The 111,772-nt window shown below is 61.9% G+C and carries 115 protein-coding genes (2 of these 115 running past the window's edge); 72 read left to right on the forward strand and 43 right to left on the reverse strand.

Features of this window, described 5'->3' with window-relative positions; translation table 11 throughout:
- The 3 genes in view from Q1A89_RS06490 to moaA are tightly spaced (at most 5 nt apart) and all read right to left on the reverse strand, a layout consistent with a single transcriptional unit that may run on beyond the window.
- Nucleotides 1-750: the 5' portion of a glycosyltransferase family 4 protein gene (locus Q1A89_RS06490; RefSeq protein WP_299725089.1), read on the reverse strand. The gene continues 300 nt to the left of window position 1, outside the view; only the first 750 of its 1,050 coding nucleotides appear in the window; its start codon is at nucleotides 748-750; the stop codon falls past the left edge of the window.
- Nucleotides 743-2,038, reverse strand: coding sequence for a 3-deoxy-D-manno-octulosonic acid transferase (locus tag Q1A89_RS06495; RefSeq protein ID WP_299725091.1), 1,296 nt, complete (start codon nucleotides 2,036-2,038; stop codon nucleotides 743-745). Before Q1A89_RS06495 ends, Q1A89_RS06490 begins: the two co-directional genes overlap by 8 nt.
- A gap of 5 nt (nucleotides 2,039-2,043) precedes the next feature.
- Nucleotides 2,044-3,051, reverse strand: a complete 1,008-nt coding sequence (gene moaA, locus Q1A89_RS06500) for a GTP 3',8-cyclase MoaA (protein WP_299725093.1) — start codon at nucleotides 3,049-3,051, stop codon at nucleotides 2,044-2,046.
- A gap of 45 nt (nucleotides 3,052-3,096) precedes the next feature.
- Between moaA and Q1A89_RS06505 the strand changes: the two genes are divergently transcribed.
- Nucleotides 3,097-3,552 (forward strand): hypothetical protein, encoded by a 456-nt coding sequence (locus tag Q1A89_RS06505; RefSeq protein WP_299725095.1) that lies wholly within the window; start codon nucleotides 3,097-3,099, stop codon nucleotides 3,550-3,552.
- A gap of 53 nt (nucleotides 3,553-3,605) precedes the next feature.
- On the opposite strand, the gene Q1A89_RS06510 is transcribed toward Q1A89_RS06505, so the two are convergent.
- The 3 genes from Q1A89_RS06510 to glmU are packed head-to-tail and all read right to left on the reverse strand — an operon-like array spanning nucleotide 3,606 to nucleotide 7,454.
- Complete coding sequence (locus Q1A89_RS06510; protein ID WP_299725097.1) at nucleotides 3,606-4,289, reverse strand: DNA alkylation repair protein; 684 nt, start codon at nucleotides 4,287-4,289, stop codon at nucleotides 3,606-3,608.
- On the reverse strand, nucleotides 4,286-6,106 hold the full coding sequence (gene glmS, locus Q1A89_RS06515) for a glutamine--fructose-6-phosphate transaminase (isomerizing) (protein ID WP_299725099.1): 1,821 nt from the start codon (nucleotides 6,104-6,106) through the stop codon (nucleotides 4,286-4,288). Before glmS ends, Q1A89_RS06510 begins: the two co-directional genes overlap by 4 nt.
- A gap of 1 nt (nucleotide 6,107) precedes the next feature.
- Complete coding sequence (gene glmU, locus Q1A89_RS06520; RefSeq protein ID WP_299725101.1) at nucleotides 6,108-7,454, reverse strand: bifunctional UDP-N-acetylglucosamine diphosphorylase/glucosamine-1-phosphate N-acetyltransferase GlmU; 1,347 nt, start codon at nucleotides 7,452-7,454, stop codon at nucleotides 6,108-6,110.
- Nucleotides 7,455-7,595: 141 nt separating this feature from the next.
- Between glmU and Q1A89_RS06525 the strand changes: the two genes are divergently transcribed.
- The 45 genes from Q1A89_RS06525 to Q1A89_RS06745 all read left to right on the forward strand — a co-directional run bounded on the left by Q1A89_RS06525 (nucleotide 7,596) and on the right by Q1A89_RS06745 (nucleotide 45,815).
- Entirely contained in the window at nucleotides 7,596-8,258 is a 663-nt protein-coding gene (locus Q1A89_RS06525; RefSeq protein WP_299725103.1) for an HAD-IA family hydrolase, read from the forward strand.
- Nucleotides 8,259-8,342: 84 nt separating this feature from the next.
- A complete protein-coding gene (locus Q1A89_RS06530; RefSeq protein WP_299725105.1) occupies nucleotides 8,343-9,539 on the forward strand; it encodes a DegT/DnrJ/EryC1/StrS family aminotransferase in 1,197 nt (398 codons plus the stop codon).
- A gap of 157 nt (nucleotides 9,540-9,696) precedes the next feature.
- Complete coding sequence (locus Q1A89_RS06535; RefSeq protein ID WP_299725107.1) at nucleotides 9,697-10,074, forward strand: SnoaL-like domain-containing protein; 378 nt, start codon at nucleotides 9,697-9,699, stop codon at nucleotides 10,072-10,074.
- Between the two features lie 135 nt (nucleotides 10,075-10,209).
- Nucleotides 10,210-11,373, forward strand: coding sequence for an isovaleryl-CoA dehydrogenase (locus Q1A89_RS06540; protein WP_299725109.1), 1,164 nt, complete (start codon nucleotides 10,210-10,212; stop codon nucleotides 11,371-11,373).
- Nucleotides 11,373-11,645 (forward strand): hypothetical protein, encoded by a 273-nt coding sequence (locus Q1A89_RS06545; RefSeq protein WP_299725111.1) that lies wholly within the window; start codon nucleotides 11,373-11,375, stop codon nucleotides 11,643-11,645. The genes Q1A89_RS06540 and Q1A89_RS06545 overlap by 1 nt, the downstream gene beginning before the upstream one ends.
- A 2-nt stretch (nucleotides 11,646-11,647) precedes the next feature.
- The gene (locus Q1A89_RS06550; protein WP_299725113.1) at nucleotides 11,648-13,111 is read left to right on the forward strand and encodes an AMP-binding protein; all 1,464 of its coding nucleotides are present in this window, start codon (nucleotides 11,648-11,650) and stop codon (nucleotides 13,109-13,111) included.
- Nucleotides 13,108-14,712 (forward strand): carboxyl transferase domain-containing protein, encoded by a 1,605-nt coding sequence (locus Q1A89_RS06555; RefSeq protein ID WP_299725115.1) that lies wholly within the window; start codon nucleotides 13,108-13,110, stop codon nucleotides 14,710-14,712. The genes Q1A89_RS06550 and Q1A89_RS06555 overlap by 4 nt, the downstream gene beginning before the upstream one ends.
- Before the next feature lie 38 nt (nucleotides 14,713-14,750).
- Nucleotides 14,751-15,440 (forward strand): hypothetical protein, encoded by a 690-nt coding sequence (locus tag Q1A89_RS06560; RefSeq protein ID WP_299725117.1) that lies wholly within the window; start codon nucleotides 14,751-14,753, stop codon nucleotides 15,438-15,440.
- On the forward strand, nucleotides 15,440-17,377 hold the full coding sequence (locus Q1A89_RS06565; RefSeq protein WP_299725119.1) for a biotin carboxylase N-terminal domain-containing protein: 1,938 nt from the start codon (nucleotides 15,440-15,442) through the stop codon (nucleotides 17,375-17,377). The genes Q1A89_RS06560 and Q1A89_RS06565 overlap by 1 nt, the downstream gene beginning before the upstream one ends.
- Nucleotides 17,374-18,039 carry a glutathione S-transferase family protein gene (locus Q1A89_RS06570; protein ID WP_299725121.1) on the forward strand — a complete coding sequence of 222 codons (666 nt, stop codon included), beginning with the start codon at nucleotides 17,374-17,376 and terminating at the stop codon, nucleotides 18,037-18,039. Before Q1A89_RS06565 ends, Q1A89_RS06570 begins: the two co-directional genes overlap by 4 nt.
- Nucleotides 18,040-18,891, forward strand: coding sequence for a hydroxymethylglutaryl-CoA lyase (locus Q1A89_RS06575; protein ID WP_299725123.1), 852 nt, complete (start codon nucleotides 18,040-18,042; stop codon nucleotides 18,889-18,891).
- Nucleotides 18,892-18,902: 11 nt separating this feature from the next.
- The gene (locus Q1A89_RS06580; RefSeq protein ID WP_299725125.1) at nucleotides 18,903-19,691 is read left to right on the forward strand and encodes a crotonase/enoyl-CoA hydratase family protein; all 789 of its coding nucleotides are present in this window, start codon (nucleotides 18,903-18,905) and stop codon (nucleotides 19,689-19,691) included.
- A 195-nt stretch (nucleotides 19,692-19,886) separates the two neighbouring features.
- Nucleotides 19,887-20,666: a GAF domain-containing protein gene (locus Q1A89_RS06585; protein WP_299725127.1), complete on the forward strand. Its 780-nt coding sequence runs from the start codon at nucleotides 19,887-19,889 to the stop codon at nucleotides 20,664-20,666.
- A 151-nt stretch (nucleotides 20,667-20,817) separates the two neighbouring features.
- On the forward strand, nucleotides 20,818-21,183 hold the full coding sequence (locus Q1A89_RS06590; RefSeq protein ID WP_299725129.1) for an NADH-quinone oxidoreductase subunit A: 366 nt from the start codon (nucleotides 20,818-20,820) through the stop codon (nucleotides 21,181-21,183).
- Nucleotides 21,184-21,843: 660 nt separating this feature from the next.
- A complete protein-coding gene (locus tag Q1A89_RS06595; RefSeq protein WP_299725131.1) occupies nucleotides 21,844-22,377 on the forward strand; it encodes an NADH-quinone oxidoreductase subunit B in 534 nt (177 codons plus the stop codon).
- 52 nt (nucleotides 22,378-22,429) lie between these two features.
- Complete coding sequence (locus Q1A89_RS06600) at nucleotides 22,430-23,038, forward strand: NADH-quinone oxidoreductase subunit C (protein WP_299725133.1); 609 nt, start codon at nucleotides 22,430-22,432, stop codon at nucleotides 23,036-23,038.
- Nucleotide 23,039: 1 nt separating this feature from the next.
- Nucleotides 23,040-23,213 (forward strand): hypothetical protein, encoded by a 174-nt coding sequence (locus tag Q1A89_RS06605; RefSeq protein WP_299725135.1) that lies wholly within the window; start codon nucleotides 23,040-23,042, stop codon nucleotides 23,211-23,213.
- Nucleotides 23,213-23,602, forward strand: a complete 390-nt coding sequence (locus tag Q1A89_RS06610) for a nuclear transport factor 2 family protein (RefSeq protein WP_299725137.1) — start codon at nucleotides 23,213-23,215, stop codon at nucleotides 23,600-23,602. The genes Q1A89_RS06605 and Q1A89_RS06610 overlap by 1 nt, the downstream gene beginning before the upstream one ends.
- A 10-nt stretch (nucleotides 23,603-23,612) precedes the next feature.
- A complete protein-coding gene (locus Q1A89_RS06615) occupies nucleotides 23,613-24,824 on the forward strand; it encodes an NADH-quinone oxidoreductase subunit D (protein WP_299726134.1) in 1,212 nt (403 codons plus the stop codon).
- Complete coding sequence (locus Q1A89_RS06620) at nucleotides 24,821-25,090, forward strand: hypothetical protein (protein WP_299725139.1); 270 nt, start codon at nucleotides 24,821-24,823, stop codon at nucleotides 25,088-25,090. Before Q1A89_RS06615 ends, Q1A89_RS06620 begins: the two co-directional genes overlap by 4 nt.
- Nucleotides 25,090-26,250, forward strand: coding sequence for an NADH-quinone oxidoreductase subunit E (locus tag Q1A89_RS06625; RefSeq protein WP_299725141.1), 1,161 nt, complete (start codon nucleotides 25,090-25,092; stop codon nucleotides 26,248-26,250). Before Q1A89_RS06620 ends, Q1A89_RS06625 begins: the two co-directional genes overlap by 1 nt.
- Nucleotides 26,251-26,277: 27 nt before the next feature.
- Nucleotides 26,278-27,033 (forward strand): endonuclease, encoded by a 756-nt coding sequence (locus Q1A89_RS06630; RefSeq protein ID WP_299725143.1) that lies wholly within the window; start codon nucleotides 26,278-26,280, stop codon nucleotides 27,031-27,033.
- Nucleotides 27,034-27,036: 3 nt separating this feature from the next.
- Complete coding sequence (locus tag Q1A89_RS06635) at nucleotides 27,037-27,255, forward strand: DUF5337 family protein (protein ID WP_299725145.1); 219 nt, start codon at nucleotides 27,037-27,039, stop codon at nucleotides 27,253-27,255.
- A 57-nt stretch (nucleotides 27,256-27,312) separates the two neighbouring features.
- Nucleotides 27,313-28,590, forward strand: coding sequence for an NADH-quinone oxidoreductase subunit NuoF (nuoF, locus tag Q1A89_RS06640; protein ID WP_299725147.1), 1,278 nt, complete (start codon nucleotides 27,313-27,315; stop codon nucleotides 28,588-28,590).
- Between the two features lie 5 nt (nucleotides 28,591-28,595).
- Nucleotides 28,596-29,009: a hypothetical protein gene (locus tag Q1A89_RS06645; RefSeq protein WP_299725149.1), complete on the forward strand. Its 414-nt coding sequence runs from the start codon at nucleotides 28,596-28,598 to the stop codon at nucleotides 29,007-29,009.
- Nucleotides 29,010-29,023: 14 nt separating this feature from the next.
- Nucleotides 29,024-29,464, forward strand: coding sequence for a DUF3291 domain-containing protein (locus Q1A89_RS06650; RefSeq protein ID WP_299725151.1), 441 nt, complete (start codon nucleotides 29,024-29,026; stop codon nucleotides 29,462-29,464).
- Between the two features lie 26 nt (nucleotides 29,465-29,490).
- Nucleotides 29,491-29,865 carry a hypothetical protein gene (locus Q1A89_RS06655; RefSeq protein WP_299725153.1) on the forward strand — a complete coding sequence of 125 codons (375 nt, stop codon included), beginning with the start codon at nucleotides 29,491-29,493 and terminating at the stop codon, nucleotides 29,863-29,865.
- Nucleotides 29,866-29,986: 121 nt separating this feature from the next.
- A complete protein-coding gene (locus Q1A89_RS06660) occupies nucleotides 29,987-30,391 on the forward strand; it encodes a DUF5333 domain-containing protein (RefSeq protein ID WP_299725155.1) in 405 nt (134 codons plus the stop codon).
- Between the two features lie 4 nt (nucleotides 30,392-30,395).
- A complete protein-coding gene (nuoG, locus tag Q1A89_RS06665; protein WP_299725157.1) occupies nucleotides 30,396-32,414 on the forward strand; it encodes an NADH-quinone oxidoreductase subunit NuoG in 2,019 nt (672 codons plus the stop codon).
- A gap of 95 nt (nucleotides 32,415-32,509) precedes the next feature.
- Nucleotides 32,510-32,791 carry a hypothetical protein gene (locus Q1A89_RS06670; RefSeq protein WP_299726137.1) on the forward strand — a complete coding sequence of 94 codons (282 nt, stop codon included), beginning with the start codon at nucleotides 32,510-32,512 and terminating at the stop codon, nucleotides 32,789-32,791.
- Between the two features lie 6 nt (nucleotides 32,792-32,797).
- Nucleotides 32,798-33,838, forward strand: coding sequence for an NADH-quinone oxidoreductase subunit NuoH (nuoH, locus tag Q1A89_RS06675; protein ID WP_299725159.1), 1,041 nt, complete (start codon nucleotides 32,798-32,800; stop codon nucleotides 33,836-33,838).
- Between the two features lies 1 nt (nucleotide 33,839).
- Nucleotides 33,840-34,334 (forward strand): NADH-quinone oxidoreductase subunit NuoI, encoded by a 495-nt coding sequence (gene nuoI, locus Q1A89_RS06680; RefSeq protein WP_299725161.1) that lies wholly within the window; start codon nucleotides 33,840-33,842, stop codon nucleotides 34,332-34,334.
- A 17-nt stretch (nucleotides 34,335-34,351) separates the two neighbouring features.
- On the forward strand, nucleotides 34,352-34,771 hold the full coding sequence (locus tag Q1A89_RS06685; protein ID WP_299725163.1) for a DUF4259 domain-containing protein: 420 nt from the start codon (nucleotides 34,352-34,354) through the stop codon (nucleotides 34,769-34,771).
- On the forward strand, nucleotides 34,768-35,190 hold the full coding sequence (locus tag Q1A89_RS06690; RefSeq protein ID WP_299725166.1) for a carboxymuconolactone decarboxylase family protein: 423 nt from the start codon (nucleotides 34,768-34,770) through the stop codon (nucleotides 35,188-35,190). The genes Q1A89_RS06685 and Q1A89_RS06690 overlap by 4 nt, the downstream gene beginning before the upstream one ends.
- Nucleotides 35,187-35,789 (forward strand): NADH-quinone oxidoreductase subunit J, encoded by a 603-nt coding sequence (locus Q1A89_RS06695; protein ID WP_299725168.1) that lies wholly within the window; start codon nucleotides 35,187-35,189, stop codon nucleotides 35,787-35,789. The genes Q1A89_RS06690 and Q1A89_RS06695 overlap by 4 nt, the downstream gene beginning before the upstream one ends.
- Nucleotides 35,786-36,382: a hypothetical protein gene (locus Q1A89_RS06700; protein WP_299725170.1), complete on the forward strand. Its 597-nt coding sequence runs from the start codon at nucleotides 35,786-35,788 to the stop codon at nucleotides 36,380-36,382. The genes Q1A89_RS06695 and Q1A89_RS06700 overlap by 4 nt, the downstream gene beginning before the upstream one ends.
- Complete coding sequence (locus Q1A89_RS06705) at nucleotides 36,379-36,846, forward strand: hypothetical protein (RefSeq protein ID WP_299725172.1); 468 nt, start codon at nucleotides 36,379-36,381, stop codon at nucleotides 36,844-36,846. Before Q1A89_RS06700 ends, Q1A89_RS06705 begins: the two co-directional genes overlap by 4 nt.
- A gap of 42 nt (nucleotides 36,847-36,888) precedes the next feature.
- On the forward strand, nucleotides 36,889-37,194 hold the full coding sequence (gene nuoK, locus Q1A89_RS06710) for an NADH-quinone oxidoreductase subunit NuoK (protein ID WP_039686350.1): 306 nt from the start codon (nucleotides 36,889-36,891) through the stop codon (nucleotides 37,192-37,194).
- A gap of 7 nt (nucleotides 37,195-37,201) precedes the next feature.
- On the forward strand, nucleotides 37,202-39,301 hold the full coding sequence (gene nuoL / locus Q1A89_RS06715) for an NADH-quinone oxidoreductase subunit L (RefSeq protein ID WP_299725174.1): 2,100 nt from the start codon (nucleotides 37,202-37,204) through the stop codon (nucleotides 39,299-39,301).
- Nucleotides 39,301-39,558, forward strand: coding sequence for a hypothetical protein (locus Q1A89_RS06720; RefSeq protein ID WP_299725176.1), 258 nt, complete (start codon nucleotides 39,301-39,303; stop codon nucleotides 39,556-39,558). The genes nuoL and Q1A89_RS06720 overlap by 1 nt, the downstream gene beginning before the upstream one ends.
- Complete coding sequence (locus Q1A89_RS06725; RefSeq protein ID WP_299725178.1) at nucleotides 39,558-41,099, forward strand: NADH-quinone oxidoreductase subunit M; 1,542 nt, start codon at nucleotides 39,558-39,560, stop codon at nucleotides 41,097-41,099. Before Q1A89_RS06720 ends, Q1A89_RS06725 begins: the two co-directional genes overlap by 1 nt.
- Before the next feature lie 16 nt (nucleotides 41,100-41,115).
- Nucleotides 41,116-42,552 carry an NADH-quinone oxidoreductase subunit NuoN gene (nuoN, locus tag Q1A89_RS06730; protein ID WP_299725180.1) on the forward strand — a complete coding sequence of 479 codons (1,437 nt, stop codon included), beginning with the start codon at nucleotides 41,116-41,118 and terminating at the stop codon, nucleotides 42,550-42,552.
- Between the two features lie 53 nt (nucleotides 42,553-42,605).
- Nucleotides 42,606-43,355, forward strand: a complete 750-nt coding sequence (locus tag Q1A89_RS06735) for a biotin--[acetyl-CoA-carboxylase] ligase (RefSeq protein ID WP_299725182.1) — start codon at nucleotides 42,606-42,608, stop codon at nucleotides 43,353-43,355.
- Between the two features lie 11 nt (nucleotides 43,356-43,366).
- Entirely contained in the window at nucleotides 43,367-44,140 is a 774-nt protein-coding gene (locus tag Q1A89_RS06740; protein ID WP_299725184.1) for a type III pantothenate kinase, read from the forward strand.
- A 4-nt stretch (nucleotides 44,141-44,144) separates the two neighbouring features.
- The gene (locus Q1A89_RS06745) at nucleotides 44,145-45,815 is read left to right on the forward strand and encodes a ribonuclease J (RefSeq protein WP_299725186.1); all 1,671 of its coding nucleotides are present in this window, start codon (nucleotides 44,145-44,147) and stop codon (nucleotides 45,813-45,815) included.
- A gap of 66 nt (nucleotides 45,816-45,881) precedes the next feature.
- Here Q1A89_RS06745 and Q1A89_RS06750 read toward each other — a convergent pair whose 3' ends face one another.
- The 4 genes from Q1A89_RS06750 to Q1A89_RS06765 all read right to left on the reverse strand — a co-directional run bounded on the left by Q1A89_RS06750 (nucleotide 45,882) and on the right by Q1A89_RS06765 (nucleotide 51,050).
- Complete coding sequence (locus Q1A89_RS06750) at nucleotides 45,882-47,363, reverse strand: DEAD/DEAH box helicase (RefSeq protein WP_299725188.1); 1,482 nt, start codon at nucleotides 47,361-47,363, stop codon at nucleotides 45,882-45,884.
- Between the two features lie 193 nt (nucleotides 47,364-47,556).
- Nucleotides 47,557-48,492 (reverse strand): glycosyltransferase family 2 protein, encoded by a 936-nt coding sequence (locus Q1A89_RS06755; protein ID WP_299725190.1) that lies wholly within the window; start codon nucleotides 48,490-48,492, stop codon nucleotides 47,557-47,559.
- Between the two features lie 4 nt (nucleotides 48,493-48,496).
- Nucleotides 48,497-49,447, reverse strand: a complete 951-nt coding sequence (locus Q1A89_RS06760; RefSeq protein ID WP_299725192.1) for a glycosyltransferase family 2 protein — start codon at nucleotides 49,445-49,447, stop codon at nucleotides 48,497-48,499.
- Nucleotides 49,448-49,451: 4 nt separating this feature from the next.
- Nucleotides 49,452-51,050, reverse strand: a complete 1,599-nt coding sequence (locus tag Q1A89_RS06765; RefSeq protein WP_299725194.1) for a peptide chain release factor 3 — start codon at nucleotides 51,048-51,050, stop codon at nucleotides 49,452-49,454.
- Between the two features lie 199 nt (nucleotides 51,051-51,249).
- Here Q1A89_RS06765 and Q1A89_RS06770 point away from each other — a divergent pair, with 199 nt between their 5' ends.
- On the forward strand, nucleotides 51,250-51,615 hold the full coding sequence (locus tag Q1A89_RS06770) for a nuclear transport factor 2 family protein (RefSeq protein WP_299725196.1): 366 nt from the start codon (nucleotides 51,250-51,252) through the stop codon (nucleotides 51,613-51,615).
- A 1-nt stretch (nucleotide 51,616) separates the two neighbouring features.
- On the opposite strand, the gene Q1A89_RS06775 is transcribed toward Q1A89_RS06770, so the two are convergent.
- A complete protein-coding gene (locus Q1A89_RS06775; RefSeq protein ID WP_299725198.1) occupies nucleotides 51,617-52,621 on the reverse strand; it encodes a Hint domain-containing protein in 1,005 nt (334 codons plus the stop codon).
- A gap of 136 nt (nucleotides 52,622-52,757) precedes the next feature.
- Between Q1A89_RS06775 and Q1A89_RS06780 the strand changes: the two genes are divergently transcribed.
- From Q1A89_RS06780 to Q1A89_RS06805, 6 genes are all read left to right on the forward strand, one after another.
- Nucleotides 52,758-53,537, forward strand: a complete 780-nt coding sequence (locus Q1A89_RS06780; RefSeq protein ID WP_299725200.1) for an SDR family oxidoreductase — start codon at nucleotides 52,758-52,760, stop codon at nucleotides 53,535-53,537.
- Between the two features lie 66 nt (nucleotides 53,538-53,603).
- Entirely contained in the window at nucleotides 53,604-54,728 is a 1,125-nt protein-coding gene (locus Q1A89_RS06785; RefSeq protein WP_299725202.1) for a DNA alkylation repair protein, read from the forward strand.
- A gap of 169 nt (nucleotides 54,729-54,897) precedes the next feature.
- Nucleotides 54,898-55,953: an ABC transporter ATP-binding protein gene (locus tag Q1A89_RS06790; protein WP_299726139.1), complete on the forward strand. Its 1,056-nt coding sequence runs from the start codon at nucleotides 54,898-54,900 to the stop codon at nucleotides 55,951-55,953.
- Entirely contained in the window at nucleotides 55,953-56,288 is a 336-nt protein-coding gene (locus tag Q1A89_RS06795) for a Lin0512 family protein (protein WP_299725204.1), read from the forward strand. The genes Q1A89_RS06790 and Q1A89_RS06795 overlap by 1 nt, the downstream gene beginning before the upstream one ends.
- Entirely contained in the window at nucleotides 56,285-56,620 is a 336-nt protein-coding gene (locus tag Q1A89_RS06800) for a Lin0512 family protein (RefSeq protein ID WP_299725206.1), read from the forward strand. Before Q1A89_RS06795 ends, Q1A89_RS06800 begins: the two co-directional genes overlap by 4 nt.
- A gap of 86 nt (nucleotides 56,621-56,706) precedes the next feature.
- The gene (locus Q1A89_RS06805; RefSeq protein ID WP_299725208.1) at nucleotides 56,707-57,045 is read left to right on the forward strand and encodes a hypothetical protein; all 339 of its coding nucleotides are present in this window, start codon (nucleotides 56,707-56,709) and stop codon (nucleotides 57,043-57,045) included.
- 268 nt (nucleotides 57,046-57,313) lie between these two features.
- Here the strand turns inward: Q1A89_RS06805 and Q1A89_RS06810 are convergent, their stop codons facing one another.
- Both Q1A89_RS06810 and Q1A89_RS06815 read right to left on the reverse strand, forming a co-directional pair.
- Complete coding sequence (locus Q1A89_RS06810) at nucleotides 57,314-57,985, reverse strand: YafY family protein (protein ID WP_299725210.1); 672 nt, start codon at nucleotides 57,983-57,985, stop codon at nucleotides 57,314-57,316.
- A 1-nt stretch (nucleotide 57,986) separates the two neighbouring features.
- On the reverse strand, nucleotides 57,987-58,289 hold the full coding sequence (locus Q1A89_RS06815) for a hypothetical protein (RefSeq protein WP_299725212.1): 303 nt from the start codon (nucleotides 58,287-58,289) through the stop codon (nucleotides 57,987-57,989).
- 210 nt (nucleotides 58,290-58,499) lie between these two features.
- Here Q1A89_RS06815 and Q1A89_RS06820 point away from each other — a divergent pair, with 210 nt between their 5' ends.
- The 4 genes from Q1A89_RS06820 to Q1A89_RS06835 are packed head-to-tail and all read left to right on the forward strand — an operon-like array spanning nucleotide 58,500 to nucleotide 60,965.
- Nucleotides 58,500-58,733: a twin-arginine translocase TatA/TatE family subunit gene (locus tag Q1A89_RS06820; protein ID WP_299725214.1), complete on the forward strand. Its 234-nt coding sequence runs from the start codon at nucleotides 58,500-58,502 to the stop codon at nucleotides 58,731-58,733.
- 3 nt (nucleotides 58,734-58,736) lie between these two features.
- Complete coding sequence (tatB, locus tag Q1A89_RS06825; RefSeq protein ID WP_299725217.1) at nucleotides 58,737-59,216, forward strand: Sec-independent protein translocase protein TatB; 480 nt, start codon at nucleotides 58,737-58,739, stop codon at nucleotides 59,214-59,216.
- Nucleotides 59,209-60,126 carry a twin-arginine translocase subunit TatC gene (locus Q1A89_RS06830; RefSeq protein WP_299725219.1) on the forward strand — a complete coding sequence of 306 codons (918 nt, stop codon included), beginning with the start codon at nucleotides 59,209-59,211 and terminating at the stop codon, nucleotides 60,124-60,126. Before tatB ends, Q1A89_RS06830 begins: the two co-directional genes overlap by 8 nt.
- Nucleotides 60,123-60,965: an ATP-binding protein gene (locus Q1A89_RS06835; protein ID WP_299725221.1), complete on the forward strand. Its 843-nt coding sequence runs from the start codon at nucleotides 60,123-60,125 to the stop codon at nucleotides 60,963-60,965. The genes Q1A89_RS06830 and Q1A89_RS06835 overlap by 4 nt, the downstream gene beginning before the upstream one ends.
- A 21-nt stretch (nucleotides 60,966-60,986) precedes the next feature.
- Here Q1A89_RS06835 and Q1A89_RS06840 read toward each other — a convergent pair whose 3' ends face one another.
- From Q1A89_RS06840 to purF, 9 genes are all read right to left on the reverse strand, one after another.
- Nucleotides 60,987-62,180: a peptidoglycan DD-metalloendopeptidase family protein gene (locus Q1A89_RS06840; RefSeq protein WP_299725223.1), complete on the reverse strand. Its 1,194-nt coding sequence runs from the start codon at nucleotides 62,178-62,180 to the stop codon at nucleotides 60,987-60,989.
- A gap of 93 nt (nucleotides 62,181-62,273) precedes the next feature.
- Nucleotides 62,274-62,921, reverse strand: a complete 648-nt coding sequence (locus Q1A89_RS06845) for a protein-L-isoaspartate(D-aspartate) O-methyltransferase (protein ID WP_299725225.1) — start codon at nucleotides 62,919-62,921, stop codon at nucleotides 62,274-62,276.
- A complete protein-coding gene (gene surE / locus Q1A89_RS06850; RefSeq protein ID WP_299725227.1) occupies nucleotides 62,918-63,700 on the reverse strand; it encodes a 5'/3'-nucleotidase SurE in 783 nt (260 codons plus the stop codon). The genes Q1A89_RS06845 and surE overlap by 4 nt, the downstream gene beginning before the upstream one ends.
- 107 nt (nucleotides 63,701-63,807) lie before the next feature.
- A complete protein-coding gene (locus Q1A89_RS06855; protein WP_299725229.1) occupies nucleotides 63,808-64,458 on the reverse strand; it encodes a class I SAM-dependent methyltransferase in 651 nt (216 codons plus the stop codon).
- Nucleotides 64,459-64,489: 31 nt separating this feature from the next.
- The gene (locus Q1A89_RS06860; RefSeq protein WP_299725231.1) at nucleotides 64,490-65,131 is read right to left on the reverse strand and encodes an SDR family NAD(P)-dependent oxidoreductase; all 642 of its coding nucleotides are present in this window, start codon (nucleotides 65,129-65,131) and stop codon (nucleotides 64,490-64,492) included.
- Between the two features lie 31 nt (nucleotides 65,132-65,162).
- Nucleotides 65,163-65,471, reverse strand: coding sequence for a pilus assembly protein PilP (locus Q1A89_RS06865; protein ID WP_299725234.1), 309 nt, complete (start codon nucleotides 65,469-65,471; stop codon nucleotides 65,163-65,165).
- 168 nt (nucleotides 65,472-65,639) lie between these two features.
- Nucleotides 65,640-66,515 (reverse strand): hypothetical protein, encoded by an 876-nt coding sequence (locus tag Q1A89_RS06870; protein WP_299725236.1) that lies wholly within the window; start codon nucleotides 66,513-66,515, stop codon nucleotides 65,640-65,642.
- 101 nt (nucleotides 66,516-66,616) lie between these two features.
- Nucleotides 66,617-67,018 carry a hypothetical protein gene (locus Q1A89_RS06875; RefSeq protein ID WP_299725237.1) on the reverse strand — a complete coding sequence of 134 codons (402 nt, stop codon included), beginning with the start codon at nucleotides 67,016-67,018 and terminating at the stop codon, nucleotides 66,617-66,619.
- Between the two features lie 43 nt (nucleotides 67,019-67,061).
- Nucleotides 67,062-68,543, reverse strand: a complete 1,482-nt coding sequence (gene purF, locus Q1A89_RS06880) for an amidophosphoribosyltransferase (protein ID WP_299726142.1) — start codon at nucleotides 68,541-68,543, stop codon at nucleotides 67,062-67,064.
- Between the two features lie 180 nt (nucleotides 68,544-68,723).
- Here purF and Q1A89_RS06885 point away from each other — a divergent pair, with 180 nt between their 5' ends.
- On the forward strand, nucleotides 68,724-70,076 hold the full coding sequence (locus Q1A89_RS06885) for a methyl-accepting chemotaxis protein (protein ID WP_299725239.1): 1,353 nt from the start codon (nucleotides 68,724-68,726) through the stop codon (nucleotides 70,074-70,076).
- A 150-nt stretch (nucleotides 70,077-70,226) separates the two neighbouring features.
- Here Q1A89_RS06885 and Q1A89_RS06890 read toward each other — a convergent pair whose 3' ends face one another.
- The 15 genes from Q1A89_RS06890 to Q1A89_RS06960 form a co-directional block, all read right to left on the reverse strand.
- Nucleotides 70,227-70,796: a hypothetical protein gene (locus tag Q1A89_RS06890; RefSeq protein ID WP_299725241.1), complete on the reverse strand. Its 570-nt coding sequence runs from the start codon at nucleotides 70,794-70,796 to the stop codon at nucleotides 70,227-70,229.
- 261 nt (nucleotides 70,797-71,057) lie between these two features.
- A complete protein-coding gene (locus Q1A89_RS06895) occupies nucleotides 71,058-72,092 on the reverse strand; it encodes a Hint domain-containing protein (protein ID WP_299725243.1) in 1,035 nt (344 codons plus the stop codon).
- A gap of 97 nt (nucleotides 72,093-72,189) precedes the next feature.
- Complete coding sequence (locus tag Q1A89_RS06900; RefSeq protein WP_299725245.1) at nucleotides 72,190-72,744, reverse strand: CvpA family protein; 555 nt, start codon at nucleotides 72,742-72,744, stop codon at nucleotides 72,190-72,192.
- Nucleotides 72,745-72,802: 58 nt separating this feature from the next.
- Nucleotides 72,803-74,167: a DNA repair protein RadA gene (gene radA / locus Q1A89_RS06905; protein WP_299725248.1), complete on the reverse strand. Its 1,365-nt coding sequence runs from the start codon at nucleotides 74,165-74,167 to the stop codon at nucleotides 72,803-72,805.
- A gap of 39 nt (nucleotides 74,168-74,206) precedes the next feature.
- The gene (locus Q1A89_RS06910) at nucleotides 74,207-74,977 is read right to left on the reverse strand and encodes a DNA repair protein (RefSeq protein WP_299725250.1); all 771 of its coding nucleotides are present in this window, start codon (nucleotides 74,975-74,977) and stop codon (nucleotides 74,207-74,209) included.
- Between the two features lie 106 nt (nucleotides 74,978-75,083).
- A complete protein-coding gene (locus Q1A89_RS06915; RefSeq protein WP_299725252.1) occupies nucleotides 75,084-75,560 on the reverse strand; it encodes a paraquat-inducible protein A in 477 nt (158 codons plus the stop codon).
- Between the two features lie 72 nt (nucleotides 75,561-75,632).
- A complete protein-coding gene (locus Q1A89_RS06920) occupies nucleotides 75,633-76,379 on the reverse strand; it encodes an ATP-binding cassette domain-containing protein (protein ID WP_299725254.1) in 747 nt (248 codons plus the stop codon).
- A 67-nt stretch (nucleotides 76,380-76,446) separates the two neighbouring features.
- Nucleotides 76,447-77,220: an ABC transporter permease gene (locus tag Q1A89_RS06925; protein WP_299725256.1), complete on the reverse strand. Its 774-nt coding sequence runs from the start codon at nucleotides 77,218-77,220 to the stop codon at nucleotides 76,447-76,449.
- Complete coding sequence (alr, locus tag Q1A89_RS06930) at nucleotides 77,217-78,251, reverse strand: alanine racemase (protein WP_299725258.1); 1,035 nt, start codon at nucleotides 78,249-78,251, stop codon at nucleotides 77,217-77,219. The genes Q1A89_RS06925 and alr overlap by 4 nt, the downstream gene beginning before the upstream one ends.
- Nucleotides 78,252-78,319: 68 nt before the next feature.
- Complete coding sequence (locus Q1A89_RS06935; protein WP_299725260.1) at nucleotides 78,320-79,120, reverse strand: DUF1194 domain-containing protein; 801 nt, start codon at nucleotides 79,118-79,120, stop codon at nucleotides 78,320-78,322.
- Nucleotides 79,121-79,280: 160 nt separating this feature from the next.
- On the reverse strand, nucleotides 79,281-80,777 hold the full coding sequence (locus tag Q1A89_RS06940; RefSeq protein WP_299725262.1) for a replicative DNA helicase: 1,497 nt from the start codon (nucleotides 80,775-80,777) through the stop codon (nucleotides 79,281-79,283).
- A gap of 301 nt (nucleotides 80,778-81,078) precedes the next feature.
- Entirely contained in the window at nucleotides 81,079-81,753 is a 675-nt protein-coding gene (locus Q1A89_RS06945) for an orotate phosphoribosyltransferase (RefSeq protein ID WP_299725264.1), read from the reverse strand.
- 76 nt (nucleotides 81,754-81,829) lie between these two features.
- Nucleotides 81,830-82,864, reverse strand: coding sequence for a dihydroorotase (gene pyrC, locus Q1A89_RS06950; RefSeq protein WP_299725266.1), 1,035 nt, complete (start codon nucleotides 82,862-82,864; stop codon nucleotides 81,830-81,832).
- Nucleotides 82,865-82,898: 34 nt separating this feature from the next.
- On the reverse strand, nucleotides 82,899-83,873 hold the full coding sequence (locus tag Q1A89_RS06955; RefSeq protein WP_299725268.1) for a phosphoadenosine phosphosulfate reductase: 975 nt from the start codon (nucleotides 83,871-83,873) through the stop codon (nucleotides 82,899-82,901).
- Nucleotides 83,874-83,984: 111 nt separating this feature from the next.
- A complete protein-coding gene (locus tag Q1A89_RS06960) occupies nucleotides 83,985-85,028 on the reverse strand; it encodes a glycosyltransferase family 2 protein (RefSeq protein WP_299725269.1) in 1,044 nt (347 codons plus the stop codon).
- Nucleotides 85,029-85,254: 226 nt separating this feature from the next.
- Here Q1A89_RS06960 and Q1A89_RS06965 point away from each other — a divergent pair, with 226 nt between their 5' ends.
- The 3 genes from Q1A89_RS06965 to Q1A89_RS06975 are packed head-to-tail and all read left to right on the forward strand — an operon-like array spanning nucleotide 85,255 to nucleotide 87,959.
- Nucleotides 85,255-86,163 carry a MoxR family ATPase gene (locus Q1A89_RS06965; protein WP_299725271.1) on the forward strand — a complete coding sequence of 303 codons (909 nt, stop codon included), beginning with the start codon at nucleotides 85,255-85,257 and terminating at the stop codon, nucleotides 86,161-86,163.
- 4 nt (nucleotides 86,164-86,167) lie between these two features.
- Nucleotides 86,168-86,713 carry a hypothetical protein gene (locus tag Q1A89_RS06970; protein WP_299725273.1) on the forward strand — a complete coding sequence of 182 codons (546 nt, stop codon included), beginning with the start codon at nucleotides 86,168-86,170 and terminating at the stop codon, nucleotides 86,711-86,713.
- Nucleotides 86,706-87,959 (forward strand): VWA domain-containing protein, encoded by a 1,254-nt coding sequence (locus Q1A89_RS06975; RefSeq protein ID WP_299725275.1) that lies wholly within the window; start codon nucleotides 86,706-86,708, stop codon nucleotides 87,957-87,959. Before Q1A89_RS06970 ends, Q1A89_RS06975 begins: the two co-directional genes overlap by 8 nt.
- Before the next feature lie 221 nt (nucleotides 87,960-88,180).
- Here Q1A89_RS06975 and purL read toward each other — a convergent pair whose 3' ends face one another.
- The 3 genes from purL to Q1A89_RS06990 all read right to left on the reverse strand — a co-directional run bounded on the left by purL (nucleotide 88,181) and on the right by Q1A89_RS06990 (nucleotide 93,909).
- Nucleotides 88,181-90,340, reverse strand: coding sequence for a phosphoribosylformylglycinamidine synthase subunit PurL (purL, locus tag Q1A89_RS06980; RefSeq protein ID WP_299725277.1), 2,160 nt, complete (start codon nucleotides 90,338-90,340; stop codon nucleotides 88,181-88,183).
- A gap of 108 nt (nucleotides 90,341-90,448) precedes the next feature.
- The gene (locus Q1A89_RS06985; RefSeq protein WP_299725279.1) at nucleotides 90,449-92,740 is read right to left on the reverse strand and encodes a mechanosensitive ion channel family protein; all 2,292 of its coding nucleotides are present in this window, start codon (nucleotides 92,738-92,740) and stop codon (nucleotides 90,449-90,451) included.
- A gap of 263 nt (nucleotides 92,741-93,003) precedes the next feature.
- A complete protein-coding gene (locus tag Q1A89_RS06990) occupies nucleotides 93,004-93,909 on the reverse strand; it encodes a LysR family transcriptional regulator (RefSeq protein WP_299725281.1) in 906 nt (301 codons plus the stop codon).
- A gap of 170 nt (nucleotides 93,910-94,079) precedes the next feature.
- Between Q1A89_RS06990 and Q1A89_RS06995 the strand changes: the two genes are divergently transcribed.
- The 10 genes from Q1A89_RS06995 (at nucleotide 94,080) to Q1A89_RS07040 (ending at nucleotide 105,552) form a co-directional block, all read left to right on the forward strand.
- The gene (locus Q1A89_RS06995) at nucleotides 94,080-97,499 is read left to right on the forward strand and encodes an indolepyruvate ferredoxin oxidoreductase family protein (protein WP_299725283.1); all 3,420 of its coding nucleotides are present in this window, start codon (nucleotides 94,080-94,082) and stop codon (nucleotides 97,497-97,499) included.
- Between the two features lie 93 nt (nucleotides 97,500-97,592).
- Complete coding sequence (locus Q1A89_RS07000) at nucleotides 97,593-98,474, forward strand: lysophospholipid acyltransferase family protein (RefSeq protein ID WP_299725285.1); 882 nt, start codon at nucleotides 97,593-97,595, stop codon at nucleotides 98,472-98,474.
- An 18-nt stretch (nucleotides 98,475-98,492) separates the two neighbouring features.
- Nucleotides 98,493-99,302 (forward strand): aspartate/glutamate racemase family protein, encoded by an 810-nt coding sequence (locus Q1A89_RS07005; protein ID WP_299725287.1) that lies wholly within the window; start codon nucleotides 98,493-98,495, stop codon nucleotides 99,300-99,302.
- A gap of 26 nt (nucleotides 99,303-99,328) precedes the next feature.
- Nucleotides 99,329-100,357: an N-acetyl-gamma-glutamyl-phosphate reductase gene (gene argC, locus Q1A89_RS07010; protein ID WP_299725289.1), complete on the forward strand. Its 1,029-nt coding sequence runs from the start codon at nucleotides 99,329-99,331 to the stop codon at nucleotides 100,355-100,357.
- A 4-nt stretch (nucleotides 100,358-100,361) separates the two neighbouring features.
- Nucleotides 100,362-100,805: a cytochrome c maturation protein CcmE gene (gene ccmE, locus Q1A89_RS07015; RefSeq protein ID WP_299725291.1), complete on the forward strand. Its 444-nt coding sequence runs from the start codon at nucleotides 100,362-100,364 to the stop codon at nucleotides 100,803-100,805.
- A gap of 81 nt (nucleotides 100,806-100,886) precedes the next feature.
- The gene (locus Q1A89_RS07020) at nucleotides 100,887-101,498 is read left to right on the forward strand and encodes a holin-associated N-acetylmuramidase (RefSeq protein ID WP_299725293.1); all 612 of its coding nucleotides are present in this window, start codon (nucleotides 100,887-100,889) and stop codon (nucleotides 101,496-101,498) included.
- Entirely contained in the window at nucleotides 101,489-102,061 is a 573-nt protein-coding gene (locus tag Q1A89_RS07025) for a holin family protein (RefSeq protein ID WP_299725295.1), read from the forward strand. The genes Q1A89_RS07020 and Q1A89_RS07025 overlap by 10 nt, the downstream gene beginning before the upstream one ends.
- A 230-nt stretch (nucleotides 102,062-102,291) precedes the next feature.
- On the forward strand, nucleotides 102,292-104,253 hold the full coding sequence (locus tag Q1A89_RS07030; protein WP_299725297.1) for a heme lyase CcmF/NrfE family subunit: 1,962 nt from the start codon (nucleotides 102,292-102,294) through the stop codon (nucleotides 104,251-104,253).
- Nucleotides 104,250-104,705, forward strand: coding sequence for a cytochrome c-type biogenesis protein (locus tag Q1A89_RS07035; protein WP_299725299.1), 456 nt, complete (start codon nucleotides 104,250-104,252; stop codon nucleotides 104,703-104,705). The genes Q1A89_RS07030 and Q1A89_RS07035 overlap by 4 nt, the downstream gene beginning before the upstream one ends.
- A 70-nt stretch (nucleotides 104,706-104,775) precedes the next feature.
- Nucleotides 104,776-105,552 (forward strand): enoyl-CoA hydratase-related protein, encoded by a 777-nt coding sequence (locus Q1A89_RS07040; RefSeq protein WP_299725301.1) that lies wholly within the window; start codon nucleotides 104,776-104,778, stop codon nucleotides 105,550-105,552.
- Nucleotides 105,553-105,619: 67 nt separating this feature from the next.
- Here Q1A89_RS07040 and Q1A89_RS07045 read toward each other — a convergent pair whose 3' ends face one another.
- The 3 genes from Q1A89_RS07045 to gltX all read right to left on the reverse strand — a co-directional run bounded on the left by Q1A89_RS07045 (nucleotide 105,620) and on the right by gltX (nucleotide 110,456).
- The gene (locus Q1A89_RS07045) at nucleotides 105,620-107,485 is read right to left on the reverse strand and encodes a calcium-binding protein (RefSeq protein WP_299725303.1); all 1,866 of its coding nucleotides are present in this window, start codon (nucleotides 107,483-107,485) and stop codon (nucleotides 105,620-105,622) included.
- A gap of 176 nt (nucleotides 107,486-107,661) precedes the next feature.
- Nucleotides 107,662-108,957 carry a citrate synthase gene (gltA, locus tag Q1A89_RS07050; protein ID WP_299726145.1) on the reverse strand — a complete coding sequence of 432 codons (1,296 nt, stop codon included), beginning with the start codon at nucleotides 108,955-108,957 and terminating at the stop codon, nucleotides 107,662-107,664.
- A 95-nt stretch (nucleotides 108,958-109,052) separates the two neighbouring features.
- Nucleotides 109,053-110,456, reverse strand: a complete 1,404-nt coding sequence (gene gltX / locus Q1A89_RS07055; RefSeq protein WP_299725305.1) for a glutamate--tRNA ligase — start codon at nucleotides 110,454-110,456, stop codon at nucleotides 109,053-109,055.
- 81 nt (nucleotides 110,457-110,537) lie between these two features.
- Here gltX and Q1A89_RS07060 point away from each other — a divergent pair, with 81 nt between their 5' ends.
- Nucleotides 110,538-111,772 carry the 5' portion of a ComEC/Rec2 family competence protein gene (locus tag Q1A89_RS07060; RefSeq protein WP_299725309.1) on the forward strand. Its footprint extends 853 nt past the window's final position, so only the first 1,235 of its 2,088 coding nucleotides appear in the window; the start codon lies at nucleotides 110,538-110,540; its stop codon lies off the right edge, out of view.

Consider the following 111,772-nt stretch of genomic DNA (forward strand, 5'->3'; position numbering starts at 1 on the left):
GATATAAAGGTCGAGCGCGCGAAAGTGGTCCGCCAGCGTGTCGATCGGGACCTCGTCGCGGAAATGGATCTGCCCCTCAAGCCCGGCAGCCGTAACCTTGGCCTTGAGGTCATCGAGATAGTCCTGATTGTTCGCCGTTGCCCGCCCCATGATCAGCGCATGGGCGTCCGGGTGATCGGGCAGGACCCGCAGCATCGCATCAACAAACAGATCATTGCCCTTTTGGTGGCGAATGCGGCCAAAACAGCCAATCAGCGTGCCTGAAGGCAGGTCCAGCGCGCGCCGCAATGCGGCCTTGTCCTCGGCCGGGCTGAACTGCGCGCAATCCACCCCGTGCCGGATCACCTCTGCCGGACGTTCCAGATAGGCCGCGGATTTCGAAGAGGTCGCGATGATTGCATCCTGCTGACGGATCAGCCAGCGGGTAAACGGCTTGTGACGGCGCTGCGCGGCCGAGGTGAAGAGCAGGCGCATGTTCTTGAACAGCGCGTATTTCAGCGCAAGGCCCGCAACCATTTCGACATTGCGGCGGGCATGCCAGACGCGCGGCCCGGACAGCCCGTTGCGCGTCATGCCCAGCAGCTTTGTCCACGCCACATTGGGCACTTCTGGCGGCAGATCGGGGGCGCAACTGGTGATGGCGATCTGTTTGGCCTGCAGCGGCACAAGCCGGATCACGGTCGAGGTCACACCCGAATGCCGCCGTTTGAAGTTCGGGGCGATCACATCGATGGTACTCAGATCAGTCATGCGGACCCATAGCGTGGGCTTCGGCCAAAGAGAAGAGGCGGGCGGCGAGCTCCCCCAGTGCTGCCTCCCCGCTTTCGGCCAGCGGGCGGGCATTTGCCGCGAGCTGTGCTGCGCGGCTGGGGTGGGTCAGCAGGGCGTGGAGTTCGGACGCAAGTACAGTAGCATCGGCCACTTCGACACTGGCATCTTTCATGAGGAACGCCGCGTAAGCTTCGGAGAAGTTGGCATAAAGTGGTCCATGCAGGATCGCGCATCGGGCTGCGGCAGGCTCAAACGGCGTATGCCCGCCCACATCCGTGAACGACCCGCCCAGAAAGACGATCGGGCTGAGCGCATACCACAGATCGGTCTCGCCCATCGTGTCCGCCAGATAGACCTGCGCACCATCTCCCAGCGTGCCGCCGGTGCTGCGCTGCGCCACGCTCAGACCTGCCGTACGGATCAGCCCCAGCACCTCATCGGCCCGTTCGGGATGGCGGGGAACAAGGATCAGGCACAGGTTGGGATGGTCGCTCAGCAGGCGGGTATGGGCGGCCAGCACCGCCTCTTCCTCGCCCGGATGGGTCGAGGCGGCGACCCAGATGGGGCGACCTTTCAACTCGGCATGGGCAGCCTCCACCACGTCGGGCGCGATCAGCGGCGGGCCGATCATGGATTTGAGGTTCGCGCCCTGCTGCGCCATCTCCAGCCCCATGTCGCGCAGGTGAGTGCGACTGCGCATGTCCTGACAATGGGCCATCACGATACCGCGCAGCACATAGGCGGCTGTGCCGGGAAAGCGTTTCCACCCTTGCGCGGACTTGTCCGACAGGCGCGCGTTCAGCAGGGCGACGGGGATGCCCTTGTGCGCGCATTGATCGAGCAGGGTGGGCCACAGCTCGGATTCGACCAACACGCACAGATCGGGGCGCCAATGGCGCAAAAAGCGGCTGACAGGGCCGGTGCCGTCCAGCGGGCTGAACTGATGCACGGCGCGTCGCGGCAGGCGTCCGGCCACGGCTTGGGCCGATGTCGCGGTTCCGGAGGTCAGCAGGATGGCCGCATCCGGGTGATCACTGGCGATGCGCGCAATCAGGGCCAGTGCCGATTTCGCCTCGCCCACGCTTGCGCCATGAAACCAGATCAGCGGGCCCGCGCGCCGTTCGGCGCTGGCATGACCCAGCCGTTCATGGGCGCGGGTGACGCTGACACCGGCGCTGCGCAGCTTGCTCACGGCCCGGCGCGCGGCAAAGGGCAGGGCGAGGGTGCTGGCGGCCTTGTAAAGATAAAACAGGGCGGTGGGCCGCATCGGCCCTAACCGCCTGTGTGGCTCATGTGGCGGGGCATCTGCCCGTCAAGACGCTGGCGGGAATAGTCGAAATCATGGCCCTTGGGCTTGGCCCCGATGGCCGCGCGAATGGCCTCTTCGAGCGGCGCGTTGCTATCGGGATGGGCACGCAGGGGCGCGCGCAGATCAGCCATGTCTTCTTGGCCGAGGCACATGTAGATCTCGCCCGTGCAGGTCAGGCGCACGCGATTGCAGCTTTCGCAGAAATTATGGGACAGGGGCGTAATGAACCCGATCTTTTGCCCGGTTTCCTCAAGGCGCACATAGCGCGCCGGACCGCCCGTGCGTTCAGCCAGATCGGTGACGGTGAAGTGATCGCCGTAGCGCGCGCGCACGTCCTTCAGTGACCAGTACTGGCCCAGCCGGTCCTCGTTGCCGAGATCACCCATGGGCATGACTTCGATCCAGGTGAGGTCCATGGACCGCTCGGCGCACCATTGCGTGATGGTCTCAAGCTCGTCTTCGTTAAAGCCTTTGAGGGCAACAGCGTTGATCTTGACCTTGAGGCCTGCGGCAAGGGCCGCATCCACACCGCGCAGCACCTGCGGCAGACGTCCCCAACGGGTGATGTCGGCGAATTTTGTCTCATCCAGCGTATCGAGCGAGATGTTCACCCGCCGCACGCCCGCCGCATAAAGGTCGGTGGCAAAGCGTTCGAGCTGGCTACCATTGGTGGTCAGGGTCAGCTCCTTGAGCGTACCTGCTTCAAGATGGCGGCCCATCCCATTGAAAAACGTCATGATATCGCGCCGCACCAGAGGCTCGCCCCCGGTGATCCGCAGCTTTTCCACGCCCAGCCCGATGAATGTCGAACACATGCGGTCGAGTTCCTCGAGGGTCAGCAGTTCCTTCTTGGGCAGAAAGGTCATGTTTTCCGACATGCAATAGACACAGCGGAAATCGCAGCGGTCGGTGACCGAAACGCGCAGGTAGGTGATCGCGCGCAGGAAGGGATCAATCAATGGGGCTGTCATGTCCTAGTCGTATGTGCGCAGGCGGACACCTGCAAGGGGCATTGCGTGCGATTTTCTGTGGGCTATGGTGCGGGGATGCGATGGATGTTGATCTCTGTGCTCTGTGTGGCGGGCTGCGCGACGTTGATTGCGCCCCCGGATGACGGCCCGGGCGTGGGCACCGACGACACGGCCATTGCCCCAAGCGGCGCACAGCGTCCGCTGGCCCGTCCTGATCAACGCCCGGTGGTGACAGAGCCCGAAGTCTCAGTCGGCACGCTTGGGCGCACAGTGGCCTCTTTGGGCAATCCGGCGGAGCCGGGGCTGTGGTTGAAAACGCCGTTGGTGCGTGCGGAGCGACAGGCGCGGGTTTACAGCGCCAAGACCGACAAAAGTGTGTCGGTCACACTGATTCCGATCGAGGGGCCAAAGACCGCCGGAAGCCGCATGTCGCTTGCCGCGATGCAGGCGCTTGGGGTCTCACCCGCTGATCTTGTCGAAGTGGACGTGTTCGGGGCCTAGCCGTTTTCCATCTCGGAAAACGTCCGGAACCCCGTGTCGGATTCCGTCCAGCGTCACCCGTCAGGCAGATACTTGGCCGCTTCCTTGGCGGCGAAGGGTTTCATCCCGTCCCCATGTTCGGACAGAAACGCCCGCGCGCGCGGCGCATCATGCTTGCCCAATTCACGCGCCCACCATGCCACGGCCTTTTGAATAAACCATTGTTGGTCAGACACATACCCGGCAGCCCAGCCCAGAACCCGCTCGCGGGCGGCAACCTCTTCGGGCTTGGGAAAGTTCTGCTTGGTCCAGGGCAGGGTGATGATCAGCGCCGCCCGGCGCGTCCACATGTGATCGGACCCTGTCCACGCCTCGACCTGATCCAGCCGGGATGGGTCCGCCACCAACCGGCGCTGCCCGGCCATGCAGGCGTGATCGGCGATGGCCCAACTGTCAAAATCGGGAACCCAGGACACGATCAGGTCCCAGGCCGCATCATCGGGCCGGATGCGCGCCTGGGTGAGCAGTTTGGCTGCGGCCAGCCGCGCCTCGAAAATGTCCGTGGCCCAAAGCCCGTCGGCCAGAGCGACACGCGCCTCGACATCCAGTGCGGCGCGCCATGCCTTGGTCAGATCGTTCAGAACCGGGTTCGGAACGCCCAGATGGACGCGTTTTGACTTGTGATAGGCCTTGGCCCCTTCGGCACGGGTCGCATCGCCATGGGCGGCGATCTCGGCCAGCGCGTCCTCGGGGCTCACTCGACCGTCACCGATTTGGCGAGGTTGCGGGGCTGATCCACATCTGTGCCCTTGGCGACAGCGGTGTGATAGGCCAGCAGTTGCGCCGGGATCGCATAGAGGATTGGGGCCACCACGTCAGAACAATCGGGCATGGTGATCTGTGCCCAGGTGCCGTCCCCGGCCTCTGCTATTCCGGCGGCGTTCGAGATCAGGGCGACCTTGCCCTTGCGCGCCATGACCTCCTGCATGTTCGAGATTGTCTTGTCGAAAAGCGCATCGCGCGGGGCCATGACCACCACGGGCACCGATTTGTCGATAAGGGCGATTGGGCCATGTTTCAGCTCGCCGGATGCATAAGCTTCGGCATGTATATAGCTGATTTCTTTCAGTTTAAGCGCGCCTTCCAGCGCCAGTGGATACATCACGCCGCGTCCCAGAAACAGGATGTCGCGCGCCTCGGCCAGTTGGCGGGCGGTGGATTGCATCGCCTCGCCTTGGGCAATGCCAAGGTTCATCAGCGCGGGCACACTGCGCAAGGCAGAGATGTGATCGGCCATCTGCGCATCGGTGATCGTCCCGCGGGCGCGCGCCGCCTTCAGCACCAGCATCAGCAAGACGGTCAACTGGCAGGTAAAGGCCTTGGTCGAGGCCACGCCAACCTCAACACCGGCAAAGATCGGCAGGGCCAGATCGCTTTCCCGCGCGATCGAGCTTTCGGGGACGTTGATTACCGACACGATCTTGTCCGCCTTGCCCTCGCAATAGCGCAGCGCCGCCAGCGTATCGGCGGTTTCGCCTGACTGGCTGACAAAAAGCGCCAGCGTGCGGGCCGGGATTGGCGGTTCGCGATAGCGGAATTCAGAGGCCACATCGACCTCGACCGGCAGGCGCGCGATCTGCTCGAACCAGTATTTTGCCGTGAGGCAGGCGTAATAGGCGGTGCCGCAGGCCACCATCGTCAGCCGGTCGATGGCGGTAAAATCGATGCCCGGGTCGGGCAGTGTGATCGCGCCATCTGCGCTCAGGTAATTGGCCAGCGTATTGGCCAGCACCACGGGCTGTTCGGCGATTTCCTTGGCCATGAAGTGCTTGTGCCCGGCCTTGTCGATCCGGGTCGAATCCATCTGCACCTGCCGCATCTCGCGATTGGCCAGCGCGCCTTGCGCGTCGCGGATTTCAACGCCTGTGCGGGTGACAACGGCGCGGTCGCCTTCTTCAAGATAGGTGATGCGATCCGTCATCGGGGCCAGCGCAATGGCGTCCGAGCCGACAAACATCTCGCCATCCCCATGCCCGATGGCCAGCGGCGATCCCTTGCGCGCCGCCACAATCAGATCGTCCTGCCCGCTGAACAGAAAGGCCAGCGCAAACGCTCCTTCGAGCCTGTCAAGCGCGGCAAAGGCCGCATCCACGGGCGACATGCCGGAATTCATATGATGCTGGGTCAGCAGGGACACGGTTTCCGTGTCGGTTTCGGTCTGGAAATGCAGGCCCGCTTCGCTCAACTCGGCGCGCAATTCGCGGAAGTTCTCGATGATGCCGTTGTGAACCACGGCCACGGGGCCGGACTGGTGCGGGTGCGCATTGTCGACCGTGGGCGCGCCGTGGGTGGCCCAGCGGGTGTGTCCGATCCCGGATTTGCCCGCCAGCGGGTCATGCACCAGCCGGTCAGACAGGTTGACCAGCTTGCCCACCGCGCGGCGGCGGTCCAGCACACCATCGTTGACCGTGGCGATACCCGCACTGTCATAGCCGCGATATTCCAGCCGTTTCAGCGCCTCGACCAGAATGGGCGCGACCTCGTGGCTGCCCAGAACCCCTACAATTCCACACATGTTAGCTGCCTCTGCTTTGTCTGGCCTTCTTGGCCCTGAGCATGTCCATGAGCTTGCGCGCCATGCCCGGTTTTTCCACTTGCGGGGCGCGGGCCAGCGCCAGTGCGCCCGCCTCAACGTCCGATGTGATGACCGAGCCTGAGCCGGTTATCGCCTCGTCCCCGATGGTGACCGGGGCGACCAGCATCGTGTTCGAGCCGATAAAGGCGCGCTCGCCCACATGGGTGAAATTCTTCATCACTCCGTCATAATTGCAGGTGATGGTGCCCGCCCCGATGTTGGAGGCCGCCCCGATGGACGCATCTCCGATGTAACTCAGGTGATTGACCTTGGCACCGGGGGCGAGGGTTGCGTTCTTGATCTCGACAAAGTTGCCCACGCGGACATCCTCGGCCAGTTCTGCGCCGGGGCGCAGACGGGCATAGGGGCCGACCACGGCACCGCGCGACACGTGACAGCCCTCCAGATGGGAAAAGGCGCGGATCGTGGCACCGGATTCAACACTCACGCCGGGGCCAAAGACCACGTTGGGCTCGATCAGCGTATCACGCCCGATATTGGTATCAAGCGACAGGAATACGGTGTCGGGCGCGGCGAGCGTCACGCCGTCCTCAAGCAATGCCGCCCGCGCAGCGGCCTGAAACTGCGCCTCGGCACCCGCCAGTTCCGCGCGGCTGTTGATGCCAAGGGTTTCGTCCTGAGCACAGCGCACCACGGCCACATCCAGCCCGCGTGCGCGGGCAAGGCGGGGCAGGTCGGTCAGATAATACTCGCCTTGGGCGTTATCAGGCTGGACCTCGGCGATCAGATCAAACAGCAAGGGGGCAGGGGCGGCCAGCACGCCGGAATTGCACAGGGTGATCGCGCGCTCAGCCTCGCTTGCGTCCTTGAATTCGACGATGCGCTGAAGCTGCTCACCCTCCATCACCAGACGGCCATAGCGGGCCGGATCAGTGGCCTCGAACCCAAGCACTGTGACGTCGGCAGTGGTCTCCATCAGCGCCTCAAGCGTCTCGGCGCGCACGAAGGGCGTATCCCCAAACAACACGATGGCGCGCCCCTCAAACCCGCTCAGGGCCTCACGCGCCTGGGCTGCGGCATGGGCGGTGCCCAGCTGTTCGGCCTGCACAACGACCTTGGCCTCATCGTCAAAGGCGAGTGCGGCGCGGGTCACGGCATCGACGCCATAGCCTGCGACGACAACCGTATGTTCGGGCGCCAGTACGCTGCCCGCCCGCATCGCGTGATGCAGCATCGGGGCGCCACCAATGGGGTGCAGCACCTTGGGCAGGTCGGAATTCATCCGCGTGCCCTTACCCGCGGCCAGGATGATTAATGCAACGCTCATGTACTGCCTCTTGGCCAAATCTCTTTGTATTCTTGTTGCGCCCTGTTTATCCGCTAACAGCGTGTGCGCAAGCGGGCGGGCCATCAAACAAAATTGCGGCTTGCAACATGTCGCGGGCCAGAGGCGGTAAAGAGGGCAGTAATGACAGCGGTGATTTTCGATCTGGATGGGACGCTTGCGGACACCAGTGGCGACTTGTTGGCGGCGGCCAATCTCTGTTTTCGCGACATGGGGCTGGGCGATGTGCTGGGCGCGGCGGACGCTGGCGTCGCGCTGCGCGGCGGGCGGGCGATGCTGCGCGCAGGGCTTGCGCGGGTCGATCAACTGCATGAAGGCACAGTGGATCGCTACTACCCGGTGCTGCTCGAGGCCTATGGCGCGGCCATCAGCGTGCACACGCGGCTCTATCCCGGCGCGATGGAGGCCATCGGGGTTCTCAAATCCCACGGCCATGCGGTGGGCATCTGCACCAACAAACCCGAGGCACTGGCCGAACAGCTCATGTCCGACCTTGGCGTACGCGATCAATTCGGCTCACTGATCGGGGCCGATACGCTGCCCGTGCGCAAACCCGACCCCGAACCCCTGTTCGAGGCGACCCGCCGTCTGGGCGTCGATCCGCGCGCCTGCCTTCTGGTGGGGGACAGCGACACCGACCGCAAAACGGCGCGCGCCGCCGGTGTGCCATCGGTGCTGGTCACCTTCGGCCCCTCGGGTGACGACATGGCGGCACTGGAACCCGAGGCCTTGCTTGAAGATTACGCAGCGTTGCCCGCGGTGGTGGCCACGCTTCTCAACCGGTGATCACGCGATAATCCCCGCATTCGATATCGTGAATTGCCAACGCACCGCATTGACGCGGACGCGGAGGGCGCGCAAAACGGGGCCATGACAGAACGTTTCACCGGCAGTTTCACCCAGCAAGAACCGATTCCCGAAGCAGGCATCGATGCGGCCCTCGCCGTGCTGCGCCACGGACGCCTGCACCGTTACAACACGGTGCCCGAAGAGATCTCGGAAACCGGCTTGCTGGAACAGGAATTCGCAGCGCTTGTCGACGCGCCCTATTGTCTGGCGGTCGCCTCGGGCGGCTACGCCATGGCCACAGCCCTGCGCGCCGTCGGGGTCAAGGCCGGGGACAAGGTGTTGTCCAACGCCTTTACCCTTGCGCCCGTGCCGGGGGCCATCGCGTCCATCGGTGCCGTGCCGGTGTTTGTCGGCGTCACCGAAAGCCTCACAATCGATCTTGATGACCTCGCCGCCAAGCTGGATCAGGCCAGCGTCCTGCTGCTCAGCCACATGCGCGGGCATATCTGCGACATGGACCGGCTGATGAAGATGTGTGACGCCGCAAATGTCACTGTGATCGAGGATTGCGCGCACACGATGGGCGCAGCCTGGCGCGGTGTGCCATCGGGGCGGCACGGGGCGGTGGGGTGCTATTCCTGCCAGACCTACAAGCACGTCAATTCGGGCGAGGGCGGTCTGCTGGTTACGGACGATCCCTACATCGCGGCGCGCGCGATCATGCTGTCGGGCAGCTACATGCTGTTTGAACGCCACCTCGCGGCCCCACCCAAAGAGGCCTTCGACGAGATCAAATACACAACACCCAACATCTCCGGACGCATGGACAACCTGCGCGCCGCCATCCTGCGCCCGCAGGTGGCGGACCTCGCCACCCAGTGCAAACGCTGGAACGAGCGCTATTACACGCTGGAACAGGGCCTGCGCGACACGCCGGGTCTGACGGTGATCGACCGGCCTGCCGCCGAAACCATCGTCGGCTCTTCCATCCAGTTCCTGCTGCTCGACTGGGCCGCCTCGGCGGTGCGCGAGGTGGTGGCACGCTGCGGCGCGCGCGGGGTCGAGCTGAAATGGTTCGGCGCGCCCGAACCTGTCGCCTTTACCAGCAAATATGACAGCTGGCGCTATGCGCCCTCCGCCCCGATGGCAGCCAGCGACAGGGTGCTTGCAGGCATCGTGGACATGCGCGTGCCGCTCACCTTCAGCCTTGAGGATTGCGCCCTGATTGCGCGGATCATCCGGGGCGAAGTCAGCGCCGTCTATCAGGCCAGAGCCTAGGTTTTCCAACCTCAGACGCCGTCGAGCCAGCGCGCTCACGCTGCGGCTCGCGGCGCTGACCTCCCACGGCTCTCGACAACACCCGCTCCGTTGATCCTGATCAAGGGGACGGGCCGCGAACGCTGCTACGCTCAACCCAACCAAAGAGGAGGCTGAGATGGAAGATCTGATCAGGCTCGGGCAGGACTTCGTTCGGGCAATGCAAGCGCGCGAGGGCATCGCGCATGTCGATGCGACCTATGCCGAAAACGCAGAATCCGTCGAAGCCGTGGTGCCCCCGGCACGCGATGTCCGGATCGCCAAGGGCCGCGAGGCGATCAAGGCGAAACGCATCGATTGGGTGGCCGCGCACGAGATCAACCGCCTCGAGGTCGACGGCCCCTATGTGCACCCGCCGACAAGGTTCAGCGTGCGTTACGAGGCCGATGTGACCCACAAGGAAACGGGTCAGAATATGACCTTGCGCGAAATCGCCATCTACACGATCCGCGACGACAAGATCGTGCGCGAAGAATTCTTCGTGCAGCCGAGATAGGCCGACCGCCAGTCTCTCGCACGACACCGCCCGCGTACACGCCCTTGTGGCCGCGCCATCCCACATGGATACTGGACAAAAGATCGTTCACATTATATTAATGAACGAGCGTTCAATAAATCGGGGAGGTGCTGCATGTTCACCCATTCCATGGCCTTTGATCTGGGCGAAGACGTCAATGCGTTGCGCGACATGGTGCACCGCTGGGCGCAAGAGCGCATCAAGCCGATGGCCGCCGAGATTGACGCCACAAACACCTTTCCGCCCGCGCTGTGGACCGAAATGGGCGAATTGGGCCTCTTGGGTATCACGGTCGAGGAAGAGTTCGGCGGCGCAGCCATGTCCTACCTCGCCCATACCGTCGCCATCGAGGAAATCGCACGGGCCAGCGCCTCGGTTTCGCTGTCCTATGGCGCGCATTCCAACCTGTGTGTGAACCAGATCAAGCTGAATGGCACGCCCGAGCAAAAGGCGAAATACCTGCCCGGCCTGATAAGCGGTGAACATGTGGGCGCGCTTGCGATGTCCGAAGCGGGCGCCGGATCGGACGTCGTGTCGATGAAACTGAGCGCCGAAAAGCGCAATGACCGCTACATCCTGAACGGCACGAAATACTGGATCACCAACGGCCCCGACGCCGACACGCTGGTGGTCTATGCCAAGACCGACCCGGAGGCGGGCCCCAAGGGCATCACCGCCTTCCTGATCGAAAAGTCCATGACCGGCTTTTCCACGTCTCCCCATTTCGACAAGCTGGGCATGCGCGGCTCGAACACGGCCGAGCTGATCTTTGAGGATGTCGAAGTCCCCTTTGACAACGTGCTGGGGATCGAGGGGCGCGGCGTGGCTGTGCTGATGTCGGGCCTTGATTACGAACGGGTGGTGCTTGCGGGCATCGGCCTTGGCATCATGGCCGCAAGCATGGACGAAATCATGCCCTACATGGCCGAGCGCAAACAGTTCGGCCAGCCCATCGGATCCTTCCAGCTGATGCAGGGCAAGATTGCCGACATGTACACGGCGATGAATTCGGCGCGGGCTTACGTCTACGAGGTCGCCAAGGCCTGTGACCGGGGCACCGTGACCCGGCAGGACGCCGCCGCCTGCTGCCTTTATGCCTCCGAGGAGGCGATGAAACAGGCCCATCAGGCCGTCCAGGCTATGGGCGGCGCCGGGTTCCTCAACGACGCACCCGTCGCGCGCATCTTCCGCGACGCCAAACTGATGGAGATCGGCGCGGGCACCTCAGAAATCCGGCGCATGCTGGTGGGGCGCGAACTGGTCACGGCGATGGGCTGATGCCACGCTCCGTCCTCATCACGACATCCGTTCTGGTGGTGCTGGCCGGTATGGCAGGATTCTGGCTGGGCCAGCGACAGGTGACCCTCGACGCAACCGGGATCATCAACGCGGTCGCCGCGCGGCATGTGGCAGAACATGGCGGCGCCGTGACCGACTGCCTCGGCTGGGCGGGGGAAGGGGCGCACGTGTTTCGGGTCAAATGCGGCGATGTCACCTATCACGTGGACCGCTTTGGCGCGGTGCGCGTCGCGCCGGAGGACGAGCTGTGAACATGGCCGCCCAATGCCTTGTCCATCCCGCCGATCAGGTGGCGATCATCGACCTCACCGGTGCCTGCCATGACGTGACCTATGGTGCCTTGGCCGAGATGAGCGATTGGCTCGCGCGCGCACTCGCAGCACAAGTCCAGCCCGGAGATCGCGTCGGTGTGCTCCTGTCGCAATCGCCATGGTGCGCGGCGGCCCATCTCGCAATCTGGAAAATCGGCGCGATTTCAGTGCCTTTTTTCAAACTCTTCAAGCAAGATGCGCTGCGCTCGCGGATCATGGATTCCGGTCTGTCCCTCGTGTTGACCGACAGCGAGGGCGCTGATCTGGTGGGCGATCTCGCTCCTTGTTGGCACGCAGAGACAGCGGGAATCGCAGGCGACCCTGTTCCGGTATTCGCGGCGGATAACGACACGCCCGCCGTGCTGATCTACACCTCCGGCACAACGGGTACGCCAAAGGGCGCGCTGCACGGGCACGGCGTGCTTGACGGTCATCTGCCCGGCGTAGCGCTCAGCCATAATGATCTCGGCCAGCCCGGCGATTGCCTCTGGACCCCGGCGGACTGGGCGTGGATCGGCGGGCTGTTTGACGTGCTGATGCCCGGCCTTGCGCTTGGCGTGCCGGTCGTGGCGGCGCGCATCCCGAAATTTACACCCGAAGAGTGCATCAGGATCATCTCACAAGGTGCTGTCAAAAATGTGTTTTTCCCACCAACCGCGCTGCGCATGCTGAAATCGAACGGGGTCGAAATCCACGGCCTGCGCTCGGTCGCGAGCGGAGGTGAGCCACTGGGTGCCGAGATGCTCGCCTGGGGTCAACGCGCGCTTGGGCTGACCATAAATGAATTTTACGGGCAAACCGAATGCAACATGGTGATCAGCAGTTGTTCTGCACGATACCCGGCGCGGCCCGGTTATATGGGGCGGCCAGTGCCCGGTTTTGATGTTCAGGTCATTGACGCCGACGGCAAAATAACGGACGGCGAGGGCGATATAGCGGTCAGGCGCGGCGCACCGTCGATGATGCTGCGTTATTGGCAGCGCCCCGAGGAAACGGCCCAGAAGTTCCGCGGCGACTGGATGCTGACCGGCGACCGGGGCCAACAAGACGGAGGCTTTGTCCGTTTTGTTGGACGCGACGATGACGTCATCACCTCAGCCGGATACCGCATTGGCCCCGCCGAGATCGAGGATTGTCTGATGACCCACCCGGACGTCGCCACAGTGGGGGTGGTGGGCAAACCCGACCCGCTGCGCACCGAGATTGTCAAAGCCTATGTAGTGCGTCGCGCAGGCGCGCAGGTCGACGCAGGCAGGTTGCAGGATTACGTCAAAGAACGCCTTGCAAGCTATTCATACCCAAGGGAAATCACTTTTGTTGATGCCCTGCCCATGACCGTAACGGGCAAGGTGATCCGCAAGGACCTCAAGGCCCGCGCCGCCGCCGAAACAGGAGACTCGCCATGAAACTCACTTCGCAGGCGCTGCCCTCATCCGAGACGTTCCGCACCAACCGCGCCGCTCATCTGGAGGCGTTGGAGGTGGTGCGCGCAGCCGCTGAAACAGCGGCAGCCGGCGGCGGTGAGGCGTCGCGCGAACGCCATGTCTCCCGCGGCAAGATGCTGCCGCGTGAGCGGGTCGCTAACCTGCTCGATCCCGGCTCTCCCTTTCTTGAGGTCGGCGCGACGGCGGCGCATGGCCTCTATGACGGCGCTGCGCCCTGTGCGGGCGTGATCGCGGGCATCGGGCAGGTCATGGGGCAGGACGTGATGGTCATTTGCAACGATGCGACGGTCAAGGGCGGCACCTATTACCCGATGACCGTCAAAAAGCACCTGCGCGCACAGGAGATTGCCGAACAGAACCATCTGCCCTGCGTCTACCTTGTCGATAGCGGCGGCGCGAACCTGCCCAATCAGGATGAGGTGTTTCCGGATCGCGACCATTTCGGACGTATCTTTTTCAATCAGGCGCAGATGAGCGCCAAGGGCATCGCGCAGATCGCTGTGGTCATGGGGTCCTGCACGGCAGGCGGGGCCTATGTGCCTGCGATGTCGGATGTGACGATCATCGTGAAGGAACAGGGCACCATCTTTCTGGCCGGTCCGCCCTTGGTCAAGGCCGCCACGGGCGAGGTGGTCACTGCCGAGGCACTGGGCGGGGGCGATGTGCACACGCGCCTGTCCGGCGTGGCGGATTATCTGGCCGAGGATGACGCCCACGCGCTGGCGCTGGCACGCAGAAGTGTCGCAAACCTTAACCTTTGCAAACCCGACACGGTCACTTTGCAAAGTCCGGAAGACCCCGCATACGACCCCGAAGAGATCCTGGGCGTTGTCCCCGGTGATCTGCGCACGCCTTACGACATTCATGAGGTCATCGCGCGCGTCGTTGATGGCTCCCGCTTTGATCCGTTCAAGGCGCGGTTCGGGGAAACGCTGGTCTGCGGTTTCGCCCATATTATGGGCTGTCCTGTGGGCATCATCGCCAACAATGGCGTGCTGTTTTCCGAAGCTGCACAGAAGGGCGCGCATTTCATAGAGCTGTGCAGTCAGCGCCGTATCCCTTTGGTGTTCCTGCAAAATATCACGGGCTTCATGGTCGGCCAAAAGTACGAAAACGAAGGGATCGCGCGCCACGGTGCCAAGATGGTGACTGCTGTGGCCACCACTTCGGTGCCCAAGATCACGATGCTGGTGGGCGGGTCCTTCGGGGCTGGAAACTACGGCATGGCGGGGCGCGCCTATTCTCCGCGGTTCCTGTGGTCATGGCCCAACAGTCGCATCTCGGTCATGGGTGGGGCGCAGGCCGCAGGGGTGCTGGCCACCGTCAAGCGCGATGCGATCGAGCGCAAGGGCGGCGCATGGTCTGCGGATGAGGAAGCGGCATTCAAGCAGCCGACCATCGACATGTTCGAGGAACAGTCCCACCCGCTTTATGCCTCTGCCCGGTTGTGGGATGACGGTGTGATCGACCCGCGCCGCGCCCGCGAGGTGCTGCACCTGTCGCTGCGCACCGCCCTCAACGCCCCCATCGAGGAGACACGCTTTGGCCTGTTCCGGATGTGATGGATGGATGCTGGCAACAGCAGGAAAGGACGATGACAATGTTTGGTGCTGACAAGATCATTGGAAAGCTCAGCGCGGCCGTGCAGGGGATCGAATTGCCCAAGTTGGGCAAGGATGTCGAGATCCCGGTCTACGTGGTCCACAACTCTTTGGACGCCGAGGACTATTTTTTCATCTTCGACTTCGAGCAATTTGTCGAATCCTCACGTCAGGGCCTGTTCGCGCGCCCGAAACTTCGCGTGTGGGCCGGGCGCGATGACTTTTCCCGAACCGAATTTGCCCGCCAGTTTCGTCGAAGCTTTGCCCGGGAATTCGACATTGCCCGCGCGCAATTGGAAGCACAGGGCGAACGCAAGACCGGCTGGTTCGGATTCCTGAAAAACACGTTTGGAGAGTTGAAGGGCGCGTCTTTGGGCTCTTTCCTTTCCAACCTTGTTCTTTTGGCAGCGACGACGACCGGCAAGGCGGTCTTGGCCCAAATCCTGCCCACCTCGTGGATGACGTCGCGGTCGGATGCGCAAAAGCTGGATGCGGCGATTGACGAAACGCAGACCAAAGTGGACGCGGCCCTCGGCGCGCTGACCATCACATTGCATGCCGAATTGATGGAGCATGCATTCAAGGACGGCGGGTCCGGGCGGCGTTCGGGACTGGAGCGCGATGCGTGGCCTTTGCCCGCTTATGTGAGACAACACTTGCACGACGGAAAATCAGGGGCTTGGTGGTAATGTTTGACAAAATCCTGATCGCGAACCGGGGCGAGATTGCCTGCCGGGTGATGGAAACGGCGCAATCCATGGGCGTGGCTTGCGTGGCCGTTTACTCGGACGCTGATGCGCGCGCCAAACATGTCGCGATGGCGGACGCCGCCGTGCACATCGGGGCAAGCCCGCCTGCGGAAAGCTATTTGCGCGGCGATGTGATCATTCAGGCCGCTTTGGACACGGGCGCGCAGGCGATCCATCCCGGTTATGGCTTTCTGTCCGAGAACCCGGATTTTGTGGAGGCCGTCGCGGCGGCCGGGCTGACCTTTATCGGCCCATCGGCGCAAGCGATCCGCGCCATGGGCCTCAAGGATGCCGCCAAGGCGCTGATGGTCGAGGCGGGTGTGCCCGTCGTGCCGGGCTATCACGGGGCGGATCAGGATGACGATCTGCTGGCGGGCGAGGCGGCCAAGATGGGCTATCCCGTTCTCATCAAGGCGGTTGCCGGAGGTGGCGGCAAGGGCATGCGGCTGGTCGAGGAGCCGAGTGGTTTTGCCGACGCGCTTGCCAGTGCCCGCAGCGAGGCCAAGACCGCTTTTGGCAATGCGGATGTACTGGTTGAGAAATTTGTGACGCACCCGCGCCATATCGAAGTGCAGGTCTTTGGCGATGGTACCCGCGCGGTGCATCTGTTCGAACGCGACTGTTCACTGCAGCGCCGCCATCAGAAGGTGATCGAGGAAGCGCCAGCCCCCGGCATGACGCCCGAGATGCGGTCGGCCATGGGCGCGGCGGCGGTCAAGGCGGCGGAGGCTATTGGCTACAAGGGTGCGGGGACGGTCGAGTTTATCGTCGATGGCTCTGGCCCGCTGCGTGCCGATGGTTTCTTTTTCATGGAAATGAACACGCGTCTGCAGGTCGAACACCCGGTGACCGAGGCGATCACCGGTGTTGATCTGGTGGAATGGCAGTTGCGCGTGGCCGCCGGTGAGCCGTTGCCTGCATCCCAGGATGACCTCAGCATCAACGGCCATGCGTTCGAGGCGCGCCTCTATGCCGAGGATGTGCCTGCGGGGTTTCTGCCGGCGACCGGCACGCTGACCCATTTGCAGTTTCCCGACACTGCCCGCGCCGACAGCGGCGTACGGGCAGGGGATGCGATCAGCCCGTTTTATGACCCGATGATTGCCAAGGTGATCACCCATGGGCCGACCCGCGACGTGGCCCTGCGCCGCCTGTCGCAGGCGCTGGCGCAGACCCAGGTTGCGGGCACGGTGACGAACCTTGCCTTTCTGGGAGCACTTGCGGGGCATGCGGGCTTTGGCCGGGGCGAGGTGGATACCGGGCTGATCGCGCGCGATCTGGACGGGCTGACAGCGATGCCAGACCCAAACCCGCGCCACGCGGTGGCAGCGGCCATGGCGGTGGCGGGCCTTGATGCCGCAAGCGGGACAACCGGGTTTTCCTTGTGGAGCCCGTTGCGCCGCGCGGTGCCGCTGGCGCTTGGCGATACCGTGCTTGACGTTCATGTCGAGGTGCTGGGCCCGGATGCGCAGCGCTGGCATGTGGAAGGGACGACCCTGACCGCAGAACAGCGGCAGGGGCGGTGGAATATCGATGGGCAGCCCAAACCGGATGTCGATGTCGCGGGTGGCATTGCCACGGTATTTGATCACTACGGCGTCGCTTACCGCGCCATCGACCTTCTGGATGTGGCTGCAAGTGCCGCAGGTGACGGCAACCTGATCGAGGCGCCGATGCCCGGTCTGGTCAAGATGATGTTCGCAACTCCGGGCGCAAAGGTTGCAAAGGGCGACAGATTGGCCATTCTGGAAGCCATGAAGATGGAACACGCCCTGCTGGCCCAACGCGACGGGATTGTCGCCGAAGTGCTGGCCGACACTGGTGAACAGGTCAGCGCGGGCGCGGCCCTTGTCCGGCTGGAAGATGCGGAGACATGATCACCCTGCACCATTGCCCGCAGACCCGCTCGATGCGCACGCTGTGGCTGCTGAACGAGTTGGACGTGCCCTTTCGCCTTGTGGTCCACCCGTTCGACAAATCGCTGCGCCGCCCTGAGTTTTTGTCGGTGAGCCCGGCAGGGCGTGTGCCCGCCCTTGAAATCGACGGCGAGCGGATGTTCGAGACGGGCGCGATCACCGAATACCTGTGCGAGCGCTACAGCCCCGACCGGCTTGGGCGCAGTGCCGCCAGCATGGACCGCATGGCATGGCTGGTCTGGGTGCATTTTGCTGAAACCATCAGCCAGCATGTCGCAGCCCTGACCCAGCAACATGTCGCCCTTTACGAGGATCACATGCGCAGCCCGATTGTCATGAAGATCGAGGCCGCGCGGGTCAAGAAATGCTATGACGCGATCGAGGCGCGCCTGTCCACGCCGCTGGAAAACCGCGACTATCTGCTGACATCCGGTTTCTCTGCCGCCGACATTTCGGTTGGGCAGGCGGTCTATATGGCGCGCCATTTCGCGACGCTGGAGGATCACCCCGAAACTGCGCGCTGGTTCGAACGGATCAGCGAACGTGCTGCGTTTCAGGCCAGCCTGCCCGATGGCGATGGCGGTCTTTATGACAGGGATTTCTATCCGGCTTGGGAGGGTTAAGTGCTAGGGTCAGTCGAAATTTACGAAGTGGGTCCGCGCGATGGCCTGCAGAACGAAACACGCGAGATTGCGGTGGCCGACAAGGTTGCGCTGATTGATCACCTCAGCACCGCGGGCTTTCGCCGTATCGAGGCGGGCAGCTTTGTCAGTCCCAAATGGGTGCCGCAGATGGCGGGCAGCGCCGATGTGTTTGCCGGGATCAACCGCGCGGCGGACGTGCGCTATTCCGCTCTGACACCCAACATGAAGGGGTTCGATGCCGCTATCGAGGCGGGCGTGGATGAAATCGCCGTCTTCGGCTCCGCCAGCGAAGGGTTTTCGAGGGCCAATATCAACGCCTCCATCGACGAATCCCTCGCGCGGTTCGCCCCGGTGATCGAGGCGGCGCGGATGATTGATCTGCCGGTGCGCGGTTACGTGTCTTGCGTGGTGGATTGCCCCCATGACGGCCCGATTGATCCCGGTGCGGTGGCGCGGGTGGCGGACCGACTGTTTGGCATGGGCTGTTACGAGATTTCGCTGGGGGACACGCTGGGCCACGGCACGCCGGATGCCATTGCGCGGATGCTGCTGGCGGTGCGCGATGTGGTACCCGTCGGCCGCTTGGCCGGGCACTATCACGACACCGGAGGGCGGGCGCTGGACAATATCGACGCCTCGCTCAGCCTTGGGGTGCGGGTGTTTGATGCCGCTGTCGGGGGCCTCGGCGGTTGCCCTTATGCGCCCGGTGCGGCGGGCAATGTGGCGACTGAAGCTGTGGCCGAGCATCTGGAGCGGCTGGGCTATGACACCGGCCTCGATCTTGACGTGGTCAAGGCCTGTGCGGCGCGCGCGCAGGCCATGCGCGCCTGAGGGGGGCACCCATGAGCTTTGAGACCTTATCCATTGCAACGGACGGGCGCGGCGTTGCGACACTGACCCTGAACCGGCCAGACAAACACAACGCGTTGAGCGCGCAGATGCTGGCCGAGCTGACCCAGGCCGCTGTGAACCTCGGCGCGGACAGTGCCGTGCGGGTCGTGGTGCTGACCGGCGCGGGCAAGAGTTTCTGCGCGGGTGGCGATCTGGGCTGGATGCGCGAACAGATGCAGGCGGATGCCGACACCCGCGCCCGCGAGGCCGGAAAGCTGGCCCATATGCTGCAGGCGCTCAACACCATGCCCAAGCCGCTGATCGGGGCGCTGCAGGGCAATGCCTTTGGCGGCGGGGTCGGCATGGCGTCGGTCTGTGATGTGGCCATCGGCGTGGACAGCCTGCGCATGGGGCTGACGGAGACGCGGCTGGGCCTGATCCCGGCGACCATCGGGCCTTATGTGCTGGCGCGGATGGGCGAGGGGCGGGCGCGGCGCGTCTTCATGTCCGCGCGCTTGTTTGATGCGCAAGAGGCGGTGACGCTGGGCCTGCTGGCGCGCGCCGTGCCGCATGCGGATCTGGACGCAGCCATCGAGGCTGAGGTTGTGCCTTACTTGTCCTGCGCGCCCGGTGCGGTGGCGGAGGCCAAGGCGCTGGCCCGCACCCTTGGCCCGCGCATCGATGCCGAGACAATCGACATGACGATCAACGCCCTCAAGACGCGCTGGGAAAGCGATGAGGCGGTGGAAGGCATCGGCGCCTTCTTTGACAAGCGCGCCACAGCGTGGGCCAGCGACTAGGCATCCGGGATACAGGCGCGCTTTCATTGTTGCTGCGCGGTGTCAACTATCGGTTGTATTATTGTCGGATTTTAGCGCAATCCCGCCGACTCCGGAAATTTGTTTTGTGAAACTAGAGTTTTAAGCTAATTCTGAAACCCACGGGAGAATTCACAATCCTGTGACCTTCCTATCCGCGAGCTGTAAAGAAGACCGATGTCCCACTATTCTAATGATTTCAGCAACTTGGCCGAGTTCGACGCGCTTGCGCAGTCGATTTCCGCAAAGCTGAGATGCGACATGAGCCTGATCAGCATCGTGAGCGCCGAGGCCCTGATCGCACTGGGTTATTCTAATGATACACGTGGTCTCGACAATCGGTCATTCAATCTGCGCGATACTATCTGTGGGCGTACCGTCGCGGCGGGCAAGCCCTTGCGGATCAACAACGCCAAAAGCGATCCCAACATCAATTCCCTGCCAGCGGTGCAGAATCTGAACATCGGCGCCTATCTGGGTGTGCCTTTGGTGGTCGAAGGGCGCGGCATCGTCGGTGCGGTCTGTGCGATCACCACCTCGGCCCGCATCTGGCAGGACGGCGAGGTCGACTATCTTCTGGCCGTGGGCGATCTGGTCGAAAGCAAGATCGAACGGCACCTGCTGCGCTATGAGCAAAAGGCGCTGAGTGCGGCACTGGCCGAAAACGATGCCATCCTGACCATGCTGTCGCAGATGGAGGGAAAGGCGATGACGGTGCACAACGCCGCGGGCGAGCTTGTTTTTGCCAACAACGCGATGCGCAACGATCTCAAGCTGAACACGCAGGAAATGCTGAGCCTGCCGCAGGTTGCACGTCACCTTCTGCCTGAAATCACCCATCCCGGTGGGGTGGACGTGTCGCTGCCGGTGCCGATGCAGACGGCGCTGAACGTTCAGGTCTCGGCCTGCGAAAACGGGCTGACCCTTGCGGAATGGTCGCGCAAGCCGGCCGAGTAGGGCGGGCGCCACATCCGAGCATTGCAATATTTTGGCCCCGATCCCCATGCGGGTCGATTGACGCTGCGCGGCGGCATGCGTACACAGAGACCAACGTCACGCCTGCACCTTGAGACAGGGCAGGCGCACAGGCAGATCGAAGGAGCCGACAATGGAAGGCATGTTGCGGGAGTACCTCCCCATTCTGGTGTTTCTGGCCGTCGCCATCGGCCTTGGCCTTGTTCTGATGCTGTCGGCCGTGGTCATCGCGGTGCGCAATCCCGACCCCGAAAAGGTCAGCGCCTATGAATGCGGGTTCAACGCCTTTGACGACGCGCGGATGAAATTCGACGTCCGGTTCTACCTCGTGTCGATCCTGTTCATCATTTTCGATCTCGAAATCGCGTTCCTGTTTCCCTGGGCGGTTGCCTTCAAGGATGTGAGCATGATCGGCTTCTGGTCGATGATGGTCTTCCTTGGCGTGCTGACGATCGGCTTTGCCTATGAATGGAAAAAAGGCGCGCTCGAATGGCAATGAGCGCGCCCTAAGGTACTTAAATCTTCTGATTTGGGCCGTCCCGACCGGGGCGGCCTTTTGAATTCAATTGGCACCTATTGTTGCTTCAATCGGGGCGCACTGTGTCAAAAGGCTGGCGTTTGCGTCACCTCGGGGTGGCGGCGTATGCACGGTATTGAGCATGTTGCGTGTGACCTCCCCAGTCCGTTCAACCAAATCTTCCCCACTTCAAGGTAACGCAGGGGCAGGGGGCCAATCAGCAAAAATCTTCCGATTTTTCGTTTCGAAAATTACCTGTGGTTGAATCAGACGGAAATTTCCCTTTACTTCACGTCAACTTTTTTCGAACCGGCGAAGGGCCGAGACTGCGCATTGGTTCGTATTTGGCAACAATGATAACGGTTCGGCTCAATTGTGCGTCTTTGTGCCCTGCGCGATTCGCTCGTTTCCTCCGGTTTTGTCTTCCCTGACGCCGCCTAGGTGGGGCGGCAAATGCCGCCCGCGACACGTCCCGTCTGGCGCGGTGCATTCCCACACCGGCGCAGGGGCCAGAACCCATGCGACAAGCCGCCCGGATCGGCGCATGGCGCGTTGACCCCCTCAGGGCGCTAGGATACATGGGAAAAGAATACTCAAAGGTGGCGATTTGCCGCCTGCCTGACTGCAGGAGCCAGAGAACAGATGTCGATTGCCACATCTCCGAACGCCGCAGGCATGGACCGCGACGTGGCCGCCCAGAACCTGAACACGGCCTTGCAGGACAAGGGGTTTTTGCTGACCTCGACCGATGACCTGATCAACTGGGCGCGGACCGGGTCCTTGCACTGGATGACCTTTGGTCTGGCCTGTTGCGCGGTTGAAATGATGCACACCTCGATGCCGCGCTATGATCTGGAACGGTTCGGCACCGCCCCGCGTGCCTCCCCGCGCCAGTCCGACCTGATGATTGTGGCAGGCACTTTGACCAACAAGATGGCGCCCGCCCTGCGCAAGGTCTATGACCAGATGCCCGAGCCGCGCTACGTGATCTCGATGGGGTCATGCGCCAATGGGGGTGGGTACTATCACTACAGCTATTCCGTGGTGCGCGGCTGTGACCGCATCGTGCCTGTGGATGTCTACGTGCCCGGCTGCCCACCCACGGCCGAGGCGCTGCTTTATGGCATCCTGCAACTGCAGCGCAAAATGCGCCGCACCGGGACGATTGTCCGCTAAGCCCTGATTACGCGCGCTGTCGCGCACAGACATTCTCCGACGAGGAGCAAATATGACCGAAGCCCTGAACGAACTCGGCGCCTATATCGAAGCCAAACGGCCCGATTGCGTGCTGCAATGGGACGTCACCCATGACGAGTTGAACGTGGACGTGGCCCCGGCCAACATCGCGGGCCTTGTCGAGTTCCTGCAAGGCGACTCGACCTGCAAATTCTCGTCCCTCGTGGACATTACGGCGGTTGACTATCCGGGCCGGGCCAAGCGGTTCGACGTGGTCTATCACTTCCTGTCGATGTACCAGAACCACCGCATCCGCCTGCGCGTGTCGATCCGCGAGGATCAGATGGTGCCCTCGATCACGGATGTGCATCCTTCGGCCAACTGGTTCGAGCGCGAGGTGTTCGACATGTTCGGCATCCTGTTTTCCGGCCACCCGGACCTGCGCCGGATCCTCACCGACTACGGCTTTCGCGGCTATCCGCTGCGCAAGGATTTCCCAACCACGGGGTATACCGAGGTCCGCTATGACGAGGTGGAAAAACGGGTGGTTTACGAGCCTGTGTCCCTCGTTCAGGAATACCGTCAGTTTGATTTCATGAGCCCATGGGAGGGTGCCGAATACATCCTGCCCGGCGACGAGAAGAAACCTGAAGAGGCGTGACGTGGATATGCTGATCTGGATCATTATCGCGGCGCTGACCATCATCCCGATGTTCAAGCTGCTGCCGCATTTCGGCATCAACGCCTACTGGGCCTTTGTCTGCGTGATCCCGATCGGGACGATCGCGCTGCTGTGGTTCATGGCGCTGAAGCTGCAAGAGCTGGAGAAGCGGTGATGGATGCACAAACCCCATCTCGTGACGCCATTCAGGTGCTGGCGGAGACGTATTGCGATGCCGTGCATTTCGCCAAGGCGGATGTGTTCGCCGATATGTGCCATGACAAGTTCACCATGACAGAGGTAAGCGCTGACGGATTGGCCCAATTCTGGGACAAGGCAGCCTATCTCGAGCGCGTGTCGGGTCGCAGTGCCTTTGAGGGCGCGCCGGTTTATGAGATTTTCAGCATCGATGTGGCGGGTGACGAAATTGCGCGTGTGCATCTGCGGGTCGACGTGCCCCCGAAACGCTACGAGGACCACCTTGGGTTCATCCGTGTCGATGGGGCGTGGAAACTGATGACAAAAGTATTCCGGACCATGGGTGGTTCGGCCATGGAAGGGTGAGCGTAACATGATGGACGGCTCCAAATTCGAAGACGCCCTGACGGGCGAGCAGAAGATCCGCAATTTCAACATCAACTTCGGCCCGCAACACCCTGCCGCACATGGGGTTTTGCGTCTGGTGTTGGAGCTGGACGGCGAGATCGTGGAACGCTGCGATCCGCATATCGGCCTGCTGCACCGTGGCACCGAAAAGCTGATGGAAAGCCGGACTTATCTGCAGAACCTGCCCTATTTCGACCGGCTGGATTACGTGGCGCCGATGAACCAGGAACATGCCTGGTGTCTGGCCATCGAAAAGCTGACGGGCGTCGAGGTGCCCCGCCGTGCCTCGCTGATCCGCGTGCTCTATTGCGAGATCGGGCGGGTGCTGAACCACCTGCTCAACGTCACCACGCAGGCGTTGGATGTGGGTGCGCTGACGCCGCCGCTCTGGGGTTTTGAAGAGCGTGAAAAGCTGATGGTGTTTTATGAGCGGGCCTGTGGCGCGCGTCTTCACGCAGCCTATTTCCGTCCCGGCGGTGTGCATCAGGACCTGCCGGATGACCTGATCGACGATATCGAACAATGGGCCCACGAATTCCCCGAATTGCTGGATGATATCGACGGGCTGCTGACCGAAAACCGCATCTTCAAACAGCGCAACGCTGATATTGGCGTCGTGACCGAGGATGACATCCTGAAATACGGGTTCTCTGGCGTGATGGTGCGCGGCTCTGGCCTTGCATGGGACCTGCGCCGCAGCCAACCCTATGAATGTTATGACGAATTCGACTTCCAGATCCCTGTGGGCAAGAACGGCGATTGCTTTGATCGCTATCTGGTCCGTATGGAAGAAATGCGCCAGTCGGTGTCGATCATCAAACAGGCCGTCGCCAAGCTGCGCGAAGCGACCGGCGACGTGCTGGCGCGGGGCAAGATCACACCGCCTTCGCGCACTGACATGAAAACGTCGATGGAGTCGCTGATCCACCACTTCAAGCTTTATACCGAAGGGTTCCACGTGCCCGAAGGCGAGGTCTATTGCGCGGTCGAGGCGCCAAAGGGCGAGTTCGGCGTATATCTGGTGGCGGACGGGTCGAACAAACCCTACCGCGCCAAGCTGCGCGCGCCGGGTTTCCTGCATTTGCAGGCGATGGATTACATCTCGAAAGGGCACCAACTGGCCGACGTGGCCGCGATCATCGGCACGATGGACGTGGTGTTCGGGGAGATTGATCGGTGATCTTGGGTATTTCCCTGGGATTTTTGGTGGTTTTTCTTGCCAGTTTCTGGTTGGCCGCCGAAGTGGGCATGTTGCGCCACTCTCCACTGCAAGGCACCCTTGCCGGGTTAGTGGGCTTTGTCATCTTGTCGCTCGTCTACCTTACCGCCCTGACCTTGTGGGCCCGGGCGCTGCTTATTGCCTTTCTGCAAACCGAGTTGCCACTGATCCTCGAGCGCCTGCGCCTCGCTATTGATCAGCTGCTAGTCTTGAGGGAAACACTCTGATGCTCCGCCGCCTCCACCTGGACCAACCCGATAGCTTTGCCTTTACCGCCGCCAATTTGGCCTGGGCCGAGGCGCAGATCACCAAGTACCCCGAAGGCCGTCAGGCTTCGGCCATCATCCCGCTCTTGTGGCGTGCGCAGGAACAAGAGGGCTGGTTGACCCGTCCCGCGATTGAAACCGTGGCCGACATGCTCGACATGGCCTATATCCGCGCGCTTGAGGTCGCCTCGTTCTACTTTATGTTCCAGTTGCAACCGGTTGGTTCTGTTGCGCATATTCAGGTGTGTGGCACCACGTCCTGCATGATCTGTGGGGCCGAGGATCTTGTGGCTGTCTGCAAGAACAAGATCGCCAAGAAACCGCATCAGCTGAGCGCGGATGGCAAGTTCAGCTGGGAAGAGGTCGAATGCCTCGGCTCTTGCGCCAACGCGCCCATGGCCCAGATCGGCAAGGATTACTACGAGGATCTGACTGCTGCCCGCATGGGTGAGATCATTGATGAGCTGGCAGAAGGCAAAGTGCCCACGCCCGGCCCTCAAAATGGGCGCTACGCGGCCGAACCGCTGAGCGGTCTGACCACGCTCAAGGATTTTGACAGCGGGCACACGAAATATAACGCCTCAGTCCAACTGGCGACGGATATCGGCGACACGGTCAAGCGCATCGACGGGACCGAAGTGCCCCTGATTGCGCCGTGGCAGGGCAAGGCGGCCAATGCGCCCGCCAAACCAAAATCCAAGGCAAACCCAAAGGCCAGTGGCGCAAAGGCGGCCGTGCTCGACAAGGCGCCGGCCCGTCCCAAGGCGCCCGATACGCCCAAGGCAACACCCGCCGCCCAAAAGGCCGCGAGCCCGGACAGCCCCGGCACCAAACCTGCCGCCCTCGAGGGTGCGCGCGACGGCAAGGCCGATGATCTCAAGATGATCAAGGGCGTTGGCCCCAAGCTTGAGGCACTGCTGAACCGGCTGGGATTCTACCACTTTGACCAGATCGCTGAATGGAGCGGGGACGAAGTGGCCTGGGTCGATCAGAACCTCGAAGGGTTCAAGGGCCGTGTCAGCCGTGACAACTGGGTGTCTCAGGCCAAGGCGCTTGCGTCAGGGGCCGAGACCGAGTTTTCCAAACGTGCCAAAAAAGATGCTATCTATAAAGAGGAATAAGAACCTCAGGACGGGAGAGGGAGTATCATGAGTAACGAAAAAGGTATGGTCAGCTGCGCCATCGGATGCTGGCTGGTTGCGGCCCTGGGCGGTTTGCTGGGCGCGGTATTGCTGGGATTGCTGGGCGGCTGGACGTTTGTTCAGGCCGTGTTTGCAGGGCTGGTGATCGCCGCTGTTGCCGGTGCGCTGCTGAGTTGGATCATGTGTCGCCCCTTGCCTGCGCTGAACGAGGCGAAGGTCGGTCAGGCGACGCCGGCATCTGCGGCCAAGCCTGAGGTTGCCGAAAAGGCAGCCGCACCGGCACCGTCCGCCGCTGCGGCCAAGGCGGATACCGCCGCCAAGAGTGACGCGGCCTCGGTCAAGGCGCCTGCGCCCAAGGCCAAACCTGCCGAAAAGAAACCAGCGGCCAAGCCAGCCGCCGAAAAGAAACCTGCCGCCAAGCCAAAGGCAAAAGCCGATCCCAAGCCTGTGACCAACCCCGAGCCCGTCAGCGGTGGCTCCAAGCCAGAAACGCTAAGCGCTGCACGTGAGGGTGGGCCGGACAATCTCAAGCAAATCAAGGGTGTTGGCCCCAAACTTGAAGCGCTTTTGCACTCCATGGGTTTTTACCACTTTGACCAGATCGCAGGCTGGGGTCCCAACGAGATCGCATGGGTTGACGAGAACCTCGAAGGGTTCAAGGGCCGTGTGAGCCGCGATGAATGGGTGTCGCAGGCCAAGACCCTTGCCGAAGGAGGCACCACCGAGTTTTCCAAGAAGGTCAAGAAGGGCGGCGTTTACTGATCCGTGTCTGACCGACTTGATCCCAAACTGGCCCGACAGGGCCGTATCGCGGCCCTCGTCATTGCGGGGGCCGCGATTCTGTCCATCTTTGCGCCCGTGATCGTGTCCGCATTGGGCTTGCCTGCCCGGTTCGAGATACTTTTGCTGCTGTTTGCACTGGCTGCGTTCATTTGGGCACTGGTGGTAGCCCTCAGGATTTGGCAAAACAGCCGGGACACATAAAACGACCCATGCGCGGGGTCAAAAGGCCCAAGGCTGGGTCGACCGAGGAGATTTGGCATGCTTGCTGACAAGGATCGTATCTTTACCAACCTGTACGGGATGCACGACCGCACGCTGAAAGGCGCGCAGGCCCGTGGGCATTGGGATGGCACGGACAAGCTGATCAAGAAGGGCCGCGACTGGGTTGTTCAGGAGATGAAGGATTCCGGTCTGCGCGGTCGCGGCGGTGCGGGTTTTCCGACGGGTCTCAAGTGGTCGTTCATGCCCAAGGAATCTGACGGGCGCCCCGCCTATCTGGTTGTGAATGCGGATGAATCCGAGCCCGGCACCTGCAAGGACCGCGAGATCATGCGCCATGATCCGCACACCCTGATCGAGGGCTGCCTGATCGCGTCTTTCGCGATGAATGCCAATGCCTGCTACATCTACATTCGCGGCGAATATATCCGCGAAAAAGAAGCCCTGCAGAACGCCATCGACGAGGCCTATGAGGCCGGACTGGTCGGCAAGAACGCCGCCAAATCGGGCTGGGATTTCGACATCTACCTGCATCACGGGGCAGGGGCCTATATCTGCGGCGAAGAAACCGCTCTGTTGGAATCCCTTGAGGGCAAAAAGGGCATGCCGCGCATGAAGCCGCCGTTTCCGGCCGGCGCGGGCCTCTATGGGTGCCCGACCACGGTGAACAACGTGGAATCCATCGCTGTGGTGCCAACCATCCTGCGCCGTGGCGCGTCGTGGTTTTCCTCCTTCGGTCGACCCAACAACGCAGGCACCAAGCTGTTTGCGATCTCGGGCCACGTGAACAATCCGTGCGTGGTCGAAGAGGCCATGAGCATCCCGTTCGAGGAGCTGATCGAGAAGCATTGCGGCGGCATTCGGGGTGGCTGGGACAATCTCAAGGCCGTGATCCCCGGCGGGTCCTCCGTGCCCAATGTGCGCGGCGAGCATATGCGCGACGCGATCATGGATTTCGATGCGCTTAAGGAAAAGGGATCGTCGCTCGGGACCGCTGCGGTGATCGTGATGGACCAGAGCACGGATATCATCAAGGCGATCTGGCGCTTGTCCAAGTTCTACAAGCACGAATCCTGCGGGCAGTGTACGCCCTGTCGCGAAGGCACAGGCTGGATGATGCGCGTGATGGACCGTCTGGTGAAAGGCGAGGCGGAGGTCGAGGAGATCGACATGCTGCTGGACGTCACCAAACAGGTTGAGGGCCACACGATCTGCGCTTTGGGTGATGCGGCGGCGTGGCCAATCCAGGGGCTGATCAAGAACTTCCGGGATGAGATCGAGGATCGGATTGCAGCCAAGCGGATCGCGGCGGAGTAGGTCCGGTGAAGCTCTTGCCGGCTAAGCTTGCCACTTTACTCGCTTTTTTGTTCGCAACCGAAGCAGGTGCTGAGTTGCAGAGAAAACCCATTGGTGAAGCCCTTGATGATGCCTACGTGCTTTTGAAGCCGACAATCTACGCACAGATGATCGACAAAAACTGCACGACTTTGAAGCTGAATAGGAAGCGTGTGAGGTCAGTAAGGCGGGCGGTTGACAAACAGATGTCGAAATATCACCTCACGCCGGACGGTGCAAAAATTCTCGCCGCAAGACGAGCTCCCCAAGCACAGAAGGACACCTTGGCTTTCATTGAGGAAAACGAAATCGTCATAGCGGTGCCCACAACATGGTGCAGAGCAGGGGAAAATCTAATTGGTTCCCAACACGAAGTCGGAAGATTTTTGATCAAGCGCTGAGTTTGCACTAAAAAATGCCCCTCGCCGAATTCAACATTGGCACCCTAAAATACGACTGGGACGACCCGCGTGTTGCCGACTTCCAGAACAACCTCGACCGCGTTTATGACATTGCGCGCCGCAGCCCCGGCTACATCTGGCACCTTGAAGGGGACGAGATGGAAGCCGCGCAACTGGACCCGGATGGCCCAATGGGCGGCAATCCCCGCACCGCTTCCACCCTGTCGGTCTGGCAGGACGTGCACAGCCTGCATGCTTTCACCTTTCAGACCGTTCACAAGCAGTTTTACGACCGCAAGGGCGAATGGTACGACCCGGATCAAGGCCTGCGCTTTGTCATGTGGCACGTGGACGATGGCCACATGCCGACGATCAAAGAGGCTATGGAGCGCTTTCATCATCTTGAAAACCATGGCAATACGGATCACGCCTTTGGCTGGAGCCATGTGATCTGAGGCGGCACGTGCGGAGACTTTGACGAATGACCAAGACCAAGACGCTTTCCCTGACCGACCGCCGCCCGGCGCTGCTGCTGGGCCTGATGCTGATCGCTGTGCTGTTGCTGTCGGCCTGCAATGGAAGAAAGGCGGATCGCATCGCCTTTGACGGGCAGTTCTTTCGCGCCAGTGCCAAGAAGGTCGACAAGCAGCGCCTTGATTTCGAGGTCACGGTGCGCCCGGTTTCGGCGTCGCTGGAAGGGGCGCGCGCGGCCGGGGCCTATGAGGCCACGCGCTACTGCGTGGGCAACTTTGGCACGTCCGATATCGACTGGACAGACGGGCCGGATGGAGAGGACGGAACATTGCGTATCTCCAACGACCGTTTGCTGCTGACAGGGACCTGCTCGGCCCTGTGAACTTATCCTCCCGATAGGCGACAATTTGTGTGCTAACGGGTTGTGAAAGGTCATGATATTGCATAGCACGGTGGTGCTTTCCCATCTTGCGTCTGCACGACGCGATCAGAGGAGAGAAACGATGCGCGCAATGACGATGACCATGGCCCTGATCCTTAGCCTGTCCGCCGGAGCGATTTCGGCAAAACCACATCTGCGGGATGTTCCCGAAGTGGACGGCACCTTGCTGGCTGTTGGGATTGCCGATGAAATTCGCAAGAACTGCCCCGCTATTTCCGCCCGGATGGTCAAGGCCCTTGGCGTTGTTCGCGCGGTTGGTGCGCGGGCCCGCGCCCTTGGCTACAGCGACGCTGAAATTGATGCCTATCGCAAGTCCGACACCGAAAAGGCCCGTCTGCGAGCCCAACGTGATGCGTATCTGGCCGAGGCCGGGGCGACCCCCGGTGCCAGCGACGGCTACTGCCGCTTGGGTCGCGAAGAGATCGAAAAAGGCGGCCAGGTGGGCGCCCTGTTGAGGATGAACTGAACCTATGAGCACCCTGCGCAAGATCGTGATTGATGGCAAAGAGGTTGAGGTGGAGGGTGCATTGACCCTGATCCAGGCCTGCGAAGAGGTCGGGGTCGAGATCCCCCGGTTCTGCTATCACGAACGCCTGTCCATCGCTGGCAACTGCCGCATGTGTCTTGTCGAGGTTGTCGGCGGCCCGCCCAAGCCCGCCGCGTCCTGCGCAATGCAGGTCAAGGATTTGCGCCCCGGCCCCGAAGGTGCGCCGCCGGTGATCAAGACGAACTCGCCCATGGTCAAGAAGGCCCGCGAGGGCGTCATGGAATTCCTGCTGATCAACCACCCGCTGGATTGCCCGATCTGCGATCAGGGTGGCGAGTGCGATCTGCAGGATCAGGCGATGGCCTATGGCGTCGATTTCAGTCGCTTCCGCGAGCCCAAGCGCGCCACCGATGATCTGGACCTTGGCCCGCTGGTCGAAACCCACATGACCCGCTGCATTTCCTGCACCCGCTGTGTGCGCTTTACCACCGAAGTTGCTGGCATCACCCAGATGGGCCAGACCGGGCGGGGCGAGGATTCCGAGATCACCTCCTATCTGGGCGAGACGCTGGATTCCAACCTGCAGGGCAACATCATTGATCTCTGCCCCGTGGGGGCGCTGGTGTCCAAACCTTACGCCTTTACAGCGCGGCCCTGGGAACTGACCAAGACCGAAAGTGTCGATGTGATGGATGCGCTTGGGTCCTCTATCCGCGTGGACACCAAGGGGCGCGAAGTCATGCGCTTTTTGCCGCTGAACCATGACGGCACGAACGAGGAATGGATTTCGGACAAGACCCGCTTTGTCTGGGACGGGTTGCGCCGCCAGCGGCTGGACACGCCCTATATCCGCGAGGATGGCAAACTGCGCCCGGCCACCTGGCCCGAAGCGCTTGGCAAGGCCGCCGCCGCCATCAAGGGTGCGTCGAAACTGGCGGGCCTCGTGGGCGATCTGGCTCCGGTCGAGGCTGCCTATGCGCTGAAAACACTGGTCGAAGGGCAGGGCGGAATTGTCGAGTGCCGCACGGACGGGGCGAAGCTGCCCAGTGACAACCGTGCGGCCTATGTGGGCACAGCGCGCATCGAGGATATCGACACTGCTGAGGCCATCATGCTGATCGGCACCAACCCGCGCCTTGAGGCGCCGGTGCTGAACGCACGCATCCGAAAGGCGTGGTCGCGTGGGGCCAATGTGGGTGTGATCGGCGAGATGATCGATCTGACCTTTGAGGCCAATCACATCGGAACAGATGCGACGGTGATCAACGATCTGCTCAAGCGTGATCATTCTGCGGTGCAGGAAAAACCGTCCGTGATCATCGTTGGCATGGGTGCACTTACCCGCGGCGATGGGGCCGCGATCCTTGCGGGTGCGCACGCACTGGCCGAAAGCACGCATTCCGGCATGTTGATCCTGCACACTGCCGCCGCCCGCGTGGGCGCGATGGATGTGGGCGCGACGAACCCCGATGCGATGGCCGCTGTTGATGGGGCTGACGTGATCTACAACCTTGGCGCGGATGAGCTTGACATCGCGGCGGGTGCTTTCGTGATCTACCAGGGCAGTCATGGGGACCGGGGCGCGCACCGTGCCGACGTGATCCTGCCGGGGGCTGCCTATACCGAGGAACCGGGCCTGTTCGTGAACACCGAAGGACGCCCGCAACTGGCCGCGCGCGCCAGCTTTGCGCCCGGCGAGGCCAAGGAAAACTGGGCCATCCTGCGCGCGCTGTCCGGTGAGATGGGCAATGCCTTGCCATTTGACAGCATCGCCGCCTTGCGCAACCAGATCGTCAAGGCGCACCCGCATCTGGGCGCCATCGACGAGGTGGCCGAAAACACCGGCGACGCACTGGCGCAGGGCAAGATCGAAGGCGGCGTTCTGACCTCGACCGTCAGTGATTTCTACCTCACCAACCCCATCGCACGCGCAAGCCAGTTGATGGCCGAGTTGAGCGCCAACGCCAAGGCGCGCAACACCGGGGCACTGGCCGCTGAATGAAGGCCGCGTGGCTCATAACCATCGCGCCTTTCGCGGCTTGTGAGCCTGTGCCCACGGCAGAACGGTTCATCCCCGATTATCGCGGGGTCGAGACCATGTTGCTGGACGATGATCTGGTGCAGTTCAACGTGTCGATGACCAATGCGCTGAGCGCTAGGGACGTGGAGAACTATGCCGAATGCGCCGCCGCGGGCTATACGCTGATCCGGGGCTGGGGTTTTGCGCGTCATTTGCGCACAAATGTTGACGAAGAGGCTGGCGTGTGGACGGCGGATGCTGTTTACACCATCTCGCCAGCCCTGCCACGCGGGATCAGGACAATCGACGCCGAAGTCGTGTCCGCCGCCTGCGCGGAAAAGGGGATACCGACGGTGTGAGGACTGATGGCTGACTTTTTCACAAATAGCCCGTTGGGCATCGGACTTCTGATCGTGGGGCAAGTGCTGCTTGTGGTGGTGCCACTGCTGGTCGCGTTGGCCTTTCTGATGTATGCGGACCGCAAGATCTGGGCCGCCGTGCAGATGCGCCGGGGCCCCAACGTCGTGGGTGTGTTCGGCCTGCTGCAAAGTTTCGCGGATTTCGGCAAGTACATCGTCAAGGAAGTCGTCGTGCCCGCAGGCGCGGACAAAGGCGTGTTCTTCATGGCGCCGATGGTCAGCCTTGTCATGGCGCTGATCGCCTGGGCGGTGATCCCGTTCAACGATGGCTGGGTGCTGAGCGACATCAACGTCGCCATTCTTTACGTCTTTGCCGTCTCCTCTTTGGAGGTTTATGGCGTGATCATGGGTGGCTGGGCCAGCAACTCGAAATACCCCTTCCTCGGCTCGTTGCGGTCTGCCGCGCAGATGATCTCTTATGAAGTCTCCATCGGTCTGATCATCATCGGGGTGATCCTGTCCACGGGTTCGATGAACTTTGGCTCCATCGTGGCCGCACAGGATGGCGATTGGGGCATCTTCAACTGGTACTGGCTGCCGCATCTGCCGATGTTGTTCCTGTTCCTGATTTCGGCGCTGGCTGAAACCAACCGGCCGCCCTTCGATCTGCCTGAGGCGGAATCCGAACTGGTGGCGGGCTATCAGGTCGAATATTCCTCCACCCCGTTCCTCTTGTTCATGATCGGCGAACTGGTGGCCGTGGTGCTGATGTGTGCGCTGGTGTCGCTGCTGTTCTTCGGCGGCTGGCTGTCGCCGGTGCCGTTCCTGCCCGATGGCATCTTCTGGATGGTGCTGAAAATGCTGTTTGTCTTCTTCATCTTCTCGATGGTGAAGGCGATCACGCCCCGCTACCGCTATGACCAGTTGATGCGTCTGGGCTGGAAAGTGTTCCTGCCGTTCTCGCTGTTCTGGGTCGTGTTCGTGGCCTTTGCCGCCAAGTTTGACTGGTTCTGGGGTTTTTACGCCCGCTGGACCGTGGGAGGGTAAGATGACTCAGATCGACTATGGCCGCGCCGCGAAATACTTCTTGCTGCAGGACTTTTTTGTCGGCTTCAAGCTGGGCCTGAAATACTTCTTTCGCCCCAAGGCAACGGTGAACTACCCCCATGAAAAGGGGCCGTTGTCGCCCCGTTTCCGTGGCGAACACGCGCTGCGCCGCTATCCCAATGGCGAGGAACGCTGCATCGCCTGCAAGCTCTGCGAGGCGGTGTGCCCGGCGCAGGCCATCACCATCGATGCCGAACCGCGCGAAGACGGCTCCCGCCGCACGACGCGTTACGACATCGACATGACCAAGTGCATCTATTGCGGGTTCTGCCAGGAGGCGTGCCCGGTTGATGCTATTGTCGAAGGGCCAAATTTCGAATTCTCCACCGAGACCCGCGAAGAGCTGTACTACGACAAGGAAAAACTGCTCGAAAACGGTGACCGCTGGGAGGCGGAGATCGCGCGCAACCTCGAAATCGACGCGCCATACAGGTAAGGGCAGGGATCAGATCAATGGGCGCGTTCGGCGTTGGCATATTTGAGGATGACACCTCGCTTGACTGGATCGAGGAAGAATACGCATCCGGCGGTGTCGAAGCTGTGCGTGCTGCGTTGGACGAGGCCGCCGACACCTCTGCCGCCGATTATCTTGAGGTGGATGCCGGCAGTGCGGCCCGTGCCGCTGCCGAAGCGGTGGCTGCGAGTTTCGATGCAGGTCCGGCCATTGACGAGGATGACCTCGAACGCCTGCGCGAACATGAAGAAGACATCGCACAGGATGACGGCCTGATCGCGCTCGCCCTGCGGGCCGTGCGCCGTATCACGGCCGAAAACTCCGAACTGGCCGAGCTTTGGACCGAAGAAGAGGCCAGTGCCGCGGTCTGGACGGCGGAAATGGACGGGCTCGAAACCCGATTGAGAGGCCTGTTGTGAGCGACAACGACACCAACCCCTTTGCCGCCATGATGGCGCAGATGCAGGAAATGGCGAAAAGCTTTCCCCAGATGGGCGCGTTTGACCCGGCCAAGGGGTTTGACCCCAAGGCGATGGAAGCGATGTGGCCAACCATGCCCAAGGACGTGATGGAGGCATGGTTTGGCAATGCCCTCAACGAAAACGGGCTGGACGCCAAGACGCGCCTTTTGATCACCCTTGCGGGCCTCACCATGCAGGGCGCGCAGGCCGATGTGGCCGTGCGCCAGACCGTGCGCCACGCGCTTGAGGCCGGGGCCACCGACCAACAGATTTCCGAGACTTTGGGCATGATGGCAGTGTTTGCCGGCGTGCCCGCCATGACCCGCGCCATGGAACTGGCGCAAGAGGTCATGGGTGACAGTGAGGACAAGACATGAGCGTGTTTGCCTTTTACCTCTTTTCCATCTGCGTGATCTCTGGCGGGCTCTTTACCGTGATCAGCCGCAATCCGGTGCACTCGGTCCTGTGGCTGATCCTCGCCTTTTTGTCCTCGGCCGGTCTGTTCGTGATGCTGGGCGCTGAATTCGTCGCGATGCTGCTGATCATCGTCTATGTGGGCGCGGTCGCCGTGCTGTTCCTGTTCGTGGTCATGATGCTCGACATCGATTTTGCCGAGTTGAAGGCCGAGATGGCCAAATACATGCCGCTGGCCCTGCTGATCGCCGTGGTGATCCTGATGCAATTCGTGATCGCCTTTGGCGCATGGGAAAGCAATGCCGCCGCTGAAGGGCTGCGCGCGCAGGTGACCCCGGTGGATCGCCACAACACCGAAGCGTTGGGTCTGATCCTCTATGACCAGTATTTCCTGCTGTTCCAGCTGTCGGGTCTGATCCTGCTGGTCGCGATGATCGGGGCGATTGTGCTGACGCTGCGCCACCGCACGGACGTGAAGCGTCAGGACGTGGTCGCCCAGATGATGCGCGACCCGAAACTGGCGATGGAGCTCAAGGACGTCAAACCAGGGCAGGGTCTGTGAGCGCAGAGATTTTCATATCTTTGGTTCTGTCCCTGACGCTGTCCGGGGCGGCGCTGGCCTGCGAAGTGCAGTTCCAAACGCCCGCGGAAAAGCGTCAGATCAACCGTGACGCGCGCGCAAACAGCAAGCCGGTCGAGATGGGGCGCTACTGCTCTTTCGTGAATGGCGGTCTTTATGATCAGGTGTCGGGCGGCGATGCGCAGCCTCTGGACAAGTCGCGGGTCTATCATGTGCTCGACACGGCGGAGGGTGTGGCCTCTGACCTGATGGTGGTCGACTGTGACGCCCTCGCGGTCACACGGGTGATTGCTGGATACATAGATAACGACAACTATTCCATCGACAGTTGCGGCCATGAGTTGGGGGATCGCGAGCCGATCATTGCCCCCGCCGGTCCCTTGACGCTGACCGAAGGCGACGGGCTGGCCGCCTTCGAACAGATTGCTATGCAAACCCGCAAGGTCTGGGTTGACGGTGATCTCGCCGCGTTGCGCCTCGATCTGGAAGGTGGCCCTGTGCCGCGCAAGGATCGTGTGGATTTCCTCTGTGGCTGCCGTCTGCACCATCCTCAATCGAAAGGGGCATTGCAATGATGCGTGTGGCCCTTTTGACGATGTGTAGCTGCGTGTTGGCGGGTCAGGCGGTTGCCCTGTCCCTCGCTGATTGCGACCGCGTCACCCATGCCAGCCATGGGGGAGAGGCCGCACATGACGATCTGGGCGAGGGCCGCGTCATGTGGCAGGACTGGTGGAGCCAGGAGGGCACCGCCACGTCCATCGCCGTTGTGGATTGCGGCCCCGGCACCGCGCTGACCTTCCGCACGCAGGAAGAGAACATGGGCGACCGCGTGGCCTTCAACCGGACTGAAAAAGCACTGGCGGTGGTGACACGCCACGAGGCGGGCGCGCGCGCCTTTGCCACGTTCGAGCGCATGGCCACCGATCTCAACGGCATTGCGCGCAATATCGACATCACCACGCTGGCGGCAGAGCCCTGTGCCTGCGCCGCGCTCTACCCCGAACTTCGGGGCGACAAGACAGAATTTACGCTGGGCTAACCGGCAAACGAGAGCAAACGGGGACAGCCCCGGAGGGACGACATGATAGGACTTGAACATTACCTGACTGTTGCGGCGACGCTGTTCGTCATCGGCATCTTCGGGCTGTTTCTGAACCGCAAGAACGTGATCATCCTGCTGATGAGCATCGAGTTGATGCTGCTGGCGGTGAACATCAACCTTGTGGCGTTCTCCTCCTTTCTGGACGACCTTGTAGGGCAGGTGTTCACGCTGTTTGTGCTGACCGTCGCCGCCGCCGAGGCCGCCATCGGTCTTGCGATCCTTGTCTGCTTCTTCCGCAACCGTGGCACCATCGCGGTCGAAGACGTCAACGTGATGAAAGGTTAAGGGCACCATGGAAACCATCCTCCTCTTCGCCCCCCTTGTTGGCGCGCTGCTGTGTGGCTTTGGCTGGCGCATCTTTGGCGAGGCTGCAGCCTGCTGGATCGCGACGGGGCTGTTGTTCTTGTCCGCCATCCTGTCATGGATCGTGTTCCTGACTTTTGACGGCACGACCGAGACCATTCAGATCCTGCGCTGGATCGAATCCGGAACGCTGAGCACGGATTGGGCCATCCGCCTTGATCGCCTGACGGCCATCATGCTGATCGTGATCACAACGGTCTCGTCCCTCGTGCACCTTTATTCCTTTGGCTACATGGCCGATGACCCGCAGTGGAAAGAGGGCGAAAGCTATAAACCCCGCTTCTTTGCCTATCTGTCCTTCTTCACCTTTGCGATGCTGATGCTGGTGACGGCCGACAACCTCGTGCAGATGTTCTTTGGCTGGGAAGGGGTGGGCGTCGCCTCGTATCTCTTGATCGGGTTCTACTATCGCAAGCCGAGCGCCAATGCCGCCGCGATCAAGGCCTTTGTGGTCAACCGGGTGGGTGATTTCGGCTTTGCTCTTGGGATTTTCGCGCTGTTTTTCCTGACGGATTCGATCCGCTTTGACGACATCTTTGCCGCCGCGCCGATGCTGGCCGAAACGCAATTGACGTTCCTGTGGACCGAGTGGAATGCGGCCAACCTGATTGCCTTCCTGCTGTTCGTGGGGGCCATGGGCAAATCGGCGCAACTGTTCCTGCACACCTGGCTGCCCGATGCGATGGAGGGGCCGACGCCTGTGTCCGCGCTGATCCACGCCGCGACCATGGTGACGGCGGGGGTCTTCCTTGTCTGCCGCATGTCGCCGCTGATGGAGTTCGCGCCCGAGGCGATGGCGTTCGTCACCTTCCTTGGCGCTGCGACCGCGTTCTTTGCCGCGACCGTGGGTCTGGTCCAGACCGACATCAAGCGTGTGATCGCCTATTCGACCTGCTCGCAATTGGGCTACATGTTCGTCGCTGCAGGCGTGGGCATGTATTCGGCGGCGATGTTCCACCTGCTGACCCACGCCTTCTTCAAGGCGATGCTGTTCCTTGGCGCGGGGTCGGTCATCCACGCGATGCATCATGAACAGGACATGACCAACTACGGCGGTCTGCGCAAAAAGATCCCCTACACATTTGCCGCCATGATGATCGGCACGTTGGCCATTACGGGCGTGGGCATTCCGGTCTGGATTTTCACTTTGGGTGAAATCCCCATCGGGTTCGCGGGCTTCCAGTCCAAGGATGCCATCGTGGAAAGCGCCTATGCGGCGGGCACCGGGTTCAGCTTTTGGGCCTTGGTCCTCGCCGCGCTGATGACCAGTTTCTACAGCTGGCGTCTGATGTTCCTGACCTTTTATGGCGAGGCGAGGGGTGACAAGCACACCCATGATCACGCCCATGAAAGCCCGATGACAATGATCGTCCCGCTGGGTGTTCTCAGCATCGGCGCGATCTTTGCGGGCATGGTCTGGTACGGTTCGTTCTTTGGACACACCGATCAGGTCGCCAAATTCTACGGTATCCCTTACGCAGAAGAGGGCGCGGATCATTCCGCAATCGTGACCGCGCGCGACAAGGCCGCCGAGAAGAAAGAGGGCGAACACCACTATGTCTTCGCCGGGAAACCGGGCGAAGGGGCGATCTATATCGGTGAGGGCAACACGGTTCTCGATGACGCGCACAAGGTGCCTTATTGGGTCAAGACTTCGCCTTTTGCCGCGATGCTGATCGGGTTCCTGATGGCCTATTGGTTCTACATCAAGAACCCCAGCCTGCCGGGCCGTCTGGCCGAGAACCAGCGTCCGCTCTACCTGTTTCTCAAGAACAAGTGGTACTTTGACGAGCTTTATCACTACGTCTTCATCCAACCTGCGATGTGGATCGGCAAGCAGTTGTGGAAGAAGGGTGACGGCAACGTCATCGACGGGTCGATCAACGGCGTATCGATGGGCATCGTGCCCTTCATCACCCGTCTGGCGGGTCGGGCACAGTCGGGCTACATCTTCACCTACGCATTCGCGATGGTGATCGGGATCGCGGTTCTGATCACATGGATGAGCCTCAGCGGAGGAGCGAACTGATGCTACAGGCGCTGCCGATGGAATTCTGGCTGATGGTCGGTGCGCTGACCCTGTTGATGGCTGTGGCGGCCTTCTTTCTGGGCGCGCCGCAGTGGTGGCAGCGTGGCCTTGCGCGATCCGCGCTGGTTGTTGCGGGCGCCGGGCTGTTCGTTGGTACGATGACCTATGTGTCGATATTCGCAGCCGTGCTGGTGGTGTTCATACCGATAGCGCTGATCGTTGCCTTTTTCACCAATATATTCGGAGGATGGTTCTGATGGACAACCTTCTTTCCATCGTGACCTTCATGCCTGCGGTTGCGGCACTTATCCTCGCCGTGTTCCTGCGCGGCGAAGACGAGGCGGCCAACCGCAATGCCAAGTGGGTGGCTATGGCGACCACGTCGATCACCTTTGTGGTGTCGCTGTTCATCCTGTTCGGCTTTGATGCGGGCGATACGGGCTTCCAGTTCGTCGAAGAAGGCGCATGGATCATGGGCCTCAGCTACAAGATGGGGGTCGATGGGATTTCCGTTCTGTTCGTGATGCTGACCACCTTCATGATGCCGCTGGTGATTGCCGCCTCGTGGAATGTGGAAACACGGGTCAAGGAATACATGATCGCGTTCCTGATGCTGGAAACGCTGATGCTGGGCGTGTTCATGGCGCTGGATCTGGTGCTGTTCTACCTGTTCTTCGAGGCTGGTCTGATCCCGATGTTCCTGATCATCGGCATCTGGGGCGGGGCGAACCGGATCTATGCGTCGTTCAAGTTCTTCCTCTATACCTTCCTCGGCTCGGTGCTGATGCTGGTGGCGATGGTTGGCATGTATGCCAATGCGGGCACCACGGATATCGAGCAGCTCTTGGTCCACAATTTCAGCTTTGAAACCTTCGAAGTGCTGGGTGTTCAGGTGATCGGCGGGCTACAGACTTTGCTGTTCCTCGCCTTCTTTGCCAGCTTTGCAGTCAAGATGCCGATGTGGCCGGTGCACACATGGCTGCCGGATGCGCACGTGCAGGCACCCACGGCGGGGTCGGTTGTGCTGGCGGCGATCCTTTTGAAGCTGGGCGGCTACGGCTTTATCCGCTTTTCGCTGCCGATGTTCCCGGTGGGGGCAGAGGTGCTGACACCGCTAGTGCTGTGGATGTCGGCCATAGCAATTGTCTACACCTCGCTTGTCGCGCTGGTGCAGGAGGACATGAAAAAGCTGATCGCCTACAGTTCTGTCGCGCATATGGGTTTTGTGACCATGGGCATCTTTGCGGCGAACCAGCAGGGTGTCGATGGCGCGATTTTCCAGATGCTGTCCCATGGCTTTATCTCTGGCGCGCTCTTCCTCTGTGTGGGCGTGATCTATGATCGGATGCACACGCGCGAGATCGACGCCTACGGTGGCCTTGTGAACCGGATGCCGGCCTATGCGCTGATCTTTATGCTGTTCACCATGGCCAATGTGGGCCTGCCGGGCACCTCGGGTTTCGTGGGCGAGTTCCTGACGCTGATGGCGGTGTTCCAGGTCAACACATGGGTGGCGCTGGTGGCAACATCCGGCGTGATCTTTTCCGCCGCATACGCGCTGTGGCTTTATCGCCGTGTCGTGATGGGTGATCTGATCAAGGAAAGCCTCAAATCGATCACCGACATGACCCGCCGGGAAAAGGCGATCTTTGCGCCACTGGTGGTGATGACGATCCTGCTGGGCGTGTACCCGGCGCTGATCCTCGACATCACGGGCCCGTCTGTGGCCGCATTGGTAAGCAATTACGACACGGCGCTGGCCGCGGCAGAGGCCGCCACCCAGCTTGCTGCGAACTGAGTAAGGACGAAAGCCCATGGCTGCTGATCTGACCATCATCCTGCCCGAAATCCTGCTGGCCGTCTTTGCCATGCTGGGACTGATGGCGGCGGTTTACACGTCCAAGGACGGGCTGGCCTCGGCGCTGCTTTGGGCGACGGCGGCGATCTTTCTGGCCGTGGCCGCATGGATCGGGTTCACCGGAGAAGGCACCAACATCGCCTTTAACGGCATGTTCGTGGATGACGCGTTTTCCCGCTTTGCCAAGGTGGTGATCCTTGTTTCTGCCGCTGCCGTCTTGCTGATGAGCGAAGCCTACATGTCCTCGCGCGGCATCCTGCGGTTCGAATATCCGGTGCTGGTTGTGCTGGCGGTCGTCGGCATGATGATGATGGTGAGCGCCGGGGACCTCATGGCGCTTTACATGGGGCTCGAGCTGCAATCGCTGGCCCTTTACGTTGTAGCCTCGCTGCGCCGGGATTCCGCCAAATCCACCGAGGCGGGGCTCAAGTATTTTGTCCTCGGCGCGCTGTCCTCTGGTTTGCTGCTGTATGGCGCTTCGCTGGTCTATGGCTATGCCGGCACCACGCTGTTTTCCGGCATCGTGCAGGTGGCCGAAGAGGGTGTCTCGCTGGGTCTGCTCTTTGGTCTCGTGTTCCTGATGGCAGGCTTTGCCTTCAAGGTCTCGGCCGTGCCATTCCACATGTGGACGCCGGACGTCTACGAAGGCTCGCCCACCCCGATTACCGCCTTTTTCGCCACGGCCCCGAAAGTCGCGGCCATGGCGCTGTTTGCCCGCGTGATGCATGACGCATTCGGCGGCGCGGTGGCGGATTGGCAGCAGATCATGGCGCTGCTTTCTGTGCTGTCGATGTTCCTCGGGGCATTCGCGGCCATCGGGCAGACCAATATCAAACGCCTGATGGCATTCTCGTCCATCGCCCATATGGGCTATGCGCTGATGGGGCTGGCGGCGGGCACCGTTTTGGGTGTGCAGGCGATGCTGGTCTACATGGCGATCTATGTGACCATGAACGTCGGGACGTTTGCCTTTATCCTGATGATGGAGAAGGACGGGCAGCCGGTGACAGATATCGGTGCACTCAATATGTATGCCAAGCGTGAGCCCGGCAAAGCGTTGGCGATGCTGATCCTGTTGTTTTCGCTGGCCGGTGTGCCGCCGATGCTCGGCTTCTTCGGCAAGCTCTACGTGCTGCGCGCAGCCTATGAGGCGGGCCTGATCTGGCTGGCGGTGGCAGGTGTGATCGCATCCGTGATCGGGGCCTATTATTACCTGCGCATTGTCTTCTTCATGTATTTCGGCGAAGAGCCCGAAAAAGGTCTCAACGGCGGCAAGTCGGTGATCCTTGGCGTGATGCTGATGGGCTCGGCCGCGGTCATGGTGTTCGGCATTGTGAACATGTTCGGTGTTGAAGGGGCTGCTGCGATGGCGGCGCAGACGTTGGTCAACTAGGTGCTTTTGTCCGCCCGACCCTCCGGGGGGGATTTTTTGAAAACAGAGAAGCCATGAACGCCTGGCCCCAAGGCTATGGGCGGTCCGTGCTGGAGGAGGTGGACTCCACCCTGAGCGAGGCGGCGCGCATTGCGCCTGATCTGGCTGGCCCTGCGTGGATCCTGGCCCATCGCCAGACAGCGGCACGCGGGCGGCGCGGGCGGGCGTGGTCGATGCCTGCGGGCAACTTTGCCGCCACTCTGGTCCTGCCGCTGGCCGAGGCGCCGGGGCAGGCGGCCTTACGCTCTTTCGTCGTTTCATTGGCGCTGCACGAGGCCTTTGTGGCCGCGACAGGCCGCGCGGATGCCTTTGCCCTCAAATGGCCCAATGACGTGCTGCTGCGCGGAGGCAAGGTGGCCGGTATTCTGCTGGAGACCATCGCCATTCAGGCCCGGATGAGCCATCTGGCCATTGGCATTGGGGTCAACCTGGCCACCGCGCCAGAGGCGCGCGCGGTCGAGGAAGGCGCGCTGCGCCCGGTTGCCTTGCGCAGCGAATTGGGTGTGAGCATCGACCCCGAAGCGTTTCTGGACCTGCTGGCGGTTGCCTATGCCCGTTACGAGGAACAGTTCACCCGCCTCGGCTTTGCCCCGATCCGCACCGCGTGGCTGGCCCATGCCGCGCGGCTGGGCGAACCCATCACCGCGCGCACCACGCGCGAGGAATTTCACGGCACCTTCGTGGATGTGGACGCACAGGGGCAACTTGTTCTAGAGACGGCGCAAGGCCGGGTCAGCATCCCGGCGGGGGACGTCTATTTCTGAAAGGAGCGCCCATGCTCTTGGCCATCGACTGCGGCAACACCAACACGGTGTTTGCGATCTGGGACGGTGAGGCGTTCATCGGCACATGGCGCACTTCGACCGAATGGCAGCGCACCGCCGATCAGTACTATGTCTGGCTGTCCACGCTGATGAAATTCCAGAAGATCGACGTGGAGATCACGGATGTGATCGTGTCCTCCACCGTGCCACGGGTGGTGTTCAACCTGCGCGTCTTTGCCGATCGCTATTTCAACACGCGGCCCATCGTGGTGGGCAAACCCGACTGCCTGCTGCCGGTGGATGTGCGCGTGGATGAGGGCACCCAAGTGGGCCCTGACAGGCTGGTCAACACGGTTGCAGGCTTTGATCTGTTCGGCGGTGATCTGATCATGGTGGATTTCGGCACCGCCACCACGTTCGATGTGGTCGCCAGTGACGGGGCCTATATCGGCGGCGTTATCGCGCCCGGCGTGAACCTGTCCCTTGAGGCGCTGCACAACGCCGCCGCCGCCCTGCCGCATGTCGACATCACCAAGCCGCAGTCCGTTGTCGGCACCAACACTGTGGCCTGCATGCAATCGGGGGTGTTTTGGGGTTACGTCGGCCTCGTGCGTGAGATATGTGCCCGAATTAAAGCGGAACGCGCCCGCGACATGCGCGTCATCTCAACCGGGGGTCTGGCACCGCTGTTTCAGCAGACCGAGACCCTTTTTGACCATTACATCGACGATTTGACGATGCATGGCCTGACGGTCATCCATCGCTATAACAAGGAAAATACCTGACACAATGAGCAGTGAACGATTGATCTACCTGCCCCTCGGTGGGGCGGGTGAAATTGGCATGAATGCCTATGTCTACGGCTATGGAGCCCCCGAACAGGAACGCCTGATCGTGGTGGACCTTGGCGTGACTTTCCCCGATATGGATGGAAGCCCGGGTGTGGATCTGATCCTGCCCGATATCGCGTGGCTCGCCGAGCGGCGCGACCGCATCGAAGGGGTGTTCATCACCCACGCCCACGAGGACCACGTGGGCGCGGTGGCGCACACCTATGAACAGCTTGGCGCGCCGATCTTTGCGCGACCCTTTACGGCCAATATCGCGCGGCGCAAGATGGGTGAGCATGGCCACCCGGACGAGGCGGTCACCGTGGTGTCGGCCTGGCCCGAACAGGTGCAGGCAGGGCCGTTCAAGGTCGGCTTTCTGCCGATGTCCCACTCGATCCCCGAAAGCGCGGCACTGGTCATCGACACACCCGATGGTCGCGTGATCCACTCGGGCGATTTCAAACTGGACGAGACACCGCTGGTGGGCGAGCCCTTTGATCCGGACCTTTGGGCCGATGTGTCCAAGGACGGCGTCAAGGCGCTGATCTGTGACAGTACCAACATCTTTTCCCCCCATCCCGGCCGGTCCGAGGCGACACTGGGCCCCGAGATCGAAAAACTGGTGCGGGCCCATGACGCGGGCGTTGTCGTGGCGACCACATTTGCGTCCAACGTCGCACGGGTCAAAACGCTGGCCGAAGCGGGCGAGCGGGCGGGCCGCTCGATCGTGCTGTTGGGCCGGGCGATGCGGCGGATGATCGAGGCGTCCGTCGAGACCGGCGTGCTCAAGGATTTTCCACCCACCGTCAGCCCCGAGGATGCCCGCAACATTCCGCGCGAGAACCTGATGCTGCTGGTGACAGGCTCGCAAGGCGAACGCCGCGCGGCCTCGGCCCAACTGGCGAACGGCAAGTACATGGGGCTGGAGCTGAAAGAGGGCGATCTGTTCCTGTTTTCGTCGAAAACCATTCCGGGCAATGAACGCGGCGTGATCCGCATCATGAATCAGCTCTCTGAAAAGGGGGTGGATGTGGTGGATGATACTTCGGGCCTTTACCACGTATCGGGCCACGCCAACCGGCCCGATCTGGAGCGACTGCAGGACATCGTGAACCCGCAGGTCGTGGTGCCCATGCACGGCGAACACCGGCATTTGCGTGAACATGTGAAACTGACCGAGGCGCGCGGGCGGACCGGAGTGCTGGCCGTGAACGGCATGATGATTGATCTGTCGGGCAATGCCCCGCGCGTGGTCGAATATGTCGAAACCGGGCGGACCTATCTGGATGGGTCGGTGCAGATCGGCGCGCTGGACGGTGTTGTGCGGGATCGTATCCGCATGGCGCTGAACGGTCATGTGACCGTGACGCTGATCCTCGATGAAGAGGACGAGCCACTGGGTGAACCTTGGTGCGAGACCACGGGCCTGTCCGACATGGGGCGCAGCAAGGCCGCGCTGGTTGATGTGCTTGAGGCGGACCTGGGCCAGTTCTTGGGCCGGGCCGATGCCAAGACATTGCGCGAAGATGACAAACTGGAAGAGGCGCTGCGCCGGATCGTGCGCAAGACCGCGCAGGACGAGATCGGCAAGAAGCCAGAAGTGACAGTTGTTATCAGCCGAATGCAGTAAGCATCAGATCACAAACAAAAAAAGGCGGGCCAAGGCCCGCCTTTCTTGTATCTGACGAGGTGCCGACTAGCTTGCGCGGCGTTCCTCAAAGCTGAGTTCGATAAAGCTCGGCGTGTGATCGCCCAGACCCACAACCTTGTTGCCGCCGCGATCTTCGCGGTTCGACGACCGGCCTCGGCCCCCTGTTGATCCGCGACCACGGCCAGTGGATTTCTCGGGCTTGGCCTCTTGCGCCTGCTCGGGCGCGGCCTCGACAGGTGTGGGCGCCTCGCTTTGCGGGGCCTCAACCGGCGCCGCTTCGGCCTCGGGCGCGTCTGCCTTGGGTTTGCGCGGGGCGCGGGTGCGTTTGGGCTTTTCGGCCTTGGGTTCTTCCGTGGCTTCGGCTGCCGGGGCGGGTGTGCCCAGCGGGTTGTCCAGGCGCGGGATCTCGCGTTGGATCAGCTTTTCGATGGCGTCAAAGTTCTTCTCGTCGCGCGGTGCGCAAATCATCATCGCCTTGCCATCGCGACCGGCACGGCCCGTGCGGCCAATACGGTGCACATAGTCTTCGGCGTGGCTGGGCACATCAAAGTTGAACACGTGGCTGACCGAGGGCACATCGAGCCCGCGCGCGGCCACGTCCGAGGCCACAAGGAAGCGCAATTCGCCTGCGCGGAAGCCATCCAGCGTGCGCGTGCGTTGCGACTGGTCCAGATCGCCGTGGATTGGCGCCGCATCATATCCGTATTTTTTCAAAGACTTGGCGACAATATCCACATCCGTCTTGCGGTTGCAGAAGATGATCGCGTTTGTGCATTTCTCACCTTCGGCGTCGATCATCAGGCGCAGCACCTTGCGCTTTTCGCTGGCCTCGCGGTCGCGGCGCGAGCCTTTGAACATGACCACACCCTGTTCGATGGTTTCCGAGGCCGTTGCCTGACGCGCCACTTCGATCCGTTCCGGGTTGGACAGGAAGGTGTTGGTGATCCGCTCGATTTCCGGCGCCATGGTGGCCGAGAAAAACAGCGTCTGACGGGTGAACGGCGTGAGGCCGAAGATGCGTTCGATGTCGGGGATGAACCCCATGTCGAGCATCCGGTCCGCTTCGTCCACGACCATCACCTTGACGTCATTCAGGATCAGCTTGCCGCGCTCGAAATGATCGAGCAGACGGCCCGGTGTCGCGATCAGCACATCCACACCCTTGTCGATCAGGATGTCCTGCTCTTTGAAGCTCACACCACCGATCAGCAGCGCCTTGCTCAGTTTGACGTGCTTGGCATAGGTGTCGAAGTTCTCGGCCACCTGCGCGGCCAGCTCCCGTGTGGGGCATAGCACAAGGCTGCGCGGCATACGTGCACGTGCACGGCCCCGGGCCAATTGGGTGATGAGGGGCAGGGTAAAGCTGGCCGTCTTGCCGGTGCCGGTCTGGGCGATACCCAACACGTCGCGGCCTTCGAGGGCCGGGGGAATCGCACCCGCCTGAATGGGTGTGGGGTTTTCGTATCCCGCCTCTTGAATTGCCTTGAGGACCTTGGGATTCAGGTTCAGATCAGAAAATTTTGTCATGTATGTCCGTGGGTTGCGGACACTGACTTGGCCCGCGGCGTCTGTTGATGTCGGCCCGCATGGCCCTGAGTGGAGGCCAAAAGCCCCGACATGCTGCGCGTCCATAGCAAAGGCGTCGCCTGCCGTCAAACCGCAGCGCATATCAAAGGGAATGTGGCGTCAAATGGCATCGGTTTCAAAGGGTTGCGCAGTGTCAGAGCGTGACGTCGGGAAAATGGCGGGCCACCGCGCCGTCCAGATCAAGCGCTGCGATGCGTAACAATCCATGCGCCTCCAGACGTGCGCGCAGATCGGCGCTGTCCCCAACGACCTCGTCATAAAAAGCGCGCAGTCCTGCTGTTCCTGCTTCGGCTTCGATGCTGCGGAACAGATCGTGCAGGGACAAACCGCCCTGTTCGGGCTTGGTCGCAGGCTTCAACTCGGACCGATAAGACCCCTTGTCGAGCCGGTAGGCATAGGCTGCCTGCCAGTCTTCCCACGACTTTGCATGGCAATGGGCGAGTGCGATGTCAGCAAGCACTGCGGCATCAGGCAGGATATCGTCACCCTGAAAGGCGTTGTGGATCCGCACCGAGATGTCGTCTAACCCGCTGCGGACAAACAGTTTTCCCGCCACGTGGCTGAGGAAGCCGCCCTTGAGGTGCGTGCCGTATGTCGGATAGATCTGCTCGACCACTGCGCGGCGTTGTCCATCGGCAGGGATGAACGCCTTGAACGCATCCGCGCTGCCCCCGAGCAGCTCCATCGGGCGCACCCGGGCAGAGGTCACGTCTGCAGGCACTGTGGCCAGCGCGTCCGTGACCGCGCCGTCTGGCACAAGGAATTCATCGGCATCCATGTGGATCAGCCAATCGACCTCGGCCCGCCGGTTATAGGCATGGGTGGCGTTCGCGGTCTGGCGCACCTGATGCTTGTCGGGGCGTTTGCCGCACAGACGTTTCCAGTGTCCCTCATCGCAGGTCTGCACCCGGATTTTCGGATGCGATTTCAGTGTATTGTAAGCATCGGGCGTGTCCGCATCGAGATAGATATAAAGCCGGTGCGCGCCGAGATCGAGGTGGTAGGCGGCAAAGCGCAAGGTATCGCGGGGGGGTGCGAGGATGGTGGCGGCAAGGCCCCAGGTGGTCATGGGCTCAGCCCTCCAGCTTGCCGAAATACCGCGCCACCTTGGCATCAAGATCAAGGGTGCGCGTGACCAGCATGCCATGGCGCGCCAGCAGGTCAAGCCGGTCGGGGCTTGTGCCGTTCATTTCACCATGGAATGCACGCAGCGCGTCCGGGTCAGGATCGTCGAGCAACGCCCGTATCAGGTGGCCCAACGGGTTCAGGTGGCCCTTGCGGTCATGATAGCTGCCCTTGTCGAGGCGGTAGGCCATATGTCGTTGAAAAGTCTCGAAATCCGGGGCGTGGGCATGGCCCAGGTCCAGCCCGTCGATCAGTACCCCACCGCGCACGATCTTGCCATTTGCCCGCAGCGCATGGATGCCCTGGCGCACCCCATCGAGGCCCGTACGCGCGATCAGCTTGGGGCTTTGCGTGCTGATAAAACCGCCGGGCACATGGGCGCCAAAAGTGGGGTAGATCGCCCGCTTGGTGGCGCCGTGCACGGGGCGCTTGAAGTGATGCGGATCGCCGACGCTGTCCAGCATCTCGACCGGGTTCACCTGCACGTAAGGCGCGTACGGATCGACAGCGGCAAGCAACTCGCGCATGGGGGCCGGGGGCAGCAGGAATTCGTCCACGTCGATATGGGCCAGCCAGTCGAGCTTCGAAATCCGGTAGAGGCGGGTGGCATTGTACGCCTGCCGCATCTGGTGCGTATTGCGTGCGCGGTTCGGTTTGCCCTGCCAATAGGCATCATCACATTGGGTAAAGCGGACCTTCGGATGCGCGAGACGCTCGGCAAGTACTTGATCCGGAACGTCTAAATGGATGTGGACCCGGTTGGCGCCAAGATCTAGGTGATAAGCGATAAAGCGGGCGATCTGGTGGGGCGAGCCCTTGACCGTCGACACGATCCCCCAACGCGGCAGGTCTGGATTGGTCTGGACCGGTTGCGGCACGGGGAGGATCAGGTCCGCCATGGGATCAGACCATCATTTCCTTGGTCGCCGTCAGTTTCACGTCCGGGTAGTCGCGTGCAATCCGGTCGATATCCCATTGCAAACGGGTGAGGTAAACGATGTCGCCGTCGTGGTCATGGGCGATGTGCTGCTTGTTCATATCTTCAAATTTTTCAACGGCTTGCTTGGCACCGCTCACCCATCTTGCGGATGTGAACTGCGACGCCTCAAAGCGCACCGGCAGGCCATATTCCAGCTCGATCCGGCTGGCCAGAACTTCAAATTGCAGCGCGCCCACGACGCCGACGATAAAGCCCGACCCGATGGAGGGTTTGAAGACCTTTGCAGCCCCTTCCTCGGCAAATTGCATCAGTGCCTTTTCCAGATGCTTGGACTTCAGCGGATCGCCTGCGCGCACGCCCTGCAGCAGCTCCGGCGCGAAGGACGGGATACCCGTAACACGCAAAGCTTCACCTTCGGTTAACGTATCGCCAATGCGCAGCTGACCGTGGTTCGGGATGCCCATGATGTCGCCTGCCCAGGCTTCCTCGGCCAGTTCGCGGTCCGAGGCGAGGAACATCACCGGGTTGGTGATCGCCATCGGCTTTTTGGAGCGCACATGGGTCAGCTTCATCCCCCGTTTGAAGTGGCCGGACGCCATACGCACAAAGGCGACACGGTCGCGGTGCTTGGGGTCCATATTGGCCTGCACCTTGAAAACAAAGCCGGAAACCTTTGTTTCTTCTGGCAAAATCTGGCGGGGCTCAGCAGATTGGATCTGGGGTTGGGGGCCGTAATTGGCGATGCCATCCATCAGTTCCTTGACCCCAAAGGAGTTGATGGCAGAGCCGAACCAAATCGGGGTCAATGACCCTTCGAGCATCGCGGCGTGATCGAGCGGCGGCAGCAATTCACGAGCCATTTCAAGCTCTTCGCGCAGGGTATTCAACTGGTCTGCGGGCACATGTTCGGCGAGTTTTGGATCATCAAGGCCGTTGATCTCGATGCTTTCGGCGACCTTGTTGCGGTCGGCGCGGTCCATGAGTTCCAGCCGGTCGCGCAGGATGTCGTAACAGCCGATAAAGTCGCGACCCACCCCGATGGGCCAACTGGCTGGCGTGACGTCAATGGCGAGATTTTCCTGAATTTCATCAATGATCTCAAAGGTATCGCGGCTTTCGCGGTCCATCTTGTTGCAAAAGGTCAGGATCGGCAGGTCGCGCATGCGGCAGACCTCGAACAGCTTTTGCGTCTGGCTTTCCACACCTTTGGCCCCGTCAATCACCATGATGGCCGCGTCCACGGCCGTGAGGGTGCGATAGGTGTCTTCGGAGAAGTCCGAGTGGCCGGGTGTGTCCACGAGGTTAAAGCGGAAGGTCTTGAAATCAAAGGACATTGCCGAGGCCGAAACCGAAATGCCCCGGTCTTTCTCCATCGCCATGAAGTCCGAGCGCGTGCGCCGCGCCTCGCCCTTGGCACGCACCTGTCCGGCCATCTGAATGGCCCCACCAAAGAGTAGGAACTTCTCGGTCAGCGTGGTCTTGCCAGCGTCAGGGTGCGAGATGATCGCAAAGGTCCGGCGGCGGGCAATTTCGGGGGGCAGGTCTGGGCGATTATTGGGCATGGCCCCCTATAGCGAGCGCGCCAAACCGGGGCAAGCGGGACCGGATTGGGGGCGAAAACGGCGGTACACAGCCCGTACACACACTGTGCACAGGTTGTGCACCGAAGTGGTGCATTCTGTCCGGGGTCGCGGGGCTACTGTCAGAAACTGACAGGGGGTGCGGGTTACAACCTCATCACACAGCAAATGGAGAGACACGATGACCTTTGATGAAATTGCAAACAAACTCGTCGACGGATGCCGCACCGGAAAGACCGCCGAAAACCTGGATCTGCTCTACGCTGCGGATGCGGTGTCGATCGAGGCGATGGACAACGGGCAGGGACGTCAGGTGCAAGGTCTGGAGGCGATCAAGGGCAAGCACGAATGGTGGGATTCGACCTTTGAGATGATGGGCGGCGACGTGTCCGACCCGTTTCCCAGCGGTGAAGACCGCTTTGCCGTGATTTTCGAGATCAAGGTCAAGCACAAGGAAAGCGGCGAGGTGACCGACATGAAAGAAGTCGCGCTTTATACCGTGGCGGACGGCAAGATCGTGCAAGAAGAGTTCTTTTACGGGGCGTGAGCTAGCGCAAAGACGCGCGGCGCAGCAGTTCTGCTGCGTCGGGCCGGTCCAGCAGGGTTTCGGTGACGTCCAGACCCGAGAGCCCTTCGTTGATGTGCTGTGACAGGTCGGCAGTGACCTCGTCGGGCAGGGCCGGGCGGGTGCGGGTGTCGATCAGCATGGATTCCGCTGCGATCCCCTCGGCATAGATGATCTGGTGGCTGTCAAAGAGCAGCTCGAAATAATCGACGAAGCCGCCATCCTGCACCACGACCGAATCCCCGTTCACGAGGTGGCGCGCCTTGACCAGCAGTTCCGAGCGTCCCGCGCCCAGCCGGTCCTTGCGCTGGTAGATGAACAGGCGGTGATCGGGCGAGACGATCAGGTCGCGGTCATTGTTGAGCGCGCCTGCGCGGATGCAGATCGGGGCGAAATCGCCCACGGCCCGCACGGTGCTTTGACCAATCCAGCGCACCTCTTTGGCGCCGTCATTGCGGGTCAGGACCCGGTCGCCGATCTCGAGATCCTCGATCGGTTTCTGTGCGCCGGAGGCCAGCGTAATATATGTGCCGCGGGTGAAGCGGGCGCAGGTCATGTGGGCGAACTTGGTCGCCACCTCGTCGCGGTCGGTGCCAACAAGGGCGTACGGTGTGCGCGCTCTGAGCGGGGCCAGTGGCAACAGGTAGATCTGTGCGATGTCGCCGCTTGCATCCGTCTCGACCAGCACAATTGCATCGGTGATCTGCCCGTCGGGCGACATCAACGTCAGCGCACAGTCCAGATGGATGTCAGCGCCCGCGCGGCCCACGTCACTTTCCGTGGCGATTGTGAGGTGGGCGGCGTCACTGGCATGCAGGGTCAAACGCCCCGGCGTGGCCGCGCTGCGCAGCGAATAGACATCGTCGAGCATCAGATCATCGAGGCTCGACAGCGGATCACCCAGATTCGCCCCCTGGCTCACCCGGAAATCCTCGGCCCGGAAAACGGGCAGATTCTGGGCCGGACCGGAATGGGGATCGGGTGTCATACGCCTCTGACTGCTTGGTTGTTTCCAGCAACCTAGCTTAGAATTGTGGCGCGCCTTGGTCAACGACACGGTGTTTTGCTGGCACATCGCAATCCGTGCCGCTACCCATGGGGCAATCGGAACAGGAGGGATGATCATGGATTTGGGAATCGCAGGCAAACGGGCGGTGGTATGCGCCTCGTCCAAGGGGTTGGGTCTGGGCTGTGCCGAGGCGCTGGCAGCGGCGGGGGTGAACCTTGTGATGAACGCGCGCGGCGTGGATGCGCTGGAGGCCGCAGCGGACGCGATCCGCACCGCCCACGGGGTCGAGGTCGAGACGGTGGCGGCCGACGTGTCGACCCAGAACGGGCAGGCGGCCCTGATCGAGGCGGCGGGCAATATCGACATTCTGGTCAACAACGCGGGCGGGCCGCCTCCGGGCATGTGGCACGACTGGGATCGCGATGATTTCATTACAGCGCTGGATTCCAATATGCTGGCCCCCATCGCACTGATCAAGGCGCTGGTGCCGGGCATGATGGATCGCGGCTGGGGCCGGGTGGTCAACATCACCTCGCAATCGGTCAAGGCCCCCATCGCCGTGCTGGGCCTGTCCAATGCGGCGCGCACGGGCCTGACGGGCTATGTCGCAGGCACCTCGCGGCAGGTGGCCGCATCAGGTGTGACCATCAACAACCTGTTGCCGGGCATTCACGCCACGGACCGCGCCAATGCGCTGGACGGGCCCGTGGCCGAAAATCAGGGCATCACGTTGGAGGAAGCCCGCGCGCAGCGCGCGGCCACTATTCCGGCGGGCCGCTATGGCACGCGTGAGGAGTTTGGTGCGGCCTGTGCGTTCCTGTGCTCGACCCATGCAGGGTTCATCGTGGGTCAGAACCTGCTGCTGGATGGCGGGGCGACTCTGGCGACGATCTGAGGTCAATTTGTTGATTGTAGCGCCCTTGCCGGGTGCTGCGCTCTGCGCACAAGGGAAAGGGATGTGATGGCGAAAGCCCCGGCCACGTTTTCGCTGAAGGATCAGCTGTTTAACGCCCAAAGTTTAGGTGATCTGGCGGACCAGTTTACCACCCTTCCGGGCTTTGAGCGGGACAGGTTTCACGCCGCCGCCCTGGGTGGTGTGGCTGAGCGCACGCTGCTTGAGTGCCTTGACTGGTTTGCCGACTGTCTGGAGCCCTATCTGGCCCCGGATTTCCCCACCATGGCGGATCAGTTGGAGGCGACGATGACGCCGCCGCTGGACCCGACCCTGCGGGATGACGACTTTGGCCGCTTCGTTCATGCGGTGCCGGGCATTTTGGCCGTGCGCCACGGGCTTGAGGACCATCGCGACCGGGCGCTTGATCTGCTTTATGCGGCCACGCAGCGCTTTTCGATGGAGTTCTACATCCGCGCCTTTCTGAACCGCTGGCCCGAAGAAACGCTGGCGCGGCTGGAGGCCTGGGCACGGGACGACAACTACCACGTGCGCCGTCTGGTGAGCGAGGGGACGCGGCCCAAGCTGCCCTGGGCGCGCAAAATCGACATCACCTCGGCCCAAGCCCTGCCGCTGCTTGATCTGTTGCAGGGCGATCCGACCCGTTTTGTCACTCGCTCGGTTGCAAACCACCTCAATGATGTGGCCAAGAGCGATGCGGATGCGGTGCTGACCCGTCTGGCGCAATGGGAGGCGGCAGGCACGCAAAAACCGGCTGAGCCGGCGTGGATGCGTCGCCATGCCCTGCGCACGCTGGTCAAGGACGGTCATCCGGGTGCGATGGAAATGTTGGGCTATGTGCCGGACGCGCCGGTCACGGTGGCCGTGTCGGTGGCCACGCCAAAAGTAAAACTGGGTGCGGCGCTGGAATTCGAGGTGGTGCTGGGGGCCGACGCTGCGGTGCCGGTTCTGGTTGATTACCGCATCCGCTTTGCCCGCCCCGGCGGGCGCAGCGGCGAAAAAGTGTTCAAGCTGAAGGTCGGTGAGGTGCGCGCGGGCAAGCCGCTGGTGTTGAAGAAAGTGCACAAGCTCAAGGCCAATGCAACCACGTTTGAGTTGCATCCCGGCGTGCATGGGCTGGTGGTGCAGGTCAACGGGGTGGACCGGGCCGAGACGTCGTTCGAGATTTGTTGAGGGCGGCGCGTGCGCTGTTTGCCTTTGGCAAAGGCGCCCACCCGCCGACCCCGACCTGCGCACCGGTGCTTGCGGGGGCGGGCCGGGCCTGATACCTCCCGACTGTTTTGATCGGGAATGGTGTCTGGACGTGACCCAAGTGACGGCGCCTCGGCTGGAAATCCGCGACATGGTGCGCAGCTTTGGCGGGCGACGGGTGGTGGATGGTGTGAGCCTGACCATCCAGCCCGGGCAGGTGACCTGTCTGCTGGGCCCCTCGGGCTGTGGCAAGTCCACCACCCTGCGCATGATCGCCGGGGTCGAGATGCAGGATTCGGGTGAGATCTATGTGGATGGTGCGCTGATCTGCGACACCAGGTTTCGCGTGCCGCCAGAGCGGCGCGAGATCGGGTTGATGTTTCAGGACTTTGCCCTGTTTCCTCATCTGAGTGTGGCGGGCAATGTCGCCTATGGCCTGGGCGGATCGAAGGCGGAAAAGCGCGCCCGGGTCGAGGAAATGCTGGCCCGTGTGCGTATGGAGCGCTTTATCGACATGTTCCCTCATCAGCTCTCGGGCGGCGAACAGCAGCGCATTGCGCTGGCCCGTGCGCTCGCGCCGCGCCCGCGCATCATGCTGATGGACGAGCCGTTTTCCGGCCTCGACAACCGCCTGCGCGACGGCATTCGGGACGAAACGCTGGCGATCCTCAAGGAAGAGGATACCGCCGTTCTGCTGGTCACCCATGAACCTGACGAGGCGATGCGCATGGCGGACGAGATTGCGTTGATGCGCGATGGGCGGATCGTGCAGCGCGGTGCGCCCTACAACGTCTATACCCGCCCCGTGGACCGCGCCGCCGTTGCGTTTTTCAGCGATGCCAACCGCTTGCGTGCCACGGTCGAGGGAGCGCTTGCGATGACCCCCTTTGGCCGCTTTCTGGCCCCCGGTGTGCCGGATGGCACGCCCGTCGACATCGTGTTTCGCCCCCAGCACGTGAAGATCGACTTTGATCGCGCAGGTGTTGGGCCCGGCCCCACGGCGGCCGAAGGCACGGCGGCGCGCGCAGAGGTGATCCGCGCCCGCTTCATGGGCAATGAGAGCCTTGTGGAGTTTCGCCTTGATCACGACGCATCCGTCATCAAGGTCACCGTGCCTGGGGTCTTTCTGCCAGCGGCTGAGACGTTGATGTGGCTGCGCATCCGGCGCGACAAGTGTTTTGTATTCCCCGCCAAGGAGGGCATCTGATGGGACCGATGATTGTGGAATTTGGCCTCGGGACATCCCTGCGCCGGGGTGACTACACCCAGGCCGCTGAACGGGCCGTGCGCGCCGCGCTGTGGCGCAATTCGATCAATCTGGCGGAGTATATGGGGGTCGCCAAACAGGACATGGTGATCGATGTGCGCATCGGTTGCGCCCGCCCCGAAGAGGTGGATGTCGACGTGCTGGCGGCAGCCTTTCCTTACGGTCAGACCTCGTTTGTGGTGGAAAAGGGTGGGCTCGATGTCGTTCGTCCCGAAGGCGTGGGCAACCCCACCGTCATGGCGCAAGCGGCGCTGATCGTGTCGGTGGCATCATGAGTGAACAACGTCTGATCATAGAGATGGCCCAGGGCGTTGACCTGCACGGGCGCGATGACACCAAGGCAGCACGCCGCGCGGTCGAGCAGGCCTTGCAGGGCGCGTCCCTGCCGATCTTCGGGACGCTGGGGCTGGAGCGGGATGTGATGCGCGTGGTGGTTCACATCGGCGTGCCGCGCCCAGAGGCGGTGGATGTCGACGTGATTGCGGGGTTGCTGCCCTACGGGTCGGTCGAAGTCGTCGTTGAACCCGGCGGGCTCGATGTGCCCGTGGCTGGAGATGTGGCTGTGATGGCGGTGGCGGCATTGGAAGTGTTTCTGCCGGTGCGGTGAGGGGCGGGTTTGGGCCAAAAGCGGACTACGTCTTGCCATCAGTTATGGCGTTGCATCTGAAATGAGCCTTGACCTAGAAGTAATGAATGAAAAACCCACTTTCATTTAACGTTACGAATGATAGCGGCTCTCTGCTCTGCCCTGTTTGTGGCTTTCCAGATTTTGCATCATCTCCGGCGTATTCTAAGAATGGGGGAGAAATCGGAGTAACGATTTGCCCTTGCTGCCTATGGGAGCCTGGCTTTGACGACTGTCCGGCAGCGTCAGCGCGTGCCAAGGAAACAATCATTGCTTCTGTCAAAGCGTATCGACGCAGCTGGGCCGTGACAAAACAATGGGGGGGGAAACGCGATCGAATGCCGGAAAACTTCGACAGCGCAGACCAGTTGGCGAAGTTGCTGGAGATTGCACCCAATCTTAAATGACTGCGAACGGCAGCTTCATCCGCAGAGCGGACCCCAGTGCGCTTTGTATCTTGACAGGCTTGGTGGGCTGAAGCCCGCCCTACGGACGACGTTTTGGGGCCATTGAAGTGCGCTATTGCCCGGCGCCTGCGGCTTGATTCCGGGCGGGTGGTGCGTTGTTCGAACGGTGGTTCTTTGTGTCCTTCTTGCGTGCCAATCCGACTGTAAACACTCTCGAACACCTTAGTTTTTGGGCAGCACTTCAGGCCAACGGCCCATCCACCATGCCTCACAGGTTCGGGTCGTAGTCCGCGAGGGTTTTGCCCGGTTCGTCCACGAACATCTGCGGCAAAGCCTCGGCCGATTGGATCAGGTCCACGCGGAAAACGCGGAAGGCGTCGCGCAACTCGCACCACGCTGTCAGCGTCCAGACCCGACCCCAGTATTCCATGTGCAAGGGCCGGATGGTGCGCGTCGTGATCCGGTCGCCCTTGGAGTGATAGGTCAGTCGCAGTTTTTGTCGGGCGCGGATGGCGGCGCGCAGAGTCGGCATCTGGCCAAAGCCACGCACCGCATCTGCAAACGGGTAGACGGCGAATTTCCACTTGTCCGCGTCCCTTACGGTGCGTTCGGGCAGCACGGCGTCGATCTTGTCTGCGAGGCTTTGCGCGGCGGATTTGAGGGCGGGGTCGGCGGCCTCGGCCACAATGGCCATGCCGAGGTTGAGCGCCTCGAGTTCCTCGACGGTCAAGGTGAGGGGGGGCAGGCTGATCGCTTCGGTGATCATGTAGCCGACGCCGCGCTCGCCCTGCACCGGCACGCCGGAGGCCACCAGCGTGTCCATGTCGCGGTAGATCGTGCGCACCGACACCTCGAGCGTCTCGGCCATGTCCTGCGCGCGGTGCAACTGCCCGTCGCGCAGGATCTGGATGATGTCGAAAAGGCGGTCGGTGCGGCGCATGCTACTCCGGGGTGAGGTGGATGTCGGCGTGGCGCATGTCCATGCCCTCGGGGTCAATGAGGGCCATGAAGGGTTCGGCCTCGGGACGTTTGAACATGGCCTTGGCCGCGGCCTCGGCGGCTGCTTGGTTCGTCCAGACGATATGATCGGTCCAGAGCCCATTTGCGTCACAGCTGAGCGTGCGCGCGATCATGTCGCCCGTGCTGTCCAGAAATGGCATCATGGCCTGCGCGGCCTTGGCAAAGGCGGCAGGATCAGTGCCCGGTTTCAGGCGGAAGGTGACGATTTCGGCGGTCTTTGTCATGATTTTAATCTCCCATCATGTGTTGATGGGGTGGATATGGCAGGGTCCAACTGACACTAACCTGTCAGTTGGATGCGCGCCAGCCGGAAAAATCGCATTAATGTCACCAAACGCACGCCCGGACAGGGCGCTATGTCTGGTCCCGGCGCATCGCGGTCCGTAAGTAAGTGCGCGACAGGCGGCCCATGCCGCACGGATAGGAGAACTGATATGTTGAACAATATTGGATTGCCCGGAATTCTGCTGATTGCAGTTGTGGTCCTGGTTCTGTTTGGCCGCGGCAAGATTTCGAGCCTGATGGGCGAAGTCGGCAAAGGCATCACCAGCTTCAAGAAGGGCATCAATGATGGCCAGAAGGAGATGGAAGACGATATGGCCGAGGTCAAGGACATCACACCCGAGGCCGAGGACATCGTGACCAAGTCCGAAAAAGACAAGGTCTGATCCATGTTCGACCTCGGCTGGACCGAGATGCTGGTGGTCGGGATCGTCGCGTTGATCGTGATCGGCCCCAAAGACCTGCCCGTGCTGTTTCGCAATGTCGGCCGCTGGGTCGGCAAGGCCAAGGGCATGGCGCGCGAGTTTTCGTCCGCCATGAACCAGGCCGCAGACGATGCTGGTGTGAAGGACATCCAGAAGACCATCCGCACCGCCACCAACCCGGTGGGCTCGGCCATGGATGGGGTCAAGGATGCGGCCAGGGATGTGACCTCTTCCCTCAGCAACCTCGATCCGGACAGCGAGACGGCCAAGATGGCCGCCGACAAGGCTGAGCGCGCTGAAAACGCACGTAAAATCCAGGCCAAGACCGCCCGCGCCCAAGCCGAACGAAAGGCCAAGGAAGCGGCGGATGCACTGAAGAAGGCCGAGGAACTGGAGGCGGCGGCACCTCCGCCTGCACCGGCGAAAGAGACAAAAGATGGCTGATACGCCCGACATGGATGACAGCACCGCGCCGCTGATCGAGCATCTGGCAGAGCTGCGCACACGGCTGATCCGCTCGGTCATGGCGTTTATCGTCGGGATCGTGCTGGCCTTTACGGTGGCTGAACCGATCCTGCAGTTCCTGCTGGGCCCGATCGAGGAAACCCTGCGCGATCTGGGCGATCCGTCCCCGACGATGCAATATACCAGCCCGCAGGAATACCTGTTCACGCTGTTCCGCATCTCGATGGTGTTCGGCTTTGCGCTCGCCTTTCCGGTGATTGGGTTCCAGATGTGGCGCTTTGTGGCGCCCGGCCTCTACCGGCAGGAAAAGAACGCCTTTCTGCCCTTTCTGATCGCGTCGCCCCTGATGTTTTTCCTTGGCGCGAGCTTTGCCCATTTCGTGGTGACCCCGCTGGCGATGGCGTTTTTCCTTGGTTTTGCCGATGTGCCCTCGATCATCGCCGGGCTCATGAGCGGTTTTGTCAGTCCCGAGACGGTGCCGGATGTGGCCGTGCCTGCCGCACCCGAGACCAGCGATGGCATCCGCATCACCTTCTTCGGCAAGGTCAACGAAAGCCTTGATATCACGCTGAAATTCATCATGGCCTTTGGCCTGTGCTTTCAGCTGCCGGTGCTTTTGACCCTGATGGGCAAGGCCGGGCTGGTGAGCGCCGAGGGCCTCGCCAATGTGCGCAAATACGCGATGGTGGGCATTCTGGTGCTGGCCGCCCTTGTGACCCCGCCCGATGTCATCACCCAAGGCATCCTGTTCACGGTGGTCTACGGCCTTTACGAGATTTCGATTTTCCTTGTCGCCCGTGTCGAGGAAAAGCGCGAGGCCAAGCTGCGCGCCGAAGGGTATTATGACGACGAAGACGAGGACGATCTGCCCGAGGAAGACGTGAAGTGATCGACGACCCGATGGATCGCATTGCGGCGGCCCTTGAGCGGATGTCGCCCGCGCCGATGGCGCCCCCCGATTTTGACGCGAGCGGCGCCTTTGTCTGGCAGACGGGGCCGGACCGGTTGGAGCCGGTGGCCGAGGTGTCGCGCATCCCGCTCGATCTGCTCTTGGGGCTGGATCGTTCGCGCGACACGCTGCTTGCCAACACCCGTCAGTTTGCCGATGGGCTGCCTGCAAACAACGCCCTGTTGTGGGGTGCGCGTGGTATGGGAAAATCAAGCCTTGTCAAGGCAATACACGGCGCACTTGAAGCCGAATACCCACAACTGAAGATTGTGGAACTGCACCGTGAAGACTTACCTTCCGTCGGTCGCTTGCTGTCCGTGTTGCGGCAGGCCGAGACGGCCCGCTTTGTCCTTTATTGCGACGATCTGAGTTTTTCTCACGACGATCAGCACTACAAATCCCTCAAGGCGGTGCTGGATGGTGGGATCGAGGGGCGCCCGGATAACGTGATCCTTTATGCCACGTCGAACCGTCGCCACCTGATGCCGCGCGACATGATCGAGAACGAACGGGGGTCAGCGATCAACCCGTCCGAAGCGGTTGAGGAAAAGGTGTCGCTGTCGGACCGGTTTGGTCTGTGGCTGGGCTTTCACGCCTGCGATCAGGACCAGTATCTGGCGATGATCCGGGCCTATTGCGCCGCCTACGGGGTCGAGATCGACGATGACACGCTGTGGGCCGAGGCCATCGAGTGGCAGGCGACGCGCGGGGCGCGGTCGGGCCGAGTGGCATGGCAGTATTTCTGTGATCTTGCGGGTCGACGCGGTGTGGCCCTGTAGCGGACCACACCCAAGCATCGCTTAGGGCAGGTAGTTGCCGGGATCGACGCTGTCAAAGCCGTCCCGCACTTCGAAATGCACAAAGGCCTGATCGTCGTTGCTGCGCAATTGCGCGATGGCCTGACCCTGACGCACGGAATCGCCCTTGGCCACTTTGACCCCGTCCACATTGGCATAGACCGTGAGCAGATTGTTGGGATGGCGCACAACGATGATCGGGATGCCATCGGCACTTTTGGTGATCGCGGCCACGGTGCCTGCGGCGGCGGCATTGACTGGTGCGCCGGGCGCGGCCTTGATGTCGATGCCCTCATTGCGGCCCTTGGCGTAGGGACGGATGATACTGCCCTGCACGGGCAGGCGCATGACAGCCGCCGGGGTCGCGGTGGTTTCTCCCACATCGGCCACGGGGGCGGTCGGTTTGGGCGCAGTGGCGGTGTCATTGGTCGTGTCATCCTGCGGCAACGGTTTGGTCGCGCTGGGGGGTGTCGGTGTGGTGGATCCGGCACCCGGCAGGGTCGTTGGCGCTGCGGTATCGCGCGCCGGTGCTGCGACGCGGGCGACGGGGATCAGCAGGAACTGCCCCTCGCGCACGGAGAAGCTGGCATCAAGCCCGTTCCATTCGGCCAGCGATTTGACCGGCACCTGATAAAGCCGCGCGATGGTGAAGGCGGTTTCGCCCCGTTCGACCTTGTGACGCACCGGTTCCTGACCCGTCGGGGGCAGGGGGGCTGTCGAGACCGAGGGGCTGGCCGGGGTCGGTTCGGCCCGGTCGATGGCGGAGCCTGCAAGCGTTGTCACATCAACTCCGGTCGGAGCCCCGATGATGCCAGTTGTCGGTTCGGAGACGCGCCGGGGCAGGGCAATGACCTCGTCCTTGCGCAGGGGCACATCCACGGCGATGCCGTTATAGCGCGCCAATTCGTCCGCAGGCAGGCCAACGCGGGCGGCCACATCGTTGAGGGTGTCGCCGCGCCGTGCGACGGCGACCTGGTAGTTGGGATAGGAGATCACGCCGCGCGCATCCGCCGCCGGCCGGTCCACCGTTGCATTGCGCGCCGCGGCGCGGGTGTTGAACCCGCCCTCGGGCCCGCGCAGGTCGAAATCAAGCGGTTCGTCGCAGGCCACAAGGGCGGCAAGCGCTGCGGTTGCAATCAACAGGCGCGCACGCGGGCGGCGCCCCCCGGAAGGTATGTGGGAAGGTGTCGAAATCATCTGCGTCGTCCTCTGCCGGACCCCTCTGAGGTGGGGGTGTTGCCGGATACCAGCCCGAAACCCGTGCTGATTTGCGCTTGTTTTACACCAAGTTCACTCTTTGCCCAAGCCCTCGAGCAGCGGGACAAAGCGCACGTCGCGCAATTCGTCATACTCAAGACCGGTTTCGGTCTTGTTGACCCGGATCAGGCTTTGCACCGTGTCCGACTGCCCCACGGGCAGCACCATGATCCCGCCCACCTTGAGTTGCGCAAGCAGGGGCCCGGGCGGGTCTTCGGCGGCGGCTGTGACGATGATCCGGTCGAAGGGTGCCTGATCAGGCAGCCCGTGCGAGCCGTCCCCGGTGATCGCCGTGATCGTGTGCAGATCAAGCGCGTCAAAGATCGCGCGCGCCTCGTGCACCAGCCGGCGGTGCCGGTCGATGGTATAGACCCGCCGCGCCAGTTTCGCGAGGATCGCGGCCTGGTAGCCCGAGCCGGTGCCGATCTCGAGCACCTTGTCGCGCGGGCTGACGTTCAGCGCTTGCGTCATCAGCCCCACAACCGAAGGCTGGCTGATCGTCTGACCGCAGGGGATCGGCAGGGGCATATCCTCATAGGCCCGTTCGGCGAAAAGCCCTGTGACAAAGGGGCCGCGGTCAATCGCTTCCATCGCGCCAAGCACCCGTTTGTCGGTCACCCCGCGCGAGCGCAGAGCATAGAGGAACTGCATCTTGCGTGTGGCGAGGTCGTCCTCTGTCATGTGGCGATGGCCCCCAGCGTGTCGAGCATGTCATGGGCGGTGAAGTCCGCGCGCATCGGTGTGACGGAGATGTACCCTTCGAGATTGACGGCGGCGTCCGTGTCCGGCGCGGTGTGCACCTGCTGGTTGCCGCCCTTGATCCAGAGGAATTGTCGCCCCGAGGGGGAGGTCGTCGCCTCGGTGTGAAACCCGACGCCCGGCCGCAGCCCTTGCGGCACCAGTTTGATCCCCTTGACGTCTGCGGCTGCGACGGGGGGCACGTTCACGTTGTAAAACAGCTGGTAGCCCGGTTGGACCTGCGGCGTGTTGGCGATAATCCGCTCAATCACCTCTTTGCCATGGGCCAGTGACGCCTCGAACGGGTCGTCGAGGTCGCGATTGGCAGGCCCATAGAACTGCGAGATGGCGATGGAGAGCACGCCTTGCAGCGCCCCTTCGATGGCACCACCCAGCGTGCCGGAATAGAGCGCGTTTTCGGCCGAGTTGTTGCCCCGGTTCACCCCTGACAGGATCAGATCGGGCGGGCCGTCGAGCACTTCGAAGAGGCCTGCCAGCACGCAATCTGCCGGGCTGCCCTCGACCGCGACGCGCCGCTCGGAAATGGTCTGGATCATGAAGGGGCGCGCGTAGCTGATGCAGTGCCCGACGCCGGATTGCTCAAACGCGGGCGCGACGGTCCAGACCGCCCCATCCGGCCCTGCAAGGTCGTGGGCGATGGTTTCCAGCACGTGCAGACCGGGTGCGGATATGCCGTCGTCATTGGTGATGAGAATGCGCATGCGTGCCCCTTTGCCTCCTTACTATGTGCCGTCATGGATCGGGGCAACTGCGGGAACCTCCGGCGGGCATATTTTGCGGAACAATGAAGGGAAGCGTTGCGCGCTGGTTACGGACGGCGCGCGATGTAGCCGCAGGAGACCCGCGAAGGCGGGCCTGCGCGGAAGGGGTGTGTGGTGATGTCAGTGAACCCGGCCTGTTCCAGCATGGTCCTGGTCTGGCTTGGTGCGAAGGCTGCATTGCCCCAGCGCCAGCGCACCAGTGCCGTGCACCAGTGTGGTTTGGAGATCGCCATGATCAGCAGTCCGCCGGGCGCGAGCTGGTCGTGCAGCCAGCGCAGGGCGGCGCGCGGATCGCTCAGATGTTCGATCACATGGGCGCAGAGGACAACGTCTTGCGCTGGCACGTCTGGCAGTGTGGCCCCAAGGGGCGCGTTGATGGTGCGTGCCTCAGGCATTCGCGATTTGGCGGCCTTCAGCATGGCCGGTGAGATATCGGTGAGGGTGAGCGCTCTGGGATGGCCATGAGCATTGATCCAGGCCTGCGCAAAGGCCCCGGTGCCGGTGCCCACATCCATGAGTTTCGGATGGGCCGGTTCTGGTGCCGGGCTGTGGGCCATCAGGTCGGTATAGGCATCGAGAAAGCCGAGTTTGGAAATGCCGTCCTGCCAGCCGGTTTCTGCCGCGTCATAGATGCGCGCAAGCGTGCCGCCCCCACGGGCGGGGCGGGGCGTGTCGAAACGGGTGAGGCGGTTGAGCATGGCTGTAGTGAGCCACGCGGCGCGCGTCACTTCAAGGGGTGAGTTCGGCCAGAATTCGCGTCGCTTCGGCCATGGGGTCGGCAAGGGGGGTGCGGTCTTCGCCCGGGTGGAAGCGGGCGCGGGTGGCCGTGGGCATCGGGGCGGGGGTTGCGATATGCACCTTTGGCCCGGTGCGCTGCGTTTCGGCCTGCCAGCTGCGCGCGAGCGCCATTTGGGCTGCCTTGGTCGCGCCGTAGCTGCCGTAAAACGGAGCACCTGCCTGTGCATCATCAAAGAACAGCGCGGTGCCGTCGCTGCCCAGAAGGGGGGCGATATAGGTGATCAGCGTCGATGTGGCGGTGACGTTGCCTGCCACCGACTTGGCCATGTCCTTGGCGTCGATCATGGCCGCAGGCGCGAGCGGGGCGGCGTGGATGGCCGTATGTGCCCAGAGACCAAGGCGGCCCCAGCGGTCGTGGATGCCCCGGCACAGCGTCTGCATCGCGGCCTCGACCGTGATGTCCATCGGGGCCAGCGTGGCCGACCCGCCAAGGGCCTTGATCTGGTCATCCAGCTCTTCAAGCGCGCCGGTGGTCTTGGCCACGGCGATGATGTGATGGGTGGGTGCAAGGGCGCGGGCCAGAGCGTTGCCAAGGCCGCGGGAGGCGCCGGTGATGAGAGCTGTTTTGGTCATGTGGGCGTCTTGCCCGCACGGGGCGGGGGCGTCAAGCGGCGACGCGCGGGGCCTCTGGCGCCTGAGGCATGCGCAACTGGCGGCTGCCGGTGGCCGAGGACAGGATCACTGCATCATCGGCGATGGCCACAACGGTGCCTTGTCTGAGGTTGTCACCCACCTGCACGGTCTGGATGGAGCCATTTCCGGCCCGCAGCAGGGCGCGCCGGTTGTCTTCGGTGCCTGCCACGCCGATCAGTTGCAGGCTGTTCAGCGGCAGCGCCCCGGTCTGAGTGGCCAGTTCGGCCGTGGTGGCGTTGGTGGCGGTTTCAGGGTTTTCGGTGTCGGGTGTCTCGGACATGATGCCTCGGCTTATTGTCTTGCAGAGGCGGGCGCTATCACGGGATCCGGGCATGCTACATGCGCGATTTTGTCCCTGGGCCAAAGGTCGCTCATTTACGTGGCGGCACATCCAGGCTTGGGGCGGCGCACATCCCATGAGGATTTGCGCCGCCTTTGTTTTGGGTCTTCAGACGACGTATTTGCGATCCGGGATGGCGCCCTTGGAAATCAGCAACTTGATCATCGCGTCAAATTTCAGCTTTTGAATGGGGCTGGTCTTTGGCTCTTTCTTCTTGACCTGTTCAAAGACCTTTGGCGCCTTTTTGCGTGTGTTGTAGTCCATTTGCAGCTCGATCATCTGTTTCATCAGCTTGAGCAGCGACGTGTCGTTCACATTCTCAAAACCGCAGATCACCAGCTTTTTGGCATCCATTTTCACAAGGTCGGCCCCGGCGGACAGCCCCTTTTGTTCGCGGATGGCATCCTTGATCAGGAAGGCTTTCCACTTGATGCCTGACTTTTTGCACGCGTTTGTCGCTTCGACTTCGTCGTCCATGTAAAGCGAGATCATGATGTCCTTGACTGCGGCTTTGTTCGTCCCGCCCAGCCGTTCGGTGACGACGCCCACCTTGCCATAGCGGCTTTCGCACTTCTTGTCGGCGATCTTGCGGCAGATCTTGTTGAGCGGAGAGCCCTTTTCAAAACGCGTGTCGTAGAACGCGCCCAGCAGGCGCTTGTTGAACAGGTCGCGGAATTCCTTGTTCAGGACCCGTCCCATCACGTCAAGCTTGGAGGCGGCTTCGCTTTGTGCGCCGGCCATGATCTTGTCGAGTGCCCCTTTCAACTGCCCATCCAGTTGAATGCGCGTGCTCGCATCGGGCGCGAGGAACTCGGTGTAAATCTTATAGCCCTTGGGGTTTTCGTCGATAAAGCTGAGCTTGGCGGCGGCGTTCGGCCCTGCGGTCTTGATGACAAATGTGTTGAAGACCACGCTGAGCGCGCGGTTGGCCAGCATTTCGTCGACGTTTCCGGGAAAGTTTTCGCCGAGGAGTTTGATGGGCATTGCATCGTCCTTTCGATGTAAATCCTCTGGGCCTGTCCTGGCCCGGTTCAAGGAGGAAACATCTTGGACGGGGGTTTTATTCGCGGGGTCGTGAAAGAAATTTACGAGGTGGGCAGAACGCGTTTGTAGCGAAAGGCCATTTTGGCGAGATGGCGCAGGGCGTCTTGGGGCAATTCGGCGTCCGGTTGCAGGAACAGCGCCCGGGGTGCGGCGTAGCGAAAGGCGGCCGGAAAGTCGGATTGCATGCGTGCGCACAGGTCCGTCTTGCAATCCATGTAGACGCCCAGACCATCTGCATCGCCTCTCCAGCTCATCCGGAGCGTCGTGCCGCCCTTGCGCGGACGCCAGGCCGGTTCGCCCCATTTCAGGGATTCATCAAGTGGGGGCAGGTCGAGTGCTGTGGCCGTCTGCCGCCACTCTGCGCGTACCGCAAGCGCCATGTCAGCGGCCCATGCGGGCCAGTTGTAGATGACCTGGAGGACGGGGTTGATCTGATGATCCATGACCGACACCTACCCCGCATTGTTGTCAGACGATGGCAGCAGCCTATTCCGCCGCCTTCATCTCAAAGCCCTTTTCGATCTGGTCTGCCGGTTCAACGGGGTATTCACCAGAGAAACAGGCGTCGCAATATTGCGGGCTGTCGTTGTCGCGCCCCTTGGCCTCGCCCACGGCGCGGTAAAGCCCGTCGAGCGAGATGAACTTGAGGCTGTCTACGCCCAGATGCTCGGTCATTTCCTCTTCGGACATGGTGGCGGCCAGCAGTTTTTCGCGCTGCGGCGTGTCCACCCCGTAAAAGCACGGCCATGCGGTGGGAGGGGAGGCGATGCGGAAGTGGACCTCGGCGGCACCTGCATCGAGGATCATCTCCTTGATCTTGCGCGAGGTGGTTCCGCGCACCACGGAATCGTCCACGAGGATCACCCGCTTGCCCTTGATCAGGGCGCGGTTGACGTTGAGTTTCAGGCGCACACCCATGTTGCGGATCTGCTCGGTCGGCTCGATGAAGGTGCGGCCCATGTACTGGTTGCGGATGATGCCCATGGCGTAGGGAATGCCCGATTCCAGCGAATAGCCGATGGCCGCAGGGGTGCCGCTGTCGGGCACAGGGCAGACCAGATCGGCGTCCACCGGGGCTTCCTTGGCCAGCTCCCGCCCGATGGCCTCGCGGGTCTCATAGACGGAACGGCCGCCGAGGATACTGTCGGGGCGACTGAAATAGACGTGTTCAAAGATGCAAAAGCGGGATTTCTTGGGGCGGAAGGGGGTGTGGCTTTCGATGCCCTTGTCGGTGATCACCACCATTTCGCCCGGTTCGATTTCGCGCACGAATTCGGCGCCGATGATGTCGAGCGCGCAGGTTTCCGAGCTGAGCACATAGCCCGTGGGCAATTTGCCCAGCACCAGTGGACGCACACCCAAGGGATCGCGCACACCGATCAGCTTGGTGCGGGTCATCGCGACAATGGAAAAGGCCCCTTCGACCCGGCGCAGGGCGTCTTCCATACGCTCGGGAATGCTGCGTTGCAGGCTGCGGGCCATCAGGTGAATGATGCATTCGCTGTCTGATGAGGACTGAAAGATCGAGCCACGCTCGATCAGCTCGCGCCGCAGCGCGTCGGCATTGGTGATGTTGCCATTATGGGCAATCGCGGCCCCGCCCATGGCAAATTCGCCGAAAAACGGCTGGACGTCGCGGATCGCCGTCTGCCCTTTGGAGCCGGTCGTGGAATAGCGCACGTGGCCAATGGACAGAGCGCCGGGAAGCGTTTCCATCACTTTTTGCGAGGTGAAGTTGTCGCGCACATAGCCAAAGCGGCGGGCAGAGTTGAAACCGTGGTTTGGATCGTAGGAGACGATGCCGCCTGCCTCTTGTCCGCGATGTTGCAGCGCATGCAGGCCAAGGGCCACGAAATTGGCGGCGTCCATGGTGCCCAGAACACCGAATATGCCGCATTCTTCCTTGAGCTTGTCGCTGTCTCCCAACGCGGCGGCGGCATCAAAATCGAAAGGGTGGGAAGGCCAGATGTGTGAATCAGTCAAGGGCGGCAGCCTTTCGAACCATCAAACGTACTGCCTGATACTGTGCCAGCCAAAAGGAGTCACGCCCGCAGGTCAAAAATAACGGGTTGTGCGGCATCATTGACCCTCGGTTAACTCAAACTGGCCAGAATTGAAGCGACCAACATGCGGGGCGCACGATTCGAAATGAGTAATGAACTCTCTGGCACTGACGACGCGGCATTTCGCGACAGGATTCTGGCCCGCATGGTGCGCGCCTCGCAGGCGGTGATTGAATTCAGCACGGACGGCACGATTCTGGATGCCAACGATCTGTTTCTGGACTGCATGGGCTATCGTCTGGACGAGATCAAAGGGCAGAAACACGCGATGTTTGCGCCACCCGGCGTCGCCGAATCGGCGGACTATGCGGCGTTTTGGGATGATCTGCGGGCCGGGCGCAGTTGTGACAGCGAATATCACCGGATCGGCAAGGGCGGACGCTCGGTCTGGCTGCAGGCGACCTATGCGCCGGTGCGCTGCAGCGCGGGCAAGGTGAACGGTGTCATCAAGGTAGCGACGGATGTGACAGAGCGCCATCTGGCAGTTCAGCAACTGATTTCCGGTCTGGAAAGCCTTGCGGCAGGGAACTTGTCCGCGCGCATCAATCTGCCCGCAGGCAGCGCCTTTGGCGGTGTGGCGACGCGGTTCAACGGCACGCTCGAAGTGTTGCAGCACCTGATATCGAGTTGCGCGCGGATCGGGCAGGACCTTGATGTGCTGTCGGGTGATCTGGATGTGCGGGTGCGGCAGATGTCGGACGGAATTCGCACCAACACCGACTCGATCGAGCGGACAAGTGCGGCGGCAGCGGACGTGCTGACCCTGTCCCAGCAAACCACGCAAGTCAGCGAAGCCAATTCCGCGCAGACCCGTGTCGCCGTTACCCGTACCCAGGAAGGGCGCGCGGCGATGGATGACGTGATTTCCGCGATGAACGATGTCGAAACAGTCGGCAGGCAACTGGCGGCGATGAACGACACGATCAAGGGTGTGTCGTTTCAGACCAACTTGCTGGCGCTCAATGCCGGAGTCGAGGCGGCCCGTGCAGGCGATGCGGGGCGCGGATTTGCCGTTGTGGCCAGCGAAATCCGCGATCTCGCCAAACGGTCGGATACAACGGCGAATGCGATCAATGATCTGATGTCCAAGAACAGCGCCGGCGTGACGCGGGTGTCCCAAAATGTCAGCCGCTGTGCGAAATTTCTGGGGGATATTCATGACAATATTCACGGGGTTTCGGATGATGTGCTCAAGACGTCCGAGCGGTCGGCCCAGCAGGTGACGCGGTTGCAGGATGTCTCGGCCGCCCTTGAAAAGATTGGTGCGACCCTGGGTCAGCAAAAGACGTCCTTGATGGAAAACGAGCGGATGGCGGAAACCGTTCAGGAAAATGCGCGCCATATTCAACGGTTGATCGGGCAGTTTTCGGCGGGTCAGGGCGCGGGCATGGATGAGGGGTCTATGTCTGCTCGGGTGTCGCAGCGTCTCGCGTCGTGATCCGGGTGGTGGGCCTCGGTGTCCGCCGGGTCGATCCGGCACGCTGCGTCTGATCCGGTGTCAGTGGTAGGGGTGCGAGGTGCAGGATGGGCCGGGGGAAACCCATCCCGGCCATCCTGATCACACGGGCAACCCAACCCGGCGCTCAGATCACGCCGCGGCGGCGTCGGGTGCGGGCATTGTGCCATCCATAAGTGCGAGAAGTGCGCGCGTGTCACCGTAGTTGAGCGTCTGAAAGAAGCCCTCGGCGCGGGTGTCAAAGGCGTGGATCAGCAGCCCGCTCTGGGCATAGATCATCTCTTCGTCCTCGAAATGCAGGGTGGCAAGGTCGGGACCCGCAAACAGGGTCGGGCGAATGCCGTTCCATCCGCTCAGCGCCTTGATCGGCACAGACACGACGGGGGCTTGCGACCAGCGTGCTGGCGGGGTCAGCGCCACATGGGCATCCGCAGGCAGGGAAATATCAGAACAGGTCGACAGCACGCCACCGGGCACCTGCACCAGAGGGGCGCGCCGTTTGGGATGGGTGATGGCCGTGATCCGTGCAAATCCGCCGTCCAACGTGGCCACTGAATCACCGACACAAAGGGCGTCGAGACTGGCCCAGCCGCGCGGCGTTTCCAGCCGGGTCTGGGCACTGAGGGTCGCGGTGTGATCGGGCTGGTTGGGCTGGATGGCAGGGGTGAACGTGGTGAATGCGGCGTCATGGTTGAGGAACATTGTGTGTCTCCGTTCAGGCTGGGTTGGTTGTGATCTGCCACCAAGAACGCATCACAAATCCGCCGCTTTTTCGTCACAACGGGGGCCATAGGCAGGCTCTGTTTCGCCATGGTTGCCAGTGGGTCCGAGGGGGAGCGCACTTTGCACGCAGGGGCCACGCGATTAACCGGGTGTTTACCAAGACGCCGCCACGTACGGACAAAGGCCGTACCGAGTCGCTCGCCGCGAATCGTACCTAACGCGTTAGGATTTGCGCGGTTCCTAGGCTGCGTGCGCGTATTGACACCACAAGGACGCCTCGTGGCGTTTCAAGGCCGTGGCCGCAGTCGGGCCAAAGTCGCGCTTGGCCTGGGACAGAGACGGGAACAGCGACAACAGCTCATCCATGGGGCCGGGACTAAGGCCTTTCATGGACAGTTCGGACAGAAAGAAGCTTTCGCTCGGGACGCCGTTGGCAAAGACGATCTGATGACGATCAAACATGAAATGAGTGTATTCGATGGCCGGGCAGGGCGCGATGGACACCTCCGGCAAGCCGCACAAATGCTTGGCCGCGATCAGCACGCGGCCCGAGCCAAACAGATATTCGGACAGATCATCGTCGAAATACATGCGGTGTTCCTGCGACACAGTGAGTTCTGTGTCATTGCCCAAGGCGCCGGGCGCGATCCGCACCGGGGCCAGCGCGCCATAGCCACGCACGGTGGTGCGCCCGATCCAGCGCACCGGTTGGGGGCCGTGTTCAAGCGTCATGACCGCATCACCCACACGGATGTCGCCGACGCGCCTGTGGCCTGTGGCCATGTCGATCAGGGTGTCGGGGCCAAAGCAGGGGATGAAATCATTGTAGCCGGTCGAGCCGATATTGCTGCCGCTGACTTTGACATAAGACACCCCGTCCTGAAGGGCGGTGTCGGTGGCAAAGCCCCAGACATTGCCGGTGACTCCGTTCTGGGAAAACACCGTCAGTTCGATAATCGGGCCGGTTTCGCTGCCGTCGATGTCGAGCGCGCGGATGCGGATGATCGATTCCGCCTCGACCCCGTTGCCATTGGACACGAGGCCTGCGCCATCGGTGATGGTGTGCCCGCCCGACTGGTCGTCCTCGAACGTGTCCACGCTGCCCGAGGTGTCATCCAGCGTCACATTCTGCGCCGCACTGCCGTCAAAGGTGAACACGGTGCCATCTGGGGTGTCGGAGTTGTTGATGATCGGATTGCCGACGATTCCAGCGGATGAGCTGGATTGAACGACGAGGCTTTCACTGTCGAAAGCGGCAAAGGTGCGGGCGACCATAGCGGGTCCTCAGACAAATCTCCGAGGGTCTTCTATGGGTCGCTCATGGTCCCGAAACGGTCAGAACGGGGCGAGTTAGTGGTTTGTTAAGTATGAATTAAGGCGCACAGGCCCCCACGAGGGTTTCGTATTGTGCGGTGATCCAGCCAAGCGCCTGCTCGGGGTTCTGCTCTTCGATCTGGCCGGAAAAGCGCCCGAATACGGCGGCCGAGCGGCTTTCGTCCACGATGGTGTATTCCTGCCCGGTGATCACCGTGTCGTAGACAAAGAAAGCGATCGCCACCAGCAATACGCCGCGCGCCACGCCAAAGAGGAACCCAAGTCCCTGATCGATGCCCCCAAGGGCAGAGCGTTGCACAAGGGACGAAAACAGCGGTGTGAACAGCGACACGATAATCAGCGCCACGGCAAAGACGAGGGCGAAGGCCCCGATGATGCTGAGCTCGCAACTGTCCGCAAGGAAATCGCCGATCACCGGGATTTCGCGCACCAGCGGTTCGACCCGCGGCGCAAAGAGAAAGGCGAGGATGGCCGCCGCGATCCAGGCCGCGATGGCCATGGCCTCACGCACAATGCCGCGCCCGTAGGCCAAGAGGGCCGACAGGATGATGACCGCGGCCACGATGCCGTCAATGATGGTGAACCCTTCCATGGTTCTTTTCCTTTATTCTGCCCGTGGCGGGGCCTCCCCCGCGCAATCAAAGACGCCGTCAGCCCGCGCCAAATACCTCACCCACGAACCCGGTCAGATCGCTCATCAGGTTGAGCGCCATACCTTGCGATCCATAGGCTTTGCCTCCTTTTGGGGCAATGGCAGATGCAAAACCAAGTTTTTGGGCTTCTTTCAACCTGTTTTCGGTCTGAGGGGCGGGTCGCAGCGCACCAGACAGGCTGATTTCGCCAAAAACCACCGTATCTGCGGGCAGCGCGCTGTCTTCGCGCGCTGACAAAAGGGCGGCGGCCACGGCCAGATCGGCGGCGGGTTCCGAGATTTTCATCCCCCCCGCAACGTTGAGATAGACATCAAGCCCGGCAAAAGGGATGCCGCAGCGCGCCTCAAGCACGGCGAGGATCATCGCCAACCGCCCGCCATCCCATCCGACGACGGTGCGCCTTGGTTGGGAATGCGGTGTCGGGGCGACAAGTGCCTGCAATTCGCACAAGACGGGCCGCGTGCCTTCGATCCCGGCAAAAACAACAGAGCCGGGTGAGGGCGTGCCGCGTTCGGACAGGAACAGGGCCGAGGGGTTGGTGACCTCGGCGAGGCCTGCGCCGGTCATTTCGAACACGCCGATTTCCTCGGCGGGGCCAAAGCGGTTCTTGACTGCGCGCAAGATTCGGAACTGGTGGCCGCGTTCCCCTTCGAAATAGAGCACGGTGTCGACCATGTGTTCGACCACGCGCGGGCCTGCGATCTGCCCTTCCTTGGTGACGTGGCCGACAAGGACGACGCTGACGCCTTTGCGCTTGGCGAAGGTGGTGAGTTCATGGGCCGCTGCGCGCACCTGAGATACGGAGCCGGGCGCGCTGTCCACCGTGTCGAGCCACATGGTCTGGATCGAGTCGATAATGGCAAGGCCGGGGGCTTCGGTTTCGAGAGTGGTCAGGATATTGCGCAGGTTGGTGTCGGCGGCCAGTTGCACGGGCGCGTCCCCAAGGCCGAGGCGCTGGGCGCGCATGCGCACCTGTGCGCTCGCCTCTTCGCCGCTGACATAGATGGTTTTGAGGCCTTGGCGGGCGAATTGCGCGGCGGCCTGTAGGAGGAGCGTGGATTTGCCGATGCCGGGGTCGCCGCCCACCAGAATGGCGGAAGCCGGGACAAGGCCCCCGCCAAGCACGCGGTCAAGCTCGGCCATGCCTGCCGGGGTGCGCGGCGGCGGCGCCTCTTCGGTGCGCAGATCGGACAGGGTGATGCCTGCGCCACGCTTTGAGCCCAGAGATTTGCTGCCCGGCCCGACCGACAGGCCGGTGTCTTCGGAAATCGTGTTCCACTCGCCACAGCCATCGCAGCGCCCGGACCACTTGGTAAAGGAAGACCCGCAGGCGGAGCAGGAAAAGGAGGGTGACTTGGCCATGAGCCAAGAAGTGCCAGCGCACTGGTGTGGGGTAAAGCCCTATTCGGCGCGTTTGGGCAGCTGTGTGACCTTGGCGGTGCCTTGAATCGCGGCCACGGGGGCGTGCGGCTTGTTCAGTTCGGGCAGCATGGTTTCCAGCTCGTCCAGCAGCCGTTCGACCTGTGCGCGGGCCACGTTTTCATCCAGCTCGATCCGGGTGATCCATGTGGAGAATTCGGACTGGATTGCCTTGGCATGGGCGAGGCGGTCATTGAACCGGTCGATCTCGTATTCCCGTTCCTTGAGAAAAGAGCGGGCGCGGCTGATGCGCTCATCCGAATAGGCCTCGGCCAGATCGCGGCTGATAAAGGACATCTTGGCCGCCAGGTCGAGGATTTCAGGCTCGAGCCGCCCCAGATCAGGGTGGTCGCGCATGTAACCGATCCGGTCGCGCATGTCGTCAAAGGCGTCCTCGGTGCGAAACACGCCGTCGCGGTCGGCGGCATGGGCGGCGTGATAGGCGCGGGTGATGTCATTCACGCCCAATTCGAACCGGCGGTGGGAATCCTCCAGCCGCATCATCCGCCAGTTGGCAGGCAGGAAAAAGCATAAGGAAAGGGCAAAAAGGGTGAGGCCAACCTGCGCATAGATCCCCGCAGCAGGGATCGCCGCCCCGTTCCATTCGAGCGGCAGCGTGACCCAGGGCACGGCCCCGAAGGTCGCCAACATTGTCAGAGTGACAAGGCAAAAGGCAAGTGCTGCGAAAAGTACCAGCGACAGCCGTTGCATCAGAGCGATGCAAACACGCATCATGGACTTGAAATCGTTCACAGGCCTTCCCCCCAGAAGACATTTACATGAACCTAAAAGTACAGCCGCAACCTGTTGATCGGCAATGTAAAATGTCCGCGGAATGCGGGGTGGTGATCAATTTTAGTTAATTCGGTTCGATTTTTGTTTCCGTTTCGTCATCAATGCGGGTCTTTTTGGCCAATTGTTCCGTGCGCCAACTGACCCAGATCGAGGCGAGGATGCAGGCGGTGAACAGGTAGAGCCCCCATGCGGTTTCGAGTCGCCCCACGCCAACGCCCTTGGCCAGCGTGATGTAGAGCGCGATCAGAAAGATGTCGGCCATGGCCAGTTTGCCAAGCACGCCAAGGATGGGTGTGTAGCGTGAGTCGAGCCGGTTCCAGTGGATCAGCGCCAGCGCGATGGTCTTGAGAAAGGGGGCGATGAGCGCAAAGAGTGCGACGATAAGCGCAAGGAAGATGTCGGAGTCCCAGAGCGAGTGCAGCCCGGTCATCACCGAGATTTCGCTGAGCCCAAAGAGGGGCAGAAGCCCGGCGCGCATGAGTGGCGCGACCCAGGACAGCGGGAAGAGGAGAAGCAGGCTCAGGTTGATCCAGCGGTGCATGTGTCAGGCCCTTGTTCTGGCCGCCGGGTGGCTCTGTTTGCCTGACGGCAAAGGCGCCCACCCGCCGACCCGTTAGCGCACCGCCTCGATTGGACCGGTGGCGCGTCCGTGGATGAATTGATCGACATATGGATCGTTCGCATTGTCCATTTTGCTGACGGGGCCTGTCCAGCGGATTACGCCGCCATGCAGCATGGACACATGATCGGCAATGGTGCGCACGGAGGACATGTCATGGGTGATCGTCATGGTGGTGGCGCCCATTTCCGTCACGATCTCGCGGATCAGGTCGTTGATGACGCCCGCCATGATCGGGTCCAGCCCGGTGGTGGGTTCGTCAAAGAAGATGATTTCCGGATTGGCGGCGATGGCGCGCGCAAGGCCCACGCGCTTTTGCATACCACCCGACAGTTCGGCAGGCAGGCGGTCGGCCACGTCCGGATTGAGCCCCACCCGGCGCAGTTTCTCGATGGCGATGTCGCGGGCCTCGGCCTTGGGGCGCGCGAGGCTGCCGCGCAGCAGGCGGAAGGCGACGTTCTGCCAGACGGGCAGGGAATCAAAAAGTGCTGCCCCTTGAAACAGCATGCCGAAGCGGGCCAGAAATGCGTCACGATCGGCCTTGGTCACGTCTGCGCCGTCCACGGTGATTGTGCCGCTGTCCGGCGTGACAAGGCCGAGCACCGATTTGATCGCCACCGACTTGCCCGTACCTGAGCCGCCGATGATCACCATCGACGTCCCCTTGGCCACGTGCAGGTTGACCCCGCGCAGCACGTGGTTGTCGCCGAAGGATTTGTGGACGTTGTCGAGCGTGATCATCTGGGCGTGCCTTTTGCCGGGCGCGGGTGCCTCCGGCGGGCATATTTGGGGAACAATGAAAGGGGTGTCATAGTGAAAAGAACACCCCCGTGAGCACGAAATTGGCTGCGAGGATCAGGACGGCGGCGGCCTCGACCGACCCTTTGGTGGCGCGCCCCACGCCCTGGGCGCCGCGGCCCGAGTTCATGCCGAAATAGCAGCCCATGAGTGCCGCGATACACCCGAACACGGCCCCTTTGGCGAGGCTTGAGGTGATGTCGCGCAGTTCGAGGAAATCGACGGTGTTTTGGATATAGGCCGCGGCGTTGAAACCCAGTGTACCGGTGGCGACTGCGTAGCCGCCGAAGATGCCGATCACGTCGCCCACTGCGACCAGTAGCGGGACAACAAGCGTGGCGGCCAGCACACGCGGGGCGGTGAGGTATTTCATCGGGTGGGTGGAGAGCGTGACCAACGCGTCGATCTGTTCGGTCACCTTCATCGTCGCGATCTCGGCCGCGATGGAGGAGGTGACGCGCGCCGCAATCATCAGGCCGACAAGGACAGGGCCAAGTTCGCGCACCATGCCGATGGCGACGATCTGGGGCACGACGGCCTCGGCGTTGAAGCGTGCGCCACCTGCGTAGATTTGCAGCGCCAGTGCACCGCCCGTGAAGATCGCGGTGAGCCCGACCACGGGCAGCGACAGCCAGCCGATATTGAGCAGGGCGAGGGCGAATTCCCGAGGATAGAAGGGGGGGCGCAGCATATGTGACAGGGTGCGCCCGCCAAACATGCTCACCCGACCGATGGCCGCAAGCAGGCCCAGGGCGAGCCTCCCGATGGCTGCAAGAAATGTCATGCCAGCAAGGTCCGCCCGTAGCGCTGACCCAGTTGCGTGAGGATTTCATAGCCGATTGTGCCTGCGGCGTCGGCCACGGTGTCCACCGACTGGTGGCGGCCCATCAATTGAAGGCTGGTCGGGTCCTGCGCCAACGCGCTCACATCCGCAGTGATCAGGTCCATCGACACACGCCCCACCACGGGGCAGCGCGTATCGCCGGCATAAAGGGCCGCCTTGCCGCCCATGGCGCGGATCAGCCCGTCGGCATAGCCCCCCGAGACGGTGGCGATCCGGCTGTCTTTCTGCGCTGTCCAGCCGTTGGCATAGCCCACGGTTTCGCCTTGTGGCACCTCGCGCACCTGGATCACCGGCAGATCGAGGGTGACCACCGGTTCGGCATCGACAAATGGCAGTCCGCCATAGAGGCCCACGCCGGGGCGCGTCATGTCAAAGTGGTATTTGGTGCCCAGCAAAGTCCCTCCAGTCGCGGCCAGCGAGCGGGGGATGTCGATGCCGTCCGTCATGGCGCGGAAGGCCTCGAGTTGCTGGGTGTTCATCGCATGATCAGGCTCATCCGCGCAGGCCAGGTGCGACATGATCAGGGCCGGGCGCTGGGCAATGGCGATGTCGCGCACCGCGGACCATTCAGCAGGCTCCATCCCCAGCCGGTTCATGCCGGTGTCAAGCTGGATGCCAAAGGGCGCGCCGGGCAGCGCCTCGACATGGCGCAGCATCTGGTCGACCGAGTTGAGCAGGGGGGTGAGGCTCGCGGCGCGAATGTCATCCGTGTCGCCCTCCATATGCCCGGAAAACACATAGATCCGAAGGCCGTGGCCGATGGCATCGCGCAGGATCATGCCTTCGCCTGCGGTGGCCACGAAAAAGTTGCGCACGCCTGCATCCCGCAAGGCTTGTCCGACAGGGGCGGCGCCCAAGCCATAGGCGTCAGCCTTGACCACGGCGCCGGTTTCACCCTCGCTCATTGCATCAAGGGCGCGCCAGTTGCGCACGACAGCGCCGAGGTCGATGGTCAGGGTTGCAGATGTCATGGCCGTGTTGTTGGCGTCGCGCGGAGCAGCGTCAAGGGGGAATTGATCCGTGTGGGGGGCGGCGCGGTTCAGGGAATGGCAAAGAGGTCGCGGTTCCTGTCCCAGATTTTCTCGCCAATCAGGCAGTCATAGGCGCCGGTGCTTTGCGCGTGCCAGACCCGTTCGCGGGGGTGCGGTACGCTCGCGATTTCCAGCACGAGCTTGCGCCGCACGGCCTTTTCGAACTCGGCCCAATCGGTGACGGGCAGAACAAAGGCGCCGGTGCCGCCGATCACACAGGCAGTGTAATAGGCGTCCAGATCCTCAATGTTAAAGCGCGAGGTGAAGGAATCGTCCTGCGTCATCAGCGGCAACCCGTTGATCGTCATGCCTTGCGCCAGCACGCGGTCGCGGGCGCGAGTGACGGGATCACCCATGTTGTTGGGCCCGTCACCCGATATGTCGATCACCCGGCGCAACCCGTCAAAGCGGTTGGCCTCAATCGAGGCGGCGGCATAGTCCAGCGCGCCGGAAATCGAGGTGCGGCTGAGGGCGTCGTCAAAATTGGCTGTGATTTGCCCAGCGATCTGGGTCGCCTGTTCGGGGCTTTCCAGCAGGGTCCAGGGCACGATGACGCGCTGATTGTAGGCCCCGGCCCATTCCACGTAAGTGATCGCAATGCGCCCGAGCAACCCACCCGCGATCGCGGCCTGCACTTCGTCACTGGTCAGGGCGGCGGCATAGCCCCGGCGTTGAATCTCAAGCTCGAACGGCTGCATGGAGCGACTGACATCGACCGCCAGAAACAGCTCGACATCGACCTCGACACGCTCTTGTGCACGCAGGGGCAGGGCGCAGATCAGGATCAACAGGAAAGACAGGCGGAGCATGCAGCCAGTGGGCCAGAGCCAGCGGCACCTGTCCAGTCACAGTTGGGTCAGACCACTCGGGTGCGCCCGAAGTGCGCCCAGTCCCTCTTCTCTGATTTCAAAAAATCCCGGGGGAGGCCAAAGGCCGGGGGCAGAGCCCCCAAAAGACCGCGATGTGACGTTAAAACCCGACGTCTTCCTCGCGCCCACCCTGCTGCCAGGGCTGCACAAGATTGCCAAAGCGGGTAAAGCGGCCCTCAAAGGACAGATCGACCGTGCCGATGGGACCGTGGCGCTGCTTGCCGATGATGACTTCGGCGCGCTGGTGCAGACGCTCCATCTCTTCCTGCCATTTGGCCATGGCCTCCAGATCGTGATCGCCGGGCTTTTCACGCTCTTTGTAATATTCTTCGCGGAACACGAACATGACCACGTCGGCGTCCTGCTCGATGGAGCCCGATTCGCGCAGATCGCTCAGTTGCGGGCGCTTGTCTTCGCGGTTTTCGACCTGACGCGACAGCTGGGACAGGGCGATGACCGGGATGTTGAGTTCCTTGGCGATGGCTTTGAGGCCCATGGAAATCTCACCGATCTCCTGCACCCGGTTTTCGGCAACGCCGCGCACCAGCTGCAAATAGTCCACGATCAGCACGTCCAGCCCGTGGGTCCGTTTGAGGCGCCGGGCACGCGCGGCCAGTTGGGCAATGGGGATGGCGGCGGTGTCGTCGATATAAAGTGGGCAGGCCTCGAGCGCTTTTGCCGCCTCGACAAAGCGTCGGAATTCCACCTCGGTCATATCCCCGCGCCGGATCTGTTCGCTGGGCACTTCGGCGGCTTCGGACAGGATGCGCGCGGCGAGCTGCTCGGCGCTCATTTCCAGCGAGAAAAAGCCGACAACGCCGCCTTCAATAGCGCCCTCGGACCCGTCGGGTTTGACCCCGCGCTTGTAGCTTTTGGCGATGTTGAAGGCGATATTGGTGGCCAGCGACGTCTTGCCCATCGAGGGACGCCCGGCGAGGATCAACAGGTCAGACGAGTGCAAGCCGCCCAGCTTTTTGTCCATGTCGATCAGACCGGTCGAGATGCCGGCAAGGCCGCCCTCGCGCTGATAGGCGGCGTTTGCGACATTAACAGCGTCCGTTACCGCCTTGAGAAAACTTTGAAAACCACCCTCTGACGTGCCCTGTTCGGCGAGTTTGTAAAGCGCCTGTTCGGCCTCGACAATCTGTTCTTTCGGTTCAGAGGCCACATCGACCTTGGCCGCCTTGGTGCTGATGTCGCGCCCCAGTTGGATCAGGTCGCGGCGCACGGCAAGGTCATAGATGATCTGCGCATAATCACGCACCGCATAGGCGCTGATCGCGGCACCGGCCAGACGGGCGAGATAGGCGGGGCCGCCCAGTTCCTTGAGGCCTTCGTCATCCTCCATGAACGCCTTGAGCGTCACGGGGCTGGCGAGATTGTTCTTGGCGATACGGGCCGAGGCGATCTCGAAAATGCGGGCATGGACGGGGTCATAAAAGTGGCTAGGCCCGATGATCGACGCGACCCGATCATAGATGTCATTGTTCGTCAGGATCGCACCCAGGAGCTGTTGTTCAGCCTCTGTCGAGTGCGGCATTGTCTCGGCATCCTGAACCGACACACCTGTTGGATTGATCGCTGCGATCTCGTTCATGACCCCGGTCCCTGCTCGTTATTATGTGTCACCGCTGACGCCGTGAGGTGTCACAGCGCGGGCCGCACGGCTATCTGGAAAAAACCGGGGATAAGCCGGTAGATAAGTCTGTCCAGCCCCAAACGCCCTACAACATATAGTATCAAAATTCGGGCCTGTCACGACATCACGCAAGGCGACCGTCATCGAATCGTCTTATACACAGACCGTCCACATCCGCGTTATCCACAGATTCCTTGAAACTATCCACGCTTCGTCCACAGGGTGTCAGGCGGACCTGACAAACATCCAGCGTTGCACCTTAAGTTCGGGCGGCCTGCCAGCCGCGCGGATCGTTCAGGAATTCCTCGACCCCGCTCAGGGTTGCCTCGTCAAAGGCGTCGCTGGCGCGCGCTTCGGCCAGAACATCCCACCATGTGCACAGGTGGTGCAGGGCCACACCGTGATCGCCCAGCGTCTTTTCCGTCTCGGGGAAGATGCCGTAGTAAAAGATCACCGCCGTGTGTCCGCACGTCGCCCCGGTCTCGCGGATCGCATCCACAAAGCTGAGTTTCGAGCCCCCGTCCGTGGTCAGATCCTCCACCAGCAGCACCCGCTGGCCTTCGCTCATGTCGCCCTCGATCCGTGCGTTGCGCCCGTATCCTTTTGGTTTCTTGCGCACGTATGTCATTGGCAGGCCCATCCGTTCGGCCACGAGGGCGGCAAAGGGGATGCCTGCCGTCTCGCCACCCGCGATATTGTCAAACGCCTCGAACCCGGCATTGCGCATTATGGTCACTGTCAGGAAGTCCATCAAAGTGGCGCGGATGCGCGGGTGGCTGATCAGCTTGCGGCAGTCAATATAGGTGGGAGAGGGCAGGCCCGAGGCCAGCGTGAATGGCTCGGCCGCGTTGAAATGCACAGCCTTGATCTCAAGCAGCATCCGCGCGGTCAGGCGCGCCATTTCTTCGGGGGTGGGGTAGCTTGTGGGGATCATGGCGCTTGTCTTTCGGATGTGCGGGCCGGTGGTTGGTGCGGGAGCCTCCGGCGGGGATTTTTTTGAAACAGAGAAGTTATTGGACCTGCCAGTGCACAGGCCGACCGGGGTCAAAGACGGTGACCGTGCCGCTGTCGGTTGGCACGGGGTCCGGAATGATGATCGGGGCGCCCTTGGTCAGTGTGATCTGCTCGGTATTGGGTGGCAGGCCATAAAACGCGGGCCCGTTGAGCGAGGTGAACGCCTCGAGCCGGTCGAGCGCGCCCGCTTCGTCGAACAGTTCGGCGATGCAGGACAGGGCGATGGGTGCGGTGAAACAGCCCGCGCAACCGCAGGCGTTTTCCTTGGTGTCGGTGGCATGGGGCGCGCTGTCGGTGCCCAGAAAGAAGCGGGTGTCCGTGCCTGTCGCGGCGGCGACAAGCGCGGCGCGGTGGCTGCCGCGTTTCAGGATGGGAAGGCAGTAATAGTGGGGCCGAATGCCCCCCACCAGCATGTGATTGCGATCGAGCATCAGGTGCTGAACGGTGATTGTGGCCCCGAGATCGTCACCTTGCGCACGCGCATAGTCCACCGCGTCAGAGGTGGTGATATGTTCCATGACCACGCGCAGGCCCGGCGTGGCGCGCCGCAACGGGTCGAGCACCCGGTCGATAAACACCGCCTCGCGATCAAAGATGTCGATGTCTGCGTCCGTCACTTCGCCATGAACGCAAAGCGGCAGTCCGATGTCCGCCATCCGGTCGAGCGTAGCGCGGATTTTCCCAAAATCCGCCACGCCAGAGGCCGAGTTGGTGGTGGCCCCAGCAGGGTAGAGCTTGACCGCCTTGACCAGCCCGCTGGCATGGGCCGCGGCCACATCATCGGGGTCGGTGTCTTCGGTCAGATAGAGTGTCATCAAGGGCTCGAACGCCATGCCCTCTGGCAAGGCTGCGAGGATGCGGTCGCGATAGGCCATGGCCTGCGCGCTTGTCACCACCGGGGGCACCAGATTGGGCATGATGATGGCGCGGGCGAAATGCTGGGCGCTGTGGGGCAGGACGGCGCGCATCATTGCGCCATCGCGCAGGTGCAGGTGCCAGTCGTCGGGGCGGGCAATGGTGAGGGTACTCATGCCCCGCGCGTTAGCACGGGGGGCAGGCGCGTTTCTAGCCCTCGTCGGCCTCTGCCATGCCGTTTTCACCGTTCGGTTGGCTGTCGGCGCGTTGCGCTTCGATTTCGTCCATGCGGCGCTGGAAGCGGGGGGCTTTCATCCGCGATGTCACATTGCGCGTCAGAAGGTAGGTGAGGTCCGTGCGTCTGGCCCCATCAAGCGTGCCCATGAGCCGCCGCAGATAGGGCAAATAACTGCGCCGCGCCCGGTAGAGGCTGGCGAATTTGTCGGCATCCAGAGTGCCTGCCGCCGCCTCGAGGATCAGCGGGGTCAGAATGCGCATGCGGATCAGATCGCCCTGCAGCGCGCCGCCCATCTTGCGCATCCGCAAGGGAGTCGCCCCGGCAGTGGCAAAGAGCGTGGCATGCATCGCGTCGAGTTGTTCTACGGGGTCATAGATCACATATGCCGCATCGCAGGCATCCAGCATGTCCGGTGCATAGCCATAGCGGGCAGTAAAATCGGTGCGCCGCATCTCGGCAAAGCGGGTGTCCCATTCGGCGATGCGCGCATCAAGCGTTGCCTGCGGCTGGATCGCCAGCACGCGCGCTCCGGGGGCCGCAACCGAGAACGCCGCCGCCGCGTAGCCACAGGGGCCTGCGCCATAAAACAGCACAGATTCAAATTCATCGAAAAACCCGTCATCGACCAAATCGTCGAATTCGGCAATCACGTCCGCATCGCGAAACCAGGTATCGCCGTCCGAGGCGATGCAAAGATGCGACCAGCCGTTCTGGCGCACGAATGTCCAGCCCAGCGGTTCAGCATTGCTGGCAAGCGAGCGGATGCCCTGAACGGTTTCAAAGGTGACCAGCAGCGTGTCGCCGCGCCGGATATGGGCAGCAAAATGCTTGTCTCCGAGCGGTTCGAAAGAGCCGTGTTCCTCACTGACCGCTTCGATCTCGCTCATCCATTCGTCTTTGGACAAGTCGGCCAGATCCGGGTCAAACACTGTGTCTGCGTCCTGCATCGCAATACCTCATGATCCCGCAGCTTGCACGCGCGGGTTTAACCCTTGCTACATGGGCAATACGGCGAAAATATGAAGACTTCAGGCGGTTTTAAGCGCCTTTTGGCCAAGTTAGTCCTGATTTTCGCGAGACTTGCGCCCATAGCTCATCAGGATTTGCGCAGCTTGTGCCGACAGGGGTCGGGCAGGCGGCGTCATCACGAGCCGCCCGAAAAGCGCGCGATTGGGTTCTTCTTCCATCAGCGTGTCGAAACGCGCCTTGCGCCAGGCCACACCAGCCGCATGCAATTCGACCAGCGTGGGATCGCCGCGCAGCGTGCCCAGATGCGCGTTGCGCCCGGTGTCATAGCGTCGGATCGAAGTATCCTCGACCGCGTTGAAATTCCGTTCGACCCAATAGTCGGCCCCCAGCGTCTCGGTCCGGTTCACGCGGCCCCGATCCACCTTGACCACATAGCTTTCCACAGCGCCCAAGGGGTAGTGATTGAGTTGCACCAGTCCGTAATTGGGTTGGCCGAAATTCGAGAACACCCGTTTGGTGTGGAATTGCGGATCAAGGGCGCGCCCGTGCCCGTCAAACCAGCGCGCCGCATCAATCCGGTCGGGGTCGGGGGCGCGCGGGCGATGCACACCCGGTTTCTTGTACGTGCCGTCATTGGCGTAGAGCGTCTTGAACATCGCCGCCCGCCATGGCCAGTGCAGGACCTCGGGTGCTGCGCGGTCAAACAGTTCGGTCACGGGGCGGTCTTCGAAGCGCACATGACCGTTGTTACCAAATAGCCGCCACGTCAACGTGATCGCCGTCGCTTCCGGCAGGGCCGCGTGCAGGTCGCTGAACGTGCCATCGCCTGCGTGAATGTTGACGAATTCGTCCACATCCATGACCAGAATCCAGTCGGCGTCGCGCACCACGTCCAGTTTTGCGGCCCGTTTCAGGGCCGTGAACTGGATGCCCGCGCTGTCATAGGGGCCGTCATTGCGCATATGGGTCAGCCAGCCGAAGCCCGCCAGATGATCCAGCAGATCGTCCGTGCCATCATCGCAATCATTTGAAAAGACAACGAAATGATCGACGCCTACAGCGCGGTGATGGGCCAGCCATTCGAGCAGAAATGCGGCCTCGTTGCGCACGGAGGTGATGACGACGTGGCTCATCTACGGGGCAGTATGGCGCGGCGCGGGAAGGGATACATGCTGTGCCGCCTCTGCTTGGGCCTCACGTGCGCACGCGCCGGAAACCTCGTGTGGTGTTGCGGGCTTTTTCGCGCCCAATTCGTTGCCACAGCATGACATTTTCGCAGAATCCCGTCAACGATGGGCAGCGTCCGGGGCTTGACGCCCGGCCCGCGTGATGCAGGTTGGGGACAAAGAAGGACTGGCCATGACTCTCCCCCCCTCGATTGATGCCGTTCAGGCCATGTTGGCCGAGCAGGGCTATGTCTGCGACCGCGCGCTCGGCACGGTTGTGTTTCTCAGCCTCAAGCTGGGACGGCCTCTGTTCCTCGAAGGCGAGGCGGGCGTGGGCAAGACCGAGATCGCCAAGGCGCTGAGCGCGGGCCTTGGGCGGCGGCTGATCCGGTTGCAATGCTACGAGGGGCTTGATGCGTCCTCGGCCGTGTACGAGTGGAATTTCCCCGCCCAGATGGTCGCCATCCGCACTGCCGAAGCCGCGGGCGGGTCAGATCGCAAGGTGCTGCAGGCCGAGTTGTTTTCGGATGAATTCCTGATCAAGCGCCCGCTTCTCGAAGCGATGCAGCCGGATGAGAATGGCGCGCCGGTGCTGTTGATTGATGAGCTTGACCGCACGGATGAGCCGTTCGAGGCCTTCCTTTTGGAAGCGCTGTCGGATTTTCAGGTGACCATTCCCGAGCTTGGCACCATCAAGGCGCCCGCGCCGCCCATCGTCATCGTGACCTCCAACCGCACCCGCGAAGTGCATGACGCCCTCAAACGCCGCTGCCTCTATCACTGGGTGGATTATCCCGGGTTTGATCGCGAAATGGACATCCTGCAGGCGCGCGCACCCGAAGCGTCAGAGTCGCTCAGCCGGGAGGTTGTCGCCTTTGTGCAGCGCCTGCGCACGGAGGATCTGTTCAAGAAACCGGGGGTCGCCGAAACCATCGACTGGGCCAAATGCCTGCTGGCGCTCGATGCCATAACCCTCAGTCCCGAAGTGATCGCCGATACGCTTGGCGCGATCCTGAAATACCAGGACGATATCCAGAAGCTGCAGGGGTCCGAGGCCAAGCGCATTCTGGATGAGGCCAAGGCATCGCTGGAACCTGCATGATCTGATGTCCGTCGCACCCGTGATCCATATCGGCGGCTGGCCTGGCGCGGGCAAAAAACCAATTGGGCAGCGTGTAGCCGAACGCTTGGGCGGGAGATTGATACACAATCACCTGATGCTGGATGCTGCGCGGGTACTCTATGCCCGCGATACGCCGGAAAGCATCGCCATGCGCGAAGAAGTTCGAAACCTCATCCTCGACCACGCGCGTCGGCTACCAAACGATGTGCCCATTGTCTTGACGGATGCTCTGGCGGATGAACCAGCGGCGAAACCCCTTTTCCAACCCACGCTTGCTCTTGCGCGCGACCGAAACGCACCGTTGCATCTGTTTGTGTTGGACCTTTCTATCGATGAAAATCAGCGCCGTCTGTCGGACCCATCCCGGGCCGGAAGTGCCAAGCTGACGGATGGCGACGTGCTGAAAGCCATTCGAAGTCGCCAGACTTTGTTTGTTCCGGCTTCGGCCATCGTGCTGGACGTTACGGACCTGTCCGCGGGCAGCGCAGCGGAGGAAATTTGTACGTATCTGGAACGTCCGCATGCCTGAATACGCCCCGCTCGAACTGCCTGAAGATCCCAAGCTTGCAGGGAACATCATGCATTTTGCCCGTGCGCTGCGCCGTGCCGGAATTCCCATCGGACCGGGACGTTTGATCGATGCCATCGAGGCCGTCAATGCGGCAGGGTTCACCGAACGGCGCGACTTTTACTGGACGCTGCATGCCTGTTTCGTCTCGCGACCCGAACACCGCGCGGTCTTTGCCCAGATCTTTCGCCTCTACTGGCGCGATCCGCGTTATCTTGAGCACATGATGGCCGCAATGCTGCCGGCCGTGCGCGGGGTGCAGGAGGATCGCGGGGCACAGGCGGCGGAAAAACGGGCTGCCGAGGCGTTGCTGGATGGCGCCGTCGCACCCGACCTTCCGGAGGACGAAGAAGAGCAGGGCACCGAGATCGAGATTGACGCCTCACTGACCACCTCTGCCGAGGAAAAGCTGAAAACCCTTGATTTTGAGCAGATGAGCACCGCCGAGATGGCGCAGGCCAAGGCGATGCTGGCCCGGATGCGTCTGCCCATTGATCCCATGCCCTCCCGCCGTGCCCGGCACGCCGCGCGCGGGCGCGTTGACCCGGGTCGCACGCTGCGCGCCGCTATGCGCTTTGGCGGCGAGATGCGCGATCTGAAATGGAAAACGCCGAAACCGCGCTATCCCAACCTTGTGGTGCTGTGCGATATCTCTGGCTCGATGAGCCAGTATTCCCGCGTGGTGCTGCATTTCCTGCATGCGGTGAGCAATGCCAAGGGGGCGGGTTGGGCGCGGGTGCATGCGTTTACCTTTGGCACGCGGCTGACCAATATCACCCGGCATCTGGCGACCCGCGATGTGGATACGGCCCTGCGCGCTGCCGGGGCCGAGGCGCAGGATTGGGAAGGTGGCACGCGGATCGGGACCTGCCTTGAGGCCTTCAACCGCGATTGGTCGCGTCGGGTACTGGGGCAGGGGGCAGTTGTGCTGCTGATCACCGACGGGCTGGACCGGGACGATCCGGATGCGCTGGCCCGTCAGATGCAGCGCCTGCACCTGTCCGCCCGTCGCCTGATCTGGATCAACCCGTTGTTGCGCTGGGATGAATTCGCGCCCAAGGCGCGCGGGATCGCTGCCATGCTGCCCCATGTGGACAGCTTTCGCGCGGGCCACTCGATTGCGTCGCTGGAAGAGTTGGCGGAGGTGATTTCGCGCCGCGATGATGTGGGGCAGCGGGATCGCCTGATGCGGATGTTGTCAGATTGAGCGCCTTGCGGCGCATTACATTTATTATTTGGCGCTTCGGGTCTCACCAAAACCAAGGTGTCCGAGCCGCCGTCACATGATCTTTGGCGTGACAGGGGATGGTCTGCCATTCAAGCAGAAATACGGTTTCCTCTGGTCAGGGACCCTCCGCATTTCAGCTTGAGTGTCAGCCCATCCCCTGTCCCTTGGCGATCAAGCGACGGCGGCTCCGAAACCAAGGGTCAGGCGAAGGTGTCTGCGAAGGTGGTGCGATAGATTGCGCTGAGCTCGGACAGGGGGGCGCAGGACTGGCCCATCCACACGGTGTCGCCGCTGAACTTGCCCACGGTCTGGATCGGCACGCCTGCTTGACCGGCGGCGATCATCAGCGCCTCGGCCTTGTCAAAGCTGCAGGCCACCAGATAGCGCCCCTGATCCTCGCCAAAGAGGGTTGCGGTGTCGCTGCTGTCGAGCACAAGGCCGACGCCCGAGGCTTCGGCCAGTTCGAACGCGGCCAGTGCCAGCCCGCCGTCGCTGAGGTCGGTGCAGGCGTTGATCAGAGCACGGTTGGCGCGGATGAAATTGCCGTTGCGCTTTTCCGCATCCAGATCGACCGGAGGTGCGTCGCCTTCGGCGCGGTTGAACACTTTGGCCAGCAGGGCGGATTGGCCCATATGCCCGGCACTTTCGCCGATCAGGACGGCCAGATGCCCCTCGCGGACATCGCAGCCGATCATGTCATCGGGGTGCGCGATCAGACCCACGGCCCCGATGGTCGGGGTGGGCAGGATCGCAGCACCATCGGTTTCGTTGTAAAGCGAGACGTTGCCCGACACGATGGGCATATCGAGTGCTGCGACCGCTTCGCCGATGCCTTGTATCGCGCCGACCAGCTGGCCCATGATCTCGGGTTTTTCGGGGTTGCCGAAGTTGAGGTTGTCCGTGGTTGCCAGCGGCGTGGCACCGGTGGCGGTCAGGTTGCGATAGGCCTCGGCCACCGCCTGTTTGCCGCCCATGACCGGGTTGGCCTGCACGTAGCGCGGCGTCACATCCGAGGTGAAAGCGAGCGATTTGTCGGTGCCGTGCACGCGGATGATCCCGGCCCCGATGCCCGGCGTGCGGGCGCTGTCGGCCATGACCATCGTGTCATATTGTTCAAACACCCAGGCCTTGGAGGCGTAGTTGGGGCAGGCCAGCAGCGCCTTGAGCCCGTCGATGGGATCGACATTGACCACATCATCCATCGGCGCAGGCGCCGGGGTCGGCACCCAGGGGCGGTCATATTCGGGGGCGGTCGAGGCCAGTTTGGACAGCGGCAGATCGGCCTTGGTCTCGCCGTTGAGTTGGATCAGGAACCGGTCCTCTGCGATGGTTTCGCCGACGATGGCAAAGTCCAGGTCCCATTTGTCGAACACGGCCTTGGCCTCGGCCTCAAGCTCGGGGCGCAACACCATCAGCATGCGTTCCTGAGACTCGCTGAGCATCATTTCGTAGGCCGTCATCGCGGTTTCGCGCACCGGCACTTTTTCAAGGTCAAGGCGTACGCCAAGGCCGCCCTTGTCGCCCATTTCGACGGCAGAGCAGGTGAGGCCGGCGGCCCCCATGTCCTGAATGGAGATGACAGCGCCCGTGGCCATCAGCTCAAGCGTCGCTTCCATCAGCCGCTTTTCGGTGAAGGGGTCGCCGACCTGAACGGTGGGCCGTTTGTCTTCGATGGTGTCGTCGAATTCGGCGGATGCCATGGTGGCGCCGCCGACGCCGTCGCGGCCCGTTTTGGCACCAAGGTAGACCACAGGCATGCCGACACCGGAGGCGGCAGAGTAGAAAATCTTGTCCGCATCCGCGAGACCGGCGGCAAAGGCATTCACAAGGCAGTTGCCATTGTAGGCCGGATCAAAGCGCACTTCGCCACCCACGCAAGGTACGCCGAAGGCGTTGCCGTAGCCGCCGACGCCTGCAACGACGCCGTGCACCAGTTGCCGGGTTTTGGGATGGTCGGGTTCACCAAAGGACAGCGCGTTCATCGCAGCAATCGGGCGTGCGCCCATGGTGAAGACATCGCGCAGGATGCCGCCCACGCCAGTGGCCGCACCCTGATAGGGTTCGATGTAGCTGGGGTGGTTGTGGGACTCCATCTTGAAGACCACGGCCTGACCGTCGCCGATATCCACGACGCCTGCATTCTCGCCGGGGCCGCAGATCACTTGCGGGCCGTCCGTAGGCAGGGTGCGCAGCCACTTTTTGGAGGATTTGTAGGAACAGTGTTCGTTCCACATCGCTGAAAAGATACCGAGTTCGGTGAAGGTCGGCGTGCGCCCGATGATGTCGAGGATGCGCGCGTATTCATCGGGGCTGAGGCCGTGGCTGGCGATCAACTCATCGGTAATCTGTGGTTCTTGCATGTCTGGCCCCCGTCTTCTTGGGGGGCTTTTAGGACAAGGCCGAGGTGGGGGAAAGTGGTGAAACGCCCATCATGGCGCGTGTGCGCCCGCGAAACCGGGGCGGCCCCGTCAATCGCCCGGTTTGTCGGCTGCTGGAGCGGCCGCTGTCTGTTCCTGAGCCGCTTGAGTTGCGGCAGCGGCGATGGCCTGTTTTTCGGCATCCGTCAGCTTGTCATGTTCGTCCATGCCGGGCAGGGCCACGCGCACCTCGCGGCGTGCAAATTCGATCCCGTTGGCCTCGAACGCGGCATTCACGCGGTTGTAGATTTCCTTGCGGATGGTGAACTGCGTGCCCGGCTTGGCCATGAATTTGCCCCGGATCACGATGCCGACATCATCAAATTCGAACACGCCTTGCGATTTGAACGGCTGCAGGAAGTCGTCGCCATAAATCTCGTGCTGCAGCATGTCCTGCCCGATCTTCTTGAACAGCTTGCGTACCTTTTCCGGATCGGTGCCGAAGGGCACGGTAAAGCGCAGCTTCATGATCACCCAATCGCGCGAGAAATTGGTGATCTTGGGGATTTCGCCGTAGGGCAGCGTGTGCACCGGCCCTTTGTGGTGGCGCAACTGCATGGAGCGGATCGAGATCTTTTCCACCGTGCCCATGGTGCCATTCACGTCGACATATTCCCCGGTGCGGAAGGCGTCATCGATGAGAAAGAAGATGCCCGACACCACGTCCGAAACCAGCTTTTGCGCGCCGAAACCGATGGCCAAACCGACGATACCGGCACCGGCGAGCAGCGGGGTTGTATCGACGCCCACATTTGAGAGCGCGAGCAGCACGAACAGGACCACAATGGCCGTCTGTGCGACCCCAAGGATCAGCGGCAGGACGGTGGACAGGCGCGAGCCGCCTGCGCCGCCGCCGTCGCCCGTATCTTCGGTGTCAGGGTCATAGCCTGCCGAGGTCTGTTCCTGCGCCAATTTGCGGTTGATGTAGAGCGAGACCAGTTCGTAGACGATGTAGCCGACCGAGATGATCATCAGGAACTGGATCATGCTGCCCGCCAGCCGTTCGCCCACGCCCGCCGAGGCCAAGCCGCCCGGCGTCATGCCCCAGAACCGCCCGATGATCAGCAGCACGATGCCAAACACGATCACGCGTCCAATGCGGATGTAGGAGCGTTTGGCGGCGTAGTGCGCGCGTTCGGCGATGGGCCCTTCGCCTGTCATTGGGGGCGACAGGTGATGCACAAGCCCACGGATCAGCGTGTCCATCGCCGGGGCAAACAGCAGCAGGGTCATGGTCTTGTAATGCGGCAGGCTGCCGAGGAGGGCGAAGTTGCCGTAGCTGACCACGATATTGACCACCCACCATGTTCCGATGGACACAGCGAGGCCAAAGATCGGAAAGGCGCGCGCGATGCGATCCTCCATCGGGCTGACATCCGGTTCGGCGCCGCGCATCATCTGCACAAGCCCCGCGCGGTAGCGCCAGATGATGACGGCAATGTAGATGTGCACGCCAAGGTTCAGCCAAAAGCCGAGCCGTGTTTCCCCGCCCGGCACACCATTGGCCGCGTTGAAGGAGAGGATGAAGAATGAAGCGCCGATCAGAAAGGCCAGCCAGCGGGTGTGAAACACCATTGCGCTGGCAGTGACATTGTCGGTGTGCACAATCCGGTAGGCCGGGTTGTCCGGCGCCATCAGAAACCGCGAAACCGCCGCCGCCATGCGTGGCAGCACAATCATCATCGGGGCAACGGTTGAGATGAAGGGGCGGTAGAATTCGGGTACAATGTTGTGCGTCACAATGTACGCAACCGTGGCAAACACGGCCACGGCGCCGATCTGGCCGGCCAGCCGCTTGAACAGCAGCGTAACCGCCTCGCGCATCGTGGCATCTGCGTGCCGTTCGCGGGGCAGTTCCAACCAGGGGCGTACGAGACGGCGAAACAGCACCTCGACGATACCTGCGGCAGCGATCACCCCTGCCAGAGCCATGGCAAGGGACATGAGCCCCGATACGCCAAGGAAATTGAAAAAGCGGGCAAAGGCCTCGCCTTGTTTGGTGAACAGGATGGGCAGGCGTCTGACGGATTCTGTTACTGTCTCGACCGCGCCGCTGGTGGCGTGGAAAAAGAACTCTGACAGGCCTGCGGCGTCTTCCTCTTCGACTGCGGCTTGCGTGTCGAGCTGGGCAAGCAGCAGCGCGCGCACTTCGCTGTCGCTGAGGCGGGAGATCAGTGCATTGGCCGCCTCCGGGGTCAGCGGGTCGGGCAATTCGACAGTTGTTGCGGTTGCGTCATCCGATCCGGGCAGGGTCACCAGCGACTGCGCAAACGCGCCGCTTGCCATCACAACACAGAGCAGGATCGCCAGGGCCTGCATCACCAACTTGTCAATTTTCATCATGTCCCCACACGGTAACGTGAGGAGCACATTGCGGCCCGGTTACGCATTTATGCAAGTGAATTTGCGAGGCGGAGCAAAGGACCGCGCAGGCGCATGGCCAAAAAAAAGGCCGAGCGCGAAGCTCGGCCAAGTCCAACAGGGAGGTATGAAGATGGCGCGGGAGCGCGTTGTCTTCATGATGGTGAATTAGGCGTCGCAATGCTGCGTTTCAAGGCGGTTCGCGCACGCCACGCGGCATGGCCGCTATGCGCTGGGTGCATGGCTTAGAGGTTTTCTTTTGCTCTCAGCGCCTTGCGGTATGCGGTGATCTCTTCCTGTACGAAATCGCGGAAGGCAGCAATCCGCTTGGATTGGCGCAATTCCTCTGGGTAGGCCAGAAATACCGGAATATCAGCCGACTCGATATCCGGCAGAATATGCACCAGGCGCGCGTCTTCGGCGCTGACATAATCTGGCAGGATGCCAATGCCCAGATCCTGCAACACGGCCTGCAACACGCCAAAGTAGTTGTTGACCGTCAGCAGGCTGCGCACCTCGTAGGTCAGCAGTTGTTGCACGAGGGTCGAACTGGCGCCCACTTGCGTGGCGTTCACACTTTGGCAGATCAGGCGGTGGTCGACGAAATCCTCAAGGGTTTCCGGCACGCCGTTTTCGTCCAGATAGGCCTGCGTGGCAAAGAGCTGCATCTTGACCGTCATCAGGCGCTTGCGGATCAGGTCGGCCTGGCTGGGTTCTTTCATGCGGATGGCAACGTCAGCCTCGCGCATGGGCAGATCGAGCACCCGTTCTTCCAGCATCAGATCGACACGCAGGTCGGGGTATTTGGCGTAGAGCTTGACCAGACGCGGGGCCAGCCACAGCGTGCCGAAGCCGATGGTCGAGGTTACGCGCAGATCGCCAAACACTTCCTCTTCGCTGTCGCGGATGCGGGCGCTGGCCGTGTCGAGCCGCTTGTTCATTGCCGTGGTGGCGTCAAACAGCAACTCGCCCTGTTCGGTCAGGATCAGCCCGCGCGCATGGCGATGGAACAGAGTGGCGTTCAGCGACTCCTCAAGCCCGCGAATCTGGCGCGACACGGCGGATTGGCTGAGGTTCAGCTTGTCGCCCGCATGGGTCAGGCTGCCCGCGTCAGCGACCGCGTGAAAAATGCGTAACTTGTCCCAATCCATTTTTGTGCAATCCGTAAAGCTCGACCGATCATACCTGAGTTGATCCCATTTCACAGCCACGGCGCCAAAGGAACCGCTGGGTTGAAAAAATATTTGTATACAGGTCAGCATTAATGACCTATATTTGGGCGAAATATATGCAAGACTGATCGCGGCAGGGGAGGCCACGCATGAGCACGCAAAAGATTTCCTTGAACGATCGCTATGACTTGGACAAAAGCCCGGTGCTTTTGAATGGCACACAGGCGCTTGTGCGCCTGATGATGATGCAAAAGGCGCGCGACAAGGCCGCCGGGCTGAACACGGCCGGTCTGGTCACCGGATATCGCGGATCTCCGCTGGGTGCGGTCGACATGCACATGACCCGCGCGTTGAAACCGCTGGCGGCCCACGACATCACCTTTCAGCCCGGCCTGAACGAAGACCTTGCCGCCACCGCCCTGTGGGGCAGCCAGCAGGCGGAACTGCGCGGCGAGGGCAAATATGACGGTGTCTTTGGCCTTTGGTATGGCAAGGGGCCGGGTGTGGATCGTTCCGGCGATGTGTTCAAACATGCCAACATGGCAGGATCATCACCCAGTGGCGGCGTGATCGTCGCGATGGGGGACGATCACACCGGCGAGTCCTCGACCGTGCTGCACCAGTCCGAATGGGCGCTGGTGGATGCCTATATGCCCGTCGTTTCCCCTGCCGGTGTGCAGGAGATCATGGATTACGGTCTTTATGCCTGGGCGCTTAGCCGGTTTTCCGGGACGTGGGTTGGCCTCAAGACAATGAAAGACACGGTCGAGGCGACAAGTGTGGTTGATGGCGATCCACATCGCCTGTCCTTTGTTCATCCAGAATTCGACATGCCCGACGGTGGTTTGAACATTCGCCTGGTGGACGATCCGACCGCGATGGAAGCCCGCGTGATCGATAAAAAGCGGTTCGCGGCTGAGGCGTTTTCGCGTGCCAACAACATGGACAAGCGCGTCTGGGGCAAAACGGGGGCCAAAATCGGCTTTGTCGCGGCGGGCAAGAACTGGCTCGACCTCGTGCACGCGCTGTCGCTGCTCAACATCGACGAAAATGAGGCCGAGCGGCTGGGCATCACCACCTACAAGGTCGGCCAGACCTTTCCGCTGGACATGCAGGGGTTTCATGACTGGGCCGAGGGGCTCGATCTGATTGTTGTCGTTGAAGAAAAGCGCAAGCTGATCGAAGTGCAGATCAAGGAGGCCATTTTTGACGACCGTCAGGGCCGCAGGGTCTATGGCTGGTACAAGGGTGGCGCGGGCGGTTTGCACCGCGAGGAACTGTTCCCCACGCGCGGCGCGCTCGATCCGATCTGGATTGCCGAAAAACTGGGTGAAATCCTGATCGAAGAAGGGCGCGAGACCGACGGAATCTCTGCCGGTATGGCCATGCTGGACGAAGCGCGCCGGTCGGACAATGCCGAGGATATCGCGGCCCGTTTGCCCTATTTCTGCTCGGGTTGTCCGCACAATTCCTCGACCAAGGTGCCGGATGGCAGCCGCGCCTATGCGGGCATTGGGTGCCACTACATGGTGCAATGGATGGAGCGCGAAACCATCGGCTACACCCATATGGGTGGTGAAGGCGCCAACTGGATCGGCGAGGCGCCGTTTTCGAACCGAGCCCATGTGTTCCAGAACCTCGGCGATGGCACCTATAACCACTCCGGTGTGCAGGCGATCCGTGCGGCCCTCGCGGCTGGCACCACGATGACCTACAAGATCCTTTACAACGATGCGGTCGCGATGACCGGCGGGCAGGGCAACGATGGCGGTCTGGATGCCTACCGCATCGTGGACGAGGTCCGTGCCATGGGCTGTGAACACGTGGCCGTGGTCTATGATGAGAAAGAGGATGTGGATGTGTCCCGCTTTCCCTCTGGCGTGCCGGTGCATGAACGCGCGGAATTGCAGATCGTGCAGGAACGGTTTGCAAAGACCGAAGGGGTCAGCGTCATTGTCTATGTACAGACCTGTGCCGCTGAAAAGCGGCGCCGCCGCAAACGCGGCACATTCCCGGATATCGACAAGCGCGTGTTCATCAACACGGATGTCTGCGAGGGCTGCGGCGATTGCGGGGTGCAATCCAACTGCGTGTCCATCGTGCCGGCCGAGACAGAACTGGGCCGCAAGCGGGCGATTGATCAGTCAAGCTGCAACAAGGATTTCTCGTGCCTCAAGGGGTTCTGTCCGTCCTTTGTAACCCTCGAGGGCGCGCAGGTGAAAAAGCAGGCCACCACCACGCTGGACCTGCCCGACCTGCCGATGCCCGACCTTCCAACGATCAACGGCACGTGGAACGTGGTCATCACCGGGGTTGGCGGCACGGGCGTTGTTACCATCGGGGCCGTAATGGCACAGGCCGCCCATATCGATGGCAAGGGCGCGGGCATGATGGAAATGGCGGGCCTCGCCCAAAAGGGTGGTGCGGTGCATATCCACTGCCGCCTTGCCAATGATCCAAGAGATATCAGTGCCATACGGGTCGCCACGGGCGAGGCGGATGCGCTGATCGGCGGCGATCTGGTGGTCAGTGCCGCGGCCAAGACGCTGGGTCTGACCGCATCGGGGCGCACGGGTGCCGTGGTCAACAGCCACGAGATCATCACCGGCGACTTCACCCGTAACACCGAATTTGCCCTGCCGTCCGATCGGCTCGCCCTGTCGCTTGAGGCGCGGATGCAGGGGCGGGTCGATATGTTCGATGCCTCTGATCTTGCGCGCGCGACGATGGGGGATTCCATATACTCCAACATGATGATCTTTGGCGCGGCGTGGCAGCGCGGTCTTGTGCCACTGTCGCTGGATGCGATCCAGCAGGCGATTGATCTGAACGGGACGGCGGTCGAGCGCAACAAACGCGCCTTTGACATAGGGCGCTGGGCGGTGCTGCACAGCGAAGAGGCCGCGCGCGTGGCAGAGCCCAAAGTGGTGCAGATGCCCAAGACGCTGGAAGACAAGATCGCATATCGTGCCGACCATCTGGTGAAATACCAGGGCAAACGGCTGGCCAAACGCTATCGCAAGCTGGTCGATGGCATCAGCGACATGGCGCTGAAAGAGGCGGTCGCCAAGGGCTATCACAAGCTGCTGGCCTACAAGGACGAATACGAGGTTGCCCGCCTGCATCTGGACACCGAAGCCAAGGCGCGCGCGCAGTTCGACGGCGATTTCACGATGAAATTCCACCTCGCCCCGCCGATGCTGTCCAAGACGGGGCCGGATGGTCGCCCGGTGAAAAAGGAATACGGGCCCGGCATGATGCGCAATTTCCGCCTTTTGGCGCGGATGAAACGGCTGCGCGGCACGCTGCTTGACCCGTTTGGACGCACGCCGGAGCGGCGGATGGAACGGGCGCTGATCAAGCAATACGAGGCTGACATGGCCGACGCGCTGCCCAAGCTGACCGACACCACCCGTGATGCAATTGTCGCCCTGGCGGCTCTGCCGCTGGACATTCGCGGCTTTGGCCCAGTCAAAGAGGCGAATGAGGCCAAGGCTGCCAAACGTCGCGAGGAACTGCTGGCCATGATCCGCGCAGGCGGAGGACACCACGCCAAGGCCGCCGAGTAAGAGCAGCGTCATATCCCTGTCAAAGAGGCTAGGCAGGGTGGGCGCGGCCCTTTACATAAGGCACACGCGTTGATCGAATAGTCAGAGACGTCCATGCCCAATCGCAAACGGCACATTGCGCGCGACATCAGCTATTCCCACTCTGCACAAACAAAGGGCGGGCGGGCGCTGATTCGTATTCTTGAGAACACGACGGGCCGCTTGCGACTGATCAAACGGGCCGAAGGCTATGAGGACGAAGTCGCCGCGGGCGGTGATTTCTGGGCCGTGATGGTCAACCGCTATGGTCTGACGCTGGATGTGATCGGCGGCGCGCTGAGCAACATCCCCAAGGACAAGCCCCTGATTTTGATCGCAAATCACCCTTACGGTATTCTGGATGGTCTGATCATGGGGCATATCCTGTCCATGGTGCGCGGTGATTTTCGCATTCTGGCCAACTCGGTGTTCAAAAAGGCCGAAGAGCTGAACCGCGTGCTGTTGCCCATCAGTTTCGATCAGACCCGCGAGGCGATGGCGATGAATGTGGCGACCCGCAAGGCCTCGCTGGACTATCTGGCCACTGGCGGGGCCATTGGCATCTTTCCCGGCGGCACGGTCAGCACCGGGGCTAAGCCGTTTTCGCGCCCCATGGATCCCGGCTGGCGCAGTTTTACCGCGCGGATGGTGGCCAAATCAGAGGCGACCGTCATTCCACTCTATTTCGACGGGCACACCAGCCGCCTGTTCCAGATCGCAAGCCATCTGCACAGCACGTTGCGTTTGGGTCTGCTGATCAAGGAGTTCAAGAAACGGGTCGATACCCCTGTGCGCGTGGTGGTGGGAGAGCCCATCGGGCGCGATGTGCTTGATCCGATGGCGCGGGATTCCAAACAGATGATGGCCTTTTTGCGCAATGCCACTTATGAGCTGAACCCGAACCCGGTGAAGGTCTTTGATCTGGGCTATGAGTTTGAAACGCGGCACCGGACCTGAGGCCGCAAGGGGCGCAAGATGGCAGTTGGCATATTCGATTCCGGCCTGGGTGGTCTGACAGTGATGGACGCCGTGCAAAAGCGTCTGCCTGAGGTCGAGTTTGTCTATCTCGCCGACAGCGCCAATGCGCCTTATGGCGTGCGTACAGCGAACAACATCTATGATCTGACCTGTGCGGCGGTGCAGCGGTTATTTGATGCGGGCTGCGATCTGGTGATCCTGGCCTGCAACACCGCCTCGGCCGCGGCGCTGCGCCGGATGCAGGAAAGCTGGGTGCCCGAGGACAAGCGGGTGCTGGGTGTGTTTGTGCCGATGATCGAGGCGCTGACCGAACGGCAATGGGGCGACAACTCGCCACCCCGTGAAGTTGCGGTGCAGCATGTGGCCCTGTTTGCGACGCCGGCCACGGTGGCAAGCCGTGCCTTTCAGCGCGAACTGGCCTTTCGCGCCATCGGCGTGGATGTCGAGGCACAAGCCTGCGGCGGGGTGGTGGATGCCATCGAGGACGGCGACATGATCCTGGCCGAGGCCTTGGTGCGCAGCCATGTGGATGCGCTGAAACGCAAGATGCCCCATCCGCAGGCGGCGATCCTCGGCTGCACCCATTACCCGCTGATGCAGGAAACGTTCCAATCCGCGCTTGGCGAAGATGTGTCCGTCTACAGTCAGGCGGACCTCGTCGGTGAAAGCCTTGCCGACTATCTCGAACGGCACCCGGACAAGATGGGCACAGGCACCTCCGCATACCTCACTTCGGGCGATGCGGTGCTTGTCAGTCAGCGAGCGACCCAGTTCTTGCGACGACAGATCACGTTTGAACCTGCTTGATCTGAACTCCTATTCGAAAGACGAACATGACCTATTCCATCGCAATTCTGGGCGCCTCCGGCTATACGGGCGCCGAACTCATCCGGCTGATCTCTGTCCATTCTTCTATCAACATCAAGGCTTTGGGCGCGTTTTCCAAAGCGGGCCAGACGGTCGCCGAGGTCTATCCGCATCTGCGTCACCTCGATCTGCCGCCCATGGTGCCTTTTGGCGAGATTGACTGGAGCGGCATTGATCTGTGTTTTTGCGCGCTGCCGCACAAGACCAGCCAGGAGGTGATCCGCGAGCTGCCGCGTGATTTGAAGATCGTTGATCTGAGCGCGGATTTCCGGCTGCGTGATCCGGAGGAATACAAGAAATGGTACGGCAATCCCCATGCCGCAATCGAGATGCAGGGCGAGGCCGTCTATGGGCTGACCGAGTTCTACCGGGACGAGATTGCGGATGCGCGGCTGGTTGCGGGCACAGGCTGCAACGCCGCAACAGGGCAGTTTGCCTTGCGCCCGCTGATTGCTGCCGGGGTGATTGATCTCGACGAGATTATCCTCGACCTCAAGGCGGCTGTTTCGGGCGCGGGCCGGGCGCTGAAAGAAAACCTGCTGCATGCGGAGCTTTCCGAGGGTTATCACGCTTATGCCCTTGGTAGCACACACCGGCATCAGGGTGAGTTTGATCAGGAGTTTTCGCGCGTTGCCGGGCGAGATGTGCGCATCCAGTTTCAGCCGCACCTGATCCCCGCCAATCGGGGGATTTTGGGCACGGCCTATGTGAAGGGCGACGCGCAGACGATCCATGACACGCTGGCCGCCGCCTATGCGGACGAGGTATTTATCAAGGTGCTGCCCCTTGGCGAGGCGCCAAGCACACGGCACATTCGCGGGTCCAACTTTTGTCACATCGGAGTGGCCGCAGATCGCCTGCCCGGGCGCGCCATCGTGGTGGCGGCCCTTGATAACCTCACCAAAGGGTCATCGGGGCAGGCGTTGCAAAACGCCAACCTGATGCTAGGTATACCTGAGACCGAGGGGCTGATGATGGCCCCGCTTTTCCCGTGAGCCCATGAAGAGCCTCAAGAAACAGCGCCGTATTCAGATCATTGCCCTGGCGGCCGTCGCGCTGACGGTGTCCACGGCCTTGATCGGTTACGCGATGCGCGACGGGATCAATTTCTTTCGGGCACCCAGCCAGATTGTCGCTGAACCCCCCGCACCTTCGGAGGTGTTTCGCATCGGCGGGCTGGTGGCTGAGGGCAGTCTGATCCGCGGTCAGGGCGAATCGATCCGCTTTGAAGTGACGGACGGTGGGGCGTCGGTACCCGTTGTCTTTACCGGCGTGCTGCCTGACCTGTTTGAAGAGAACCAGGGCATGGTTGGGACCGGTCGTTACATCAACGGCGTCTTTGAAGCCTCTGAAATTCTTGCCAAACATGACGAGACCTATATGCCATCCGAAGTGGTCGACGCGCTGAAAGAACAAGGCGTCTATCAGGACCCCAACGGCTAGCGCGCGCAGGGCTCAAGGCCCGTTAACCATCTAAATGCAGTGTTTCCCTCGAACCGGACCAAGTGCCGAAGGGAAGCCGCCATGCAAAGCGTCAGAGAGATTGCCAAGGAAATTGTCGACCGTGAGGGCGGCTATGTGAACGACCCCGATGATCCAGGCGGGGCGACGAATTTCGGGGTGACCATCCATACGATGCGCCGTCTTGGCCTTGATCTGGATCGCGATGGCGATGTGGATGCGGGCGATGTGCGCCGCCTGACCCGCAGGCAAGCCACCGATATTTTCGTCACCCACTATTTCGAGCGGCCCCTGATCGCCGAACTGCCCGAGGCGCTGCATGCCACGGTCTTTGACATGTATGTCAACGCAGGCGGCAATGCGATCAAGATCCTGCAGCGCTTGCTGACCGAGATGGGGCACCCTTGCGTGGTCGACGGGGCGCTTGGCCCCAATACCATCGGGGCGGCCCGTGCGGCCTATGTCTCTGCCCCTCAGCATCTGGTTGATGCCTACGGGATTGCGCGGCGCAACTATTACTTCCGCATCGCGGACCGCCGTCCGGCCAGCCGTAAATATGCCCGCACCCGCGCAGGCACCAAGGGCGGCTGGATCAAACGGGCCGAAGAATTCATCACGCCGCGCTTTCATTTGAGCCCGGCACAGTTTCAGGAGAGGGTTGCGGCATGGGGTTGATGGAGCGGATGTTCGGGCTGTTGTTTGGCAATGGCGGCAATGTGGTGAAGGACACCGTCGAGGTGTTTCGCGAGAATGCCGAGGCCGGATCGCAGCGCAGCCACGCCGTGCAGATGCAGGCGATGAAGGAATATGGGCAGGAGTTTCTGGTGCCTCGCAAGGGGATGTTTGATCAGTTTATGGACGGCGTGAACCGCCTGCCGCGCCCCGCACTTGCCCTTGGTACATTGGGGCTGTTTGTCTCGGCGATGATCGAACCTCTTTGGTTTGCGGAGCGCATGCAGGGCATCGCGCTGGTGCCTGAACCCCTGTGGTGGCTGCTTGGTGTGATCGTGTCGTTTTATTTTGGCGCGCGCCATCAGGTGAAGGCCCAGCAATTCCAGCGCGAGATCGTGGGCACCATGGCCCATGTCCCGCAGGTGATGGAAAACGTCGCGGCCTTGCGCAAGCTGCGGGCCGACAGTGTGGGTGTGGCCGGAACGGGGCAAGACGTGCGTCTGGCCGCCGCGGCCCTGTCACCCGAGGCGAACCCGGCCCTTGATGAATGGCGTCGTTCGGCCTGATTGGCCGGGCGGAAAAAGACGCGGTTTCCGTATCGGGGGCTCTGCCCCCATCGCCGTCCGCGTTCGGGCTCCGCCGTTCACCTGCTCAAACGCTCCGCCGGAGCGTTTGTTGCCGCAGGCTCATCCCCCCGGGATTTTTGAAAACAGAGAAGGGTTTGGTGGCGAAGCTGTGATCAGCCTCTCGCCTTTGTCGCATTGGCGCGCCGACAGGAGTGGCCTATAACAGGTCCATGATTACAGAGCTTGGTCACTTCGCCCTCATTCTTGCCTTTCTGGTTGCCATTTTGCAGGCGCTTGTGCCGATGTATGGTGCGTGGCGGCGCGACAGTCGGCTAATGGCGATGGCGGAGCCTGCGGCGTCTGCACAATTCCTGCTGATCGCCTTTTCCTTTGCAGCGCTGATGTATGCCTTCATCGTGTCCGATTTCTCGCTGCGTCTTGTGGTGCTCAACAGCCATTCGGCCAAGCCCATGCTCTACAAGATTTCCGGCACGTGGGGGAACCACGAGGGCTCCATGCTGCTTTGGGTGCTGATCGTGGCGCTGTTCGGGGCGACCGCGGCGTGGTTCGGGAACAATCTGCCACCCTCCTTGCGGGCCCGCGTGTTGGCGGTGCAGGGGGCCATCGGCGTCGCGTTTCTGGCTTTTATACTCTTTACCTCGAACCCGTTTGTGCGTCTGGCGGTGCCGCCCTTTGACGGGCAAGACCTGAACCCGCTGCTGCAAGATCCCGGCTTGGCCTTTCATCCGCCGTTTCTGTATCTGGGCTATGTCGGTCTGAGCATGGCGTTTTCCTTTGCCGTGGCCGCGCTGATCGAGGGGCGTGTCGATGCGGCCTGGGGCCGCTGGGTGCGGCCCTGGACGCTGGCGGCATGGGTGTTTTTGACCATCGGCATCGCGCTGGGATCGTGGTGGGCCTATTACGAGCTTGGCTGGGGTGGGTTCTGGTTTTGGGACCCGGTCGAAAACGCATCCTTCATGCCCTGGCTTTTGGCGGCAGCGCTCGTTCATTCCGCAATCGTCGTGGAAAAGCGCGAGAGCCTGAAGGCATGGACCATATTGCTCGCCATCCTTGCTTTTGGCTTTTCGCTGATCGGGACGTTCATTGTTCGCTCGGGGCTGCTGACCTCTGTGCATGCCTTTGCCAATGATCCGGAACGGGGCGTGTTCATCCTGATGATCATGGGCTTTTTCATGGGCGGGGCGCTGATCTTGTTTGCGCTGCGCGCGGGCACGATGGAGGCGCGCGGTGTCTTTGGCATGGTCAGTCGTGAAAGCGCGCTGGTGGCCAACAATGTGCTGCTGGCCGTGTCCTGTTTCGTGGTGTTCGTGGGGACGATGTGGCCGCTCGTGGCCGAGATGTTCTTTGACCGCAAGCTGAGTGTTGGCCCACCGTTTTTCAACATGGCCTTTACGCCCTTTATGGTCATTCTTGGCCTGATCCTGCCGGTCGGGGCGATGATCCCGTGGAAGCGGGGGCAGATTGCGCGGGCCCTGCGTCCCTTGCGCTATGTGTTTGTGCTGGCTCTGGCCTTTGCTGGATTGGCCTGGGTCATGCAGACCGGGCGCAGCCTGATCGGGCCGATGGGCGCATTCCTTGGCGCTTGGCTGGTCATGGGCGCGATGGTCGATCTGGCCAACCGCACCGGGCAGCGGTTCAACGCGGCGCGCCTGTTCCGCCTGCCACGCTCGGACTGGGGCAAGGCGGTGGCACATGGTGGTCTTGGCATCACCATGCTGGGCGTTGCGGGCCTGACCTCGTGGCAGTCCGAAGACATCCGGGTGGCCCAGATCGGCGCACCGTTTGAGGTGGGTGGATATACCCTGACACTCGACAAGGTCGAAGACGGGCAAGGCCCCAATTTCCTCTATACCAAGGGCTATCTGACGCTGGCGCGGGACGGGCGCGAAATCGCGCAACTGCGCCCGGAAAAGCGGGTCTATCCGGTGGCGCAGATGCCCACGACCGAGGCGGCCATCGACTATAACCTTGCGCGCGACGTCTATGTGGTGATCGGTGATGCGCAGAACAACGGCGGCTGGGCGGTGCGCACCTATATCAAGCCGCTGACCAACTGGATCTGGATCGGTTGCGCGATGATGGCACTGGGTGGGTTCCTGTCGCTGAGTGACCGGCGGTTCCGCGTCGCGGTGCCTGCGCGCAAGACACCCAAACCGGTGCCTGCGGAATGAAACGGCTGGCCCTTGCGCTGTGGTTTGTGCTGGCAAGCGCCGCGTTGGCCCTTGATCCGTCCGAAATGCTGGACGATCCGGCCCTTGAGGCGCGCGCGCGGGGCCTTGATCATGCGTTGCGCTGCGTTGTGTGCCAGTCGGAATCCGTGGCATCCAGCAACGCGCAATGGGCCATCGACACCCGCCGGGTGATCCGCGAACAGGTGGACGCCGGGCAAACGGATGACGCCATCATCGACTTCTTTGTGGAACGCTACGGCGAGTTTGTGCTGATGACGCCGCGCTCGTCGGGGTCGAACTGGCTGCTTTGGGGAGCGGGGCCGCTGATGTTCCTGCTGGCCGCTGGCATCGGCTTTGGCTATTTGCGGGGCCGCTCGGCGGCACCGGCCACCCCCGAAACTGCCCTCAGCGAAGACGAAGCCAAGCGGTTGCGTGAAATTCTCGAAGAGTAACGGCGCGTCGGGGCTTTTCTAAACCAATCGGTTTGATATGCATGGCGGGAACCCAAGGGGAGATCCGGGCATGAAATACGAAACCCTGACATATGAGGCCAAGGACGGCATGGCGCTGATCACGCTGAACCGTCCGGATGTGATGAACGCGCTGACCACGCAGATGCGCGCCGAAATTCAGGTCGCGGTCACTCATGCGGGCAAAACGGCACGTGTCGTCGTGCTGACCGGGGCGGGGCGGGCGTTTTGCTCGGGCCAGGACCTTGGGGACCGGGCCAACGCGTCCGATCTGAACCTCGAACGCACCTTGCGTGACGAATACACCCCGATGCTGAATGCAATCATCAACTGCCCGGTTCCGACGATTGCCGCCGTGAATGGAGCAGCCGCCGGGGCAGGGGCGAACCTGGCGCTGGCTTGCGACGTGGTGATCGCCTCGGAAAGCGCCTATTTCCTGCAGGCCTTTACCCGGATCGGGCTGATCCCTGATGCTGGCGGCACCTATGTGCTGCCACGCGCCATGGGCATGGCCAAGGCGATGGGGGCAGCCCTGTTTGCCGACAAGATCACCGCCCGTCAGGCCGACGCATGGGGCATGATCTGGGAGGCGGTGGCGGATGATGGCTTTGACGCGCATTGGCGCGGTCGGGCGACGCATCTGGCCAAGGGGCCGACCAAGGCATTTGGTGCGGTCAAACAAGTGATCCGCGCGAGCTGGGGCAACGATCTGGACACGCAACTGGCGCTTGAGGCTTCGGTGCAGGGCGATTGCGGTCAAAGCCGGGATTTCCGCGAAGGCGTGCTGGCCTTTGTTGAAAAGCGCAAACCGGATTTCGAAGGCCGCTGAGCCAATGATAAACGCAAGCGACCCGGGGGCCGCTTGCGTCTGAATGTCATGGCTGTGGTCTGATCCCTCAGATCACGGCAATCAGGCCACCGGGGCCGCTGGGTTCAAATTCGGCTGTGGGCACGCTGGCCTCGACCGCAATGTCAGTGGCCAGCACCTTGCCCGCACCACCGACAGCGCGGCCCACAACATTTCCGTCCAGCAGGATCAGCGCGTCTGCGCCGTCATCGGTGACGGTGACCACAGGGGCCGTGCCCGCAGGATCAAGGGTCGGGTCGATGATCACGATCACATCCTCGGCGCTGTCAAAGTCAGCGATCACGGCAGCCTCGGTGGCGCCTGCGGCGACAACGATGCCAAACGTGTCCTCACCGGACCCGCCGGTGGCCGTGTCACCTGCACCAAAGTAGAGGTCGTCCGAGCCGGCCCCGCCATCAAGCACATCCACAGCACCATCATCGACAATCGTGATCCCGGTCCCGATCTCAAAGCTGATGGCGTCATTCAGGGTCGACCCACCACGCAACGCACGCAGCGCCGTGTCAGAGAGAGGATCGGCAAAGAGTTCACCGGCCACCAGAATGTCATTGTCGTCTCCGCCAGACAGGCTGTCCGCGCCAAGACCACCTATCACTGTGTCGCTCCCGGCATCACCGGCCACGGTATCCTGATTGTCGTTGCCATCGACCCAGTCATCACCGGCACCGCCGGACATGACGTCGCTGCCACCGCGACCCTGTGCAAGGTCGTTTCCGGCATCGCCATTGATCTGGTCAGCACCGCCCTGGCCCTGGACGATATCCGCGCCTTCACCGGCGTTGATGGTGTCAGCGCCAGCACCGGCAATGATGTCATCATCTCCGGCAAGGCCATTGATCGTCTCAGCCTCGATACCGCCCGTCAGGGTGTCCGCATCCGGCGTGCCGTCGATGGTGATTTCATTCTGCACCGGCGGCTGTGCTGCCTCGGCCTGAACGGTTTGCAGATCGTCGACGCTGATCTGGCCAGCCGCACCCACAACGCGTGCGATTTCCTCGCCGTCCACGGTGATCACAGCGTCTGCGCCATCATCATTGACCGCAAGCGTGGAGTCCGCCGGGGTCACATCGGACTGGAAGTAGACAAACAGCGAATCTTCGGAGGCCGAATAGTCTTCGATTGTGGCGGGGCCTGCGCCATCGGTGCCCTGATCGGCAAAGATGGTGAAACCGTCTGCGCCCGCGCCACCGGTTGCCGAATCCTCAGCCCCGATGAACATCACGTCATCGCCCGTGCCACCGTCCAGCGTGTCGGCCGAACCGTCATCACGCAACTCAAGCGCACTGACATCGCCCAGCACCGTCTCGATCGGGGTGCCTGCGCGCAGGGCAGCCAGTTGCTCCGTGCTCAGCGGAGCGCCCGGCGCTTCGCCCGAGATCAGTAGATCGTCGCCGGAACGTCCGTCGATCATGTCGGCACCAAGCCCACCCGCAACCACGTCCGCGCCAGCACCGCCGCGCACAACATCGTCGCCGTCATTGCCATCAACCCAGTCGTCGCCCGCAAAGCCCTGAACGGTGTCATCACCACCGCGTCCTTGCAGCAGGTCGTCGCCTTCGTTGCCGATGATCAGATCGTTGCCAGCCTGACCTTGAGCGATATCATCGCCTGCGCCGCCTTCGATGCTGTCATCGCCCGCGCCGCCAATAAGGTCGTCGTCGCCGCCAGCACCGGTGATTGTGTCATTGCCAGCGCCACCAGTCAGCGTGTCCGCTTCTTCGGTGCCGGGCAGGGTCAGGCCGGTAATCTCTTCCTGACCGGGAGGTGTGACCTCGGTCGGTGTTTCCTCTTCCTGACCAGCAGGCGTTTCAGCCACAGGATCATCATCATCGTCAAAAACTTCGATCAAAAGTCCGAGGCCCAAAAGGCCCAATAGCGCAATACCAATTTCCATGATTCCCCAGCTCCTGCTAATAGCACAGCCATCTAGAGGGCAGCGAACTGACGCGGTCAAGCATCAGTGCCTTATTGTTGCCACAGAAGAAACACAATTCAGGAAGCGCTCTTATTGAACAAAAAACGCCCCGAAAACCGGGGCGTTTTGTCATCTATGATGCAGCTTTGTGCGACTCAGCGGCTTTCGATATCCACGTAATCGCGCGCGTTTTCGCCCAGATAAAGCTGGCGCGGGCGCCCGATCTTGTTCTGCGGGTCGCCGATCATTTCCTTCCACTGCGAAATCCACCCCACGGTGCGCGACAGCGCAAATATGGGCGTGAACATCGAGGTCGGAAAGCCCATTGCTTCGAGGATCACGCCAGAATAGAAGTCGACGTTCGGGAACAGCTTTTTCTCGGCGAAATAGGGATCTGCGAGGGCGGCAGCCTCGAGTTCCTTGGCGACGGCCAGAACGGGGTTGTTTTCCACACCCAGCAGTTCCAGCACCTCGTCGGCGGACTGTTTCATCACCGTCGCGCGCGGATCAAAGTTCTTGTAGACGCGGTGGCCAAAGCCCATCAGGCGGAACGGGTCGTTCTTGTCCTTGGCGCGGGCGATAAATTCCGGAATGCGGTCGGGCGTGCCGATTTCCTTGAGCATCTCAAGGCAGGCCTGGTTCGCACCACCATGGGCAGGCCCCCAGAGGCAGGCAATCCCGGCGGCGATACAGGCAAACGGGTTGGCACCCGAGCTTGAGGCCAGCCGCACGGTCGAGGTCGACGCGTTCTGTTCGTGATCGGCATGCAGGGTAAAGATGCGGTCCATCGCGCGGCTCAGGATCGGGTCCACCACATAATCTTCGGCAGGCACGGCAAAGCACATGCGCAGGAAGTTCGAGGCAAAATCCAGATCATTGCGCGGATACACGAAAGGCTGACCAATCGAGTACTTGTAGGCCCAGGCCGCAATCGTCGGCATCTTGGCAATCAGACGGTGGCTGGCGATCTCGCGCTGGCGTTCATCCGCAATATCGGTGCTGTCGTGATAAAAGGCCGACATTGCGCCAACGACGCCCACCATGATTGCCATGGGATGCGCATCGCGGCGGAACCCGCGGAAGAAATTCTGCATCTGCTCGTGCAGCATCGTGTGATGGGTGATGTTGGATTCGAACTCTTCCAGCGCCGCGGCCGACGGCAACTCGCCGTAAAGCAGCAGATAGCAGACTTCGAGATAGTGAGACTTTTCAGCCAGTTGCCCGATAGGATAGCCCCGGTGCAGCAATACGCCTTCGGCACCGTCGATAAAGGTGATGGTGCTGTCACAGCTCGCCGTCGAGGTGAAGCCGGGATCATAGGTGAACACGCCCGCCTGCCCATAAAGCTTGCGGATATCGACAACGTCAGGTCCCTCGGTGGGGGAATGGATCGGCAGGTCGTAGGAATTCTCGCCTATCGTCAGTGTCGCGGTTTTCGGGGTGTCGGCCATCGGGTCGTTCCTTTCGTCGCAGGGCAGCGCGGCGCCGCCAGAGCCAAGCTTTTTGCCATGGCTCATTCGTTAGACTGCCGACGTAAACGAAACGCCTATCTGGCGGCAGCATCCTTAAGCCGCGCCAGGGTCGCATCGCGTCCCAGCACCAGCATCATGTCAAAAACCGAAGGCGTTACGGCCCGGCCTGCAAGGGCCGCCCGAAGGGGACCAGCGAGCTTGCCGAATTTTGTATCCTGAGACGCAGCAAAGTCGTTCAGGACAACCTCCAAACTGTCACGCTCCCAAGTAACGCTTTGCAGGTGCGGCGTCAATTGCGCGAGTATACCACAGGATACCGGATCAAGGGCCTTGGCCGCCTTTTCGTCCGGCACAATAGGCCGATCGGTCAATATAAAGTGCGCTTTATCAAGAAGTTCGGGAAACGTCTTGGAACGCTCCTTGACGTAGGGGAGTGCAGCCAGCAACCCATCGGCTTGCGCAGTTGTGAGCGGGGCACGTCCGGCGGCGGCAAGATAGGCGGTGATTTCTTGCTGCAACGCAGCGTCCTCGGCCTGTGCCATGTGCTGACCGCACAGATTTTCCAGTTTCTTCGGATCAAAGCGGGCCGGGCTTTTGCCGATGCCGCTCAGGTCAAACCACTCTTTGGCCTGCGCGTCGGTAAAGAATTCGTAATCCCCATGGCTCCAGCCCAGACGGGTCAGATAGTTGCGCATGCCGGCTGCGGGATAGCCCATCGCCTGATACTCCTGCGCCCCCAGCGCGCCGTGCCGCTTGGACAGCTTCTTGCCGTCCTCGCCGTGGATCAGCGGGATATGGGCCCAAACCGGCACGTCCCAGCCCATCGCGTCATAGATCATCATCTGGCGCGCGGCATTGTTGAGGTGATCGTCGCCCCGGATCACGTGGGTCACACCCATGTCGTGATCGTCCACCACCACCGCCAGCATGTAGACGGGCGTGCCGTCGCCGCGCAGCAGCACCATGTCATCCAATTGGTCGTTGCGGATCGTCACGTCGCCCTGCACCTGATCGCGGATCACGGTCTCCCCGCTTTGGGGCGCCTTGATGCGCACCACATAAGGCGCATCCGGGTGGGTCGCGTGATCGGCATCCCGCCAGGGCGAGCGGAACAGGGTCGATTTCCCTTCCGCTCGCGCGGCGTCGCGAAAGGCTGCGATCTCAGCCTGCGTGGCAAAGCATTTGTAGGCCTTGCCCTGCGCCAGCAGATCATGCGCCACCTCCGCATGGCGGTCCGCGCGTTCAAACTGACTGATCACCTCGCCGTCGTGATCCAGCCCCAGCCAGTCCAGCCCGTCCAGAATGGCTTGCGTCGCCTCGGGGGTTGAGCGGGCGCGGTCCGTATCCTCGATCCGCAGTAAAAACGTCCCCCCGTGGCGGCGCGCAAACAGCCAGTTGAACAGCGCCGTGCGTGCCCCACCAATGTGCAGAAAGCCCGTGGGCGATGGGGCGAAACGGGTGACGATGGCTTGGGACATGAGGATGCTATTTACCTTTGTTTAACCATGACGGTTCTAGTCTGGTTCTCCTGATACTCAGCATGGGCGACAGGGGCAAGCATGGGCCTGACAGCGCAGTTTCGGCAGGCGATGTTGTTTCAGCGGGGCAGTCTGTTTGGCTGGTTGCCCGTGGGCATGGCCATGGGCATCGCGCTGTTTTTTGGCTTAAGTTTTGAACCCTCTGCCGCGGTGATCGCGGGCGTCTGCACCGCAGGCGTCTTGTTGGCCTGGCTCGCTCGACGCAGCGATGAAAGCCTCTCGCCTGTCCCTGTGTTCCTGCTGCTCATTGTCGTCGGCTTTGTCCTTGCGGCCTGGCGCGCCCATTCGGTGGCGGGCCCGGTGCTGACATGGCGCTACTACGGCCCCGTAGAGGGGCGCATCGTCGGCATGGATCGCAGTGGGTCAGACGCGGTGCGCCTGACGCTGGATCGGGTCAAGCTCGACCGTGTCGCCCCCGCCGACACTCCAACGCGCGTGCGCATTTCCCTGCACGGGGATGCAACCCTAGGGGTCGAACCGCGCCCGGGATTGCGCGTGATGACCACCGCCCATGTCAGCCCGCCCGGCGGCCCGGTTGAACCCGGTGGTTTCGATTTTCAACGCCATGCGTGGTTTGCCGAGCTGGGCGGGGTTGGCTATTCGCGCGTGCCGCTCATGGCGATTTCTGAGGCCGAGTTCGACCTACGCCAGACTGTGTTCCGCATCCGCATGACCGCTTCGATGCGGGTGCGCGAGGTGTTGCCGGGCGATACGGGCGGCTTTGCGGCGGCTGTGACCACCGGCGATCGCAGCGGCATCGGTCAGGACGCGCTGCAGGATCTGCGCGCCTCCAACACCGCCCACCTGTTGGCGATTTCCGGGCTGCATATGGGGCTGCTGTCGGGTTTTGTGTTTTCGCTTCTGCGGCTGATCTTCGCGCTCATTCCGTTTGTCGCCTTGCATTGGCCAGCGCGCAAGATGGCGGCCGTGGGTGCGCTGATGGCAGCGGCGGTCTACCTCGCGCTTTCGGGGGGCAATGTCGCCACTGAGCGCGCCTTTATCATGGTCGCCGTCGCCCTTTGCGCGGTGCTGGTGAACCGGCGGGCCTTTTCCCTGCGCGCGGTGGCCATCGCGGCGATGATCGTGCTGGCCCTGCGCCCGGAGGCCCTGATGGGCCCGGGTTTCCAGATGTCATTTGCCGCCACCACCGCGCTGGTTGCGGTGTTCGGCTGGATGCGCGACGGGCAGATCACGCTGGGGCCGAAATGGTTGCAACCGGTGATGGCGGTGGTGATATCCTCGGCGGTGGCAGGGCT

The organism is uncultured Tateyamaria sp., from assembly GCF_947503045.1.
Lineage (GTDB): Bacteria > Pseudomonadota > Alphaproteobacteria > Rhodobacterales > Rhodobacteraceae > Tateyamaria.

Coding starts and splice junctions, on each gene's coding strand:
- Q1A89_RS07020 (WP_299725293.1), top strand. CDS start 100,887: ATGCAAAGCGTCAGAGAGATTGCCAAGGAAATTGTCGACCGTGAGGGC.
- Q1A89_RS06985 (WP_299725279.1), bottom strand. CDS start 92,740: ATGATGAAAATTGACAAGTTGGTGATGCAGGCCCTGGCGATCCTGCTC.
- Q1A89_RS06530 (WP_299725105.1), top strand. CDS start 8,343: ATGACAGAACGTTTCACCGGCAGTTTCACCCAGCAAGAACCGATTCCC.
- Q1A89_RS06580 (WP_299725125.1), top strand. CDS start 18,903: ATGAGCTTTGAGACCTTATCCATTGCAACGGACGGGCGCGGCGTTGCG.
- Q1A89_RS06695 (WP_299725168.1), top strand. CDS start 35,187: ATGAGCGTGTTTGCCTTTTACCTCTTTTCCATCTGCGTGATCTCTGGC.
- Q1A89_RS06650 (WP_299725151.1), top strand. CDS start 29,024: ATGCCCCTCGCCGAATTCAACATTGGCACCCTAAAATACGACTGGGAC.
- Q1A89_RS06925 (WP_299725256.1), bottom strand. CDS start 77,220: ATGACATTTCTTGCAGCCATCGGGAGGCTCGCCCTGGGCCTGCTTGCG.
- Q1A89_RS06630 (WP_299725143.1), top strand. CDS start 26,278: ATGAGTAACGAAAAAGGTATGGTCAGCTGCGCCATCGGATGCTGGCTG.
- Q1A89_RS06805 (WP_299725208.1), top strand. CDS start 56,707: ATGAAAAACCCACTTTCATTTAACGTTACGAATGATAGCGGCTCTCTG.
- Q1A89_RS06590 (WP_299725129.1), top strand. CDS start 20,818: ATGGAAGGCATGTTGCGGGAGTACCTCCCCATTCTGGTGTTTCTGGCC.
- tatB (WP_299725217.1), top strand. CDS start 58,737: ATGTTCGACCTCGGCTGGACCGAGATGCTGGTGGTCGGGATCGTCGCG.
- Q1A89_RS06765 (WP_299725194.1), bottom strand. CDS start 51,050: ATGCCCAATAATCGCCCAGACCTGCCCCCCGAAATTGCCCGCCGCCGG.
- Q1A89_RS06660 (WP_299725155.1), top strand. CDS start 29,987: ATGCGCGCAATGACGATGACCATGGCCCTGATCCTTAGCCTGTCCGCC.
- nuoN (WP_299725180.1), top strand. CDS start 41,116: ATGGCTGCTGATCTGACCATCATCCTGCCCGAAATCCTGCTGGCCGTC.
- Q1A89_RS06555 (WP_299725115.1), top strand. CDS start 13,108: ATGAAACTCACTTCGCAGGCGCTGCCCTCATCCGAGACGTTCCGCACC.
- nuoH (WP_299725159.1), top strand. CDS start 32,798: ATGGCTGACTTTTTCACAAATAGCCCGTTGGGCATCGGACTTCTGATC.
- Q1A89_RS06965 (WP_299725271.1), top strand. CDS start 85,255: ATGACTCTCCCCCCCTCGATTGATGCCGTTCAGGCCATGTTGGCCGAG.
- Q1A89_RS06820 (WP_299725214.1), top strand. CDS start 58,500: ATGTTGAACAATATTGGATTGCCCGGAATTCTGCTGATTGCAGTTGTG.
- pyrC (WP_299725266.1), bottom strand. CDS start 82,864: ATGAGTACCCTCACCATTGCCCGCCCCGACGACTGGCACCTGCACCTG.
- glmS (WP_299725099.1), bottom strand. CDS start 6,106: ATGTGTGGAATTGTAGGGGTTCTGGGCAGCCACGAGGTCGCGCCCATT.
- Q1A89_RS06785 (WP_299725202.1), top strand. CDS start 53,604: ATGGCGAAAGCCCCGGCCACGTTTTCGCTGAAGGATCAGCTGTTTAAC.
- Q1A89_RS06945 (WP_299725264.1), bottom strand. CDS start 81,753: ATGATCCCCACAAGCTACCCCACCCCCGAAGAAATGGCGCGCCTGACC.
- Q1A89_RS06870 (WP_299725236.1), bottom strand. CDS start 66,515: ATGCCCATCAAACTCCTCGGCGAAAACTTTCCCGGAAACGTCGACGAA.
- Q1A89_RS06995 (WP_299725283.1), top strand. CDS start 94,080: ATGAGCACGCAAAAGATTTCCTTGAACGATCGCTATGACTTGGACAAA.
- Q1A89_RS06655 (WP_299725153.1), top strand. CDS start 29,491: ATGACCAAGACCAAGACGCTTTCCCTGACCGACCGCCGCCCGGCGCTG.
- Q1A89_RS07005 (WP_299725287.1), top strand. CDS start 98,493: ATGGCAGTTGGCATATTCGATTCCGGCCTGGGTGGTCTGACAGTGATG.
- Q1A89_RS06495 (WP_299725091.1), bottom strand. CDS start 2,038: ATGCGGCCCACCGCCCTGTTTTATCTTTACAAGGCCGCCAGCACCCTC.
- Q1A89_RS06790 (WP_299726139.1), top strand. CDS start 54,898: ATGGTGCGCAGCTTTGGCGGGCGACGGGTGGTGGATGGTGTGAGCCTG.
- Q1A89_RS06810 (WP_299725210.1), bottom strand. CDS start 57,985: ATGCGCCGCACCGACCGCCTTTTCGACATCATCCAGATCCTGCGCGAC.
- Q1A89_RS06535 (WP_299725107.1), top strand. CDS start 9,697: ATGGAAGATCTGATCAGGCTCGGGCAGGACTTCGTTCGGGCAATGCAA.
- Q1A89_RS06955 (WP_299725268.1), bottom strand. CDS start 83,873: ATGCAGGACGCAGACACAGTGTTTGACCCGGATCTGGCCGACTTGTCC.
- nuoL (WP_299725174.1), top strand. CDS start 37,202: ATGGAAACCATCCTCCTCTTCGCCCCCCTTGTTGGCGCGCTGCTGTGT.
- Q1A89_RS06845 (WP_299725225.1), bottom strand. CDS start 62,921: ATGACAGAGGACGACCTCGCCACACGCAAGATGCAGTTCCTCTATGCT.
- Q1A89_RS07035 (WP_299725299.1), top strand. CDS start 104,250: ATGAAACGGCTGGCCCTTGCGCTGTGGTTTGTGCTGGCAAGCGCCGCG.
- Q1A89_RS07030 (WP_299725297.1), top strand. CDS start 102,292: ATGATTACAGAGCTTGGTCACTTCGCCCTCATTCTTGCCTTTCTGGTT.
- Q1A89_RS06745 (WP_299725186.1), top strand. CDS start 44,145: ATGAGCAGTGAACGATTGATCTACCTGCCCCTCGGTGGGGCGGGTGAA.
- Q1A89_RS06525 (WP_299725103.1), top strand. CDS start 7,596: ATGACAGCGGTGATTTTCGATCTGGATGGGACGCTTGCGGACACCAGT.
- Q1A89_RS06935 (WP_299725260.1), bottom strand. CDS start 79,120: ATGCTCCGCCTGTCTTTCCTGTTGATCCTGATCTGCGCCCTGCCCCTG.
- Q1A89_RS06615 (WP_299726134.1), top strand. CDS start 23,613: ATGGACGGCTCCAAATTCGAAGACGCCCTGACGGGCGAGCAGAAGATC.
- Q1A89_RS06755 (WP_299725190.1), bottom strand. CDS start 48,492: ATGACCACCTGGGGCCTTGCCGCCACCATCCTCGCACCCCCCCGCGAT.
- Q1A89_RS06705 (WP_299725172.1), top strand. CDS start 36,379: ATGATGCGTGTGGCCCTTTTGACGATGTGTAGCTGCGTGTTGGCGGGT.
- Q1A89_RS06970 (WP_299725273.1), top strand. CDS start 86,168: ATGTCCGTCGCACCCGTGATCCATATCGGCGGCTGGCCTGGCGCGGGC.
- Q1A89_RS06940 (WP_299725262.1), bottom strand. CDS start 80,777: ATGAACGAGATCGCAGCGATCAATCCAACAGGTGTGTCGGTTCAGGAT.
- nuoF (WP_299725147.1), top strand. CDS start 27,313: ATGCTTGCTGACAAGGATCGTATCTTTACCAACCTGTACGGGATGCAC.
- Q1A89_RS06570 (WP_299725121.1), top strand. CDS start 17,374: ATGATCACCCTGCACCATTGCCCGCAGACCCGCTCGATGCGCACGCTG.
- Q1A89_RS06895 (WP_299725243.1), bottom strand. CDS start 72,092: ATGGTCGCCCGCACCTTTGCCGCTTTCGACAGTGAAAGCCTCGTCGTT.
- Q1A89_RS06860 (WP_299725231.1), bottom strand. CDS start 65,131: ATGACCAAAACAGCTCTCATCACCGGCGCCTCCCGCGGCCTTGGCAAC.
- surE (WP_299725227.1), bottom strand. CDS start 63,700: ATGCGCATTCTCATCACCAATGACGACGGCATATCCGCACCCGGTCTG.
- Q1A89_RS06585 (WP_299725127.1), top strand. CDS start 19,887: ATGTCCCACTATTCTAATGATTTCAGCAACTTGGCCGAGTTCGACGCG.
- Q1A89_RS06560 (WP_299725117.1), top strand. CDS start 14,751: ATGTTTGGTGCTGACAAGATCATTGGAAAGCTCAGCGCGGCCGTGCAG.
- Q1A89_RS06565 (WP_299725119.1), top strand. CDS start 15,440: ATGTTTGACAAAATCCTGATCGCGAACCGGGGCGAGATTGCCTGCCGG.
- ccmE (WP_299725291.1), top strand. CDS start 100,362: ATGAAGAGCCTCAAGAAACAGCGCCGTATTCAGATCATTGCCCTGGCG.
- Q1A89_RS06900 (WP_299725245.1), bottom strand. CDS start 72,744: ATGGAAGGGTTCACCATCATTGACGGCATCGTGGCCGCGGTCATCATC.
- Q1A89_RS06915 (WP_299725252.1), bottom strand. CDS start 75,560: ATGCACCGCTGGATCAACCTGAGCCTGCTTCTCCTCTTCCCGCTGTCC.
- Q1A89_RS06720 (WP_299725176.1), top strand. CDS start 39,301: ATGCTACAGGCGCTGCCGATGGAATTCTGGCTGATGGTCGGTGCGCTG.
- Q1A89_RS06795 (WP_299725204.1), top strand. CDS start 55,953: ATGGGACCGATGATTGTGGAATTTGGCCTCGGGACATCCCTGCGCCGG.
- Q1A89_RS06540 (WP_299725109.1), top strand. CDS start 10,210: ATGTTCACCCATTCCATGGCCTTTGATCTGGGCGAAGACGTCAATGCG.
- Q1A89_RS06760 (WP_299725192.1), bottom strand. CDS start 49,447: ATGGCGGACCTGATCCTCCCCGTGCCGCAACCGGTCCAGACCAATCCA.
- nuoK (WP_039686350.1), top strand. CDS start 36,889: ATGATAGGACTTGAACATTACCTGACTGTTGCGGCGACGCTGTTCGTC.
- Q1A89_RS06600 (WP_299725133.1), top strand. CDS start 22,430: ATGACCGAAGCCCTGAACGAACTCGGCGCCTATATCGAAGCCAAACGG.
- Q1A89_RS06990 (WP_299725281.1), bottom strand. CDS start 93,909: ATGGATTGGGACAAGTTACGCATTTTTCACGCGGTCGCTGACGCGGGC.
- glmU (WP_299725101.1), bottom strand. CDS start 7,454: ATGAGCGTTGCATTAATCATCCTGGCCGCGGGTAAGGGCACGCGGATG.
- Q1A89_RS06670 (WP_299726137.1), top strand. CDS start 32,510: ATGTTGCTGGACGATGATCTGGTGCAGTTCAACGTGTCGATGACCAAT.
- Q1A89_RS06975 (WP_299725275.1), top strand. CDS start 86,706: ATGCCTGAATACGCCCCGCTCGAACTGCCTGAAGATCCCAAGCTTGCA.
- Q1A89_RS06550 (WP_299725113.1), top strand. CDS start 11,648: ATGGCCGCCCAATGCCTTGTCCATCCCGCCGATCAGGTGGCGATCATC.
- Q1A89_RS07025 (WP_299725295.1), top strand. CDS start 101,489: ATGGGGTTGATGGAGCGGATGTTCGGGCTGTTGTTTGGCAATGGCGGC.
- Q1A89_RS06770 (WP_299725196.1), top strand. CDS start 51,250: ATGACCTTTGATGAAATTGCAAACAAACTCGTCGACGGATGCCGCACC.
- gltX (WP_299725305.1), bottom strand. CDS start 110,456: ATGTCCCAAGCCATCGTCACCCGTTTCGCCCCATCGCCCACGGGCTTT.
- Q1A89_RS06840 (WP_299725223.1), bottom strand. CDS start 62,180: ATGATTTCGACACCTTCCCACATACCTTCCGGGGGGCGCCGCCCGCGT.
- Q1A89_RS06725 (WP_299725178.1), top strand. CDS start 39,558: ATGGACAACCTTCTTTCCATCGTGACCTTCATGCCTGCGGTTGCGGCA.
- Q1A89_RS06855 (WP_299725229.1), bottom strand. CDS start 64,458: ATGCTCAACCGCCTCACCCGTTTCGACACGCCCCGCCCCGCCCGTGGG.
- Q1A89_RS06890 (WP_299725241.1), bottom strand. CDS start 70,796: ATGTTCCTCAACCATGACGCCGCATTCACCACGTTCACCCCTGCCATC.
- Q1A89_RS06625 (WP_299725141.1), top strand. CDS start 25,090: ATGCTCCGCCGCCTCCACCTGGACCAACCCGATAGCTTTGCCTTTACC.
- nuoG (WP_299725157.1), top strand. CDS start 30,396: ATGAGCACCCTGCGCAAGATCGTGATTGATGGCAAAGAGGTTGAGGTG.
- Q1A89_RS06885 (WP_299725239.1), top strand. CDS start 68,724: ATGAGTAATGAACTCTCTGGCACTGACGACGCGGCATTTCGCGACAGG.
- Q1A89_RS06780 (WP_299725200.1), top strand. CDS start 52,758: ATGGATTTGGGAATCGCAGGCAAACGGGCGGTGGTATGCGCCTCGTCC.
- Q1A89_RS06775 (WP_299725198.1), bottom strand. CDS start 52,621: ATGACACCCGATCCCCATTCCGGTCCGGCCCAGAATCTGCCCGTTTTC.
- Q1A89_RS06815 (WP_299725212.1), bottom strand. CDS start 58,289: ATGACAAAGACCGCCGAAATCGTCACCTTCCGCCTGAAACCGGGCACT.
- Q1A89_RS06750 (WP_299725188.1), bottom strand. CDS start 47,363: ATGACAAAATTTTCTGATCTGAACCTGAATCCCAAGGTCCTCAAGGCA.
- Q1A89_RS06960 (WP_299725269.1), bottom strand. CDS start 85,028: ATGAGCCACGTCGTCATCACCTCCGTGCGCAACGAGGCCGCATTTCTG.
- radA (WP_299725248.1), bottom strand. CDS start 74,167: ATGGCCAAGTCACCCTCCTTTTCCTGCTCCGCCTGCGGGTCTTCCTTT.
- Q1A89_RS06920 (WP_299725254.1), bottom strand. CDS start 76,379: ATGATCACGCTCGACAACGTCCACAAATCCTTCGGCGACAACCACGTG.
- Q1A89_RS07000 (WP_299725285.1), top strand. CDS start 97,593: ATGCCCAATCGCAAACGGCACATTGCGCGCGACATCAGCTATTCCCAC.
- Q1A89_RS06865 (WP_299725234.1), bottom strand. CDS start 65,471: ATGTCCGAGACACCCGACACCGAAAACCCTGAAACCGCCACCAACGCC.
- Q1A89_RS06740 (WP_299725184.1), top strand. CDS start 43,367: ATGCTCTTGGCCATCGACTGCGGCAACACCAACACGGTGTTTGCGATC.
- nuoI (WP_299725161.1), top strand. CDS start 33,840: ATGACTCAGATCGACTATGGCCGCGCCGCGAAATACTTCTTGCTGCAG.
- Q1A89_RS06610 (WP_299725137.1), top strand. CDS start 23,213: ATGGATGCACAAACCCCATCTCGTGACGCCATTCAGGTGCTGGCGGAG.
- purL (WP_299725277.1), bottom strand. CDS start 90,340: ATGCAAGAACCACAGATTACCGATGAGTTGATCGCCAGCCACGGCCTC.
- Q1A89_RS06685 (WP_299725163.1), top strand. CDS start 34,352: ATGGGCGCGTTCGGCGTTGGCATATTTGAGGATGACACCTCGCTTGAC.
- Q1A89_RS07045 (WP_299725303.1), bottom strand. CDS start 107,485: ATGGAAATTGGTATTGCGCTATTGGGCCTTTTGGGCCTCGGACTTTTG.
- Q1A89_RS06875 (WP_299725237.1), bottom strand. CDS start 67,018: ATGGATCATCAGATCAACCCCGTCCTCCAGGTCATCTACAACTGGCCC.
- Q1A89_RS06830 (WP_299725219.1), top strand. CDS start 59,209: ATGGCTGATACGCCCGACATGGATGACAGCACCGCGCCGCTGATCGAG.
- Q1A89_RS07040 (WP_299725301.1), top strand. CDS start 104,776: ATGAAATACGAAACCCTGACATATGAGGCCAAGGACGGCATGGCGCTG.
- Q1A89_RS06735 (WP_299725182.1), top strand. CDS start 42,606: ATGAACGCCTGGCCCCAAGGCTATGGGCGGTCCGTGCTGGAGGAGGTG.
- gltA (WP_299726145.1), bottom strand. CDS start 108,957: ATGGCCGACACCCCGAAAACCGCGACACTGACGATAGGCGAGAATTCC.
- argC (WP_299725289.1), top strand. CDS start 99,329: ATGACCTATTCCATCGCAATTCTGGGCGCCTCCGGCTATACGGGCGCC.
- Q1A89_RS06800 (WP_299725206.1), top strand. CDS start 56,285: ATGAGTGAACAACGTCTGATCATAGAGATGGCCCAGGGCGTTGACCTG.
- Q1A89_RS06545 (WP_299725111.1), top strand. CDS start 11,373: ATGCCACGCTCCGTCCTCATCACGACATCCGTTCTGGTGGTGCTGGCC.
- moaA (WP_299725093.1), bottom strand. CDS start 3,051: ATGACAGCCCCATTGATTGATCCCTTCCTGCGCGCGATCACCTACCTG.
- alr (WP_299725258.1), bottom strand. CDS start 78,251: ATGACATCTGCAACCCTGACCATCGACCTCGGCGCTGTCGTGCGCAAC.
- Q1A89_RS06595 (WP_299725131.1), top strand. CDS start 21,844: ATGTCGATTGCCACATCTCCGAACGCCGCAGGCATGGACCGCGACGTG.